This is a genomic window from Chitinophaga sp. 01L420, from assembly GCF_056399985.1.
This window is the reverse complement of record NZ_JBFTSK010000039.1, coordinates 1-115,343: the sequence shown is the minus strand read 5'-3', so window position 1 is coordinate 115,343 and position 115,343 is coordinate 1. Positions and strand designations below refer to the sequence as shown.

At 44.4% G+C, this 115,343-nt stretch carries 107 protein-coding genes (1 of these 107 running past the window's edge); 38 read left to right on the top strand and 69 right to left on the bottom strand.

Features of this window, described 5'->3' with window-relative positions; genetic code table 11:
• From AC1DP6_RS27890 to AC1DP6_RS27825, 14 genes are all read right to left on the bottom strand, one after another.
• Window positions 1-377: the 5' portion of a hypothetical protein gene (locus tag AC1DP6_RS27890; RefSeq protein ID WP_477057806.1), read on the bottom strand. It extends 415 nt beyond the left edge of the window; the window shows 377 of its 792 coding nt (coding positions 1-377); its start codon is at window positions 375-377; the stop codon falls past the left edge of the window.
• 27 nt (window positions 378-404) lie between these two features.
• Window positions 405-7,028, bottom strand: a complete 6,624-nt coding sequence (locus AC1DP6_RS27885; protein WP_477057805.1) for a hypothetical protein — start codon at window positions 7,026-7,028, stop codon at window positions 405-407.
• Window positions 7,025-7,543 (bottom strand): hypothetical protein, encoded by a 519-nt coding sequence (locus AC1DP6_RS27880; RefSeq protein WP_477057804.1) that lies wholly within the window; start codon window positions 7,541-7,543, stop codon window positions 7,025-7,027. Before AC1DP6_RS27880 ends, AC1DP6_RS27885 begins: the two co-directional genes overlap by 4 nt.
• Window positions 7,544-7,547: 4 nt before the next feature.
• Window positions 7,548-8,618 carry a hypothetical protein gene (locus AC1DP6_RS27875; RefSeq protein WP_477057803.1) on the bottom strand — a complete coding sequence of 357 codons (1,071 nt, stop codon included), beginning with the start codon at window positions 8,616-8,618 and terminating at the stop codon, window positions 7,548-7,550.
• 33 nt (window positions 8,619-8,651) lie between these two features.
• Complete coding sequence (locus tag AC1DP6_RS27870) at window positions 8,652-11,111, bottom strand: hypothetical protein (protein WP_477057802.1); 2,460 nt, start codon at window positions 11,109-11,111, stop codon at window positions 8,652-8,654.
• Window positions 11,112-11,910: 799 nt separating this feature from the next.
• Window positions 11,911-12,291 carry a DUF1801 domain-containing protein gene (locus AC1DP6_RS27865; protein ID WP_477057801.1) on the bottom strand — a complete coding sequence of 127 codons (381 nt, stop codon included), beginning with the start codon at window positions 12,289-12,291 and terminating at the stop codon, window positions 11,911-11,913.
• Window positions 12,292-12,303: 12 nt separating this feature from the next.
• Window positions 12,304-12,666, bottom strand: coding sequence for a VOC family protein (locus AC1DP6_RS27860; protein ID WP_477057800.1), 363 nt, complete (start codon window positions 12,664-12,666; stop codon window positions 12,304-12,306).
• A 35-nt stretch (window positions 12,667-12,701) separates the two neighbouring features.
• The gene (locus AC1DP6_RS27855) at window positions 12,702-13,544 is read right to left on the bottom strand and encodes a helix-turn-helix domain-containing protein (RefSeq protein WP_477057799.1); all 843 of its coding nucleotides are present in this window, start codon (window positions 13,542-13,544) and stop codon (window positions 12,702-12,704) included.
• A 211-nt stretch (window positions 13,545-13,755) separates the two neighbouring features.
• On the bottom strand, window positions 13,756-14,412 hold the full coding sequence (locus AC1DP6_RS27850; RefSeq protein WP_477057798.1) for a hypothetical protein: 657 nt from the start codon (window positions 14,410-14,412) through the stop codon (window positions 13,756-13,758).
• Between the two features lie 86 nt (window positions 14,413-14,498).
• Complete coding sequence (locus AC1DP6_RS27845; protein ID WP_477057797.1) at window positions 14,499-14,645, bottom strand: hypothetical protein; 147 nt, start codon at window positions 14,643-14,645, stop codon at window positions 14,499-14,501.
• A gap of 871 nt (window positions 14,646-15,516) precedes the next feature.
• The gene (locus AC1DP6_RS27840; protein WP_477057796.1) at window positions 15,517-15,972 is read right to left on the bottom strand and encodes a hypothetical protein; all 456 of its coding nucleotides are present in this window, start codon (window positions 15,970-15,972) and stop codon (window positions 15,517-15,519) included.
• Window positions 15,973-16,276: 304 nt separating this feature from the next.
• Complete coding sequence (locus tag AC1DP6_RS27835; RefSeq protein WP_477057795.1) at window positions 16,277-16,651, bottom strand: hypothetical protein; 375 nt, start codon at window positions 16,649-16,651, stop codon at window positions 16,277-16,279.
• Window positions 16,652-16,756: 105 nt separating this feature from the next.
• Window positions 16,757-17,050, bottom strand: a complete 294-nt coding sequence (locus AC1DP6_RS27830) for a YciI family protein (RefSeq protein WP_477057794.1) — start codon at window positions 17,048-17,050, stop codon at window positions 16,757-16,759.
• Window position 17,051: 1 nt separating this feature from the next.
• The gene (locus AC1DP6_RS27825) at window positions 17,052-17,420 is read right to left on the bottom strand and encodes a VOC family protein (RefSeq protein WP_477057793.1); all 369 of its coding nucleotides are present in this window, start codon (window positions 17,418-17,420) and stop codon (window positions 17,052-17,054) included.
• Between the two features lie 92 nt (window positions 17,421-17,512).
• On the opposite strand from AC1DP6_RS27825, the gene AC1DP6_RS27820 reads away from it, so the two are divergent.
• Complete coding sequence (locus AC1DP6_RS27820; protein ID WP_477057792.1) at window positions 17,513-18,343, top strand: helix-turn-helix domain-containing protein; 831 nt, start codon at window positions 17,513-17,515, stop codon at window positions 18,341-18,343.
• Between the two features lie 18 nt (window positions 18,344-18,361).
• Here the strand turns inward: AC1DP6_RS27820 and AC1DP6_RS27815 are convergent, their stop codons facing one another.
• A complete protein-coding gene (locus AC1DP6_RS27815) occupies window positions 18,362-20,776 on the bottom strand; it encodes an ABC transporter permease (RefSeq protein ID WP_477057791.1) in 2,415 nt (804 codons plus the stop codon).
• A gap of 277 nt (window positions 20,777-21,053) precedes the next feature.
• On the opposite strand from AC1DP6_RS27815, the gene AC1DP6_RS27810 reads away from it, so the two are divergent.
• The gene (locus tag AC1DP6_RS27810) at window positions 21,054-21,896 is read left to right on the top strand and encodes a universal stress protein (protein ID WP_477057790.1); all 843 of its coding nucleotides are present in this window, start codon (window positions 21,054-21,056) and stop codon (window positions 21,894-21,896) included.
• A 40-nt stretch (window positions 21,897-21,936) separates the two neighbouring features.
• On the opposite strand, the gene AC1DP6_RS27805 is transcribed toward AC1DP6_RS27810, so the two are convergent.
• The 5 genes from AC1DP6_RS27805 to AC1DP6_RS27785 form a co-directional block, all read right to left on the bottom strand.
• Window positions 21,937-22,551 (bottom strand): response regulator, encoded by a 615-nt coding sequence (locus AC1DP6_RS27805; RefSeq protein ID WP_441576673.1) that lies wholly within the window; start codon window positions 22,549-22,551, stop codon window positions 21,937-21,939.
• A gap of 124 nt (window positions 22,552-22,675) precedes the next feature.
• A complete protein-coding gene (locus AC1DP6_RS27800; RefSeq protein ID WP_477057789.1) occupies window positions 22,676-23,890 on the bottom strand; it encodes a lanthionine synthetase C family protein in 1,215 nt (404 codons plus the stop codon).
• Between the two features lie 97 nt (window positions 23,891-23,987).
• Window positions 23,988-24,176: a hypothetical protein gene (locus AC1DP6_RS27795; RefSeq protein WP_477023962.1), complete on the bottom strand. Its 189-nt coding sequence runs from the start codon at window positions 24,174-24,176 to the stop codon at window positions 23,988-23,990.
• A gap of 32 nt (window positions 24,177-24,208) precedes the next feature.
• Complete coding sequence (locus tag AC1DP6_RS27790; protein ID WP_477057788.1) at window positions 24,209-24,385, bottom strand: hypothetical protein; 177 nt, start codon at window positions 24,383-24,385, stop codon at window positions 24,209-24,211.
• 11 nt (window positions 24,386-24,396) lie between these two features.
• Window positions 24,397-24,558 (bottom strand): hypothetical protein, encoded by a 162-nt coding sequence (locus AC1DP6_RS27785; protein WP_441576669.1) that lies wholly within the window; start codon window positions 24,556-24,558, stop codon window positions 24,397-24,399.
• Between the two features lie 256 nt (window positions 24,559-24,814).
• On the opposite strand from AC1DP6_RS27785, the gene AC1DP6_RS27780 reads away from it, so the two are divergent.
• Window positions 24,815-27,943, top strand: coding sequence for a lantibiotic dehydratase (locus AC1DP6_RS27780; protein ID WP_477057787.1), 3,129 nt, complete (start codon window positions 24,815-24,817; stop codon window positions 27,941-27,943).
• 14 nt (window positions 27,944-27,957) lie between these two features.
• Here the strand turns inward: AC1DP6_RS27780 and AC1DP6_RS27775 are convergent, their stop codons facing one another.
• From AC1DP6_RS27775 to AC1DP6_RS27765, 3 genes are all read right to left on the bottom strand, one after another.
• Entirely contained in the window at window positions 27,958-29,154 is a 1,197-nt protein-coding gene (locus AC1DP6_RS27775) for a cytochrome-c peroxidase (RefSeq protein ID WP_477057786.1), read from the bottom strand.
• Between the two features lie 337 nt (window positions 29,155-29,491).
• Complete coding sequence (locus tag AC1DP6_RS27770) at window positions 29,492-30,235, bottom strand: hypothetical protein (protein WP_477057785.1); 744 nt, start codon at window positions 30,233-30,235, stop codon at window positions 29,492-29,494.
• A 353-nt stretch (window positions 30,236-30,588) separates the two neighbouring features.
• Window positions 30,589-31,146 carry a lipocalin family protein gene (locus tag AC1DP6_RS27765; RefSeq protein ID WP_477023966.1) on the bottom strand — a complete coding sequence of 186 codons (558 nt, stop codon included), beginning with the start codon at window positions 31,144-31,146 and terminating at the stop codon, window positions 30,589-30,591.
• A 19-nt stretch (window positions 31,147-31,165) separates the two neighbouring features.
• Here AC1DP6_RS27765 and AC1DP6_RS27760 point away from each other — a divergent pair, with 19 nt between their 5' ends.
• Genes AC1DP6_RS27760 through AC1DP6_RS27745 form a run of 4 tightly spaced genes read left to right on the top strand, consistent with a single transcriptional unit; the run spans window position 31,166 to window position 32,504 of the window.
• Window positions 31,166-31,606: a helix-turn-helix domain-containing protein gene (locus AC1DP6_RS27760; RefSeq protein WP_477057813.1), complete on the top strand. Its 441-nt coding sequence runs from the start codon at window positions 31,166-31,168 to the stop codon at window positions 31,604-31,606.
• Between the two features lie 28 nt (window positions 31,607-31,634).
• Window positions 31,635-31,850: a helix-turn-helix domain-containing protein gene (locus AC1DP6_RS27755; protein ID WP_477057784.1), complete on the top strand. Its 216-nt coding sequence runs from the start codon at window positions 31,635-31,637 to the stop codon at window positions 31,848-31,850.
• 12 nt (window positions 31,851-31,862) lie between these two features.
• Window positions 31,863-32,084 (top strand): helix-turn-helix domain-containing protein, encoded by a 222-nt coding sequence (locus AC1DP6_RS27750; protein ID WP_477057783.1) that lies wholly within the window; start codon window positions 31,863-31,865, stop codon window positions 32,082-32,084.
• A 36-nt stretch (window positions 32,085-32,120) separates the two neighbouring features.
• A complete protein-coding gene (locus AC1DP6_RS27745) occupies window positions 32,121-32,504 on the top strand; it encodes a VanZ family protein (protein ID WP_477057782.1) in 384 nt (127 codons plus the stop codon).
• Here AC1DP6_RS27745 and AC1DP6_RS27740 read toward each other — a convergent pair.
• Window positions 32,485-32,895: a VOC family protein gene (locus tag AC1DP6_RS27740; protein WP_477057781.1), complete on the bottom strand. Its 411-nt coding sequence runs from the start codon at window positions 32,893-32,895 to the stop codon at window positions 32,485-32,487. The two genes, AC1DP6_RS27745 and AC1DP6_RS27740, sit on opposite strands and share 20 nt — an antisense overlap.
• Window positions 32,896-33,076: 181 nt before the next feature.
• On the opposite strand from AC1DP6_RS27740, the gene AC1DP6_RS27735 reads away from it, so the two are divergent.
• A complete protein-coding gene (locus AC1DP6_RS27735) occupies window positions 33,077-33,706 on the top strand; it encodes a VOC family protein (RefSeq protein WP_477057780.1) in 630 nt (209 codons plus the stop codon).
• 5 nt (window positions 33,707-33,711) lie between these two features.
• On the opposite strand, the gene AC1DP6_RS27730 is transcribed toward AC1DP6_RS27735, so the two are convergent.
• From AC1DP6_RS27730 to AC1DP6_RS27705, 6 genes are all read right to left on the bottom strand, one after another.
• Complete coding sequence (locus AC1DP6_RS27730; protein WP_477057779.1) at window positions 33,712-34,161, bottom strand: DinB family protein; 450 nt, start codon at window positions 34,159-34,161, stop codon at window positions 33,712-33,714.
• Window positions 34,162-34,270: 109 nt separating this feature from the next.
• Window positions 34,271-35,089: an RNA polymerase sigma factor gene (locus AC1DP6_RS27725; RefSeq protein ID WP_477057778.1), complete on the bottom strand. Its 819-nt coding sequence runs from the start codon at window positions 35,087-35,089 to the stop codon at window positions 34,271-34,273.
• Between the two features lie 140 nt (window positions 35,090-35,229).
• Window positions 35,230-36,099: a polysaccharide lyase gene (locus AC1DP6_RS27720; RefSeq protein ID WP_477057777.1), complete on the bottom strand. Its 870-nt coding sequence runs from the start codon at window positions 36,097-36,099 to the stop codon at window positions 35,230-35,232.
• 44 nt (window positions 36,100-36,143) lie between these two features.
• Complete coding sequence (locus AC1DP6_RS27715) at window positions 36,144-37,772, bottom strand: glycosyl hydrolase family 18 protein (RefSeq protein WP_477057776.1); 1,629 nt, start codon at window positions 37,770-37,772, stop codon at window positions 36,144-36,146.
• 125 nt (window positions 37,773-37,897) lie between these two features.
• Entirely contained in the window at window positions 37,898-38,524 is a 627-nt protein-coding gene (locus AC1DP6_RS27710) for a CatA-like O-acetyltransferase (protein ID WP_477057775.1), read from the bottom strand.
• Complete coding sequence (locus tag AC1DP6_RS27705; protein ID WP_477057774.1) at window positions 38,521-39,216, bottom strand: HAD family hydrolase; 696 nt, start codon at window positions 39,214-39,216, stop codon at window positions 38,521-38,523. The genes AC1DP6_RS27710 and AC1DP6_RS27705 overlap by 4 nt, the downstream gene beginning before the upstream one ends.
• 79 nt (window positions 39,217-39,295) lie before the next feature.
• On the opposite strand from AC1DP6_RS27705, the gene AC1DP6_RS27700 reads away from it, so the two are divergent.
• Window positions 39,296-39,934 carry a Crp/Fnr family transcriptional regulator gene (locus AC1DP6_RS27700; protein ID WP_477057773.1) on the top strand — a complete coding sequence of 213 codons (639 nt, stop codon included), beginning with the start codon at window positions 39,296-39,298 and terminating at the stop codon, window positions 39,932-39,934.
• A gap of 240 nt (window positions 39,935-40,174) precedes the next feature.
• Here the strand turns inward: AC1DP6_RS27700 and AC1DP6_RS27695 are convergent, their stop codons facing one another.
• Window positions 40,175-41,578, bottom strand: a complete 1,404-nt coding sequence (locus AC1DP6_RS27695; RefSeq protein ID WP_477057772.1) for a hypothetical protein — start codon at window positions 41,576-41,578, stop codon at window positions 40,175-40,177.
• Between the two features lie 464 nt (window positions 41,579-42,042).
• Here AC1DP6_RS27695 and AC1DP6_RS27690 point away from each other — a divergent pair, with 464 nt between their 5' ends.
• The 4 genes from AC1DP6_RS27690 to qhpG all read left to right on the top strand — a co-directional run bounded on the left by AC1DP6_RS27690 (window position 42,043) and on the right by qhpG (window position 48,879).
• Window positions 42,043-43,542: a ferritin-like domain-containing protein gene (locus AC1DP6_RS27690; RefSeq protein ID WP_477057771.1), complete on the top strand. Its 1,500-nt coding sequence runs from the start codon at window positions 42,043-42,045 to the stop codon at window positions 43,540-43,542.
• 23 nt (window positions 43,543-43,565) lie between these two features.
• Window positions 43,566-45,944 carry a hypothetical protein gene (locus AC1DP6_RS27685; protein WP_477057770.1) on the top strand — a complete coding sequence of 793 codons (2,379 nt, stop codon included), beginning with the start codon at window positions 43,566-43,568 and terminating at the stop codon, window positions 45,942-45,944.
• A complete protein-coding gene (locus AC1DP6_RS27680) occupies window positions 45,944-47,329 on the top strand; it encodes a radical SAM protein (protein ID WP_477057769.1) in 1,386 nt (461 codons plus the stop codon). The genes AC1DP6_RS27685 and AC1DP6_RS27680 overlap by 1 nt, the downstream gene beginning before the upstream one ends.
• A gap of 86 nt (window positions 47,330-47,415) precedes the next feature.
• A complete protein-coding gene (gene qhpG / locus AC1DP6_RS27675; RefSeq protein ID WP_477057768.1) occupies window positions 47,416-48,879 on the top strand; it encodes a flavin-dependent monooxygenase QhpG in 1,464 nt (487 codons plus the stop codon).
• Here the strand turns inward: qhpG and AC1DP6_RS27670 are convergent.
• Window positions 48,876-49,268, bottom strand: a complete 393-nt coding sequence (locus AC1DP6_RS27670; RefSeq protein WP_477057767.1) for a response regulator — start codon at window positions 49,266-49,268, stop codon at window positions 48,876-48,878. The two genes, qhpG and AC1DP6_RS27670, sit on opposite strands and share 4 nt — an antisense overlap.
• A 128-nt stretch (window positions 49,269-49,396) precedes the next feature.
• Between AC1DP6_RS27670 and AC1DP6_RS27665 the strand changes: the two genes are divergently transcribed.
• Window positions 49,397-52,753, top strand: a complete 3,357-nt coding sequence (locus AC1DP6_RS27665; RefSeq protein WP_477057766.1) for a chemotaxis protein CheB — start codon at window positions 49,397-49,399, stop codon at window positions 52,751-52,753.
• Window positions 52,754-52,794: 41 nt separating this feature from the next.
• Here AC1DP6_RS27665 and AC1DP6_RS27660 read toward each other — a convergent pair whose 3' ends face one another.
• Window positions 52,795-53,652 carry an ester cyclase gene (locus AC1DP6_RS27660; RefSeq protein ID WP_477057765.1) on the bottom strand — a complete coding sequence of 286 codons (858 nt, stop codon included), beginning with the start codon at window positions 53,650-53,652 and terminating at the stop codon, window positions 52,795-52,797.
• A 270-nt stretch (window positions 53,653-53,922) separates the two neighbouring features.
• On the opposite strand from AC1DP6_RS27660, the gene AC1DP6_RS27655 reads away from it, so the two are divergent.
• Complete coding sequence (locus AC1DP6_RS27655) at window positions 53,923-55,590, top strand: sensor histidine kinase (RefSeq protein WP_477057764.1); 1,668 nt, start codon at window positions 53,923-53,925, stop codon at window positions 55,588-55,590.
• Window positions 55,583-56,329 (top strand): LytR/AlgR family response regulator transcription factor, encoded by a 747-nt coding sequence (locus AC1DP6_RS27650; RefSeq protein WP_477057763.1) that lies wholly within the window; start codon window positions 55,583-55,585, stop codon window positions 56,327-56,329. The genes AC1DP6_RS27655 and AC1DP6_RS27650 overlap by 8 nt, the downstream gene beginning before the upstream one ends.
• Window position 56,330: 1 nt before the next feature.
• Here AC1DP6_RS27650 and AC1DP6_RS27645 read toward each other — a convergent pair whose 3' ends face one another.
• Window positions 56,331-57,035: a phosphodiester glycosidase family protein gene (locus tag AC1DP6_RS27645; RefSeq protein WP_477057762.1), complete on the bottom strand. Its 705-nt coding sequence runs from the start codon at window positions 57,033-57,035 to the stop codon at window positions 56,331-56,333.
• A gap of 156 nt (window positions 57,036-57,191) precedes the next feature.
• Between AC1DP6_RS27645 and AC1DP6_RS27640 the strand changes: the two genes are divergently transcribed.
• Both AC1DP6_RS27640 and AC1DP6_RS27635 read left to right on the top strand, forming a co-directional pair.
• Window positions 57,192-59,615 carry a TonB-dependent receptor gene (locus AC1DP6_RS27640; RefSeq protein WP_477057761.1) on the top strand — a complete coding sequence of 808 codons (2,424 nt, stop codon included), beginning with the start codon at window positions 57,192-57,194 and terminating at the stop codon, window positions 59,613-59,615.
• A gap of 54 nt (window positions 59,616-59,669) precedes the next feature.
• Complete coding sequence (locus AC1DP6_RS27635) at window positions 59,670-60,740, top strand: hypothetical protein (RefSeq protein ID WP_477057760.1); 1,071 nt, start codon at window positions 59,670-59,672, stop codon at window positions 60,738-60,740.
• 176 nt (window positions 60,741-60,916) lie between these two features.
• On the opposite strand, the gene AC1DP6_RS27630 is transcribed toward AC1DP6_RS27635, so the two are convergent.
• The gene (locus AC1DP6_RS27630; protein ID WP_477057759.1) at window positions 60,917-61,321 is read right to left on the bottom strand and encodes a winged helix-turn-helix transcriptional regulator; all 405 of its coding nucleotides are present in this window, start codon (window positions 61,319-61,321) and stop codon (window positions 60,917-60,919) included.
• An 83-nt stretch (window positions 61,322-61,404) separates the two neighbouring features.
• Here AC1DP6_RS27630 and AC1DP6_RS27625 point away from each other — a divergent pair, with 83 nt between their 5' ends.
• Complete coding sequence (locus tag AC1DP6_RS27625; protein WP_477057758.1) at window positions 61,405-62,181, top strand: NAD(P)H-binding protein; 777 nt, start codon at window positions 61,405-61,407, stop codon at window positions 62,179-62,181.
• A gap of 8 nt (window positions 62,182-62,189) precedes the next feature.
• On the opposite strand, the gene AC1DP6_RS27620 is transcribed toward AC1DP6_RS27625, so the two are convergent.
• Complete coding sequence (locus tag AC1DP6_RS27620) at window positions 62,190-63,647, bottom strand: aminoacyl-histidine dipeptidase (protein ID WP_477057757.1); 1,458 nt, start codon at window positions 63,645-63,647, stop codon at window positions 62,190-62,192.
• A 429-nt stretch (window positions 63,648-64,076) separates the two neighbouring features.
• A complete protein-coding gene (locus AC1DP6_RS27615; RefSeq protein ID WP_477057756.1) occupies window positions 64,077-64,835 on the bottom strand; it encodes a MerR family transcriptional regulator in 759 nt (252 codons plus the stop codon).
• Between the two features lie 134 nt (window positions 64,836-64,969).
• Here AC1DP6_RS27615 and AC1DP6_RS27610 point away from each other — a divergent pair, with 134 nt between their 5' ends.
• Both AC1DP6_RS27610 and AC1DP6_RS27605 read left to right on the top strand, forming a co-directional pair.
• Window positions 64,970-65,362, top strand: a complete 393-nt coding sequence (locus AC1DP6_RS27610) for a helix-turn-helix domain-containing protein (RefSeq protein ID WP_477057755.1) — start codon at window positions 64,970-64,972, stop codon at window positions 65,360-65,362.
• 47 nt (window positions 65,363-65,409) lie between these two features.
• Complete coding sequence (locus tag AC1DP6_RS27605) at window positions 65,410-65,796, top strand: VOC family protein (RefSeq protein ID WP_441576634.1); 387 nt, start codon at window positions 65,410-65,412, stop codon at window positions 65,794-65,796.
• Between the two features lie 2 nt (window positions 65,797-65,798).
• Here the strand turns inward: AC1DP6_RS27605 and AC1DP6_RS27600 are convergent, their stop codons facing one another.
• Window positions 65,799-66,200 carry a DoxX family protein gene (locus tag AC1DP6_RS27600; protein WP_477057754.1) on the bottom strand — a complete coding sequence of 134 codons (402 nt, stop codon included), beginning with the start codon at window positions 66,198-66,200 and terminating at the stop codon, window positions 65,799-65,801.
• A 269-nt stretch (window positions 66,201-66,469) separates the two neighbouring features.
• Here AC1DP6_RS27600 and AC1DP6_RS27595 point away from each other — a divergent pair, with 269 nt between their 5' ends.
• The 7 genes from AC1DP6_RS27595 (at window position 66,470) to AC1DP6_RS27565 (ending at window position 72,103) form a co-directional block, all read left to right on the top strand.
• Complete coding sequence (locus AC1DP6_RS27595; protein ID WP_477057753.1) at window positions 66,470-66,811, top strand: YciI family protein; 342 nt, start codon at window positions 66,470-66,472, stop codon at window positions 66,809-66,811.
• Window positions 66,812-66,868: 57 nt separating this feature from the next.
• Window positions 66,869-68,110, top strand: coding sequence for an RNA polymerase sigma factor (locus AC1DP6_RS27590; protein WP_477057752.1), 1,242 nt, complete (start codon window positions 66,869-66,871; stop codon window positions 68,108-68,110).
• Window positions 68,111-68,219: 109 nt separating this feature from the next.
• Entirely contained in the window at window positions 68,220-69,611 is a 1,392-nt protein-coding gene (locus AC1DP6_RS27585; RefSeq protein ID WP_477057751.1) for a serine hydrolase domain-containing protein, read from the top strand.
• A gap of 49 nt (window positions 69,612-69,660) precedes the next feature.
• A complete protein-coding gene (locus AC1DP6_RS27580) occupies window positions 69,661-70,707 on the top strand; it encodes a cupin domain-containing protein (protein WP_477057750.1) in 1,047 nt (348 codons plus the stop codon).
• A gap of 70 nt (window positions 70,708-70,777) precedes the next feature.
• The gene (locus AC1DP6_RS27575; RefSeq protein WP_477057749.1) at window positions 70,778-71,092 is read left to right on the top strand and encodes an ArsR/SmtB family transcription factor; all 315 of its coding nucleotides are present in this window, start codon (window positions 70,778-70,780) and stop codon (window positions 71,090-71,092) included.
• A 19-nt stretch (window positions 71,093-71,111) separates the two neighbouring features.
• A complete protein-coding gene (locus AC1DP6_RS27570) occupies window positions 71,112-71,570 on the top strand; it encodes an SRPBCC family protein (protein ID WP_477057748.1) in 459 nt (152 codons plus the stop codon).
• A gap of 11 nt (window positions 71,571-71,581) precedes the next feature.
• The gene (locus tag AC1DP6_RS27565; protein ID WP_477057747.1) at window positions 71,582-72,103 is read left to right on the top strand and encodes an SRPBCC family protein; all 522 of its coding nucleotides are present in this window, start codon (window positions 71,582-71,584) and stop codon (window positions 72,101-72,103) included.
• 43 nt (window positions 72,104-72,146) lie between these two features.
• Here the strand turns inward: AC1DP6_RS27565 and AC1DP6_RS27560 are convergent, their stop codons facing one another.
• The gene (locus AC1DP6_RS27560) at window positions 72,147-72,839 is read right to left on the bottom strand and encodes a DUF2461 domain-containing protein (RefSeq protein WP_477057746.1); all 693 of its coding nucleotides are present in this window, start codon (window positions 72,837-72,839) and stop codon (window positions 72,147-72,149) included.
• A 148-nt stretch (window positions 72,840-72,987) separates the two neighbouring features.
• Here AC1DP6_RS27560 and AC1DP6_RS27555 point away from each other — a divergent pair, with 148 nt between their 5' ends.
• Window positions 72,988-73,971: a metallophosphoesterase family protein gene (locus tag AC1DP6_RS27555; protein WP_477057745.1), complete on the top strand. Its 984-nt coding sequence runs from the start codon at window positions 72,988-72,990 to the stop codon at window positions 73,969-73,971.
• A 111-nt stretch (window positions 73,972-74,082) separates the two neighbouring features.
• Here the strand turns inward: AC1DP6_RS27555 and AC1DP6_RS27550 are convergent, their stop codons facing one another.
• Entirely contained in the window at window positions 74,083-74,748 is a 666-nt protein-coding gene (locus AC1DP6_RS27550; RefSeq protein WP_477057744.1) for a dihydrofolate reductase family protein, read from the bottom strand.
• A 146-nt stretch (window positions 74,749-74,894) separates the two neighbouring features.
• Between AC1DP6_RS27550 and AC1DP6_RS27545 the strand changes: the two genes are divergently transcribed.
• Window positions 74,895-76,781: an ulvan lysase-like protein gene (locus AC1DP6_RS27545; RefSeq protein ID WP_477057743.1), complete on the top strand. Its 1,887-nt coding sequence runs from the start codon at window positions 74,895-74,897 to the stop codon at window positions 76,779-76,781.
• Between the two features lie 42 nt (window positions 76,782-76,823).
• Here the strand turns inward: AC1DP6_RS27545 and AC1DP6_RS27540 are convergent, their stop codons facing one another.
• The 12 genes from AC1DP6_RS27540 to AC1DP6_RS27485 all read right to left on the bottom strand — a co-directional run bounded on the left by AC1DP6_RS27540 (window position 76,824) and on the right by AC1DP6_RS27485 (window position 90,457).
• Window positions 76,824-77,603 carry a DJ-1/PfpI family protein gene (locus AC1DP6_RS27540; protein ID WP_477057742.1) on the bottom strand — a complete coding sequence of 260 codons (780 nt, stop codon included), beginning with the start codon at window positions 77,601-77,603 and terminating at the stop codon, window positions 76,824-76,826.
• A gap of 77 nt (window positions 77,604-77,680) precedes the next feature.
• The gene (locus AC1DP6_RS27535; RefSeq protein WP_477057741.1) at window positions 77,681-78,595 is read right to left on the bottom strand and encodes a GlxA family transcriptional regulator; all 915 of its coding nucleotides are present in this window, start codon (window positions 78,593-78,595) and stop codon (window positions 77,681-77,683) included.
• Window positions 78,596-78,626: 31 nt separating this feature from the next.
• Window positions 78,627-79,184, bottom strand: coding sequence for a hypothetical protein (locus tag AC1DP6_RS27530; RefSeq protein ID WP_477057740.1), 558 nt, complete (start codon window positions 79,182-79,184; stop codon window positions 78,627-78,629).
• A 5-nt stretch (window positions 79,185-79,189) separates the two neighbouring features.
• Window positions 79,190-81,385 carry a peptidase domain-containing ABC transporter gene (locus AC1DP6_RS27525; RefSeq protein ID WP_477057739.1) on the bottom strand — a complete coding sequence of 732 codons (2,196 nt, stop codon included), beginning with the start codon at window positions 81,383-81,385 and terminating at the stop codon, window positions 79,190-79,192.
• The gene (locus AC1DP6_RS27520; protein ID WP_477057738.1) at window positions 81,385-84,588 is read right to left on the bottom strand and encodes a lantibiotic dehydratase; all 3,204 of its coding nucleotides are present in this window, start codon (window positions 84,586-84,588) and stop codon (window positions 81,385-81,387) included. Before AC1DP6_RS27520 ends, AC1DP6_RS27525 begins: the two co-directional genes overlap by 1 nt.
• A 34-nt stretch (window positions 84,589-84,622) precedes the next feature.
• Window positions 84,623-85,834, bottom strand: coding sequence for a lanthionine synthetase LanC family protein (locus AC1DP6_RS27515; protein ID WP_477057737.1), 1,212 nt, complete (start codon window positions 85,832-85,834; stop codon window positions 84,623-84,625).
• 132 nt (window positions 85,835-85,966) lie between these two features.
• The gene (locus AC1DP6_RS27510) at window positions 85,967-86,170 is read right to left on the bottom strand and encodes a class I lanthipeptide (protein ID WP_477024016.1); all 204 of its coding nucleotides are present in this window, start codon (window positions 86,168-86,170) and stop codon (window positions 85,967-85,969) included.
• Between the two features lie 81 nt (window positions 86,171-86,251).
• Window positions 86,252-86,425 carry a class I lanthipeptide gene (locus AC1DP6_RS27505; protein ID WP_477024017.1) on the bottom strand — a complete coding sequence of 58 codons (174 nt, stop codon included), beginning with the start codon at window positions 86,423-86,425 and terminating at the stop codon, window positions 86,252-86,254.
• A 71-nt stretch (window positions 86,426-86,496) separates the two neighbouring features.
• Entirely contained in the window at window positions 86,497-86,703 is a 207-nt protein-coding gene (locus AC1DP6_RS27500) for a class I lanthipeptide (protein ID WP_477057736.1), read from the bottom strand.
• 501 nt (window positions 86,704-87,204) lie between these two features.
• A complete protein-coding gene (locus AC1DP6_RS27495) occupies window positions 87,205-87,399 on the bottom strand; it encodes a class I lanthipeptide (RefSeq protein WP_477057735.1) in 195 nt (64 codons plus the stop codon).
• 326 nt (window positions 87,400-87,725) lie between these two features.
• Window positions 87,726-89,936, bottom strand: coding sequence for a TonB-dependent receptor domain-containing protein (locus AC1DP6_RS27490; RefSeq protein ID WP_477057734.1), 2,211 nt, complete (start codon window positions 89,934-89,936; stop codon window positions 87,726-87,728).
• On the bottom strand, window positions 89,936-90,457 hold the full coding sequence (locus tag AC1DP6_RS27485; protein WP_477057733.1) for a DUF2911 domain-containing protein: 522 nt from the start codon (window positions 90,455-90,457) through the stop codon (window positions 89,936-89,938). Before AC1DP6_RS27485 ends, AC1DP6_RS27490 begins: the two co-directional genes overlap by 1 nt.
• 108 nt (window positions 90,458-90,565) lie before the next feature.
• Between AC1DP6_RS27485 and AC1DP6_RS27480 the strand changes: the two genes are divergently transcribed.
• Window positions 90,566-91,405: a helix-turn-helix domain-containing protein gene (locus AC1DP6_RS27480; protein ID WP_477057732.1), complete on the top strand. Its 840-nt coding sequence runs from the start codon at window positions 90,566-90,568 to the stop codon at window positions 91,403-91,405.
• 22 nt (window positions 91,406-91,427) lie between these two features.
• Here the strand turns inward: AC1DP6_RS27480 and AC1DP6_RS27475 are convergent, their stop codons facing one another.
• Window positions 91,428-92,489: a PorP/SprF family type IX secretion system membrane protein gene (locus tag AC1DP6_RS27475; protein ID WP_477057731.1), complete on the bottom strand. Its 1,062-nt coding sequence runs from the start codon at window positions 92,487-92,489 to the stop codon at window positions 91,428-91,430.
• Between the two features lie 11 nt (window positions 92,490-92,500).
• On the bottom strand, window positions 92,501-97,366 hold the full coding sequence (locus tag AC1DP6_RS27470; protein ID WP_477057730.1) for an Ig-like domain-containing protein: 4,866 nt from the start codon (window positions 97,364-97,366) through the stop codon (window positions 92,501-92,503).
• A gap of 943 nt (window positions 97,367-98,309) precedes the next feature.
• Between AC1DP6_RS27470 and AC1DP6_RS27465 the strand changes: the two genes are divergently transcribed.
• Window positions 98,310-98,552: a hypothetical protein gene (locus AC1DP6_RS27465; protein ID WP_477057729.1), complete on the top strand. Its 243-nt coding sequence runs from the start codon at window positions 98,310-98,312 to the stop codon at window positions 98,550-98,552.
• A gap of 89 nt (window positions 98,553-98,641) precedes the next feature.
• Here AC1DP6_RS27465 and AC1DP6_RS27460 read toward each other — a convergent pair whose 3' ends face one another.
• Complete coding sequence (locus AC1DP6_RS27460; RefSeq protein ID WP_477057728.1) at window positions 98,642-99,019, bottom strand: MauE/DoxX family redox-associated membrane protein; 378 nt, start codon at window positions 99,017-99,019, stop codon at window positions 98,642-98,644.
• Between the two features lie 293 nt (window positions 99,020-99,312).
• Here AC1DP6_RS27460 and AC1DP6_RS27455 point away from each other — a divergent pair, with 293 nt between their 5' ends.
• Window positions 99,313-100,002 carry a DUF3592 domain-containing protein gene (locus tag AC1DP6_RS27455; protein ID WP_477057727.1) on the top strand — a complete coding sequence of 230 codons (690 nt, stop codon included), beginning with the start codon at window positions 99,313-99,315 and terminating at the stop codon, window positions 100,000-100,002.
• A 112-nt stretch (window positions 100,003-100,114) separates the two neighbouring features.
• Here AC1DP6_RS27455 and AC1DP6_RS27450 read toward each other — a convergent pair whose 3' ends face one another.
• Window positions 100,115-100,351 carry a hypothetical protein gene (locus tag AC1DP6_RS27450; protein ID WP_477057726.1) on the bottom strand — a complete coding sequence of 79 codons (237 nt, stop codon included), beginning with the start codon at window positions 100,349-100,351 and terminating at the stop codon, window positions 100,115-100,117.
• Between the two features lie 87 nt (window positions 100,352-100,438).
• On the opposite strand from AC1DP6_RS27450, the gene AC1DP6_RS27445 reads away from it, so the two are divergent.
• Both AC1DP6_RS27445 and AC1DP6_RS27440 read left to right on the top strand, forming a co-directional pair.
• Window positions 100,439-101,242, top strand: a complete 804-nt coding sequence (locus tag AC1DP6_RS27445; RefSeq protein WP_477057725.1) for an SDR family NAD(P)-dependent oxidoreductase — start codon at window positions 100,439-100,441, stop codon at window positions 101,240-101,242.
• Between the two features lie 61 nt (window positions 101,243-101,303).
• Window positions 101,304-102,161 carry an RNA polymerase sigma factor gene (locus AC1DP6_RS27440; protein ID WP_477057724.1) on the top strand — a complete coding sequence of 286 codons (858 nt, stop codon included), beginning with the start codon at window positions 101,304-101,306 and terminating at the stop codon, window positions 102,159-102,161.
• A 156-nt stretch (window positions 102,162-102,317) separates the two neighbouring features.
• Here AC1DP6_RS27440 and AC1DP6_RS27435 read toward each other — a convergent pair whose 3' ends face one another.
• The 9 genes from AC1DP6_RS27435 to AC1DP6_RS27395 all read right to left on the bottom strand — a co-directional run bounded on the left by AC1DP6_RS27435 (window position 102,318) and on the right by AC1DP6_RS27395 (window position 107,687).
• Complete coding sequence (locus AC1DP6_RS27435; RefSeq protein ID WP_477057723.1) at window positions 102,318-102,956, bottom strand: class I SAM-dependent methyltransferase; 639 nt, start codon at window positions 102,954-102,956, stop codon at window positions 102,318-102,320.
• Between the two features lies 1 nt (window position 102,957).
• Window positions 102,958-103,962 carry an NAD(P)-dependent alcohol dehydrogenase gene (locus AC1DP6_RS27430; protein WP_477057722.1) on the bottom strand — a complete coding sequence of 335 codons (1,005 nt, stop codon included), beginning with the start codon at window positions 103,960-103,962 and terminating at the stop codon, window positions 102,958-102,960.
• Window positions 103,963-104,290: 328 nt separating this feature from the next.
• Window positions 104,291-104,647, bottom strand: coding sequence for a nuclear transport factor 2 family protein (locus AC1DP6_RS27425; RefSeq protein ID WP_477057721.1), 357 nt, complete (start codon window positions 104,645-104,647; stop codon window positions 104,291-104,293).
• On the bottom strand, window positions 104,634-104,822 hold the full coding sequence (locus tag AC1DP6_RS27420; protein ID WP_477057720.1) for a hypothetical protein: 189 nt from the start codon (window positions 104,820-104,822) through the stop codon (window positions 104,634-104,636). Before AC1DP6_RS27420 ends, AC1DP6_RS27425 begins: the two co-directional genes overlap by 14 nt.
• A 9-nt stretch (window positions 104,823-104,831) precedes the next feature.
• On the bottom strand, window positions 104,832-105,485 hold the full coding sequence (locus AC1DP6_RS27415; protein ID WP_477057719.1) for a DUF2461 domain-containing protein: 654 nt from the start codon (window positions 105,483-105,485) through the stop codon (window positions 104,832-104,834).
• 5 nt (window positions 105,486-105,490) lie between these two features.
• Complete coding sequence (locus AC1DP6_RS27410; protein ID WP_477057718.1) at window positions 105,491-105,859, bottom strand: VOC family protein; 369 nt, start codon at window positions 105,857-105,859, stop codon at window positions 105,491-105,493.
• 73 nt (window positions 105,860-105,932) lie between these two features.
• A complete protein-coding gene (locus tag AC1DP6_RS27405; RefSeq protein WP_477057717.1) occupies window positions 105,933-106,748 on the bottom strand; it encodes a DUF6597 domain-containing transcriptional factor in 816 nt (271 codons plus the stop codon).
• 59 nt (window positions 106,749-106,807) lie between these two features.
• Window positions 106,808-107,218: a DUF3592 domain-containing protein gene (locus AC1DP6_RS27400; protein ID WP_477057716.1), complete on the bottom strand. Its 411-nt coding sequence runs from the start codon at window positions 107,216-107,218 to the stop codon at window positions 106,808-106,810.
• A gap of 55 nt (window positions 107,219-107,273) precedes the next feature.
• Window positions 107,274-107,687, bottom strand: a complete 414-nt coding sequence (locus AC1DP6_RS27395) for a DUF3592 domain-containing protein (RefSeq protein WP_477057715.1) — start codon at window positions 107,685-107,687, stop codon at window positions 107,274-107,276.
• 468 nt (window positions 107,688-108,155) lie between these two features.
• On the opposite strand from AC1DP6_RS27395, the gene AC1DP6_RS27390 reads away from it, so the two are divergent.
• A complete protein-coding gene (locus tag AC1DP6_RS27390) occupies window positions 108,156-109,199 on the top strand; it encodes a hypothetical protein (protein WP_477057714.1) in 1,044 nt (347 codons plus the stop codon).
• Between the two features lie 232 nt (window positions 109,200-109,431).
• Here the strand turns inward: AC1DP6_RS27390 and AC1DP6_RS27385 are convergent, their stop codons facing one another.
• Window positions 109,432-109,818, bottom strand: a complete 387-nt coding sequence (locus tag AC1DP6_RS27385) for a class I lanthipeptide (protein WP_477057713.1) — start codon at window positions 109,816-109,818, stop codon at window positions 109,432-109,434.
• A gap of 49 nt (window positions 109,819-109,867) precedes the next feature.
• Between AC1DP6_RS27385 and AC1DP6_RS27380 the strand changes: the two genes are divergently transcribed.
• Entirely contained in the window at window positions 109,868-111,052 is a 1,185-nt protein-coding gene (locus AC1DP6_RS27380) for an epoxide hydrolase family protein (RefSeq protein WP_477057712.1), read from the top strand.
• Between the two features lie 446 nt (window positions 111,053-111,498).
• Here AC1DP6_RS27380 and rffA read toward each other — a convergent pair whose 3' ends face one another.
• From rffA to AC1DP6_RS27365, 3 genes are read right to left on the bottom strand one after another with little or no spacing between them, the layout of a single operon-like run.
• Complete coding sequence (gene rffA, locus AC1DP6_RS27375) at window positions 111,499-112,626, bottom strand: dTDP-4-amino-4,6-dideoxygalactose transaminase (RefSeq protein ID WP_477057711.1); 1,128 nt, start codon at window positions 112,624-112,626, stop codon at window positions 111,499-111,501.
• 24 nt (window positions 112,627-112,650) lie between these two features.
• On the bottom strand, window positions 112,651-113,367 hold the full coding sequence (locus AC1DP6_RS27370) for a GNAT family N-acetyltransferase (RefSeq protein WP_477057710.1): 717 nt from the start codon (window positions 113,365-113,367) through the stop codon (window positions 112,651-112,653).
• A 13-nt stretch (window positions 113,368-113,380) separates the two neighbouring features.
• Window positions 113,381-113,512 (bottom strand): hypothetical protein, encoded by a 132-nt coding sequence (locus AC1DP6_RS27365; RefSeq protein WP_477057709.1) that lies wholly within the window; start codon window positions 113,510-113,512, stop codon window positions 113,381-113,383.
• Between the two features lie 897 nt (window positions 113,513-114,409).
• Between AC1DP6_RS27365 and AC1DP6_RS27360 the strand changes: the two genes are divergently transcribed.
• Window positions 114,410-115,141 (top strand): DUF1266 domain-containing protein, encoded by a 732-nt coding sequence (locus AC1DP6_RS27360; RefSeq protein ID WP_477057708.1) that lies wholly within the window; start codon window positions 114,410-114,412, stop codon window positions 115,139-115,141.
• Window positions 115,142-115,343: the final 202 nt, after the last annotated feature.

The following is a 115,343-nucleotide window of genomic DNA, read 5'->3' as shown; positions in this document are numbered from 1 at the left end:
TTACTAACTGTGATGTATATATCCTCCAGCGCAACCATCTCTACATCTCCGGTTTGGTAATACAGTTCATTCCCTTTTCTGCAAAACCGGAACGGACTGTGAAGTGTTGATGAACTATCTGCCGGATCACGTGCATCCAGGGAACCTGTCATAAATAACTCGTGACAGGAATCTATCCGTGCGTATACCCCCATTAACTCTCTTAACATATTCTCATCTTCCCGCTTATACACCACTCCTTTATCTGCCGCCGGGGCTACAACAGGAATTGGCCTTGAGCGATACATCCAATGTGGCACACCAGCAAATGCCATCACCACACCGGTAAGTATCAGGATCGGGATCAATATTTTTAATGAAAATGTAATCTTCTTCATAGCAAGAGATTCAATCAGTTTAATTATTTATAATTTGCGATATACAGAACGGCTTTCTTTCAGGGTCATTACTCCACGATCGGTTTCTTTCTTCACCCTTGCCAGTGTTCCTTCTTCATCGTATTCATAAAATGTAGCAAAATTATTCTCATCCATTTCTGCCATTAACCGCAGCGTCTTTTCATCATATGCATATGTTTTAATAGTAGCATAGTTTGGAAATATGCGTATATCGTCAATAGCGGCAGAGGAAGATGCAGGAATCTTCAGTTGGAGGGTAGTCGTACCAGCGGGGATATTAATTTCTCCTTCTACCAGCTTCCAGCCTTCTACGGTGGCTTTCCGCGTTAATACCACATTCACGTTATTGGCTGACAAACTAATTCCAGGCAGGCTGTTTCCGTTACTGCCATCTTTCACCCAGGCCGAGAAAATGTAAGTCCTTGAGGGTTGAGGCTCAAAACCATTGGGGTAAATGCCTTTGGCGAGCTTACGTATGTATTGACCAAATGCATCCTTACCGAGGTAGGCGCCGTCTCCGGCCAGATGCTCCAGTGAATGTACATTCGTTGTCAACTCAATGGCTTTTGTTAGCTTAAGGGAATAATTGCCGGTATGTGCATCATCCGACTTAATATATGTTTGATAATTACTTCCCAGTAAGGAATGAATATCAAAACTATCTGCACTACAGGAAAATGCGCCGCAGATACCATTAAATTTATAATCTTCAAAACCATCAAAATAGATCTCTCTTCTCATAGCATTAGCCGCTACAGCCACCGGAACGGCCCCTCTGTAACCAAAAGCCGCACTGCTATATCGGAGTAAGGCATCTTTATTTTCCTGCTCCTGCCCATATTTATCATACAGGGTTACGTACCGGCTGGTCACCCAATTAGTGTTGGGTGTTGATGCCGGCTCTCCTTTTACACCAGTGGCATCAAAATACCAATACGACTTAAATGCGCTTAAATAACCGCTGTTGCGAAGATCCAAACCCGTATTTTTCTTTGAAAAAATCTGCTGATCAACCCTGTTTACTTCATAGGCCTTTTCTTCTGACACACGCCAGTTTCCTAAAACGCCTGCCAGGTATGGATTAACGATCAATGCGGATCTTGAATCACATACGTATGGAGAATCACAGATGCCTGGTAAAGTGCCTGACATACATCCATATCTGGATATCCTCCGGTTATTTCCATCCAGTATATAGGTATTCGCCTTCGTTCCCGGAGTCAAAAGGTTCTTCGTTGAAAATAGAATAATCCGCTCATCCACCTGGCTCAGGTCCATGTTATACAATACATCCGGTGAGTAACGGTATATTTCCACTCCCACAGATCCATGATTAGTTATATTTGGAATTTCAGGAAAAGACTTGTTAAAGAACTCCAGTCTTAACCGGTGCTTGCCTGCTGTGAGCCCCATAGGCACTACTGCCCAATTATATAAATTATAACCATAAGGAGCACTATCCGGTATACTGACTACCACTACATCGTCTATATATACCCTGCATAAATCATCTACACCAAAGCCAATTCCATATGTTCCGGCAGCAGGCACATTAAAACAGGTTTCCAGCCCCATCCAGGTATTAAATATGACATTTTCTGCCTTATCTAACCATATCCCACTCCTGTTCAGTGGTCCGCACATACCCAGTCTTGCTGCGGCAGCTAGAAATGAAAAACTGGCAGTGCCGCAATTTCCACCCCAAAAATCACTTTTCCTGTTAACTGTCGAATTATTAGCTAATTTAAAATCTGTCCCATTCTTGCTGTACCCTGCGTCCAATACTCCCTTTGCCAATTTCAGTGTATCATTTGGATTCTCTATAGGTAAAAGGTCACATCGGCTGCCATCTGCGCTCACTACATATCCGGGAGGGCAGCTATAGCAAATCTTCGCCCCCCATTCTTCTTCATACAATACCACTTTAGCATCCAATACTTTATATGAAGTAGCGTCTGCCGAAGAAAAAACACCCAACGTGTTGCCTGCTATCGGATTCTTCATACATACTATAGTACCTATGGTTGCCCCTAATTGGTTTCTGAATCCGGAACGTGATATTTTTACCTGGCTACTTAAATTTTTGATGAGGCTACCACCATCATCCGTCAACCGTAGTCTATTTACCGGATCACTGGCTGTTGGAGAATTAATTACCCAATATCTTGTATTGGCAATCTTCAGATCTATTATTTCATCTCCACCAGTCAACAGCGCCGCATACCTGGGATCAATCAGTCCATTATTGTCCGTAGTAAAATTATTTATTACGGTATTTACATTTTTGTAGGCGCCTGCCATCTGTCCGTACCTCCAATAAGCCGGCAGGTTTACGGAATATACCGGATCATTAAATTCGTTGTTGGTCCGGGTAACCACTGCCTGTCCTGTATTACGATCAAACACCATTGTGGAAGAGGTAACGGTTGAGCCATTTATTGTTTTTACCACCTTGTCAATTATGCCCGTTTGCTGTACTGTTTTAAGCACCGAAGCAGAACGGAACAGTCTATAGTTATCATTATCTTTTCGCGGCCAATGCGGAATAGGAAGCGCCCAGGCGAAAAATGGAATTACGTCTACTCCCAATTGTACGGTAGTTCCCATATTTTTACTTTCCTGCTCCCGCATATCTGTCACCATTTCTATTTCCCTGCCCAACACTTCTGCCGGGTTGATATTTCCCTTTTCATCTACTGTGGTAACGGTGTTATTCAGCTTACGCTTACCTGCATCCAGCGGATCTGATTTATAGTAATAAACTGAGGAAGATATCTCCGCACCACTCTGGTTAAAGACTCTTTCTGCTTTAGGCTTACCATGCATATCATTTAACCAGATCACATACCCCTGAGACATAGCCAGTTCATATACCTGGCTGCCACCAGAGAAAGTAGCCCAACCAGAAGGACCTCTCTGGCGCACATCCGGCCGCGCCTGTGATGCTACAATTACCGGGTAATCCTTCGCAGTGTAAAACTCATGCTGCAGCCATCCAGTTGTTTTTACCGGATCTGCATTCCCGGATGCATCCAGGTCTCTGACAATCACATTGCTATATCCTACCTGTGGAGCCGGGAACAAACTTTCCCCAAATGGTTCTTCGAGATAAAAATAATTCGTCAATGTACCTCTTGATTCCTGGCTGTAAGGGACCGGCATGCGCATGGGGTTTTCATCTGCACCAATAGAGGGTTCATACGAGGCGACTCCGCTACTGATCATTTGCCCTCCGTTGTCGATACGATATTCGTATTGTTGACCATATCCGGCAACAGGAGCAGTATTATTGCTCATAATATCCCAGCTATCCGTCATCCGGATCTTTCTGACCCTCGCCGGACCTCCTATCTTTATTCCATCTCCTTTGACAACCCGGGCAAAGCTCTTATTCAGATTAAAATTGATTCCGAAATCACTGTCACGGGCCCGCTCATTGAAATTCTTTCTTAGCTCACTCAGGTTCCCGATGGCATTGACAATTGCCGTCAATGCCCTTTCAATCCCGGTTTCACTCTGTATCCTGTCTTCATATCCGGGATATGCATATTTAGGGTATTCCAGTCTCATTTTCTGCCAGGCAGCCATAATAAAAGGATTAGCAGTAACACCCCCTTCCGATACATCCTTAAAAATAATATTATAGGTACCGTCATTATTATTCTTCACTTTCACCACTTCTGCATAACAGGATATGTTATCAAAAGTGCTGTCGGCATTATTGCCGGTATCATCCGTCACATTTACATTCATTTTCACATAGAAATCGTTTCTGCCATTCAGATAATCCGTAACAAAATTCCTGAGTATATTGGGATCATCCGCGCCTCTCAATGGACCTGGCGCTACTATTTTAATGCCGTGCGCATCTCTCAGGTTCCCCGTCGTGGTACCTGTACTGTCTTTTATCATGGCTTTAATACCGACCATTTGCATCGCTTTCCTATCCTGCACATAGGCATAGTCGCCTGCCTCGTACTCCACATTTATTTCCCCTCCTGTTGGCAACGTTACTTTAGTGAGGTTCCATTTTTTTGCGTTACTATTTGCAGATGCGGCGTCTTGGATGGTATAAGGAAATTCGTCATTTTTCATGCTTCCGAATCCACCGGTGGCGTTAGCCGTTACAGGCTTAAAACTCCCCCACCGATCCGATGACATTAAAGCATATGCCTGATTGTTGGCATATTCGAAAGTGTAGGGATGATGTGTGCCTTTTCGCGAAGCACCATAAGTAGAGTAGATCTTCTTCAGGGTTAATTTACCACCGCCATTAACGCTGTTGGGCACTCCGGGACAAAGTGTATAATCATATTCAAAAAAGGTCGTTTTAATCGGCTGCGATAAATCACTTTTGGAATACAGTCTTATTTCCTTCAACCTTCTTTGCTTCACATTTTTATTTATTTTCCCATACATATCGTTTACACCCAAAGCATCTTCCCGGTCTTCTGTAATAAAATAAGCAATCTTGGTTTTCGTTTCTATTGAGTTCAGGTACCATAGTTCCTTTTCTCCATAAACCACATTTCCTTTATCATCGTCTCCGTCGGCATTCAGCCCCCGGTTATACATCGCTTTACCTTCCTGCAATGGCGAACGCCAGGAAAAATTGGCATTTACTTTTGAGTAGTTGAACTTCACGGCGGTACCTAGATCATCGTCTGTGATACCGTTGTTAGTCAGATCCACATAATCCGGGCTCAATATGGAGGTAAGCAAAAATGAAGAAGCGTATCCTGGTTGTGTTTCATGCTGGTAAAATTGATCTTTACCGTAGTTATGCATAATTTCTCCGTTGGCGTCAAGATCCATCTGGATCAGGTTGTCCTTCGTATATTTTACGCTGTCTCTATAGGCAGGCTTCACCGCAAAAGTATATTCATCCTGGCGAATGGTATAAACAGGTAAACCATACACCGCTCTTTTGCCATCGCTTTCTGTTACTGTTATTTCAGAAAGATGATATCCTTTTTTATTCAATGTTCTGCTGATGTTCTGCGCCACTTCCGGACCACATGCCGGCGGTGTTTTCAAAGTTGAATCATAAAATTTATAAGAAGGATAGGTGGCTTTGGAGGATATCTTCGAAGCTTCCTCAGCAGTAAGATAACTCACCGGTGACACCCTCATCTGACGTCCGTTCTTTTTATAAGTACCCGATGGAATATAGCTGTTCCCCTTGTCGTCCTGTAACTGCGCCAATGCTGTTCTATCAGACAATGACACCGCCACCATTTTTTCTCCCTGTATCTTGTTTACATAGGCAGCATCATCCGCGGTTTGTTCACTCATCATTTTAAAATATGCCTGCTCTTCCTGTACCTTGGTGGTATCTCCTTTATAATCTGCCACAGATAAGAAAGCATTATTTCGCTGCCACTTCCTGGTGGTGTTATTAATATTCTGATTATACAACTGTACTCCCCCATGGAAATAAGCCCCAAAACCGTAATCAGCTCCAATAGAAAAGTTTTCTGACTGATCTTCTGCATTCGGATCAAATACCACAGCGGTATTTCCTCTCTGCAACCTGAACTGCCCACTACCCATCTGATTGGTATATGAAAATACGTCAGGAGTAGATACCGGTACTGCTATATTGGGCAGATTGGGTATAACGGGATTATCTTTCTCCCGCATAAAATCCATGACAGACTCTTTTACATTGGTGCCACGATTTGCATACAAATAACCATACTCCGCATTCGTATGTGTATCATTAAGCACACTTTGCTTGCTCATATACCCGGTCAATCCCGCACCACCAAATATTGTAAACCCTGTTCCTCCCACCGTCAGGGAATAGGATTGGCTGGATAATTTATTTCCAAAGTTAATCTTAGGACTGAACGGTGGTGTATTATAGATATAGCTCCGGCCAGATTCAAATTGTAATTTCTCTACCCCAAAGGAATTAGACAGGGTCAGTTCCTTGAGTCCTTCCCTGGTATTATAGCTCAGGTTAGCCGAGACGCCAGTGGAAATTGCAGCAGAAGTGCCGAAACTCACACCGCCTGTTGCCGTTACGCCACTATTGGTATTGGAATTAAATCCGGCATTCAATCCTGCGGTCAAAAAGCCACTATTCACTAATCCCAGAGATAATCCTGCATTCACCCCAAACTCAGCCCCCATCCCGGTGTAACTATCGCTGAATACACCTACGGAAATCTCTCCCGATACTTTCGCCACATCCAGACCTTTCAACTCCAACCGTACTTTTCCTGTTCCGCCATATACATACCTGTTGGCTACCGAGTGTTTCGTTTTAATAATATCACCTGAAAAATCATCGGGAACACCTCTTAACTGCCGGTTGACAGCGCCTACATTTAAATTCCATCCCAGTCCTACCCAACTGGCCTCATCATCAATACCAACACCGGAAGCATAGTTAATATTAACAGGGTATCCATCAATATCCATTAACGGAATATTGTATTTAAATCCCCCTGAAAACAGATCCACCATATCATTGGTCCCGTAGGCCGCGAACTGCTTATGTTCTGGCTGTGACGGACCTGAGGTAAGGGCCAGCGTTTGGAGAGGTATCAGGTTCTCCAAAGTCAGCAGTGACAAAAAGAAAAATGCCAGTGTTTTCTTAATCTTTATACTCTTTATAATCATAGCCTGTGGCTTAAAGAATCAGCAATAAGGATATATTTTTTCTCCAGCGGAAATACCAATCGGGTATTGGTAAACAACCAATCTTTAAACACAAACATGGCCTGTTGTACCGGCAGCATGGGTTTGCGCTCAAAAATGACCAGGTACGTAATTCCTGAAAGATTGCCGTTAGCAATACGTTCAGCGGATACAGGAGCAAGTGTATCGCGGTTTAAGATGAGCTGGAACAGTGTATCTACGCCGTACGAAGCCAGTTTTTCATTCACCGTCACTTGTTTACTTCCATTCACATTTACCCGGAAAGCCATCTCTGTAGCATCTTCTTCTTCATGCAGACCTGCCTGCTTTTCCCAACCCAATGGCAGATAAGTAAGTCTTACTTTGGTATCTCCTATCTGTTTATCCTGCACAAGTCGACTCTGTGCATCCTGCATGAGATTTTTCACCTGCTCCCTGTTATTATTGCAAGCCAGCAATAGTAAACAGCAAGCGTTCAATATTAAAAAGTGCTTCATGATTTTATTCGGTATCATTTTTAAAAAGAAACCTTAATTGTTTTGTTTCGCCATCAGGAAGTTTCACTTCCAACAGGTAGTAATATCCATCGGTGAATGTGCTGTTATCGGACAGGTCGATAGTAACGTGATTAATACCTCTGTCGAGCGATACCACCGGCAGTTTTTTAACTACCTGCTCAGGTTTAGTGATACAGGAAATACGATACTCCAGTTTTGCTTTATCGTAGATGTTCTTCACGGCGAATAACAACTGCCCACGGGCCACATAGAAATTTCCTTTTACCAGATCCTCAATGTCTCTAAAGCTTTCCGGCACCTTACTGGCAACGCTATCTGTACATTTTACTTTGAAAGTCCACATCTCAGAATTAGCCAGTATCATATCATTCCGATACGCAGTTACCTGCCATATATATTCCTGTCCTTCTGTTAGCTCGCGGGTAGCCGGCGGGAAAAACAGCATGGGCATCTGTATATATTGCTGGTTAATCAACGGCATATTATAACGCAATGCCTCCACCTTCGCCTGTCCCGGTTTTAGTAATGTCAATATCAGGCGATACTGCATGCCTGGTATAGCAGGCAACATCGGCTGCCAGTAAAAGGTTGGTCGCTTATCACATATCGCATCTTCATCAGCCGGCGCAGAAAGCATCAATGGGGAAAAAGGCTGGAGATAATAATCAAAGCATTGCTGAGATACGGGTTCTCCGGTATGCCCCCCTTCATCCACCAATTCGAAACAATATTCATAGTCACCCTCTGTAAAAAACCCGGATTGACGGCATATGTCGGCCAGTTTATTACTGCCAAAAACAATGCTGGCACCACCCATTAATCCGGCTGGCAATGGATTAATACCCGCCTGTAATTCAAAAGGTTTTGTCTTGATGGTGACGATCTGCCCCACCTGTTGAGCAGTTACTGTTACCTGCAATCTTACCAGCGATTTCTGCCCACTGCTGTTAGCCAGTCTTACCTGAAATAATCCATCCAGTGTACGCCCATGTACTTCCGGCAGAAACGTAAACGCTACCTGTGCGAAGGAGTGCTGAATTGAAAATAATAGCACGAAGATGGACCAGCATATTAAGTTCCGCATATACTACTTGTTCAATTGATAGTTTAAAGAAAGTTGTGTGCTGAAATTTCCAAAAAGGTAATTCCGGGCGGTATTCAGGAGTTGTTTCCTGGCATCAGCATACAGGTTTACATTCAACCGGCTTAGTAACACGGTACTTACCGTTTGCCTGATACCTAATTGCCGGACTACATCTTTATTATCGAGATAGGTAATTCCGCTACTACAGGACAACATTTTACCCAGCTGATAACTCCATCCGGTTTCCGCTGTCAGCAGATTACCATAGAGGGCCTGATCTTTCAGATCCTTATTATAGAAAAGGCTGACGGTGAGTATATGTGTATTTACCAGGATACTGTGGTTGAGGTTAAAATTCACCAACATACTCTTCAGCGGAGCCATTTCCATTTGTTGCAGACTAAAGCTGAAATTATTATTCTGAGACAGGGAAAACAATTTGCCACTGAGCTGTGAGCCTACTTTTATCTGCCGGTTCAGGTAACCTGTTTCGGTTAATTTTTCGGAGATACGTTTCATCATCGACTGTTCAATCTGACCAATCAATGAAAAATTCTTCTTTATTTTAATACGGGTGTCAATACTATATTGGCGATTTCTGTATTTGCTATTCGTAAGCGGTGAGGTATTCATATCTCTCATATCCATCCTGAGTCCTACAGTAATCCTGCGCTTATTCCATGATCTCTTCAGGTTTCCGCCATAGCGAATAGTTCCCCGGCTTGCGCTGGCAGATGCCGGATTGCTGTACCCTAACCCGGAATAGCTGACATAGGCACGTTGTGTCATATTGGCAACACGTACTTCTCCACTGTAATCGAGTCCTACAGAAAGGGTTTCCCAGAAATCATTCAGCAAAGTAAAAGCGGCCGTTTTGGAGGATAATGCGTAACTATTTCCAGTCGCTGAATTATTGAATTGGGTATTAGATTTGGAGAGTTCAAACTTCACATTCCCATATTCTCCCAGGTCAATTTGTTCAGAAAAGGCCCCTACAAAAATATTTCTTGCCAGGCTTTGTGTATTAAACTGTCGTAATGCCTGATTTTTTGTATTGGCATTTACCATGGCAACGTGACTATGCTCGTTATTGATATCGCCGGCTCCCATTTGAACAAATTGCATCGAATAGGCCCCGGGATCAAGTGAAGAGGTGAAGTTCAGGTCTTTTATGTCCCCGCCACTGCTTTTAGTACCTGCTCCCAGCATTAAGAATTTATTATTGTTAAAAAACGATCCCTGTGCACCAGACATAAACAAATCCTGCACCCCTCCTTTGCTACCGGAAGCAGCGATATTACCTATATCAAGACTTTTTGCCTGCAGCAATATTTTTTGAAGAAAATTCAGTGGCAACAGGTTCTTGATATTCCGCTTCTGTGTTTCAACATCCTGTAGGCGCCCGTTCAGTGATCCCGTGATTTTGTGTTGGGCGGTAAATGTTTCTTTTGCGGCTAATCCGTCATTTATATTGGTTTTAAGACTCCTGACACTTTCCAGGTAATGTCTTGCAGCAAGGATAGTTCTTCCATGCGCATCAGTGGCCATTAAAGTCGTATCAGGTATTTTTCCGTTCAATTCTTCTGCATTCAGTTGCAATACTYTGTTATCCAGTAGCAAATGGGTAATCTGGCTGCTATCCAGGTATACGAGTTGTTCTGCTGACACAAGATTCTTAAACGCAGCGGCTTTTTGCGCATCCACCATTTGCTCCATATCTGACTGAATCGTAGCAATACGTTGCGATGTAAAGGACTTCAGTGCAGATGTCACATCTATATCTCCCAGAAAATATTTGTTGAGGTTATAGCTTTTTTCCACGTAAGCATTCATCCGTTGCATATAGGCATCCTTGTCGAATGAAAACTGTTTCAGTTGCTGATCAAGGAAATTACGGTCAGGCGTACTAAATCCCGATAAATTAGTAAAATGGACATTCACAGGAATATTACCAACTACCACATTATCTTCCAGGTTAACAAGAAACCCGGCCGGAGCTGTTGCTCCTGGGGCATTATCAGTAAAAGCACCTGCACTGATCTCTTTCACATGATTATCCCAGGCGCCTTTCTGCATGACAGACCTGGCATTGAGATCATTTTTCAGCGCATAAAACCCCCTCATTTTGGCGTTCAGGTAATTGGTAATCCGTCCGGTATCCTTTAGCAGCGCGTAGCCTTTTTGAAGACGCTGTAATTCTTTAGCGCCGTGCACCTGACTTACATGTTGATAGAATTGTGATTGCGCGGCTTCATTCAAACCGTGTAATCCGTTCATTTGTGAAACGGGTGGCCGGATGCCAATGGACTTCCCAATTGCCCGTGCGTTAAGGGAGTCAATGATGGCTGTTCTTAGTATCGGATTATTAACATCTGGTGCTTTAGATACCTGTTGCGCCACCGTTAGTGAAGGCAACAGTATTATATATAGCAGGAGTTGAAGGGGCCGGGATAAATTTTGCATGCGATTATCAGTTTTCCTGTAAAATGACGCTTCTAAAAATGACTTGTTTCATAGATGTTTGTCTCCATTTTTGGGATTTTATAACAGTTTAAATCAGATGCGATGTACAAACAAGCAAAACAAGCTACAAAACTTCATTACATAGGGTTTTAAACACATTACTGAGCGTATAAATTATTTTAATAAAGAAATTCCTATTTATAGAATAAACGGTACCTATCCACTGCTACTACGTCAATTTCAACCCCGCTTATGACTCTAAAGCGCGGGCTCATTTTCTACAAAACTATTTGGAGCGCTCAAAAGGCTAATTAAATTTGATAGAAAATCTACTGACAAAAACGAGAATAAGGACTAACAAAGCATATTTCATGGTACTGTACCTAAACAAAAATCAATTAACTTTTCATGTTACTATTATGGTTAAACAAAGAAAGCAACAACTATTATTGCCACAATCAAACTGATACAATATAAGTCGCTACAAACTTCTCAGAAAAGAGCGGCTGCAAGGTATATCTACAAATCAACAACTTCAATAACACTTTCGTGTAAAATCTCTCGTTGTTGTTTAATGTAAAGTGAAATTAAGTGCAAGGAACGCATCCTATTTGCGTAATCCTTCATTCATTTCATAAAGAAAAAGCGATCCGCACTAGATAATGATTGATCAGACATGATAAGTTCATCTGAAATTCGGGATGAGACATGATAAGTTTCATCTGGAATTCCGGATAAAACATATCAAACTGCTCCGACTCCATTTTAAAGGATTTTTTTCCTTTAATTCTCTATTTAGTTATAGGTCTACCCTTTTCTTATATGCTTTAAATGCTTCTTTAATAAGCATCGCTAACGCATCAGCGTATATGTCTTCCTGCTTTTTTATTTGCACATACCTTGACAATTTTCCCGCCCCTTTCAATAATTTTTCAGGGTCAGGCAAGTCAACCCCTTTATAAAAGCCAAGTTTAACTTCTTTTTGAGAAGGGATTAAAGTGCATACCATATCGGTATACCGTTTGCCGTAGCTAAATGCCATCATTTTAGCAGGAATGTCAAGCTGTACCTGTATCTCAGGTAAGCGTTTCAAAAGCACGTCTCTAAGTAATAAACTGTTTTCAGCAACAGTTTGTGGGAATCCAGAAAGAAAAGTATCTATTAATTGCTCATTCTCCATAAAAAAATGAATTTAACCCTTTAGTCCAAATTCGTTTCCATCTTCGTCTAAAAAAGAAGCAAATTTTCCCCACTGCATTTCAGAAAGTTCTTTAGAGAACTTTACCCCATTCCCCTTAAGTGTGCTACAAAATTTATCGATATTGTCACAGATGAATACAATAGAAGGTTTACGTTCTGCATATGCTGTCATCAACTGCCTGGGATAAATTACAAGGCAGCTTTCTGCATTTGCCGGGGCGACTTCCATCCAGGTCATGCCCTCGCCCATATCAAAGTTATTGCGAAGCTCAAAGCCTACTTTCTCTGTCCAAAAAGTAAGGGCTTTGTTTTGATCTTCCACATAAATGGCCACCGTTCCTATTTTCGTAATCATATTCAATAATTTTTAAAGCAAAGTTAACCTGTCCTTCATGGAATATCTTGTAAGAAAACGACATCACTTTCATTATTTTTCCTGTATTTAATAAAGCTGATCAATTGCTTTCTGAAATTTGCCGGTGTTATGCCGAAAAATTCTTTAAAATCTTTGCTGAAGTGTGCCTGGTCTGCATAGCCAACTTCGTATGCTATCATTGCCAAAGGGCTGTTTGGGTTTCTTGCCAGCAATACCCTTGCATTGCTAAAGCGCACAATTCTGGAAAATAGTTTGGCAGAAATGCCTATTTCATTCATGAAATCCCGTTCCATCTTTCTGGGATTAATGCCAAATACTTCGGATAACTCCCTGATTCCAACAACTCCTTGTTTTTTAATTATCTCTTCGGCAATAGATTGGGAAAATATTTCTTTTCCTTCGATTCCCTTCATTCTGGAAAGAAAGTATTGACTGATAATGCCCACCTGTTCTTCTTTTGGGGCGCCCTTTAATTGCTGCAAAAATATTTCACCATTGCCCAAAATGATTTCGGCATTCGTTATTTTGTTGATAAAAGCATTGATGGGTTTGTTCATAAACTTATGAACCGCCCACGGTTGAAAACGAACAGCAACTAATTGTGTTACGCCTGCCGAAGTCAGCAACAACTCTCTATCAAATGGGAATATCAGGAAGCTGTCTGGTAGCTGCTGTTGTTCATTTTCGCTTTTTACTAAACAGAAAGGACTACCGGAAGTAAAAATGAGTTCAGTATTTATGTTGGCCCATAGATGTTCGTATGTGTAAGGGTTTTCTCCATAGTTCCGCTCAAGCGTCCAAAAACACTTGATGTATTTCTTTAATTGTTCAGGGACGGTGTATTCTTTGTAATACATGCGGATTATCTTGTTCTGTTGGAGTTTCCCACGGGCTTGACGGTAGCAGCTCAGGACTTGCCGTTTCAGATTTTAAATGTACAAAAGTTTCTACTAGTACAAACGTTCCTAGAAGTATAAATGTAGGGGAGATGCACTTCTAAGTTTAAAGATTTCTTTCAGAAAAATATGTTGGATTGATATTAACTATCAGAATGAGGGGCTACTTCATCTATTTTGTCTGTCGTACATAAATAAGAGAATCCGGTAAACCATCGCGCTTTGCCATTGCTTCAATAGTATCTAAAATCTCCTGTTCAAGCCTATTTTTCACTCGCAGTTCTTCTTCTGGCGACATAAGACTTCTCTGGGCAACATATCCATTTTCTCGAAGCGTAGGATTATAGACATCACTCAATGCAAGCATGCCCCCAAAAGATACCAGATACATTTCTTCTGGCCCTTGTTTGAAATATATCCTTTTGTTATAAATGCTATCAAGATCTACTAGTTTATTATAATACTCCCATTTTGCAGGTACTGCATACCCTCTTTCTTGAATTAACGTATCTAAATATTGCATGATTAGCTCTGAGCTCAACGACGTCTGAATAGGATAATCTAAATCTACAAGGTTACCCGCCTTATAAACAGCGTTACAGCCTGCAATAAAATAGCTTGCAGATATTACAATAATTATCAAGAAACATCTTAACATAAAATCCAATTTATCCTCTTTTTTTGATGGAATAGCTTGCCAATTCCCCTTTTTATCTTTTGTCCACATTGCTTCATTCCTTATCCAATTTCCGTCCTTATCCTTATTTTTTAAGAAATAATTGATAGTTACCCCTATTCCAGCAGCCTCCTTAGTATAATTTTTAAACATAAAGGCAAATATTGCATTTTTCTTGCCTTTTATTACCTCATTGAAACTGGCTTTCCCATTCCAGGCTATACTTCTTTCTCCCTTTGTTACAGGTTGTCCATTATAACCGGGTTGGTCTGCCTGAAGACGGTTCCCAAATTCCCTTTCCTGACATCAAATCCCGCCGACAACAAACTTGTCCAGCTGATGGCTTGCTTTAGCTGACCAATAAATTCAGTAGTGATGATGTTCATCTCAAAGCAAGAGATGATTGGCTATTAATTCTTTCCTATTTCCAGCATCATATTTTTTCAATGTCGCTATAATTTCTCCATTCTTCACCCAATAGGTTTCCCCCCATCCATGGGAATCGAAGCCATTTTTAATGAAAAAATCCGCTGCACCGGGTTCGTCCACATCAAAAACGAATAATTTTATATGCTGGTAATCTTCCAGAGATAAGAATAAGTTTCTAAGCTGAACAACAGTCGGACTCCAGCCCGCATAAAGAAATACTATTCCAGTGGTCTATTTTAAAAAGCATATTATTGGATGCGACTGCAAAAAAAACGAAAAACCAGATTACAAGAGGGATACTCTTCTTAAATTTCTTCATAGGTACTGATTGAAGGTGATACAGAATAAATCAATGATCTATGGTTCAATATCTACATAGAAACAGAAGATTCTAATGAATAAAATTCCACTCCCTCGGAGAGATCATCCTGTACAACTAATCTTACATACTGCGGTTCTTCCCAATTAACACCAGAATTTAGATACCTAAGAAAATGAGCCAAATCAAAATAATTATACGCCCCACATAAGGTATATCGGGGGAATGCATCCGGAAAGGGTTTCTCATTCAAATCAATCATGCTAAACTCCCTGCCATTTTCCCGTACGTAGGCGTTAATTTCGTTCATTCGCTTAGTTAAATTCTCGCTAGGAGAAATAAATAGCATAATAGATGTGTAATTCCCCATTTTTAAGTTTCTTTTTATTACAACTACTAATACATCCCGGTCCTCTTAGTTTTATCTCACTTAAATAATAATACTGTTCTCAGTACCAGCATAAATACTACTTACTAATACCAATAAAACATTTCTCATCACGATATTATTATTTGAAGAAAACTTCGTACTCCATTATCAATCCTTCATCATGCATATATCGGATCTTGTTCAAATCCGGAAACACCACCAAATAATCACTGAACTGAAAAAAGTCCATGCAAAAATATTCCTCATGCCATTCGCTAAACGCCATGAACTCATGAACAAAAATTTTAAATACCCATTCTTTGCGATGGCCTTCGTCAGTAACGATTAAAACAACTTCAGACTCGTCCAAATCATTAAAAAAGAACCTATAGAAATCTTCCCGGGAAAGGTCTTTCTTTCCTAGTTGGTAGTCAATCCAATCAGGTATTTTCTTACGTTTGAACCTTTTGTTACTGATCTCCCCCATCGTATCCCAAAGTGCATTGAAATTGACGAGGTCTGAATATTTCACAAAATTTAGTTGGGTGTCTTTAAGACTTTCGATAGCGGCTGTCCGGGATAGTATCCATTTCATGCCTTCAGTACTATTAACATTCAAAAGAGAGACGATTTCATAGTTAGGTATTTGCAGCGGTAGGGATAAACCGCTTATACTTCCATTGGATCTCGTACAGGTAACATTATATGGCCCAGGTTACACTCCGTTTCGCTACCTGTAAAGGATTCGGCCATTGATTCAAACACGGCTTCATGCTCATCAGCCTGGGATATAAGCTGCTTCAACAGCAACAGCATAAGGCTACCATTCCCTTTCATTCTTTACACTAATTAAATAACATAGTTAGCACACCATCTCTATAAAAATCATTACTATTTCATCACCTCAATTCCCGCACGGTAATCTGCTCTTCCTCCCCCATCATCCAGGAATCACCTTTCACCGTCACCTGATCACCTGCTTTCACTGTTTTGTATTGGGAAGGATCTTTCAGATTAGCATGGCTCACGGTGGCGGAATATATCTTTCCATCTTCGCTTACCACTTTGGCAGTATAACCATCTTTCCCGCTTACTACTTCTTTTACTTTACCCGTGATTTCCTTTACCGGTTTTTGACTTTCGGTGGGCGTGGCAGGCGTTTCCCTTATGGTAGCGGAATCGCTGGCGGGCTGTTTGGGGGGTGTCTGATTACAGGCAGTCATCAGGGAGATGGCTATTACAAAAATACCCGGGGTTATCATGTGTTTTTTCATAGTAATTGATTTGTGCGTAAATATACTCCTAAAGGGAAGATATCATATTAAAATCAAAAAATCCCTTCATCGCTGAAGGGACTGCGTCCACTTGATAAAATGACGTTAGCGCCGGAGCAACCCCACTTCCATAGGAAACAGCTCATTGGTAAAGCTTCCCGCAAGAATGGCCGGGTCCTGCGCCGCAACCTGCCGGGCACTATCTTCCGAATCGACTTCTATGATGCCGAGTCCATATATGCCGGCAGGGTCGAATACAGGTCCAAACACAACGGCTATACGCTTTTCCGTCAAAGCTGTCCAGTAAGCGATATGCCGGTCCATCGTTTCTTTTTCTTCCGCAGTAGTATCCAGGTGAAACGTAGGACGGGGCGGGATTAATTTATAGAGGTAGTACATGTTATTGATGTTGTAAGCCTATTCTGTTGCCGTCTATATCTTTGAACATGCCTACATAGCCGGCACCTTCTCCCAGGAAAGTTTTTTCCATCAGCACCTGTCCTCCTGCAGCATCTACGCGACGGAGTATTTCATGGAGGTCTTTACCACCATCCAGGTAAATAAGTATGCCCGTTGCTGCCGGCTTGTAGTCAGCTCCCTGCACCAAAGCCCCGCTGTTGTAAGTATCTTCTGTAGGGAACAATGCGTATTGCAGTCCGTTCATCTCCATCTGGCTAAATTTAAGCGCGTTAAAAATAGTGCTGTAAAACGCAGTAGCCCTGCCGATGTCGGCAACGGGGATTTCTACCCAATTGATCAAATGTTTCATGATGCGGTGTTTTAAAACAAAATTGGTGCATCGGCAGGAGATAAAATTGTAAAAAACGGAAGTACCCCGTACTTTTGTTAAAAGGCAGGAACATGCATCTCCGCTGCTACGCCATACACCCCTTATTAAAAGAATATATCCTGCGGATATTTCTACTGGAACACGACAGCAATTTAAAAGAAGAAGATTTAAAGCTCATTGTCCCTAATGGCTTGCCGAAAATCGTTATTCCATTCAGCAATGGTATCAGCAGTATTATCAATGGTGTTCATCAGTGTTCCGGAGAAAAAAAGCTTACGCTGATCGGGAATTCAGAGGTGTATTCTCACGTGTCACAGACCTACGACAGCGGCTTTCAGACTATCGGTATAGAGTTCAGCCCCAGGGGCGCATATCGCTTTTTCCGTTTTGACTTGCAGGAAATTGCCAATTGCGCCATGACATTTGACACCGTTTTTGGTAGCCAAACAAATGAATTGCAGGAGAAAATCAATGATGCGGAAACGGTGGATATCTGCATCCATACCCTACAGGAATTTCTTCTTAAAAATCTGGATATAACGGCAGAAGATCCGCTGATTTCCTGCCTCGTAGAACAGATCATGCAAAAGCAGGGAATGTTATCGGTAGGTCAACTCGAAAAAATATCCGGTTATAGTAGTCGTTGGCTGCGTATGAAATTTCTTCAGAAAGTAGGCATCTCTCCGAAAGCATTTACGTCTGTTATCCGGTTCCAGCAGTTTTATAGCATCTATACCCAGCAGGCGGATATCCGGCAATTATCAAAGGAGTTCTATCATTACTATTACGACCAGTCTCATTTCATAAAAGATTTCAGAAAATATACCGGCTTGCCACCCGGCAAATTTCATCAACAGGAAAATGAGTATGGGAGAATATTTTATAAAAACAGGCCCTTCTGATATAAGGGCCTGTTTCATTTATTCTGATTTTAATGATCTTACCGGATTCATAGTAGCTGCTTTCAACGCCAGGAAACCTACAGTGAGCAAGGCAATCATCACAGCCGCCAGTCCTGCCAGCCCAAACGTCCACCAATGGATATTTACGCGGTAGGCAAAGCCATCCAGCCAGCGATGCATGCCCCACCAGCCTAACGGAGTAGCTATCACAATAGCGATTAATACCAGCTTGATAAAGTCGCCGGATAACAATCCTACGATATTGGTAACAGAGGCGCCCAGTACTTTACGGATACCTATTTCTTTGAGTCTTTTTTCGGTAGAATAAGTAGCCAGGCCAAATAAACCCAGACAAGCAATAAAGATGGTCAGACTGCCGAAAGCACCGAATATTTGTCCGAAGCGCACGTCCTGCTGATATTGCTCGTTAAATGCCTGGTCCAGGAAGTTATAGCGGAAAGGCCGCTGCGGCTCCATCACCGCCCAGGTATGTTCCAGCTCCGCGATAGTTTTCGATAAATGATCGGACTTGATACGCAGCGATATTTTATTCTTTGAATCATATGGCGCCATCCTCAGCGTCAGCGGTTCTACTCTTTTATGTAACGACTGATAGTTGAAATCCTTTACCACACCAACGATGGTGCCTTTACGGCCCCATTGCTCATAATTTTTCCCGATAATATCTTCCGGATTAGCATAACCATATAGTTTGGCTGCCGCTTCGTTGATCACCATGGAATGTGCTGTATCTGCCGGAAAATCGCGGGAATAAGCCCTGCCAGCCGCCATCTTCATTTCATAGGCGCCAAAGAAATCATAATCTACTTCATATATCGCGGGGTCAAATTGTTTCATTTCACCACTGGGAGCAGCGATGCTGGTACCCGCATTCGGGAAGAAATCACCCGGCACGGCCCTGGAGGCCGTGATATGCTGGACTGCAGGATTATTAGCTAATGTAGCTTTCACCGCTTCTATGTTCTTATTTACGATTTCATCGCCACCATAATCGATCACCAGCATCTGGTCCTGCCGGAAGCCCAGGTTCTGGGAACGCAGGTGATCCAGTTGGGAAAATACGATAGCAGTACAGGCAATCAGCGCAATAGAAAGACTGAACTGGAATACCACCAACCCTTTCCTTAACTGTATTCCTTTAGTGGAAGATTCAAACTTGCCTTTTAACACCAGTGCGGGCTTGAAGCGGGCCAGTACCCAGGCAGGGTAAATACCTGCCGGCAAACCCACCAAAAACGGCGTTAAAGCAAGCATCACACCCATCTTCCAGGTCAGCAGGTCCGTATAAGGCAGGTGCTTGCCTGACAGCTCTCTTACCAGCGGTAATAACAGCAACACCATCGCAAATGCCAGCACGGTGGCTAACGCGGCAATCAATACCGCCTCTGTCAGGTATTGAAAGATAAGCCCCTGTTGATATGCGCCTACCGCCTTACGTACGCCTATTTCTTTGGCCCTTTCCATAGAGCGGGCAGTAGTGAGATTGATAAAGTTAATACCGGCGATAAACAGGATAAAAGCGGCTACCAGCGAAAATATATATACGTTCGCCAAACTGCCGGTAGGACCCGGCTGCCGCCCTGCCTCAGAATGCAGATATGCATTCTTTAATGGCTCAAATGCAATGGTATAGGAATCAATCGATCCCTGCGGATTATATCGTTTTAAAAATGCCGGCACTTTGGCCTGCATCGCCGCTATATTGGTATGCTCCGGTACCAGGAAATAAGTGTAGAAGTCTACATATCCCCACCAATCAAAGATTTCCGGCCTGATTTTCCGGAAGGTACTCATAGATATCAACGCAGAAAACGTAAAATGAGAATTGGTGGGTATATCTTCCATTACGCCTGACACCATCAGGGATACGCCATCTGCTTTAAATACCTCTCCGATGGGGTTAGTATTGCCAAAATACTTCTCTGCCATGGTTTTGGTGAGCACAATAGTGTAGGGGTTCTTCAATGCCGTTTCCCGGTTACCATACAACAGCTTCCAGCTGAAGATGTCGAAAGTCGCAGAATCCGCAAACATCATATTAGCTTCCTGGAAACGTTTGTCGCCATGTTCCACCAATAAGCTGACCGGACTGGTAAACTGCGTCATTTTGGTGATTTCCGGGAAGTCGGCCTTCAGTGCCGGTCCTACTGGTGCACAGCCCCATACCTGGTACTCTGCCGGAGCCGGTGGAGGAGCATCCTTTTGTCCATTCGGGTTGCGGAATGCCTGCAGTACGCGGTAAATTTCATTATAATTTTTATGATAATGGTCGTAAGACAACTCATCCTTTACATACAAAACGATGAGGACACAGCAGGCGATACCAACCGTTAAGCCGGTAATATTGATCAAAGAGTAAACTTTGCTCCTGGAAAGACTGCGCCACGCGATCTTGAGGTAATTTCTGATCATGAATGGTATGATTTCAACGATACAAGTGATAAATGTACGCTTCGGGGAGCCAAAAAAAATGCCACTTAGGAGAATGTAGTACCATGGCGGGAAAGCAGACGGGACAACCAGGCCGGAATGTTCAATTACGGACACTTTCAGTGCATAAATGAACAGCAAATTGCCTTGATTTCCTGTTGCCGGAATAACTATTTCCGAACATCCACCCTTTAATTTTGTTTACCCATTAACTGGCAGGAAATTAGCGGCTCCTCCATAGGCACCAAAACTAACACACATGAAAACAATGCTGATACTGACCGACTTCTCTGAAAATGCGTTCCGCGCGGCCGAATACGCTGCCGAGATGGCCGGTCCTTTGCGGATAAAACGGATCCTTTTATACCATGCCTATCAAACCATTATCGGGGGCACCGATTTGCCGATAGGAAATTCTCAGAGCAGCCAGGATATTTATGTAGAAAGTATCTCTCAACTGGCGCTGGTACAGGACCGCCTGAAATCATTGGTAAAAGACATCCAGGTTGATCTGCTGGCAGAAGATACTTCTTTGCCGGCCTATATCGGCGACTTATGTAAAGCGGAAGAGGTAGACCTGGTGGTGATGGGGGTATCCGGCAAATCCGGTTTCGAAAAATTATTGCTGGGCAGCACCACTTCCATGATGATAGAAGAAAGTAATGTGCCGGTATTAATAGTTCCCAAAGACACGATTATCGGGCGAGGCATAAAATCTGTAGTATTTACAACTGACCTGAAAGATCATACTGTCATCCCGGTGCATCAGCTCTATGAAATACTGGATGCTTTTCCGGTGCCCGTGCGGGTATTGAATGTAGAGAAAGCATCAAAAGATCTCTATTCAGAAGAGGCGAGAGATACGATTGCCAGTTTACATAATATTTTTGAAAAGTGCAGTGCTACGTTTGACTATATCAATGAAGATGATACAGTAGATGGTATTCTTTCGTATTCCAATCAGCACCACGCTTCTATGATCATCGTAGTTCCCCGGAAGACGGGATTCCTGGCATCGCTTTTTAAGAGCAGCATTTCCAAAAAACTGGCATATGATTCCAATATCCCGTTGTTGTCTTTACCTCCGGCGCCAGTGAAATAAAACCATCAGCTCCGGTGTAAGCCGGAGCTGATGATCTGACTTAAATCAGTACTTTATTATCTACAGCACATTTGATCAGCATAGCGGTATTACGCGCATTGAATTTGCCGAGCAAATTACGCCGGTGACTATCTACTGTATCTGAACTAATGAACAGCTTTTCTGCTATTTCGTGATTGGTATGGCCGTTGGCAATGAGCCATAGTACTTCCTTTTCCCGCTTGGTAATATGCAAATGCAGCACACTGTCTCCTTTCAGGGCTTGTTTTAATTCTGCAGAGAGATAGGTCCTCCCGGAATAAACATCGTGAATGGCCTGCAGTAATTCTTCTTTATCGGCATTTTTCATCAGGCATCCGCTGGCGCCACTATCCAGCATACTGGCAATGCCGCTGTCGTTTTTATGATAACTTAATCCCAGCACGGCCACTTCAGGATATCGCTTCTTTATGCTGGCGCAAAGTTCGGCGCCGCTGATATCGGGCAATAGGGTATCGAGTAAAACAACATCTGCGGTATGCTGATCTAAAAAATGAAGACAGGAGATACCGTTCCTGGTTTCGCCTGCCAACTGAATATCTGCTTCCATGCTGAGCAGGGATCGTAACCCCTCTAAGATCAATGGGTGATCATCAACAAAATATAAACGGATCATGGTTTTTCTGTTTGCTGTAACGTCTGTATGCTATGGCATAATGATTTGGGTGAACAACTTAACTGCTCATTTACTATGCATGTAAGATAGTAAAAATAATCTGTGTATCAAGGACAAGACAAGTTTAAACTATCAGCATACACGCCCCCCAGGCAGGTTTTATTTCAGTGTCCGCAAAGCTGATCAGCGACAGCCCTATTCCGGCAATTCCTTCGAGCACATTATGGCTGATGATATAATCGGGATGATGATAAAATTTAAAGCCTGCGGGCCCATCGGACCAGGTATTCATTTGCAGGGTTGTTTGCAGCCAGCTCCGGGAAGCATTCAGCAAAGCAGTATCATTGGCGGCTAATCCTGCCTGTTGCAATATGTGTGCAATACCGGCGCTGCCATGGCATAGACAGGCATCATTTACCGCTCCGTTTTTCGCATTCCGGTGACTGCTGATATGCTGGAACATCCGAAGGGCTTCCTGCTGGTAATCATTTCTTTCCAGTCGTTTGCCAGTATTCCAGAGCATAGTCGCAATACCARGGTCTCCGTAGCACCAGCCCAGCCGGCTATGGGCTTCTCCCATTACCCGATTGTTGGCATCTACTAATACCGGGTATAGCGATTGTTCTGCCACATCGGATTTATTGCGGGTGCCCATCAACCATTGTATGCTTCTTTCTATAAGGGACAACGCGGTTTCCCTGGCGATGCCTTTTTCATAACATCTTGCCAGTATATCAATAATAGCAGGATTGCCATGTGCCAGGCCCAGGTTAAACAGGTGCTGATCCTCGTATTCCTGGCTTTTACTGGAGAAGTGATCTCTCCAGGCAATACCGCCAGGCACTGGGATAGCTGTTTTCTCCAGGTGATGCACCAGGCTTTCCAGTTGTGTAACTGCTGTTGGTGCGGGGAGTCTTGCCAGGAAATAAAGCGCAGAACCCAATCCCTGATGCAGGAAATCGTTCTTGCCTTCCTTTAGCTCTGCTGCCATGAAATCGCCTATCAATACATCAATATCGGTAAAGGTATCGGCTGCATCATCGGCTTCAATGAAGCCCATATCTGTCAGGTGCTGAATACACCAGGCTACGCCTGCGATACCGCTGCAGTGGGAACCATTCATCGGCTCTTCTGATAATGCCTGCAGGCATTTTTCTATAATTTCATATACTTTATCCAGGTGTTCTTCCTTGCCGGTGAGCAGGTAATAATATGCATAAAACAAGGCTACGCCGGTATAGCCACCTAATAATCCGGTGTTGGTATCTTCTGTTGTAAACCTGTCCAGTTCCGTGCAGATCCTTTGCAGGACTAATAATGCTTCTTCCTTATGATCCATAAACCGAATTGACTTTATAAAACATGTAATGGCAAAACATGCATTGCTTACGCATACATGTTTTGCCATACAGTCAGTTGCTAATAAAAAATATCAATCAGTAGCGGCAAGAATCTACACTACAAATAGGAGCACCCTGGCTCATATTGTCAGTGCAAATACGAAAGGAGCAAATGATGGAACAAGTTCCGGCAGTTGCTGCCATTTGTTGTTGGTGTGATGCCGCAGAAAGACTGGCTACTTTTATTTTACCCAGACTTAATTTTTTTTCTGATAGCTTTTTCATAAACTAATTTTAAGCGGGACAGTAAATTAAAATCAGAAAATACAAGAGTCCACACTGCAAACAGGGGCACCCTGGCTCAGGCAACTGATTTTCACGCTTGGCACGCAACCAAGTGATAGCATAAACCCTTCTGCAGTAACATTTACTTTACTGAGGTCAGCTACTTTTATTTTACCCAAACTTAATTTCTTTTCAGATAATTTTTTCATCATCTATCAGTTTAGAAACAAGGATCTTTTGAAATTGGAGGTGTACATTTTGCCATCAGGCTGCAACCGGTGTAAGTTGGTCTGAACGCGTCTCCTTGTTCCAGACTGCTGATGCTTAATTTGGCTACTTTCAATTTACCGAGGGCAAGTTTTTTAACAGGTGTTTTTCTCATAATGCAAATTTATGTGGTTGAAAAATTAAAGACTAAATGTTTGGCAGGTCTCTAAAATAGGGCATTTAAAAAATACAGGTTTTACATCGTTATCATTACAGGATGATCGTAAATGTAGGTAGAAACTGAGAAAAGTAGACTCACGGAAAAGCGTGATTTTTCGAAAAACATGTTTAAACACAAATTTTACCGGTTTTCCGTGATGTGAGGTTGCAGCAGAAACCGTTACCTTCAGCGACTAATGTTGACCTTGGCCATGATTAGAGCTGAAAATTTTTATGTGGTGAGAACACCACTACTACCGGTGAATGTAGCCACAGAATTAAACCATATTACCAACGCCACGCTCGCTGCTGTTATAAAAGAAACTTTCCGGGACCAATATCTGCAGGAAGCCATTTATATTGCTTCTCCTGAACTATACCAGGAGCTCCAAAAGTGGTTAGAGGATGCTTCCGTGAACGAAAAAGATAATTACAAACTCGCTGCTGCTTTATACCGGTACCTGTTGCGGATGAGTACCCGCTGTACGCCCTATGGCCTCTTTGCCGGTTGCGCTACAGGCGATCCCGCAGATCATACCGACATCCGGCTGAATAATAAAGCCGAGCATAAAAAGCACTGCCGCCTGGACATGAACTATGTAGCAGAGCTGGCAGTAGCTATCACCGCTGTACCCGAAATAACAGAACAACTGCTTTATTATCCCAACAACTCTTTATACGCCACGGGTAATCAGTATCGCTATGCGGCATACACCATTAAGAATAAATTCCGTAATTATTACCTGACCGCTGTTAATCAAAGTCCTTACCTGGACAAAATGCTGCATACTGCCGCCCCGGGAGCAACGTTAAAGGATATACGTAACAGCATTGTTAGTGAAGCCGATGAGATCAGCGAAGAAGAAGCGGCTGAATTCACTGCGGAACTACTGCAGAACCAGCTGCTGGTAAGTGAACTGGAACCGACCGTTACCGGGGAAGAATTTTTTGTGCATCTCAACCACCGGTTAAGACATTTCTCCTACACGGAAGAATTTACCACTCCCCTTTCGCGTATACAAACTATTTTACAGGATCAGCGATCCGGCATCGACAAATATACTGCCACGCACGCGTTGGTGAAATCCATGATCCCCAATACCAGCAGCAAGGATCTGGTACAAACGGATCTTTTCCTGTCTACCGGCAGCAATACATTGAGCCATACGGTCATCAATGAATTGTCTGCACAAATCGGACAACTGTGGAAACTGGCGCCTATCAACAAAAACGCGGATCTTCAAAGTTTCTGTCAGGCGTTCCAGCAACGATACGAAGAACAGGAAGTACCGCTGAGCATTGCATTGGACACCGAAGCCGGTATTGGTTACGGCTCACACAGCAACGGCAATACGGATCATACGCCACTGGTAGATGACATACACGCCGCACCAGGTGGGCAAACCAACAGCAGCCCCCGTAGCAAAATGCAGGAATTCCAGCTACAGCAACTGCATCAGTGCCTGCGCGACAGTAAAAAAGTCATCAACATCACCAAAGAACAACTGGATACGCTGAAAGACAAAGAAGTACCTGCGTTGCCGGACAGCCTGTATCTCATGGGTAGCATCCTAAGCAATAGCGCCGCCGCCATCGACAATGGCAACTACCTCTTTGATATGAACGGCTGCAGCGGCCCATCGGCGGCTAACCTGCTGGGAAGATTCTGTCATGGTGATGAAAAGCTGGCCACCAAAGTAAAGGAATGTCTTGCTGCGGAAGAAGCCAATGATCCGGAGAAAATTTACGCAGAAGTAATACACCTGCCGGAATCCAGAACCGGCAATATCCTGATGCGTCCCCGCCTCCGGGAATACGAAATTGTGTACCTGGCGAATAGTCTTACCCCGGAAGCATTCCAGATACACCTCTCCGACCTGATGGTGAGCGTACAACGTGGTAAAGTGGTGTTGCGCTCCAAAAAGCTGAACAAAATCATTATACCCCGGATGAGTACCGCTCATAACTATCGTAACGGTTTGCCGGTATATAAATTCCTGTGTGACTTACAAAGCCAGGACTATCATACCGGAATCGCCTGGCAATGGCAGCTTCCGGGTGAAGTATCTTTTCTTCCCAGGATACAATACGGACATATCATTCTCAGTAAAAGCACCTGGACATTAAACAAAAAAAACTGGCCGGCACTAGCCAATGCTACAGCGGCGCAGTATATGGGTATTTTTCAGGAGATAAAAGCACAACTGGACCTCCCCCGTTATGTGGTCATCACAGAAGGTGACAATGAACTGCCGGCAGATCTGGAAAATGAAGTGGCTGTTCACCTGCTGATGACACAACTGATCAAAAAAGAACAAGTCACCCTGCAGGAATTCCTCCATACACCCGATAACTGCTGGATAGAAGGACCCGAAGGGAAACATACCAATGAATTTATTATCCCACTGAGGTATATCTCTCCCGAAAAAAATAAAAAAGAACAACTGCTCATCACTACCGCGATAACGGACATGCCTGTACGCCAATTTGTTACCGGCAGTGAATGGCTGTATGTAAAGCTTTACGCAGGCACCCGCAGCGCAGAAAATATCCTGAAAGAAATCATACTGCCACTGACCCGGCAGCTCATGCAGGAGAACATCATCGACAAATGGTTTTTTATCCGGTATAATGATCCGGAAAATCATCTTCGCATCCGCTTCCATCATGGCGAACGCAAAGATTTCTGGAAGGTAGTACTGGAAAGACTATACGATGCACTGGGAGATGCACCCAATAGCGTTTACCGCCTGCAAACAGATACCTACGAAAGGGAAATAGAACGCTATGGCGCCGGCACCATGACTTTCAGTGAAGACTTCTTCCACTACGACAGCGAAAGCATACTAAACATACTGAACCTGCTGGAAGAGGAAGAAGGCGAAAATTATCGCTGGCTCCTGGCCCTGCGGGGAGTAGATACCCTGCTGAATGATTTTGGGTATGCACTACCGGAAAAATTCGCCTTGCTTAAAAGGCTGCAGGCAGGTTTCTATGAAGAATTTGGTGGCGGCAAGCCCCTGCTCCTACAGCTAAACGATAAATATCGTGAAGAGATGCGCAAAGTAAGCAGCATCCTGGATCCCTCGCAGGATGCTGCCAATGGTATTGAAGAAGCCACCGCTTTTCTCGCTGCCCGCTCTCAGCAAATAAAACAACGCCTGGTCGGAGTAAACATCGAACAGCGGAACGATTTGCTGGGCAGTTATATTCATATGCATCTCAACAGGATGTTATTATCCAACCAGCGCAAACACGAACTGGTGATCTATCATTTCCTGAGCAGGTACTATGAATCATTGATGGCCATCGCTAAAAAACAGCTTAAAGCGGTATTATAAAAACATTCAAATCATCACTTTTTAAACGGATCCGAATACTTCACATCTTTTATCAGCTCTTCATCTGTGAGTGTTTTCAAAAAGGCAATTACATTGCTTTGATCTGTGGCGCTCATCCGTGAACCACCAACACGCAACTGTGTCCCCAGGGCGGGATTACGTTTAACACTGGAAGCATAATGATTCAGCACCTGCTCCAGCGTAGTAAAACGCCCGTCATGCATATAGGGAGCAGTTAACGCTACATTCCTCAAACTCGGAATTTTGAAAGTACCCTGGTCCTGTGGCTGATGGGTGATTTCTCCGAACCCTTTATCGGTATAATTTTCTTCCAGTCCATTATTAGAACCCAGGCCTGTGTTAACACCGGTATTATCCACTATCAGGAAAGTAGTTTTTTGACCGATGGAAGCGGTGCCGAGGTCACTGTGGCATTCTGTGCAGAAGCCGTGCTGCATGGTATGCAGCCCATCCAATTCGGCTGAGGTAAAATTGGCGAAGTTATTTTGTACGCCTTTATCATATTTTGAATTAAAGGAAACAATAGAACGCAGGAACTGCGACAATGCTTTCCCGATCTTATCCGAAGTGACATCCGTTGTGCCGAAAGCCGCTTTAAACAAAGCCGGGTAATAGGTAATTTCCTTCAATTTATTTTCCAGCGTAGCCAGATCGGGCATACCCATTTCTATATGATCGAGGATGGGCATGAGGGTTTGTGTTTCAATATCTGCAGCGCGGAAGTCCCAGAACATTTTCTTGTCTTTGAAGAAGCGGACATTTACTACCGGCATGGAATTACGCCTGGTTACTTTTCCATCAAATCCTTTGGACTGCGCTACTATATCAGTAAAAGCATTTGCCTGATGATGACAGGAAGCGCAGGCAATCGTGTTATTGATGGATAATGCTTTATCATAAAAAAGTACCCTGCCCAGTGTAGCGCCTTCATTGGTAATAGGATTGCTGGTGGGGGTATTATCCAACTGGGGATTGGCTTTCATAAAGGCCAATAACCAGGGGGGCATGTTGTTCCTGGTATTCACATAGTCGTATAGGGTAGCCGGTAAATTCAGCGGACTATTGCCATTGTCCTCCGTTCCCGGACCCGGTTGTTGAGGCGTAGTACTATCCTCTTTTTTGCAGGACAGGCTATTCACTGTCATCATCGTTGCTACAAATAATAAAATCAGGGAGCTTTTCAGATACATGTTTTGGGTTTTCTGTAATTACACCTGAAAAGAGCAATACCCTTATGCATCTCAATTACCCACACCATGTATTAACACTATGTTGATACTGGCAATGCCATGCTTAGCACCCGCTTAGTACCTATAGAAGTAGTGCAGGAGAGGTGGACTTGATGCGGGGATGACGTTCGGATGTATAACCGGGATGAAATTGAATCTGCAAATGGATGGAGGTGAAAAATAACCATAGTAGGGCTGCTGCAGTACCAGGGGGGAGCTGCGGAAAGAGATGTACTATTGAAAGGAAGCAGGTATAAAGCGTTTATTTATCAAAATATCTCCAGGGGCAAGGATCGCTTTATTCCAGTTGAATAAAAGATGGATATACGTGTGTGTAGGTAAGTTTGGGAAGCAATTTCGTGCGCTTTGGGTACGTACGTTTATTGGCAGATTTGGGTGCTTGTGGGGCTGCCACTGCAATAATATCGGCGGCCATGTATTGTCTGCTGCAAGATGGGCCGTCTTTGTATATCGCTCTTACCTGGAAAACCACTACCAGTGAACCCTCCCCCGGTACATCCAGTGAAACATTTGTTTCCTGGAAAGTGGTATCGGGGGCTATCATGAGCGTAACCGTTTCGCTACCCGCCACCTGGCGCGATCTAAAATTAATACGCGTTGCGATCACTTTAACTTCCAGCGCAGTAATACCTTTATACCCGTCGATGGTTTGTGCGGGAATATTTAATACTCCGTTAGGGAGAAGCCGGGGAGCCACCGGAAAGAAACGATCTACGCCGGTACGCTGATTGAAGCGGAAGCCTGTCAGGGCCTCGTGATGATCGCCGGCAGCAATGAGTAGCTTGTTCAGCCGATTGATGTGGGCGCCGTCACAATGGATATCCAGGTTGCTGTAGAAAGCATGACGGATAAAAGCACCTTTCCTGCTGGCGATGCCAAAGCGCCGGGATGCGCGACGGGTAGCAGCCGTTTGCTGCACGCTTTGCGGCATGGAGCGCAGGAAGTAGTTCCCATTGCGCTTATACCCAATGAGAGGGCCGAGTTTTCCCGTAAAGGGAAGGATAGACATTTGTTTTGCCATGAGAGATTATTTTGATTACTATAAATATAACATAATCCGGGGAACCAGTTTTCGGGACAGATTGAAGATTAACTAAAGGGAGTGTATGGCGTATTGTATAATATTCAAAGGCAGTGCACTAAGGATTTGAGAATGACAAACGGGAGTGTATGGGCCTTTAGAAAATATTGAAAACGGATATTCCCCCCATTATCAACCTGATCCATCACTAATTTATTTAGCATTTCATATAAATAGAAAAGCCCCAAACACTACTACAGCATAGCGTTCAAGACTTTTCTACATTATTCATTTGCTTTCTTCTACAAAAATACTAATATTTTTAGTAAAACCTAATTTATTTTTTTGACCTTTTATGCGTTCAGATCATGCTTTGTCCAGATGAGTGCATCGGTATCATAGCCGAGTTCTTCTGCCTGTTCGAGGAAACGTTTTTTAATTACCGGCGGAATGCTGGTGGTGCGGGATAAGATCCACATGTATTTCAGATTATTCCCTACCACTAACGCATGTTTATAATGTTTGTCAATATCAATGATGTTGTAACCTGCATAGAAGGGTCCGAAAAAAGACACTTTCAACCGGGCCACATCAGGTGTTTTTACAAACTTAGCGATGCCCGAACTTTCTTTCCAGAGCTGTTTTGCGGGACTGAATCCTTTGTTATCTACTTCCAGTTCTCCGTCATCGTTTAATGAATAAGTAGCAGTAACGTTCGTCAGATTGTGTTCAAACTTATAGTCCAGGCGGGCTATTTCATACCAGGTACCTACGTACCTTCTCACATCAAATGGCGATATTGCTGTTGCGCCCCTGGGAATAGACACTTTGCAGCTATTGTAGAGAATAATAGCCGCAGCAGCAGATACACCTGCTGTCACTGCAATAGCAAGAAGCTTTTTGTTATTCATAAATATCGAATTTTTGTCTATGTATGAATGCAAATACTCTGCCTTTAAGAAATCGCTGTGCTGTAAAGGGCGTAGAAATGAAGGTGTTAGCGAAGTTGTGGCGTTTCCGCTACAAATGGGGGAGATTTCAGCTCCGCTGTCAATTGCGCCAATGCATCCTGCGCAATACAGTTCTTCAGCCGTACCCAAGTACGGGTACATTATTTTTTTGTGTTTCAATGAACTTCCGGGGATGAAAGATGTAAAGGAGGATAAAATACTGAAGGATTTTGGCAAAAACCTGGAAAAGCTGAGGAGAGCAAAAAAGCTAAGCACGCGCGAGTTTGCTTATTTAGCGGATATTTCTCATAGTTCTGTAGGGAGGTTGGAAGCTGGAGAAACCAATCCAAGCATGACGACTTTGCTTAAGTTAGCGGAGGCGCTGACAGTAGATTTGAATACATTAGTGCTCAAAAAATAATTCTCACCAGTTCTCTTTTTCTATGAGTATGACAAGTTATAACAGAATTAAAGCAGCACTGGCTGATAGAAAAAAAACAGGTAAAGAATTAGCCAATCATCTTGGGATGTCAGAACAAATGGTGTCTAAATGGGTGACTAATACATCCCAGCCTTCCCTGGAAAACCTGTATAACATTGCTGAATATTTGAAAGTGAGTGTATGCCTCCTCCTGGTTACACCTGATAGGTATAAGGAAGATTAATTACAAATGTCCATGCCAGCAATAACAAAAGAAATACTCAAAGAATTCGGCTCACGCCTTAAGAATATAAGAGAGAAAAAAGGAATGACCTTATTAAACCTTGAGGTAAAAAATGGGGTCAATAACGGCGACATTTCAAAAATCGAAGGCGGTAAAATAAACCTCGCCTTTACTACACTTGCGAAACTGGCTTACGGATTGGAAATTAAAATGAGTGAACTTGTGGAGTTTTGATATAAAATTTTAAACACAATAAATATTTCAAACACTTTGAACAAACGATCTGTTTACATCACTCTTCTTATTATCATCCTGGCTTTCACCCTGTTTGAAGAGGTAAGACTAAGACCCTATCTCTTTAAGCATCATATTACCACCCTGTTCCTTGCGGATTCCCTTCCCAATTTCCTGGCGGTAGTGGTACTTTTCCTTGGCTACTCCATCATAAAATTTCCGCTTGATGAACGAAAAACAATCAGCACTATTGTTTCAGTTGTCGTAGGGCTTTCGCTGTATGAACTTTGCCAGTTGTGGATGCCGCAGCGGACTTTCGATATAAAAGACGTGGTGGCTTCTGTCTTAGGCGGAGCGTTCTCCTGGTTGATTTTCCGCATCGTGAACAAGTTAAAACCATCTACTCCTTCGGACAATTGAAGAGCCAATGCATACCATATCGATCGGTGAGCGCGCCATACCTGGCTCCCCATGGCATATCTGCTAACGGCTCCGTTATCTGACCTCCTACCCCAAGCTTTGAAAAGAAAGTATCCAACTCTTTTTCTGACTGGCAATTAATGCACAGCTGCACCGTATTTCCTTCTACACGTTTTACCCTGCTCAAGTCAGACGCCATAATCACCAAAGCGCCAGCGGTTAATGAGGAATGTAAAACCAGGTCCTTCATATGATCGGGCATTTGTGCCGCCATCATAGGCGATTCCGCGACGGTTTGCAGGAATAGCTCGCCGCCAAAACAATCTTTGTAGAAGGTCATGGCCTCGCGGCAATTGTTATCGAAGCTGAGGTACGGATTCAGTAATGCCATGGTGGGAACTTTTAATAAAACAAACTTACCCCTATTATTCGGAAGATACAGGGAGGAAAGGGGACATTGTAAGGGTATAACAGGCCAAATGCGATGCAAAGTCAGTACGATTTGTAATTCGTGCGTGTTTTTCTTAAATTAAGGTAGAAATGAGATGCATATTCCCTTAAAATCAGGTACTATGACAAGCAATACCGAATCCGCCCAGGTTTTTCCTACGCTGAAAGTCGATGATATCAACAATGCTATTGATTTTTACACGACCAAACTTGGCTTCTCCCTTAAATTCACCTGGGGCGATCCGCTTACCTATGCGGGTGTTACACTTGGTAAAGTAACGATACATCTGTCCAAAGACACGGACTATGTGAAAGGACACTCGGAGGTTAATTTTATTATCGATAATGCCGATGCACAATATGAATTTCACCGCGCCAAGGGCGTGGAAATAGTCACGCCTCTTGAAGACCAGGCGTATGGCATACGTGACTACACCATCAGAGATTTGTATGGCAACTATTTAGGATTCGGGCATTACATCTATAGCCAAGGACCTCCGATTAAAATAGAACGCGTGGAAGTACCGGTCCGGCTGGAAAAGCGACTGGCAGCCCTGTTGCAGGAACTTGCCGCACACAAAAACATGAGCATATCTGCCTGCCTGGAAGAAACGTTGTTACATACTTTTGAGCGTGTAGGCGATACCGTTGCCAGCCCGCATACCGTCAGTACCCTTAATTATATCCAGGAGCTAAAGAAAAAACATGGCATAGACTATGACACCCATGACGGCTATCGTTTTATAGAATAATACCGCTAACTATTAAACTGACGGAGATGGTGATCGGTATGCTTATACACCAGCTGTCCTACCTGTTCATGGGTCAGTTCTCCAAAAAATGCGTGTACAATGTTCGCATTGTTAGCAGGTCTATATTCCTGCAGCAGCGCAATCCATTTACTTTTTTCAGCGGCTACATTCCCGCTCGCCCCCTTCACTTTAAGCTGCGGGAGTGTAGGCACATTTCGCTTTATCAAACGATCATCTCCCACGAAATCCTTCAATGCCCATTTCCCAAACAAACGCCCCAGGAACGAACGTTTATAACGAATCTTACCTAACATCATCTGCTCATAAGTGGTACAATGTTTCAACATCTCATAAACATTCATTTTACCCCATTGGGGGGTGCTGTCTTCATGCAGCATATTGATTCTGCTAATCAATTCCTCCCGTGTGACGTTGTCAAATATTGTTTTCATCATGATTGGTGGTTTGTGCAAACTTTTAACAAACTTACGGTACAGGCAGCAATAAGCAGGGATGCAAATACGCCAACATAAGGGGGTATTTGAGTCAATTCGGTGCAGCGGATCAGGGGTTTGCATTGGCAGTACTATCCGACAAAGTACGGGCACTATCCCGCAGCATCAACCCGGTAGCGGCCGGCAGCAATACTGGTGGCGTCAACGCGGGCTCCCGGCGTTGCTGACGCAAATGCCATTGCCAGCTACCAGCCAGTAATAATAAAAAGATGGCGGCAGCGGCCACATATTTAAACCAGGATCGGGAAATCAGCGGCAACTGCATACGATGGATCTCCGGTGTTATAGCTTCGTTCTGTTCTACTTTCTGCATGATCTCCTGCCCCATTTCGTCTGCATTAAAATCGGCGTGTGCTGCAAACGCAGGATCTGTAAAAGCATTTTGTAATAACTGTGATAGTAGAATTTTGTTCTCCGGTAGCATGGCCATAGATCTGAACAGCCGCAGATCGGCTGCAGACAATGATCCGGTCATATATTGATTAAATAATGCTTCGAAGGTTGCTTCAGATATATGGGCTGGCAGATTTAAACGATTATCGCTGGTAGGCGCCACTCCCAGATGAAAGAAGAGGGTATCAAGGTTGTCGGTATGCAGCACTTTTTTACGCAGGTGATCCCTGATCAGCTTGCGGGCGCTTACATATATAAAGACAGCGGTGCTTTCTACTTCGGGCAGCTTTTCCCGGCTATTCCATAATTTCACGAAAATGTCCTGCGACAAGTCTTTAGCCTGTTCCGGCAAGCGGCTTAACCGAAGCGCGGTACCATAAATCTGTGGCCAGTATTGCTTAACGAGTGCCTGGAAGCTGCGCTCATCTCCTTTGGCTACGGAGAGCAATAATTCCTGTTCATTCGTGTGGCTCAAGGGTAGTATCTGTTATTCATACGGATAGTAAAGTATGAAAATAACACAACCGCAGCGATTTTGCAAAATGCATTTTCCACATCGTTTAAATAGCCATGCAGGAGAGGGTTTCTCTCCTGCATGGCTATTTAAAAAAGGCCTTAATTTATTTTATGTACGCTCAGATTATCATAATAGATGTATCCTACCGTGGAGGATTGCCAGTAAGTTTGGCTACCACCGCGGAACGTATGGAAAGTAACGCCGCGGATCAGCCGTTTGCTGTCGTTGGTGGTCCAGCGGATATCGCGGTCGAGTACCACCGTATTGTTGATAACAATTTGTGCGTGTCCGTTAGTGTTGCTGCCGGTATTGCTTTTAATATACAGGTGCACATGATAAGTAGTTCCTTTTTGGATGCTGCCGCTGGCGGGGTAAGAAAGACCGAAGTCGTCGCCATACTGCCCGGGCTGATCTTTATAGTACAGATAAGGCTGAAAATATACCCTGCCGGCATCGTTCTGATACCACATGAGTCTTAATGTACCGCCATTGCCATCCCAGGCGGGATCGCCGCCGGTATTACCATCTCCGATGGAAAAGCCAAAGCCTACTTTACCGCCCCGGCTCCAGTCGAACTGACTATGAAAACGGATATCATAATCCATTTCATAGGCGGCGCCGTCTTCCACATCGATGTTGGCCACTACTCCACCGGCTGCGGAAAGCGCGTTAGGGTTCAGTTGAATGCGCAGGTTGCCATTGGAATTGTATGCGCGGGATTCGTTCCAACCTGTTACATTGCCAAAATCGGTGTTGGCATTGGCGGTGGTGTAAGTGGTGCCATTGGTGTAGTTGTCCCAGTTTACTGACCAGGTACTGTTGATGTCGTTGACGGCTGCGAGGGCGTTGGGGCTGCTGTCTGCAGGGGTACCGGTGGTGTGCAGGTCTTTACGGCAGGAAACAACGCTGCTGCTGAGTAATAACAGCCATGCTGCTACTGCATAGCGTGAGAAACAAGTGGAATTCATGCTGATTTAATTGTGGGTGAAAAATTGGTTTATCATAGTGATGGTTACAGTACAATGATTTTTTTGGTATGGCGCTTATTATCGTGCAGCACTTCGAGGATATAGGCACCTGCAGGAATATTGCTGGTATTGACTTTAAAGCTGCGGGCATTGGGTTGCTGTACCATTACCGGCTGCATGTTAGTACCGATAACAGATGCTTTTACCGGCGCCTTGCTGTTATAGTCGCGGAGTGTAACCGTAAACGTAGTCCCGGCGTTAATAGGGTTAGGATACACCTGTATAGCAGTAGTGGTTTCTTCCACAGCGACGGTTTTGGTTGCAACGGTCATAGCAGTGGGGGCGGTAATAGCTGCCAGGGCGCTTCCTGTACCGTAGTTGAAGGATTCCYAGGTACCTGCGGTTGTTCTCCAGGAGCTCATGGCCTGTGCGCCGTTTTCTGAGCTGATATAACCACCGTTATTGCATTGCAGGGAGATGGTGCCGTTGGTGTTGCTGATCCAGGTAAACTTTTCCCAGTCCTGAAAAGTGGCACGGTTACACGTAATGGCTTGTGTGCCGTTTTCGGAAGATACGTACTTGTTCTGGCTGCGTAATGCGATTTTGCCGCCGCCTGCATCTACCACGGTAAACTGTTCCCAGCCCTGCGCAGTGGCGCGGTTACAGTTCATGGCCACGGTGCCGTTTTCGCCGCTTACGTACAGGTTGTTATTCCCGCGCAGCCAGATAGTTTGTCCGATGGGTGCGCTGCCGGGGTTGCCCGGGTTACCGGTTCTGGTCACCACCACTTCGTGGATAGCTGATACCAGGGAGTTGGCGCCGGTAACATCCTGCGATAATTCCCAGATCATGATACCACTGCCCTGATCGAAAGCCAGATTGGTTTTTTGTTTGATGGTAGTGATACCATTATAGCCAACGTTACCAAATATATCGGCATAGGGATTGGCTCCCCTCGCCAGCAGCTGGGCATAGGATTCCCAGGTAGGGTGGCCATAGAAAGGCACTCCCAGTACCGTTTTGGATGCAGGCAATCCGCGGCCACGCCAATAGTTTATTGATTGGGTAGCATAATTATAAGTGGAGTGGTCAAAGTCGTTGTAATCATACGCCATGAGGTTGTAAAAGTCCACGAGGGCGAAAGCGCTGCTCAGGATACTGGCGCCGTCGGTGCCCACGATAGCGCCGGTCAATAACTTACCCCGGTTATGCATCTCTGTGCTGAGCTGCGTCATCAGGGCAATGTAGTTGTTGGCAGACGCCCCGGCATTCGGATATTCCCAATCGATATCTACTCCATCCAGTCCGTACTGGTTGACGAAGTTGATCATATTGGTCACGAAATTATTCCGGTAGGTGCCGTTGGCGGCCAGGCTTTCGAAGGCGCCGTCGTCACCATTGTTCCACCCGCCTACAGAGATCATCACCTTTACATTGTTGGCATGTGCCGTGCTGACGAGACTCTGCAGCTTAGTGGGATTTTCGATGGCCTGCAGGCCACCGGTGTTGGTAGGTAACAGGAATGCATAGTTAATGTGGGTTAACTTGCTATACTGTACCTGGTTTACATTACCGGCCCAGGAAGGCATATAGCCAATGACACGGAACGGGGTTTGGGCAATCGTAGTGCAATAGCATACGAGTAGGATGGCTAACAATTTTAGCGTTTTCATGAGGGGTGGTTTTGGTTGAAAAATATACAGTACACCCAAATGTAAACGTTTGCATAAAAAAACGTTTACACCCCACTACGTCATTACTACGACATGATAAACTTTTCTTCCAAAACCATTGAAAATCAAATGCTATTCATTCGCTGTTGGAAAACTTCCAGGAACTGCCCTACATGAAATCCATCCATTAATGCATGATGTACATGTACCGAAACCGGCATCAACTTCCGATCTCCTTCTTCTCTCATCTTCCCAAAAGCTATTTTCGGGCAGCTATCTTTAAAGGAAAAACTACGGGCATGGGAAATAGATGTGAAATTGATCCAGGGCAGGGAAGAATAATGGATTACGTTTTCTCCCGATACCGCAGGCACCAGCCCGGTGCTGTTCCTTATCCGCTCCGTTTCTTTCTTACTATGTGCTTCAAACTCGCTGAAATCTTCGTAGTAGTCCATGTAGGCAAAACCGAACGTGCCATCCGGACGGTTAATGGTGGGCGACGCATGTACCTGGTCGTAGATCCATACCTCCCCATCCGTAATCCGGTAGCGGAAAGGTGTTACTTCATTGGCTGCGGCCAGTGACTTATGCAGATACAATAAGAAAAAGGAACTGCCTGTTGCCTTGGCCTGCTCGTAGGTGGCCGTGCAGTCGATGTCTGTACAAACACCAAAAAATGGTTCTTCAAAACGGCCAAAGAACTGAAAATGATCTTTTCTCGCCCAGGTGTTCAGGTCTAATAATTGTTTCATGCGATTAATTGAGGCAGGAGATCTGCCACTGTAGTAAATTGATAAAAACGGGGATCTTCTATGGTTGCATCCACATGTTCATGTGCCCAGGTGGTATGATACGGAATATGCACCGCATGGCCCCCGATGGCCAGCACCGGCATCACATCCGACTTCAGGGAGTTACCTATCATCAGGAATTCTTCCGGGCGGCAGTCCAGGTGCTTCAGCAATTTGGTATAATCGCTTTCCTTCTTGTCGCTCATGATTTCAATATGATGGAAATAATGCTCCAGGCCTGATTTTTTCAACTTCCGTTCCTGGTCCAGCAGATCACCCTTTGTAGCCACCACCAGCCGGTATTTGCCGGATAATGCCTGCAATACGGTTTCTATGCCGTCCAGCAATTCAATGGGCTTGTTCAGCATTTCCTGTCCGTATTGAATCACCTTATGGATGACTTCCGGCGGCGCTGTGTTTTCAGATACCCGCAACACCGTTTCTATCATGCATAGCATGAATGACTTAATACCATAGCCGTATAACGACAAATTGGCCATTTCCGTTTTAAATAATTCCTGCGACACGGTATGATGTGGCAGATAGTCTTCCAACAGACTGCAGAAACGGGCTTCTGTTTCCTGGAAGTAGGGCTCATTCACCCAAAGGGTGTCATCAGCATCGAAGGCAATTACGCTAATATGATTGATCATTGCTATTTTTACATTTTACGGAAGCAAAAATAAGTAGCGCCGCTGAATTAAACGGGACATTTGTCCCACCACTGATAGTATGTTACGAACGAACCAGGCTTTTTTAACTTTCATGGAACAATACACTGCCAACAGCACCGCAGTGATGCAAAAATCTTTCGATCCCGGCACCCGCCTGATCCGGCAGGGAGACACCATCAGCCATGTATATATCATTAAAGATGGCATCACCAAATGCTACATTGCGGAAGATAACGGGAAGGACTATATTTTTGAATTCCTGGGGAAGGGAGAAGTAACCGGAGAACTGGAAGCCATCAATAAAGGAAAATGCCTGTGTAATATAGAAGCCATCACACCGGTAACCGTATATGCCATTCCGCATGCGCTGTTCTCCACCCTGGTGCTGAGCAGCCCCGCCTTTAACCAACTACTCCTGCAGGAACTGGCCACACGGATCAGTCAAACCTGCATCCGGGCATCCTACCAGCAATTATACCCGGTAGAATACGCTCTACTGCGGTTGCTGACGCTGGAGGCTGATCAGGAGATCTTTCTTCCTAAAAAGGATATGGCCGCCTACCTGGGGATATCGGTCAGAAGTTTTAACCGCACGCTGAAAGAGCTAAGGGATAAGAATATCCTCGATACAAAGGGGTTGAATATAGATTTGAGTAAGCAACAACTGGAAAAGATATTAAAGCGGTTTGAGGAATAGTGAAATAGCTGTTAGCCATTAGCTTTTAGCTATTAGATTTAAGCGATTAGATTTAAGCGATTAGATTTAAGCGATTACATTTAAGCGATTAGATTTAAGCGATTAGATTTAAGCGGTTAGATTTAAGCGATTACATTTAAGCGATTACATTTAAGCGATTACATTTAAGCGATTAGATTTAAGCGAAAAATGCAGCGAAATTGATGTTATGCTCATCATTCGCTGCATTAGCTAAAAAAATCACTTCAGCACCCGCCATTCACTCAACTGAAAGTCTACGCTCCCATTGGTGGCCGTTACATACACGGCATAATATTTATACGCTGTGGTATTCGAAATGCTAAACTGCCTGGTTTGATTTCTCGCACCAAATGTCTGATTAGTCTGCGTATCCAATACGGTCCAGGTAGTACCATTATCAGACCCTTTCAGCTGCCAGTTTTTAGGATCCCGGTCTATGGCATCATCGCCGGAAGTGAGGGTATATGATTTCACTGTTTGTCCGCTGGGGAATTGCAGTTGCATCTTAAAAGTAGTGGGCACACCGCCAACAAAAAACTTGCTGCCGTATACATTGTCAGTGAGTTTTAAAGATCCTTCTGTAGCACCTGCGCCACCGCCATTTTCGTTGCTGACAGTAATGGTTCCCTGCCCGGTGATATCATTGGAAGGATAGGTAATGCCGGAGAAAGTTACTTTAGCCTGTTTAAGTTGAGCTGTCCAGTCGTTGCCCTGTTCATCTTTATGGCCGAAAGCCGTCAATGCCAGTTGTTTCAGATCCGTGTTAGCGGCGCCGCTCCAGAAATGCACAAACTCCCCGAAGTTCATACCCCGGGTATATTCCGGATAAGTGGTGATGCCATTATTGAAGGTTGTTTTGGGGAAATGCTGTGCCAGCAATACGAAGAATTTATTCAATGCAGTAGCGCCGCCATTGTTATGATAGATGGGATAAAACCAGTCGCGGAACCAGTAGGTGCCGGCACGCGGAAAAGGATCTGTTTGTGTGATCTTTGAGTTGTACCAGCGGGTCACATCACTGCTGCGGCCCAGCGCCTGGTATACATCGTACTGGTAAATTTCCATCCATTTACTGTCGTGCCAGATGCCAAAGGCGGGTGAATTATGTACGCCCTTGGAAGCGCCTTCCACGATATGACCTACTTCATGCGTGGTGATGTCAATATCGCCGCCATTGCCGCTGATCCAGGCGTTTGGATCGGATGAGCCTACATCGATCACATTCCGGTAATCATGATCGGCCACCATGTAGGTGGAAGGATGCCCACCGGAATATTTGCCGGTATGCAGGATTACGAAAAGGCGGGAATCATCACCGAAAGTGCCGTAGGTACTTTTGGTGTAGTTCCATACCTGTGCCAGATAAGTAAATGGCCAGGTAACGCTGCTGTTTACATCATTGTCGTAATACACCGCTACGCTGGTGTCGTAAAAAACTCGGTTCAGCAATTGTACATGCTCAAACCAATGTTCCTGCCAGGTGGTGGGTGGTATGGCAAGTACCTGTAACTTTTGATTTTGGGCAGGGATAGGCTGCAATTCATTACCGGGAGTACTCTTCCTGGTACATCCTGAAAGCATGCCCAGCGCAATTAAAGCGGCGGCAAACATCGTGTTTTTCATACGTCTGTTTTTTTTGTGATAAAAAAAGGGGATTTGTGGGTTTTCATGATTAAATGCTCGGTAACGGGTTCTTATCAATGGCGCTCGTTCAGTTCTGGTTGAATACGGGATAGAAATTAGTTTATAATTCAACAGTAACCTGTGAATAGAATTTAAACAATTGTAAATGGAAATTAAATACACTGCGGTTTGAATAGCATCAGGTTAAAATTGCACTCTCTCATTCTCAGGTAAAGGCGTAGGTGATTAACAATATCAACGTATTGTTAATCATATCTCAATGTGACTAAATTAATTTTGCCAGGTCGCAAAAATGACCGTATTTTATTTATCCCAGTAATCACGAAGAAGACTCAAAATAACCACACAAAATACTTTACATGCATAGCCCTTCGTGTCCCTAAATGGACTTCAACAATACTTACGACTCACACTCAATTATAACACTTAATCAGCTATCCTTTATGCAAAGTAACTATCAACGTTTCCTTGGACCCGTTTTTCAAAGAGCCCGGACAGAAGAACGCCGGGCGGAAATCACCAGACAATCTGCCCTTCTTGGCGGAAAGGAAGGATTCCAAACATTCCTTACAGAAGAAATCCTTGCGGACGAACAACCCATTCTTATTCCGCCTGAATTCAATGGCAAAGACTATGTGACCTTCCTCTTACATATTGATGCAGAAATTGAACACGGACTAATGCTGCAATACCTCTATGCAGCTTACAGTCTGGGGGGCCCGCAGGTACCCGAAAAGTACCGCGAACAGATCAGCACCTGGCAGGAAGTGATCCTTGGCATCGCCAAAGAAGAGATGGGCCATTTTGTATCTGTACAGAATGTGCTGAAGCTCATTGGCGGCCCCTTACACTTCGAAAGACAGGACTATCCATGGGATACGCCCTTCTACCCTTTCCCTTTCAAGCTGGAGCCACTGACGCTTAATTCCCTCGCTAAATACGTGTATGCAGAAGCGCCTGCTACCTTTATCAACAGTGAAGATCCACTGGCAAAAGAAATCAAGGACAGAGTGGCGGCAGAAGTACCCAAAGCCAATACCGTAGGCGCATTGTTCCATGTACTGTTACAGCTGATACAGGACCCTACCGTTATTGGTGATGAAATATTCCAGGCAGACACCTATCCGTTTCAGGCCAAGTTCGATGAATGGGGTCGTGGATATGCCGGAGGACAGCGTGGTAATACCCACGGTGGTAGCCCCAAAGGCAGTCCTGATGTACTGGTGATGCCACTGGCCAGCAGAGATGATGCGTACAATGCCCTCAACGCCATTGCGGAGCAGGGAGAAGATAATACGGTACAATCAGATGAACCCTCTCACTTTATCCGGTTCCTGAATGTATATAAAGAAATGCGGGACGTGATTGCAGAAGCAGGTACCTCCTGGGCGCCTGCCAGAAACGTAGCCGTGAATCCTTTTATCCCTTCAGATACAGAGGATGAAAGCGATGATCCTTCTGAAGGACAATCGTCTGATGAAGAACGCGATAAGATCACCAATCCGGAAGCGCAGAACTGGGGCCACCTCTTTAACCTGCGGTACCGGATGTTGTTAAATTTCCTTACCCATAGTTTTGTATTGGAAGATGGATTAAACAGTGCCGGTGCAGTAACGCCGAGAGGGCTGATCATCAATTCCACTTTCGGTGAAATGTATAACCTCCGCAGCATCGCTACTGCCATGGTACAAATGCCACTGAAAGTAGGTGTAGGTGATAAAACAGCGGGCCCTCCCTTCCTGATACCATATACACTGTTATTGCCGGCAGGTGAACATAACCGGTGGCGTACCCATGCCGATGTTATCCAGGCATCTGCAACCATCATAGATACGCTGCTGTTGACTACACCGGAAAAAAATCATCGTTATCTCTATGGGCTGCGGGAGGCGGATAAAAAGCTGCTGCAGATCATCAACGACATGTTATCCGTAAACGCCTGACTTCCATCCTCAAAATAACAACTATGAAGATCACTGAAATACGTATACTACCGCCATTTGCCGTAGCCAGACTGGGTTCATCCGCTACTCCGGTAGCTGCTTATGACCTGGAAATACCGGTAGACAAGCCACTGGGCTTTCGCACAATAGTGCCTAAGCCTACCTTTTATGTAGACTCTACCACGCATGAACTAAGTGTAACTACTCCCACGGAAATCATTTTTAAAGATGCAAAGAGTACTACCGATACCACCGGCACTATTCGCCCGGTAGCTCCTTTCCTGGAAGTATTTGCCATTTTGGAAGATAAACCCGGTGTGTTGGTTCCGCTGACAGAAGCAGTGCTGGAGCAGGCCGGCTTTCATTTGTCGGACGTAGCATGGGATATAACGCTGCACAACTCCAAGATCATGCGCAGAACCAATGACCCGGACGATAACATTACCGCTACAGTGCTTATCACCAGCAATGATTTTGCACCTAAGGAAGTACTGGCCAGCTGCAACAATTTTTCAGGCACTAAAAAACTGCCACTGGGTACCGTACAGTTTATTAAACCTTCGGCCGAATTTCCGGGTATCCGGCTCCGGTATACTCCCGGCGGCGGTAAGGTGTACGGCGCTTCTCTCAACAGCATCAAAGCCAAAGGACAGGAGCCTACACCGGATCCCAACATTACCAGCGAAGCACAGCTACTGTATAATCCGGACAAGCCATGGTTTACTTACTGCGAGTCGCCCAACTTCAACCCAAAGTATACCATGCCTGCGCAGATCTTTGCGGGTTATTCCGATAGCGATGGCAATCAGTATAGCTGGGGGTATATAGATGATGAATGCGATGGTACCGTTGTTGTTACGGTTCTATCCACGCAGATACCCCTGATACAGGCTTCTGCTCATATCTGTGCCGGCCCTCCCGCCTTTGCACCAGACATCCTGCCTATCCGGGCTATTTCTGATGAACTGGAACAGATCCTGCTGGGTACAGAACGCGACGACGAAGTATCTATTGAAGAAGCAGAAGATATTGTACGCCGTGCTTTTGAATCTATTTCGCTGATGAATACCAACGTGATGAATGGCAACCCTATCAATGGCAGGTGGAATGTGGCCAGCACCATGGTACGTCAGGATACCAATGATTTCGGCAGACTATACGAACCTATCATGGCCAGCTCTATTGTAGATAACCTGGCCCTGCAATCACTGCATGAAAGAGTATTCAACGGACTGAGTACCGGCATGGCCGCCTGGTTTGCGGATGCCCTGCGCCGTCCGGATAAAATCGGTGACCTGTCTGACAAGGAACGGCGTAAAATGCCGGGACTGATGCGCGGTGCCGATGGCCGCGGGCTGACACTCACCTATCGCATGATCAACACGGTGATAAAAGCAGCTGCCAACGCTATGTTCGAGGATAATAACGTGAACGGGGCTACGCAAAGCGGCTCAAATGCCGGCGCCATTGATGCGAACGACTTACAGGCGCAGCTACATCATCGCGGCGAGGGTAACCCTTACAGCGTATTATCAAGAGCAGCCATTTCCAACTGCTTCCCCGGCCTGGAATCAGATTTCAGAAACCTCTGGCGGTACATCTTTCATGATCTCACCATCAGCGAAAATGATAACTATGTGCTATTCGATTCCTCCGGCAAAGGTCTCGCCGAGCGCCGTATTGTAGGTATCAATGGAAAACCCACTATGGTCATGGGAGAAGGCCCCGTATTTCCCGGTGGCGACAGCATACCTCTCAGCACCAAAGACAATCCCAGTGGAGCGGCCTTTATGGAATGGTCTAATTTCTTTGCATCGCTCGGCGTAAAAGGTGGCGATACTGTAACGCTGCATTTTACCCCCGGAGCGGCCAATCTGCCGGTGTTGGTAACAGCAGATCAACTGAAAGATACCACCGCATTCCCCACCTTTCCTTTTGTGATGCGTGAGATATTCGCGCCGAACAGCGCCGCCATTTCCAGGGCTATACTGCGTCCCGGAGAACTCACACAAGGGTTGTGCGCACCGTGGCAGAATGATTACCGGGAATGCGCCTGTTACTACTGGGCGGCTACACGCCCGGACTATGTAAACATAGAACCTGGTGAAAATGGCCTCAGTAAAGGAGATATGTGGCTGGCTAAAAGACGTACCGGTGAATACGTACCGGATAACCGTGTTGACAGCAGGCTGTTTTCCTATAATGATTTATTCCAGAACTGGGAAGGGGAACTCAATTTTATCATCAACGGCCGCGATGCGCTGAGCAGTGGTACAACAGCAACCACCCATGGCAATGCACAAAATAATGCCAGCGTATCGGGCAACGGCGCAGACACATTCCCCTGGAGCAAAAAAGACAGGGAAGAGGTTATCATCGATAAAAGCAAAAACAAACAATAATGTCCGCTCCTTCTCCCTCAAATATCACGAAACATTCACTCACCGCAATTGCCACGGAGCTGGCATCGCAGATAGCCAGGCAGTCAATGCCTGGCTCTTCTCAAATACATATTGTTCCCTCCACCGGGCATACACAATTGTTTGTGAGCAATGGTAGCCGGCTGCACAAAATTTCTCCGGACACCGCACAACACTTTCAACATTTAATCGATCAGCACGACGAAGCCGCCATTTACCAGGAACTGGTACAGATGGGGCTGAATACCACACCGCTCATAGATGATACCCCCCTGCAAAGTCCGGCGGTGTATGCACTTTCCCTGGCCATTGCGCAGAAATGCAACATGGGCTGTACCTACTGTTACGCGGATCAGGGCGACTTTGGCGGACCGGCTAAAAATATGCAACTGGATACTGCCAAAAAATCTATCGACCTGCTGTTGAAAGATTGTGCGTCCGGCGGTAAAGTGCAGCTAACCTTTCTCGGCGGTGAACCATTGATCAACCGGAAATCGCTGCAGGCAGCCACCGTATATGCAGCAGAAGCCGGCGTGAAAAAAAATGTGCAGGTCAACTTCTCGCTGACGACCAACGGTACCTTGCTAAAACCAGCAGATGCAGCTTTTTTTGAAGAATATGGTTTTGCCGTAACAGTAAGTCTGGATGGTATTGGTGAACAACATGATCAGCAACGGCCCATGAAAAATGGCGCCGGCACTTATGCGCAGATCATCGAAAAAATACAACCACTGCTCCTTGCACAACGGCGTATGCAGGTATCAGCGAGAGTAACGGTAACGCCTACACAAAAAAATCTGGGTGATACCCTACTCGAATTTGTGGGCATGGGATTTCACAGTGTGGGCTTTTCTCCCTTGCTGCGTGCCGCCAACGGCCGCGATGAGATGACGAAGCAGGATCTCGAAGTAATGCTGGAAGGCATGATTGCCTGCGGACTGTTATTCGAACAACATGTGGTGCTGGGCAAGCGCTTTCCTTTTCTGAATATGGTCAACGCATTAAAGGAAATCGCCAAAGGCACACACCGGCCCTACCCCTGTGGTGCAGGCGCCGGCTATATGGGCGTTTCCGCCGATGGTGATATGTTTGCCTGCCATCGTTTTGTGAATGAACCGGCAGGTAGTATGGGCAATATCTACGATGGTGTAGATGCCACGTTACAAAACAACTGGCTGGCATCCCGGCATGTACATCAACAGGAACCCTGCAACAGCTGCTGGGCGAAATACCTGTGCGGCGGTGGTTGTCATCATGAAGTATTGGAAAAAGGCCGCCATGCCTGTGATTATATCCGTGGCTGGCTGCATTATACCATGCAGGCGCATGAACGGTTAAGCCGACTGGCGCCGGAATGGTACCGGTAATACGATGTCTCAAAAAATAGCTATCAACACGTTATCACATTTCTGTACTTACATTTCAGGGCAGACCATTTAGGTTGAAAATTTACATGGAATCATTCAACATATTAATTATTGGCGCAGGCCCGGCAGGAACATGCGCAGCACTGCGCCTGCTCTCGCTGGGCTATCGTGTGGCGATGGTGGAAAGCGAAGCCTTCCCCCGGCCTCAGATTGGCGAATCACTTTCTCCCGGCATCCATCACATTTTTGATTACCTGGATGCGGCGCATCTCTTAACCGCATCCCATTGTCAGCATCAGCTGCCGGCGCAGGTAATATGGGAATCTCAGCAGCCGCAACTGCTGACACCACAACTGCGTGGGCATGGAGTGATGGCAGACAGGGGATTACTGGATAAAGGATTGCTGGACCTCGCTGTTGCCCGTGGTCTTCAACTGTTTCAACCAGCCAAATATGAAAGCAGCCAACATAATGGCAAAAACTGGGAGGTACATATCCGGCTATCAAAAGGGCTGTTTGCCGTGCAGGCGATGTTTGTATTGGACGCCCGTGGCAAACGGGGTGTACAGCAGCAGCAACGAATGCTCACGGCGGCACCGATGGTAGGCATGTCGGCCTACCTGCCGGCCAGCCGGATGCCTGCCCACACCTGTGTGGAAGCCGTTGAAAGTGGATGGATATGGGGTGCACCGCTGCATGACGGACGGTATCGGGTCATTACTTTTACCGCACCTGACACTATCAAACGGCAACGCCCACACGCTATTTATAATAGCCTGCTGCAGGAATCGCATTTGTTCCGGCAGGACCGGGAGCTGCATCCATCACAATCCTGCGCAGTGGCGGTGTATGCACATACGCAGCCCTGGCAGCATAACTGGCTGCAACTGGGTGAAGCGGCATTTGCCATTGACCCGCTCTCTTCTACCGGTGTAGAAAAAGCGATGCGCTTTTCCCTGCAGGCCGTCATTGCACTCAACACTATTTTAAAAGGCGGTGACCCTGTGCTGGCACAACACTACTATGAAGACCGGATGATGGAATCCGTAGTCAATCATACGCAGTGGACAAGACAATACTATGGCCAGGCATGGCCGGGCCCTGCGCACGCATTCTGGAAACAACACGGTGGTAGTTATCTCCCGGAAAAATATACGCAAACAATTTTTGCAGCACGACTGAGAGGTGCCCTGCAACAGCAAAACCATACGGCGCCGGCTTCTCCCGAAAAAACAATCGACATCGCCAACACCCTGCAACAGCTATGGAATGGTAATATGCAGGTATCACCCGCTATTACCTATGTACAATCTTCCTGCGTGGTGGATGATTGCCTGGAAGTAAAAACAGCGATCCGGCATCCCAATCTGCAAAGGGAAATGGCCTTCCTGGAAAAAATGGAAATTTGTCCGCTGCTGGCCATGGCGGCACATACCCCTACATTTGGCAGCCTGGTAGAGGCCTGGAGTAAAATAATGCCTTTCCCTATGGCCGCAAAAATGGCCGTGTACCTGTGGGATAAAGAAATAATATGTGAACGAAATATTTAGAGTGCAGCGAGAATCATTGTCAGTTCCTGACGTAAATCTTTAAAATTACTTCCTTTTACTAAAAAGTGTGCGGCCCCCATTTGAATGGTGTCTGCTATTTCTTTTTCATCGGAAGAAGTGGAATACATGATAACGGGAATATCGCGCAAAAGCGGGAGGAGCTTAAGTTCTGTGAGGCATTGTTTGCCGCCCATCCTGGGCATATTCAAGTCTAAAAAAATAACATCGGGGAATGAAGATGGAATGCTTTCCAGGTACGTCATCGCTTCCTGTCCATTGTTAGCGGTGTAACACTGGGCTGAACGATCATTTTCTGTTAAGGCTTCGATTAAATATTGCTGATCATCAACATCATCATCAACAATGTAATATTTTTTTGTTTCTGGCAAGGAAGTCTGAACCTGGTTATTTTAAACCCGGCGGAGAAGCTAAAGGTAAGCTTTTCGGGCGGACTACCTAATATTTAGTACCTTTCGGGCCACAGGCAGCCCATTAAATGCGGGATGCATGGTTAAACATGGATAAGGTAAAAATACGCTCATCCAACCTCTTCCCTGTTGTAGGCATCGGCGCCTCTGCAGGTGGACTAGATGCTTTCAAGCGATTATTAAAAGCAATTCCGGCCGATTCAGGTATGGCCTATATATTGGTACAACACCTGGACCCGGCTCATGAAAGCATCCTGGCAGATCTGCTGCAAAAGATCACTAAAATTCCCATCCAGGAAATAACAGACAACATTCATGTTGCTCCGGATCACATCTACATCATACCGTCCAACAAGTTGTTAACTGCCAGCGATGGTATCTTACAATTAAGTCCCCGATTGCCGCGAAATCAAAAAAACATGCCGATAGATGTTTTCTTCACCTCTTTGGCAGAAGTACATCAACATCAGGCGATTGGCATCGTTTTGTCCGGTACGGGTACAGATGGCACCCTTGGCATGAAAGATATTAAAGAACACGGAGGCACTACATTTGCGCAACAACCTGCGTCTGCTGCTTATGATAGTATGCCACAAAGTGCTATTGATGCAAACGTGGCGGATTTCATATTGTCGCCGGAAGCAATGCCCAAGCAACTGATGTTGTTAGGCGATACCAAGCGTGATGGTAGCAGCACTCCATCTGCAGAAGAAGGATACCGGCAAATACTGTCCCTGCTGCATATACGCCGGGGCGTTGATTTCACCCATTATAAACAAACAACAATACGCCGCCGCATGGCACGCCGCATTTCACTGAGCATGAAAGAAAGCATAGGCGAGTATCTTGTTTACCTGAAAGAAAATAAAGCAGAGCAGGATAATTTATACCAGGATCTGCTCATACCAGTTACCCAGTTTTTCCGGGATCCGGACATCTTTGAGAAATTAAGAGAAACGGTGATTCCTTTATTGGCAAAGAGCAAATCTGCCAATGAACCCATCCGGATCTGGATAGCAGGGTGCTCTACCGGGGAAGAAGCCTACTCGATCGTGATGTGTTTACACGAATACCTCGGCGAACAGGCGGCTGTGACACCGATACAAGTATTTGCTACTGACATATCTGAAATCGCTATTGATAAAGCCAGAACAGGCATCTATAAAAAGAGTGAAGTAAGTGGTGTTTCTGCCAGTCGCCTGCAAAAATTCTTTACTAAAACAGACAACAAGTTCCGGCTTCATAAATCAATCCGTGATGCCTGTATATTTGCCTGTCATAACTATCTGAAAGATCCTCCATTTGCAAAAATGGACCTGATCAGCTGCCGCAACTCTCTCATTTATGTGGAACCGGTATTGCAAAAGAAAGCATTGACTATTTTTCATTATGCACTGAAAGACAAAGGCATCCTGATATTGGGCAAATCTGAAACAACGGGGCCTGCGGCAGAACTATATAATGTGTTGGATAACCACGCTAAAATTTATACCCGCAAAGCGATACCCGGTAAATTCATGCATATGATCCCTGACCGGAAGGAGGAAGTTTTTAAAGGGCTTACCTACGGATCAACAAGAAATGAAAGTGCAAAAGATGATTTCCAGAAAAATGCAGATGAGATCATCCTGTCCAGGTATGCGCCTCCCGGCGTCATCGTAAATGACCAGCTGGAAATTGTGCAATTCCGGGGAGCCACCGGCCGATGGCTGGAACCCTCTCCTGGCAAGCCCGACCTGAATGTCCTGAAAATGGCCCGGGAAGGACTGGCCTTTGAACTGCGGAACACCCTGCATAAAGCTAAAAGCAGTAAAGCGGCGATGATAAAATCAGACATTCCTTTTTTGTTTACAGACACGGAGTACCTGGTGACGATTGAAGTGATTCCACTGCTGAATACGATTGAACCACATTATTTAATTCTCTTTAAAGATACCGCTATCAGCAGTGAACAACCGGATACTACTGATACGCCGAAACAAAGTAAAGATCGCGCAAGGATACAGTCCCTGCAAAAAGAGCTGGCCCAGGTAAGAGAGGATATGAGAAATATCTCTGGCGCACAACAGGCTACCAACGAAGAACTGCAAAGTGCTAACGAAGAATTGCTTTCTGGCAGTGAAGAATTGCAAAGCCTGAACGAAGAACTGGAAACATCCAAAGAAGAAATACAAACCAGCAACGAAGAACTCATCATTGTAAACCAGGAAATATCTGACAGAAATGAACAGTTGGATCTTTCGCGGTTATATGCTGAGTCTATCGTTACCACCATCCGCGAACCCTTCATCATCCTGAATAAAAACCTGGAAGTAAAAAGTGCGAACCAGCCATTCTATAACATTTTTCATGCTACCGAAGAAGGTATCGTAGGCAAGCACCTGTTTGAATTCAACAATAAACAATGGAATATCCCTGGTCTCCGCAAAATGCTGGAAAAGATATTACCAGAGAAAACCAATATCGTTGATTTTGAAGTTATCCATTCTTTTCCTGTCTTAGGTGAGCGCATGATGCTTTTAAATGCCAGCCGCATCCTGAGAGATCATAACGAAGAGCAACTGATCCTGCTGGCTATTGAAGATATTACGGTGAAGAGAAAGCTGGAAAAAGAAGTGCAACTGTTTACGGATGAACTGGAAAAACAGGTATCAGAAAGAACGTTCTCCCTGCATGAAGCCAATGTAAAACTGCTACACTCCAATGAAAACCTGAAGCAGTTTGCCTACATCGCCTCTCATGATCTGCAGGAGCCACTTCGTAAAATCCGGACCTTCTCTTCTACGCTGAATGACCGGTTTACAAAAGATCTACCGGAAAAAGCGCAGGAACTGATTAGTAAAATACTAGCTTCTGCAGAAAGAATGTCAAACCTGATTAAGGAAGTCCTCAACTTTTCCAGGATACTTCACGGAGATGTGCCGTTTGATAAAATAGATCTGAATGAGGTGCTGACCCAGGTCATCAATGATTTTGATTTACTCATCCATGAAAAAAATGTGGTGATCTATCGGGAACAGTTGCCGGTGATTGAAGCCATACCCGTACAAATCAGCCAGCTTTTTTATAACCTGATCAGCAATTCTATTAAATTTTCCAGGAAAGATACGCCCCTGTTAATTCACATTTCTGCCAGCAAACTAACGAAGGAGGCTCAAAAGAAAATGGTAGGGCTTCACGCTAAATTATCTTACTATGTGATCAGCTTTAAAGATAATGGTATCGGGTTTGAACCACAGTATGCTGACCAGATTTTCCTGATCTTCCACCGCTTAAACAATGTGGAAGAATACGCCGGCACCGGCATCGGGTTGGCTTTATGTAAAAAGATTGTGGTCAACCACCAGGGAGAAATTTATGGTATTTCAAAAAATCAGGATGGCGCCACATTTCAGATTGTACTCCCGGTAACACAGGGGTTGCCTGTTACTTCTCCGAAAAAATAAAAAGGTGTGCAGTAGTCCCTGCACACCTCCTTCCACTACTTTTAGTTGGCTCCTACGGCGGTATAGATGCCTCTGTCGGCAGTTATGCCTAAGCGTTTGAACATTTCTGCGGGGTTAAATTCCTGTTCTTTATATTTTGCCTGCACCCTTTCTTTTGCCTTTGCCAGGGCTTCTCTGTTTTCCCACTGCGCCACCGTTATACAGATAAGATTACCTTGTTCATCGGTATACACATATTCTGCATCCGTAATAAATCCAGGCAAGGTTTTGATGAACTGACGGTTAAACGTGGTTCTTTCTTTGAATTCAGTGATGGCATTAGCAGGTACCAGGAATTTATCGATGAACTGTACCTGGTCTTTTATTGGTTTTACCGGTGCGATATTGGCCGGAAGCACATTCAGGGATTGTAAAATACCTAAACGATCCAGTTGCACATCTGAACCCACTATTTTCCCGTTTTTGAATTCATATATAGAGATCCCATCGCTGCTGATCGTTTTGCCTGTGGCCGGAACATTCCGGAAGGTGCCGGTTTGCGTACCAGTCCATTTCCACCGGGCTACTACCTTATCTCCTTCACTTACCAGCGTGATTAATTTATACTGAATATCCGGGAAAGCGTTGATTAATGGCATGAATGGATCTATAAATCCCTTTACCCCTTTTGCACCTCCTGGGCCTGCAAACTCTTCAGATATCTGGTTGGGTAATAACTCCAGCTGTTTCTTATTCAAAGATGTTTCATATAATTCCTGTACGATCGCCCTATTGTTTTCCATGGTAAATGTTTTATTGTTTGTGTGTTTGTTTACTTGCTGTGCATTTGCTATTCCAGGTGTCATTGCGCCGGCTAATAGCAGGGATATGGTAGCTGTTGCTGTTTTTATCGTGTTCATGGCGTTCATTATTTTATACAAAAGTAGCCCGGTGTCCGGAGCAGGAATTGTAAAAAATCATTGATTTATGTGGGAAGGGGTCAAATTCAAACCGGGAGAGGTCACTTTCAAGAAGGAGCATATTATAACGGGGAAGGCTACGCATTTTTACAAAAAATGGATGTCCCGGTTACTTAATTCCCTGCCACCATCCCGCAGGAAAGACGGTAACAGCAGATCTGGATCTTTTCAAATTATTGCCTTCATTACTCAAATAATATATCTTTAATCATGAACAAAGGAATACGCTTTGCGTTACTGCTGTTGTTTTTGGGAGTATCGTCTGCAAGTGCCCAGGTGGAAACCCCATCTCAATTCGGGCAGCACTTTTTCTTGCCGGGATTTCAAATGACCCTTGCGAATAACTACATAACGTCCATCCATGACGACATGCCCAACTACCTTGCACTTCCATTTAAAGAGGAACAATTCACGGTATACGGTAGCCACGTGATCCTGAGAGCTTATAAAAATGATAGTACTACTGTCGACAAAAGAATAACCACCGGCACGTTTTACTACGATACCTCTGCCCACGATCAACGGGCTTTTCCGATAGCAGCGCTACAGACAAGGGTGTACCGGAACGATACCCTGGTGAGGGACTGGCAGTATATCCCCAAAATGCCATCTTTTAAAGATTCAAACCTCCTCTGTACTACACCGTCTCACGAACAGCCGCTTGTTTACTGGCTGGTAAATGACAGCCTGAATGTAGGCGACAGTATGCTGATAGAATTGCGGAGAGATAGCGCCGCCCCGTTGCTCCGGCTGCATCTTCACCGGGAGAATGCTTACACGCAACCTTTTATGATGACGAATGTGCATGATGAGGATCGCAATGAGCTTTCCTTTATCAGTAGCCTACTGACGCAAAAAAGCAGCCTGATATATAATTCGTTACATTATCGCGACCGGCCGGGGAGCGGATTAGCGGGTGACAATCAGCTTATTTCCCCCAGGAGTCAGATGGCATTTTATTTCAGGAGAGATAACAGTGAAGCCAATGACTCCATTCTTTTGTATCGCATCACCGGTGGCCGCTACCGGGATACTGCCTGGCAAAAAACAGACGGGCTGGTGCTCATGACAACACTAAATGACAATGCGCACTACAAGCTGGAGGTGAAATATGCGGATGGTCACGGTAAATTATCTGTCTATACCTTTTACACCCCGCCGCTATGGTACCAGACCACCTGGTTTAAAGTGATTCTTTTTGCGGCAGCGGTGACACTCCTTCTCTTAGGCTACTTTATTTCCCGGGCCCGGAAAAATAAACGGCGTATCAAATACCTGCAACTGGAAATGCAGGCCTTACACGCACAGATGAATCCTCATTTCCTGTTTAATGCATTGAGCTCTATTCAGGGTTTGATGAACGACCAGCAAACAGACAAAGCCAACAAATACCTCAGCGGATTTGCTGCCCTGCTGCGCAGCGCTGTCTCTCAGGGACGAAAAGAGTTTGTACCACTCAGCGTTGAACTAAAGGATCTGAATAACTATATTGAGCTGGAAAGACTCCGCTTTGGTTTTCGCTATGCCCTAGATATTTTACCTGGCTTGCCGGCAGATGAGATTACGATATTGCCACTGCTGGCACAACCACTGATCGAAAATGCGGCTAAACATGGTCTTTCCGGTAAAAGAGAAAATGGCTTGCTTACGTTGCAAATCACCAGGGAGCAATCGGACTTGTTGTTATACGTGACCGACAACGGCAACGGATTTAATCCGAACAACGGCGCCAGCGGTCATGGGATACCACTCACGCAGGAACGGATCGCACTCTTTAACCGGATGTATAAGCATCGCAAAATAATACTGGACGTCAGCAGCTCCGCCAGTGGTACCCGCTGCTATTTCCGGTTCAAAAACTGGCTGGACAATGATTAATGCACTGATCATAGATGATGAACCTATCAACATCATCAACCTGCAACGGCTACTGGAACAACATTGTCCGGACGTACAGATAACGGGCACCGCTAATGGAGCTGCTGAAGGCATCATTGCCATTCAGCAGCTCCGGCCGGATCTTGTTTTCCTTGACATACAGATGCCCGGCAAAAGCGGTATCGATATGCTGAAGGAACTTTCCTCTCCTAACTTTGCGCTGATCTTCGTCACGGCATATGACCAATACGGTATACAGGCCGTAAAATTTGCAGCCATGGATTATCTACTGAAACCGGTAGATCCCACTGAGCTCAAAGTAGCGGTAGATAAAGCCGCCACGGCCATCGCGAAGAAAAAGCAACACCGGCAAATGCAATACCTGGTGGAAATATTACAGCAGGGGCAACAGAAAGAAGAACACCGCATCGCCCTCCCTTCGCTGAAAGAAACCAGGTTTGTATACACCAGGGATATTGTTCGCTGCGAAAGCAGCAATAGCTATACACACTTCTACCTGAAAGATGGAGAAAAAATTACGGTGGCTGTTTCTATATATGAATATGAGGAAATGCTGGCGCCATACGGCTTTCTACGTTGCCACCAATCGCACCTGGTGAATAAAAAATTTGTACGCAGTATGGTAAAAGAATCCGGCGGCTACCTGCTGATGCTCGACGGTAGTACGATTCCGGTATCAAGGTCCAGGCGCGATGATCTGAAAAAAGGATTAATGTAATTTATAATACTACTGCTGCCTTCACTACGCCGATGATCACACCAAATTTCCCATTGTCTTGCCACATCTCTTTTTCCGGACAATACATCTGGGAAATAACGCCGTCCAGGTACAGGGCATTTTTGCATCCTTTATTCTTAAAAAACAGGGCGAAATCATAAAAGTTAATGGGGGCTGTTGAAATGGCGAACAGCACACTGCCATCCGGCAAAATGCCTACGCCATTCCTGATATTGAGGTTCTTTGAACTGGCATTAAAAGCAGGATGCATGGCGCCATCAATCACCAGCATGGGGCCTGATTGTGTGGCGTATTTGATATGCCCGTCATTCCTGAAATGGTTGCTGGCACAAACAACGGCCACCTGCTCGGTGGTCAGGTAAAAAACACCATTGGGTTGTAAACCGAAATTCCCAACTGTGCTGGTGAGGTTCAGTGGCGTTATTTCCTGCTGCCGCTGGATATACAATCCTACCGGCGCATAGTCCGRCTGAAACATCCCCCCGTTCATGGCAAAAACAAGGGTGTCATTTTTAGCGGCCAGCCTGTTTTTAAGGTCTGCTATGGTGCTAAAAGTCTGTCCTGGCAATACTTTCCAGTAAAAATGGATCCGCTGATTAGGAGTAACGATATAGGAGGCTATTTTATCCTGTGACCATGATTTAATGCCTGTCAGGAAAAGCAGCGCGAATAAAACAATTTTCATGGTATCGTGTTTTACGTACTCAACCTAGCATTTATTCCTGACTTTCACAACACCCTTCCAGCTTATCGGGACTTTACCACTTATCATGTTATCATTTCCCCTCCGGGTGTTATTTATTATCTTGGTGACTATCTTTTTACATAAATTCCGTTATAGTTGAAATTATTTTTCCCGCTGGTTCTTATCAGCCTGTTCTGTAGTCATGCTTACGCCCAGTCAACCCTTTCCGGAACCGTGCGCAGTGCCACGGAAGCACAGCTTCCCTTTGCGATCATCCGTATACAACGTCTTCATACTACCCAGCAACAGGCCGTGCAGGCCGATAGTGTCGGGCATTTCCGCTTCCGCAAACTGGAAGCCGGCCAATATGAGTTGAGTGCCTCGCTGACCGGTTATCAATCTTCCGTGTTGCTGCTCACCCTGCAAAAAGATACGGTTATTACCCTGCTGTTACAGTCTGCCAATACCCGCCTGGATGAAGTAGTGGTATCTGCAGCGAAGCCGGCTATTAATGATAGTCCTGATAAGTTAGTATACAATGTTTCTTCCAGCATTACGGCTGCCGGCAGCGATGTACTCACTACCATCGGTAAAGTACCGGGCATCAAAGTGAATGATAATGAAATCAGCATCGCCGGCAAGGGCGCAGTGAAAGTAATGATCAACGACCGCCTGGTGCAATTATCCGGCCTGGAGCTGATCCGGTATCTGAAATCGATGTCTGCCAACCAGATCTCTAAAATTGAATTGCTCAAAAACCCTTCCGCTAACTTCGATGCAGAAGGCAATGCAGGATTAATCAACATTACCACCAAACAAAGTAAAAAGCGAGGCTATTCCGGTAACATACAGGCCAACGCCAAACACTGGTTTTATAGTCCTGCGGAAGCTTTTGGCACCAGCAATTACGAAGCGCTGAATGCCAGCGCCACGCTCAATTACAACGCAGCCCGCTGGTCGGCCTATGGTAGCATCAACGTGGACCAGGATCATCACCTGGAAGGCTTTCAGACCGTTCTTAATTATCCGAAACAAACCTGGCTGCAGAGCGATACCGGTGATTATAAATATCGTAATATAAATGTGGTAGCAGGCGCTGATTACAAGATCAGCTCCAAAGCCACTATTGGCATCAACTACCAGGGTGGCAAAAACATTTACGATGGTTCAGATCATGTGAATAATCCCGTTTACAATAACAACACCGGGAAAATGGATTCTCTCTTAAGAACCTATGCTACCTACTACCCTGTTGCCCTCAGCAATTCCGTTAACCTGCATTCCGTCATCAATTTTGATACTACCGGCCGCAAACTGTTGCTGAATGCAGATTACATGAATTACTACCGTACAGATAAGTCTGATTTTGAAAGTCATAATTACCTGGGCACTGACTTGCTGCATCCGATGGCTACTACCCGCTACTATGATAACAACAAACAGAACTTCAATATTTACACCTTTAAAGCGGATGCTGAAATACCTACGTCCTTTGCAAAAATTATGTTTGGTACCAAGCTGAGTTTCATCGATAACTACAGCAATGCGTTCTATTATAAAAAAAGCCCGCAGGGTGAACTGACTTATGACACTGACCTGAGTAATGAATTTGATTACCGGGAAAATACACAGGCCCTGTATATCAGCATGAATAAAGAACAGGGCAAATGGAAGTTTGAAGCTGGCCTCAGAGGAGAATTAACCCAAACCAAAGGTTATTCCTATACCCTCGATCAAACCACCGTCAATAAATATTTCCGGTTGTTTCCATCGTTATCGGTTTCCTACCAGGCCAATACCTATAATAGCCTGGCACTTACCATTGGCAAGCGCGTTAACCGCCCTTCCTTCTGGAACCTGAATCCGTTTAAATCGCTCTACACCGCGTATAGCTATGGAGAAGGTAATCCGTATTTAAATCCGGAATACAACACCAACGTCGAAGTATCACATACGTATAAAAGTATACTGACTTCTTCTGTATTTTTCAATATTACTGAGAATGGTTTTAACAACCTGACGATCGCCAGCCCCGATACTAATCTCGTATATACGAAACCGTTAAACTTCCTGAAGACATACCGCGTGGGTGTTTCAGAAAACATTGCCCTTCACTTATTCTCATGGCTGGATAACAATAACCAGGTCACCTTCTATCATACCAATGCAACATCTACGCTTCCCAATATCCAGGGCGTGAGTGGTTTCGGATTATACCTGGCTACCAATAACAACATCTGGCTTAATAAGGACAAAACCTTTGCCGCCGCTGTAAATGCCTGGTATCAGTTTCCGGAAGTAGATCATATCGGGAAATCGGACGCTTATTACAAAATGGATATCGGGTTGAAAGCCGCGGTACTTAAAAAGAAGGTAGATATTACTTTAACGATGAATGATATTTTCCGCAGCAGCGCTACTGCCGTGACTTCCAATATTAACGGCGTACCACAGAAATTCACGAACTTCCAGTTAAGCAGGTATATCTTATTAGGGTTTACTTATCGCTTCGGTAGCAGTGAACATAAAGCCGCCAACAATGACAACGGCAATGAAGAGGAAAGAGGTCGTATACATTAAAATTCCTTTTTTTATCGTAGCTTAAGGGGGTTAATTCTAACCCCTGGAATAGTTATGAGATACCTTATCATGTTGAGCTGGATCAGCTGTCTATGCTCCTTCCAGGCAGCATTTGCCTGTAAATGTACAAGATTACCCAAGCTGGATAGTTTGTCACAATTAAGCACGTATAAATTTATTGCCCATGTAGTAATCACCGATGATGGTGATAAGGTGGCGGCTACAAATTTTGATGAAACCGGCACGCTTAGATTCAAAATAATTACTTTGTTCAAAGGTGAGGCCGTAGAGCAGCTCCTGGAATATGAAAAAAACAGCAGCTGCGATATGGGGATTTCGAAAGGACAAGAATGGATTCTTTTTGGCATACTGACCGATGGTAAACTCTCTATCAGGGCCTGCGACCGGAATATCATGTACAGGGAGACCAGCGGTGAAAGGGATTGGGTATTTAAAAGAGGTATTGAAGACCTGGAAAAATTACAGGAATTATATAAGACGCCGGCAAAATTTTATCCGGATGGGGTGTATATCTGCAAATATAAAAACGGCAATAAAGAGCTGGAAGAAACCTACCTGGATAACAAACTGCAGGGCAGTAGAAAATTGTGGTATCCGGGCGGACAGCTGCGGGCAACAGAAAACTATATTCATGGATTACAAGATGGAAAAAGTGAATGGTTCTATCCTTCGGGGCAGATTTACAGAGAAGCGTATTTTAAAGAAGGGAAAAACTATAATGTGTCCCGCGTATATTACGACACCATTATTGACCCGGCATGGAAAAACTTGCTCATTGCCGATTTCTACCAAAGCGAGGATTCGCTGAAGGCTGATTTTAGCAGAATACAGGCACAATATGAAAGTGTGTACAACGCCGCTGGTGAACAGATTATATCAAGACAATATTACAGAACAGGGCAGATTCAAAGTGAAAACTTTATTGGCAGAGACAATGAACATGGCGTGTCTGTTCATTATTACAGTAATGGGTTGATTCATTATATATCTACCTTGTACAACCAAACAGACCGTGGGCTTTACCAGGAATTTCAACGCAATGGGYAACTTAAAAGAGCTGGCATGCGCGATGAAAATGGCAAGCTCCAATGGAATAAACCCTGATTTACTCCACCCCTTCTTCCTTCATCAGGTATTGCCCATACGCCGTTAAAACATCCATTGCGGGGAGGGCCTGCTCCGCCTTGGTAGTTAATGCATATTCCACTCCTGGTGGCTTTTCCTTGTACGCGCGGGCCATGCAAATAGCCGGGAGCTGGCGGAAGAAGCAGATGAATAAATCATCCCGCGAATCCCGGAAAAGTTTTCAGATTTCTCCGGAAAGTGGCGGCATTTTCTTTACTGTCGCCTACTGCCCAAACTGCCATGGCATATAACACAGGCTTTAGCGCTTCTCCAGCCTTTGTAAGACTGTAAGTAACATGAGGAGGCACTACAGGCTTAGCTTCCCGCAATACCAGGTTATCGGCTTCCAGTTGCTTTAAATGCTGGATGAGCATTTTTTCGGTGATTGCCGGAATTGATTTTCTCAGGTCACTATATCTTTTGTTGCCGGATAATAAGTGAAACAGGATAATAGGTTTCCAATAGCCACCAATCTTTTCCATTACATAAGTGACAGGGCATTCCTGGAATGCAGCCTTCTTGTTTTCCTGGATGGTGGAGTTCTCTTTTGTCTTTGCCATAGATACATACTTTAGGGTAAGTACTTGTACAAAAGTAAGTACTAAACTACTTTTGTCAAAGAAAATTTTAAAACACATTTCTTATGAACATTACTATTACAGGCTCTTTAGGAAACATCAGCCAGCAGCTCACACAACAATTAACCGCAAAAGGCCACCAGGTAACTGTTGTTAGTCATAATCCGGAAAGAGCAGCCGCCATTGAGCAACTGCACGCCATCCCGGCCATTGGTTCCATTGAGGATACTGATTTCCTGTTAAAGGCCTTCGCCAAAGCAGATGCCGTATATACCATGATACCACCCAACTTCCAGACAACTGATCTTCGTGGATATATCAAAAGTGTGGGAGAGCGTTATGCAGACGCCATCGCCCAAACGGGTGTACGTTATGTAGTGAACCTGAGCAGTATTGGTGCACATATTCCTGATGGCCCCGGCCCTACCAGCGCCAATTATTATGTAGAGCAACAATTAAATGCCCTGAAAGATGTGCAGGTGCTACATCTGCGGCCAGGTATGTTTTACTCTAACTTCTATGGCAGCATGGATATGATCCGGCATCAAAACATCCTCGGCAACAATTTTGATGCAACAGCCAATATTGTGATGTCGCATCCGCACGATATCGCTGCCGCTGCTGCAGAAGCGCTGGATACCCTTTCTTTCAGCGGGAAGTCTGTTCGTTATGTAGCAAGTGATGAAAAGAACGGTGCGGAAATAGCCGCCCTGCTTGGCCACGCCATCGGCAAACCCGACCTGGCCTGGATTGGTTTCTCTGACGATGCCATGCTGCAAGGCATGCTCCAGAATGSCTTAAAAGAGGAAACCCTGCGGAGATCGCAGGGTTTCCTCTTTTAAAAACGGTTTTATTTTACCGGCATCTCTTTCAGTATATGCAGGAAATAATCATAAAACCTGCCCACAGAAGAGATCTGTACTTTTTCATCCGGAGAATGCGCACCCTGAATAGTAGGCCCAAAAGAAATCATATCCAAACCACCGGCAAAGTGGCCGCCTAAAATACCACATTCCAATCCCGCATGACAAGCCCCTACTTTAGGTTGGTGTGTGAAATGATCTTTGTACAACTTCAGCATCAGCCGGAGGATAGCAGAATCTGCATCCGGCTTCCAGCCGGGATAGTCGCCGCCCTGCGCCACTTCGCAACCTATATTTTCAAATGCAGCGCCTACTGCCATCGATACGTCTTCTTTGGTACTTTCCACGCTGCTGCGTTGCAGGGACTGCGTAATAAAAACACCGTCTTTTACTATCACCCTTGCGAGGTTGGAAGAGGCCTCCACCAATCCTTCAATATCAGGACTCATGCGGAATACCCCATTAGGCACTGCATAAACAGCACGCAGTAACCGGGTAAAATATTCCGGCTCCATTACGGCAGCGGGTGTAGCCACTGCACTTAATACTACCTGAAGATCTTTCTCTATCGACTTGTATTCTTCTGTTAAAACAGCGGAGAACACTTTAATAAAAGCAGTAAAAGCGTCCTTGTCTGTTTCCGGAATAGTGACTGTTGCCTGCGACTCACGCGGAATCGCATTGCGCAAACTACCACCATCCAGACTTACCAGTTGAATATCGAAAGCTTGTTTGGCTTTATACAGCAACCGGTTCATCAGTTTATTGGCATTACCTCTTCCTTTATGAATGTCCATACCAGAGTGTCCGCCCATCAGTCCTTTGATGCGAATATCAAAAGCAATAGTTCCAGCTCCGGCAGGTACTTCTTTATAAGATGCTTTGGTATTTGTATCGATGCCGCCGGCGCAACCGATGGTGAGTTCATCTTCTTCCTCTGTATCCAGGTTCAGCAGAATGGTGCCGCTGAAATTAGCAGGATCCAGTTGTTTGGCGCCTGTCATACCGGTTTCTTCATCAATGGTAAACATGGCTTCAATTGCCGGATGTACCAGGTCTGTAGCAGATAATACCGTCATGATGGTCGCCACACCAATGCCGTTATCCGCACCCAGCGTAGTACCACGGGCTTTTACCCAATCGCCGTCGATATACATATCAATGCCCTGGGTAGCAAAATCAAAGTTAACGTCTCCGTTTTTTTGATGCACCATATCCAGGTGAGACTGTAATATCACCGTTTGACGGTTTTCCATTCCCGGCGTAGCGGGTTTCTTAATCACCACATTTCCTACGGCATCCCTTCTTGTTTCAAGACCCAGGCTTTTACCAAAGTCCAGTATGAATGCGATGACGCGTTCTTCCTTCTTAGAAGCGCGGGGTACGGCATTCAAAGCGGCAAAATGCTGCCATAGCGGTTGCGGAGATAAATCCTTTAATTCCATCAGTAACGTGTTTATTAACGTTGGCAAAGTATACAAATCATTTCAAACGGGCAAAAAAGGGAGGCTTCACTACTATTCATTTTTGAGAAGCAAGATGGGCAGGGCTTAATAATATATTTTTTCACTCCCCGAATTGTACTACCAGCGTCCATGTTTATGCAACACCATACTATCATTTGGTACCCATCTGTTTTCTGTCATCCGGTAGGTTACATCAAAGCTATCCACCTAATGCTGTTTGCACGCTCGTCAATTCTTCGGGGGTGATTGTTTTCTCACATTTACTAAAAAGAAGGCCGGTCATAATTTTATAGTTACCGGCCATGCTGGTTCCGTTAAAACCTGTCGATAGTGGGCTACAAGGTTACTTTATATGGTCGTTCAAAAGTAGTGCAAAAGAAGAACTTTTGCACTACCCGTCATTTGAACTTACATCAGTTTCGTGGCCGCATAAATATGGATCGCCTGCTGCATGAACCGGGCAAAGGCAGGATTGGGCACACCATCTGTTTTTGCATACCGCTCATCAGTAGCGAGCAGGTCTCCTAACCCTTTATAGGCTTCCGCCTGGTTACCGGTTTTGCCCCAGAACTGTAGTATATATGCGTAGTGCAGGCCTATTTCCGCCTGTACTACTGCTGCTGCCGGATCCAGGTGACACATTGCTGCCAGGTTACTCCAGTTGGTTTTAAATCCATCCTGTAATTGTTGAAAGCTGTCTTTATCCATGGTCAGTAATTGTTTTTCTACATGCGCTACCTGTCCGGGCCATTTTGTTTTAGCCTCGTTACGCCAGGCCAGGGCCTGTTCTTTAGGTAAGCCTTCATATAAATCTTCTACATTCATTTTTACTTTGTTTTGCAAGTGAAAAATTGTTTTCTCCACAGTAGCCAGCATGGCTTCTATATGGCTTTTCCTGGCCAGTAGCATTTGCCGGTGTCCTTCCATGGCCTGTTCCAGGTCAAAGCCGGCATCATCCAAAATGTCGCCGATATCCTTTAACTCAAAGTCCAGTTCCCTGTAAAAAAGCACCTGCTGCAACCGGAATAGTTCGGCTTCGCCATACAACCGATACCCCGCGGAGGTACGGACGGATGGTTTCAGCAAACCTATCTGGTCGTAATAGTGGAGCGTACGCACACTCACACCTGCTAACTTCGCCAGTTTTGTTACCGTATACTGCTTCATGATGACTGTTTCATTTTTCCTTCAGCAACAAAGGTAGGGGCTGACGTTACGTAAGAGTCAAGCGTTTTTTTTACTTTTTTGAAAATAGTTTAAGATGACAACATTATCACCTATTTGCTTAATTTTATTATACCATGAATTTTTACGCGACACAGGTACAAAAACTCAACAGCGAGCTGTATCCAAAAGATTACCTGACGCTTCAACTAAAGCAGGCCAGGCATTTTATGGATCAACATTTTGCGGAAAATATCTGCCTGGAGCAGCTTGCTCAACAAGCGTTTCTATCGAAATTTCATTTTACCAGGTTATTTAAAACCTATTACGGTATCACCCCTTTTCAATATCTTACTTCTGTCAGAATGCAGGCAGCAAAGCAATTACTGAAAAGCAACAGACAGATATGGGAGGTTTGTATGGCAGCAGGGTTTGAAAGCATTCCTACTTTCACCTCGCTTTTCAAAAGAAGTACCGGCTACACGCCTGCACGATTTCAACGAAAGGCGCAAAAAAGCAATATCCAATAAGTTCCGTGCCTGTTCAATAACTATGTTTGTAAAACAAATAACAACATATGAAAATAACGGTAACCAGTATCATGGTAGATGATCAGCAAAAAGCATTACAATTTTATACAACAGTGCTGGGCTTTATTAAAAAACGAGAAATCCCTTTGGGCGAACATGCCTGGCTGACGGTGGTTTCAAAAGAAGAACAGGACGGAGTAGAGCTCCTACTGGAGCCTATGGGGTTCGCTCCTGCCCGGGTTTACCAAAAAGCGCTTTTTGACGCAGGTATTCCTTTTACACTCTTTAATGTGGATGATATAGAAAAAGAATACGAACGACTTACACAGGCAGGCGTGGTGTTCAGTATGCCACCTACGCAAATGGGCCCCAACAAAATAGCGGTATTGAATGATACCTGTGGGAATAATATCCAGCTGGTACAAACATTATAATATTAATCTTTTAAAACCGGCCTTTTCTCCGCCGCAATCACTATTAATGCCACTATCAAAATAAAACTGTACTCGCTTCCGCCGGTGCCGTGTTCTCCTACAAACCAACCCTGAGATGCATGTATTAACACGATGCCGATCAGCAGCAAGGCGATAAACCCAGCGGTGACCCACTGTGTGTAACGTCCCAGTATCAGCAATATGCCGCCGGTTATTTCATAGGCGGTGATGCACCACACCAACCCTACCCCGAAAGGCAGTCCTTTGTTGGTCAGGAAGTCGCCGAACCGGGGGATGGTACCATTACATATTCTTACAATGGCATGCGCCAGGAATATAATGGCCACGGCTATACGTAATAAAAACAGTGTTTGCTTCAGGGAAAGGAAAGGATACTTCGCCATATTGGTCAGGGCTTAGGGGTAATTGGTTATTGTAAATATAAGGAGACCCGCCAGTGAAACAATACCCGGATACCGGTATTTTCTAATCTACTTAAAACAAACAGCCCTCAAATCCGACTAGTTGTTTCCCCCGGTCGTGCGCATTATTTAAATACAAATCGTTAATTTACAGGTAGCTTACAGTCAAAAAATAATAAAATGTATTAAATGTGTCCATCCCGGAGGCACTGAGTTGTTATGATGCTTTATAACAATTAAAACTTAGCACCATGAAAGATTTCCTGTTTGTGTACAGATCAGATTTAAGCGCATTGGGCAAACGCTCTCCTGAAGAAATGCAGGCCAACACCCAGAAGTGGATGGACTGGATCGGTGATATCGCCGCACAAAATAAACTGACTGCCCGTGGCGACCGGTTGCATCCATCCGGTAAAGTGGTAAGACCCGATCACGTCATTACCGATGGCCCGTATACGGAACTGAAAGAATCGCTGGGCGGATATTCTATCGTGAAAGCATCCTCCCTGGAAGAAGCGGCTGAACTGGCCAAAGGCTGCCCTATCTTTTTAACCGGTGGTAGTGTTGAAGTCAGGGAGATCAATGTCATGTAAAAATCTTTTCATCCTAAAATCTCCAAAGCCTTTGTAATATTACAAAGGCTTTTATTTATGGAAAAAAATGAACTGATACCACACCTGTTCAGAACCGAATACAGTAAAATTGCGGCGGTGTTATGTAAGCTGTTTGGCTTTGAGCATATCGAAATAGCGGAAGATATTGCGAGTGATACCTTTTTGTCGGCCTCTGAAATATGGGGCCTTAAGGGGCTGCCGGAAAATCCTGTTGCCTGGTTGTATACCGTGGCAAAAAACAAAGCCAAAAATCACCTGAGACATGAGGCGGTCTTTCGTCAGAAAGTAGCGGCGCAATTAAAATATTCCGCTACGGAGACAGATATGCCGGAAATAGACCTGTCCGCCAAAAATATCCACGACAGCCAGTTGCAGATGATGTTTGCTATCTGTCATCCGGCTATTGCGGCCGAAGCGCAAATTGGGCTGGCGCTGCGTATACTATGTGGCTTTGGCATCGAAGAAATTGCTGCCGCCTTTTTATCCAATAAAGAAACCATCACCAAAAGATTACAGCGGGCCAAAGACAAATTAAGAGCCGAACAGATCAGGATAGAATTTCCCGGCGAGCCGGAAATAAACAAACGGCTGGATACTGTGCTGAGAACCCTTTACCTGCTTTATAATGAAGGCTATTATTCCAGCAGCCATAATAGCAGTCTCCGTAAAGATCTTTGCCTGGAGGCATTCCGGTTAACTTCCCTGCTGACAGAAAATGAAAACACCAACAAACCCTTCGTACATGCCTTATTATCATTAATGAGTTTTCAATCGTCCCGGTTCGATGCCAGGATAGATGCCGCTGGTGAGATAGTATTATACGATGACCAGGACACTAACCTCTGGAATAAGGCACTGATTGCACAAGGCGAGGCATTTTTAAATACCGCCTCCCAGGGTCAGGAGATCTCAAAATATCACCTGGAAGCAGGCATTGCTTACTGGCATACCATTAAAGATGATACGAAGGAAAAATGGGGTAACATTCTGCAACTATATAACCACCTGCTGCAACTGGAATACTCTCCTATTGCTGCGCTCAACAGAACATACGCCTTATCCAAAGCTAAAGGAAAAGAGGTGGCGCTTACCGAAGCGCTGAAATTAAACCTGGCAACACATCATCTTTACCAGGTATTGTTAGGAGAACTCTATACCGGCGTCGATAATCCCCGGGCATTATCCTGTTTGAAAACCGCCCTGGAGTTAGCCCATTCTCCGGCAGATAAAAAAATCATCCTGCAAAAAATGCACATAATCGAACAACAGCTGTATTGAAAGTGAACAATTTTATCTCACAATAAAAATTACAACAGCTGATAATCAAGTGATTAAAATCTTGCACTCAAATTGTTTGGCATAGGTACAAATACATAAATCACTTGTTATGAAACAACTGTTTTTCTTACTGGCACTTTTGGGAACCTATACCACCACTGCCGCTCAGGTCCAAAGTAAATATAAAGTCACCTTGCAGCAGCTACAGGAATTCGAAGGGCAATATGAATTTGTGAATCATGGCACCCTGCGTATTGTCGCATCTCCGAAAGACACCATACTGTACGCTGTTATTGCGCAAAGTAAATACCGGCTCAAGGCAACAGGCCCGGATGTTTTTGAAAATACCGCCAAGGCAAAAGTACAGTTCGGAAGAGATGCTCTTCATCACGTGAATACCTATACGGTGAATGGAGAAACATTTAAACTGCTTACCCACCAAAATGATATTCCTACCACCTCCTGGTACAGCAGGGCCAGCGCTTACACTGGTTTCAGCAAGCCCGCCCGCCTGAACGATGGCTGGCAAACCGGTGACCTTGAAAAATCCGGTCTGGATACGGCATTACTATCTGTTATGATGCGGAAAATAATCGATGGTACTTATCCCGATGTACACAGTGTCATCATCATAAAAGATGGCAAGATGGTATTTGAAGAATACTTTTATGAGTACAGTCGTGACAGTTTGCAGGAATTGCGATCTGCTTCCAAAAGCTTCATTTCTGCGCTAACGGGTATCGCCATAGACAAAGGATACATTAAAAGCGTGCATGAAACCGTACTTCCTTTCTTTCCTGAGTATAATATTAAAGATGCAGGCGCTAAAAAAGGTATTACGATAGAACACCTGCTGACCAACCAGAGTGGCCTGGATTGCGATTACAGTGACCCAAAATCTCCCGGCAATGAAGTGACGATGGACTATAGTGATGAGTGGGTGAAGTTTACCCTGGATTTGCCGGTAGTAGACTCGCCGGGGGGCAGAGGCATGTATTGTTCCGGCAACCCGATCACGCTTGGACGTATCATTGAAAAAACAACAAAACAGGCATTGCCTGATTTTGCAAAGCAGCAGTTGTTTGAGCCGTTGAGCATCCGGAATTTTCAATGGAGGTTTAAGCCGGACCAGTCGAGTTCAGAAACCTATTGTCAGCTTTATCTGACGCCCCGCGATATGGCCAAACTTGGTCAACTATACCTCCAAAAGGGCAACTGGCAAGGTAAACAGGTGATATCAGTGGATTTTGTAAACGCCTCGCTGGCGAAACATTCCGTTGTGCAGAATGTAGATTACGGCTACCTATGGTGGATTAAGTACCTGGATGCAGATGGCGTAAGGTACTATGGCAAAGCCGCGCAGGGCAATGGTGGCCAGAAAATATATATCTGGGAAGATCAAAACATGATTACGGTGATTACCGGAGGTAGTTACAATACGAAATCGCCTTCTGATGAATTGATCAGTAAATATATACTGCCGGCATTCAATAAGAAATGAAAGTAACCTTTTCTCCTTTGGGTTGTTCTCTACATCATAAAAAGGAGATATGACTATTAAAACTGTAAGCTTTAAATACCAGTTGGAGAAAGCGGAGCCCAGAATTGGTCCGGGGGGCATTACCCGTGGCGCCTCGGTAAAGGAATTTCCGGCATCCACCGGCATTGCAGGGGTAAGTATGTGGCTGCAGCCGGGCGCCATGCGCGAATTACACTGGCATGCCAATGCCGCCGAATGGGCCTATGTGTTGGAAGGGAATATGCGCACTACCGTGGTTCATCCCGATGGAAATACCTATATCGATTTATTTCAGGCCGGCGATGTATGGTATTTCCCCAAAGGATATGGACATGTACTGCAATGTGTGGGACCAGAAAGATGTCATTTCATCCTCATCTTTGATAATGGTGATTTTTTGGAAGACCATACCTTCAGTATCACCGATTTCATTTCCAGTGTGCCACCAGGCGTTGCTGCGCAGAACTTAGGCATCACCACCGCAGAAGTAGCCTTGCTTCCGCATGGCGAAGTATACTTTGCTAAAAGTGCGATCCCTGCTCCTCTTTCCGGATTGGCGATGCCGAGAAATGACAGCACCCTGTTATCTCCTCACCGTTATCCGTTATGTGCGCAACAGCCCAAACTGGTGCCTGGTGGAGGCCTGCAGCGCGTAGTTACTCAAAAGGAATTCCCGATCGCTAAAACTATCACTGGTACTTTATTCGAAATAGCTCCCGGTGGTTTGAGAGAATTACACTGGCACCCCAATGCCGATGAATGGCAATATTATATCCAGGGAAATGCAGAAATGGGCGTTTTCCTTGCGGAAGGAAAATTCATCAATGATCAGTTTGAAGCGGGCGATATTGGCTACGTTCCTATGGGCGCAGGGCATTATATTAAAAACACCGGTACTGATGTATTAAAGGTGCTGATTGGCTTCAATAGCGGTCAATATGAAGCCATTGATCTCAGCATGTGGTTAAGTGGTAACCCCAAAGACTTGCTGGCAGGAAATTTCAGCGTTGATACCTCCCTGATAGATAAATTCCCGCACAACGACCAGTTCATTATAAAAGGATCCAGCGAAAAATAAATTTGCTAAACCGAATGGTTATATATAATTTTACTAAACCAAATGGTTATGTATCCTAAATAGTAAATGAATGAAAGCAAGACGAGACGTGTTTCAGGCCATCGCAGATCCCACCAGAAGAGCTATTATAGGGCTACTGGCCCAACAGACACAAACCCTGAACACCGTGGCAGAGAACTTTAACATGAGCCAGCCAGCCATTTCAAAGCACATGCGCATACTTACAGAATGCGGACTGGTGCTCATTGTTAAGCAGGGCAGAGAAAGGCATTGCAGCGCCAATTTCAAAGCACTGGAAGAAGTAGCCCAATGGGCAGAACAATACCGCTCCTTCTGGAACAGCCGACTCGATACCCTGGAGGATTTATTAAACGGAGAAGATTAATCAATTCATAAACTATTTCATGATGACAAAGAATAAAACACCCGGAGCAACAGCGCAAATGCTCATCAGAAAGCCTGTCAGCATAGTGTTTGAAGCTTTTATTGATCCTGCCATTACAAAGCATTTCTGGTTCACCAAAGGCAGCGATAAACTAGCAGCAGGTAAAACGGTTACCTGGGAATGGGAAATGTACCAGGTTTCCAGCAAAGCTTTTGTAAAGGAAATTATACCCAACAAAAAAATAACGATCGACTGGGGCGAACCCGCTACTGCCGTTGATTTTAATTTTGAAGCACTCACCGATGATACCACCTATGTCACGATTTCCAACTATGGATTTACAGAACAGGGTGATGATCTGCTCCGCAAAATCAGCGACTCCACAGGCGGCTTCACCACGGTTTTAGATGGCTTAAAAGCTTACCTGGAGCACCATATTAACCTGAACCTCATCGCAGATAAATTCCCAAAACGATAAAATAAGATTTTATGGAAAAGTACAGCAAGATCATTGCACCCGGCACTCTCCGGTTTGAACGCTCTTTGCCTGGTCCTATCAACAGGGTATGGGCTTACCTCACGGAATCAGAAAAACGTGGTAAGTGGCTGGCAAAAGGAGACATGRAACTTTTTGAAGGCGGTAAAGTAGACCTGTATTTTATGCACATGGAACTTAGCCCCCTCCCAGATGTGATACCTGAAAAATATAAAGACATGGATAAGGGTCACCACTTTACCGGTACCATATTAAAAGTAGATTCTCCCAACCTGCTTTCATTTACCTGGGAAGGTGGTTCAGAAGTAACGTTTGAGCTAACGGAGCAGGCGGATCGCGTCCTGATGGTAATCACACACCAGAAACTGGGCGACAAAAAATCTACGCTGTTAAGTGTTTCAACAGGATGGCATAACCATGTAGGTATTCTGATTGCCAACCTGGAAGGTACTGTACCGCAGCCTTTCTGGAAAACACAAACAGAACTGGAAGCAGTGTACGCAAACCTGATTTAATGATGGCTGCCGGAGAGCTCCCGGCAGTCCATCCATATCCCTGCTACTCACCGTTGGGGTCCGAAGACAACACTTCACTCATGTAGTCGAAGAACGGGCGCATTTTCTGAAACGTTCCGTTCACCTCTTTTAAAAAGTTATCGCTTAACACCTCCTTATCAGAAAAAGATCTGATGAGCAGAAACTGTTTATAGCGCAACAGGTCGATCGCTTCATGATCCGCTTCAAACCCTTTTGGCGTAGTTTTCAACTGCTCTCCTTTCAGTGATTCAAACGTAGTAACAAATGCCTTGCTGTTAATGATTTTTCGCAATGGCTTAGCGTCAAAGGCAATATCATCCCTGATGAGTTTCAGGTCAGCTGGTGTGGGCCCCCAGAAACCGCCGGCTACAAAGCTGTTGCCGGGTTCAATATGAAAATAGTATCCACCTCTGCGACTTTTAGTAGCGCGTTTAAAACTGCCACTCCAATGTGCTTTATAAGGCGTTTTATCATGGGAGAAACGGGTGTCCCGGTAAATGCGGTACAAACTTTTTTTGCCTGAAGGAGTTTCTATCAGATCATGGGCAGAGAGTTCATGTAGTAATGATTCTGCAAAGGCCTCTACCTCTTGCTGTTCTTGTTGAAAAACAGCTTTATGTTCATTGAACCACTCCCTGTTATTGTTTTTTTTCAGCTTATTTAAAAAATCAAAACTGGAAGGTTGTATCTGTGCCGGTGCTATTTTTTTAGCCATTGGTAATTTTTAAAGACCTGGCAAATATAGCACCTATTGCCCGGATTTAATTTGTTGAGCAGGCTCACCTGTTTTCCCTGTATTAAAAAAAATGACTGTAAAATTCAACCGAATAACCCTAATTTCCGGAATTATAAATTTACAGTGAATGGTGAAACGTAGAAATTTCCTGAAGCAAATAGGCTTATCAGGCACAGGTTTATTATTGGCTTCCAATACCTGGTCTGTCCCCATTATCCAGCCGGCTAAAAGTGCTAAAAAATTACGCATAGGCGTTATTTCGGATCTGCATCATCTGCAATTTAATGTACCGGAAGTAGCACGGATGAAATCCTTTATGGATGCGGTGATGAAAGAGTCGCCCGACTTCATTATCCAATGCGGGGATTTTTGCCGCCCCAAAAAATCGGAAGAAATCATGGCGCAATGGAACCGGTTCAGCGGCCCCAAATATCATGTACTCGGCAATCATGATATGGATGTTTGCGACAAAGCCACCATCATGAAATTATGGGGCATGGAAAAACCGTATTATTCCTTTGGTCAGGGTGGTTATCATTTTGTGGTGATGGACAGGAATTTTTTACGGAAAGAAGATAAAACACTGGAAGATTACAATAACAGCAACTGGGGCCCACTACCCTCTCCCATGCGTAGTTTCACCGATCAGCCGCAACTGGAATGGCTGAAACAGGATCTGGCCGCCGCTCAACATCCCGTCATCGTTTTTATGCACCAACCGGTTTTCCTGAGCGACTTTTACCAGGAGTTGGGTAATGCAGATGAAATTCTGGCCATCTTCGACGATGCCAACCTGGCCGCCAAACAAGCAGGAAAAAATACAGGGGTGATGGCAGTATTTATGGGTCATGATCATGACGACAGATACGGCGCGAGAAACGGGGTGCATTATTTCCTGCTCAACAGTGCCAGCTACGTGTACACCGAATCAGGTGCACATTATTACAAAGATGCCCTCTTTGCATTCATTACCCTGGATCCTTCCGGCTGGCTGCATATAGAAGGAAGATCTACCAGTTACCGAGATCCGGTAACGGATAAAGTAAAAGCACAATTTCCTACCAGTATCAGTAATCATGCGGTACAGTTGTTACCGGAGAAGCGGGGTTGATTTCCTTTTTTAAAACGAGTGACGGTCTCCTGGTTTATGGCATCTCCAAAAAGCTACACACTTTAGGGGGTCCTTAAGCCGAAGACCGTTGTTCGCTATTTTATTTATCATCTACCCTTCTTTCGCCCACTCCTTCCTCCTCTTCAACTCCGCTTCCGAAGGCTCCAGTTCCGGTCCAATGGTGCCTACCTCTATTTCCCCTGCCGGTTCATAGGTGGCAATGATAATGCCCGTTGTAGAAATGATTGAATCTACCAGCTTCCACTGAACCGGCTGTGTGCCTTCCGCAAACAAACGCTTACCCGAGCCGAGGGTAACGGGGTATACCCAGGTATACAACTTATCTACCAGTCCTTCTTTCAGCAATGTTTGTATGAGTTTACCACTGCCAAATACCAGCAGGTCCGGCCCTTCCGTTGTTTTAAGTTGCCGCAGCTCCGCCACCACATCACCGGTGATCAGCGTAGAGCTAGCCCAGCTCAGTTCCATAGGTTTGCCGGAAACGGTATACTTGTGTACGCGATCGAATAATTCCCCGATAGGATTTCCCTTTGCATATGGCCAGTAGGCAGCAAAGATCTCATAAGTACGCCTGCCCAGTAACAGATCAAAAGGTTGCGCCATAATGCCGCTCATCGTTTGATGCGTTAGGGTATCCCCCAGTTTGGCTGTCCATCCACCCCACTTAAAGCCATGGGTAGGATCTTCTTCCGGGCCGCCTGGTGCCTGCAATACCCCATCCAGGGAAACAAATGTCGTAACGATGATCTTTCTCATAATTTCTGTTTTTGTTTTATTATATTGGTGAAACCCGTAGCAGAATAACAATTCAAATATACTTTCAATGCGTATCACGGATGCAGGGCAATCACGACTTTATTGGAGGGTGATTGCGACATCCGATACCATTTCAATAGCCACGTATGATTACATCCAGAAGGGACTTTCTGAAGTTAACCACACTCAGCAGCACCGGTTTATTATTGCCGCAAATCGGCAGCTTCGCAGCGATACTAAAAACAGATGGTAATGAACTGACGGTACTCAGCGAACAGCTACTCCAACAATGGGGCGATGCATTGCTGGCACTGCAGGTCAATCAACCATCTGCCAAAGGACTGCATGGGGGGATCCTTTGTCCTTCCTGCGCGGTGATACATGGCAGATGCGGCGATGCCATCTATCCGCTGTTATATCTGGCCAACAAAACAAAAGACCGGAAGTATACGGATGCGGCTATACGCTTATATGATTGGATGGAAGCCATGGTGAGTACACCAGATGGCGCCTGGCTAAATGAAGTGAGCATGGGCGACTGGAAAGGTATCACCGTATTTGGTGCTACCGCCCTGGCAGAATCACTGGTACATTTTGAACACCTGCTGGATAAAGCCACACAGGAAAAATGGAAAAAAAGGTTACAAAAAGCAGGTGATTATCTCAATAAAAATTTTACTATCAATACCGGTAACATCAATTACCCCATTGCGGGAAGTTATGCGCTATGCCTGATAGGTACCTATCTCCAGCAACCGCATTTTATAACAAAAGGTAAAAGCCTGGCGCAGCAAAGTCTTGCCCACATTACCACCAACAAATTATTATTTGGAGAAGGCAAACCCATTTCTGAAAAAAGCCCAAAAGGCTGCTACGCGGTAGACCTGGGCTACAACGTGGAAGAGTCCCTTCCCTCCCTGGTGCTATATGGTAAGCTGATGAATGATACATCGTTACTGGAACAGGTAGCCGCCTCCTTACAGGCACACCTGGAATTTATGCTGCCGGATGGCGCCTGGGATAACAGCTGGGGAACGCGTAATTATAAATGGACTTATTGGGGCAGCAGAACCAGCGATGGCTGCCAGCCAGCCTATGCGTTAATGTCTGCGGGCAACCCTGCATTTTACAAAGCTGCATTGCAAAATACCAGACTTTTAGCGCTGTGTACCCATGACAATTTATTACATGGCGGTCCGCACTATGTATCACATGGTATCCTGCCTTGCGTGGCCCACTCACTGGCGCATAGCAAAGCCCTCACCACCGTATTACTGCATGCCACCACCATACAACCGGCTACCGCCGCTCAGTTACCACGGGAACGCATATACGGCGTAAAGTCATTCCCGGAAATTAATACCTGGCTTATCTCAAAAAACAAATGGCGGGCCACCATTACCGGCTATGATCAGGAGTATACCATGAAAGGTGGCCATGCCAGCGGTGGCGCGCTATCGTTGCTATGGCATAACGATACCGGTCCCCTGTTAGCCGGCAGCATGAACAAATATCAACTGGTAGAAGCATTAAATATGCAACGGGATAAGAACGCGGATACCGTTTGTTTGACGCCCGGTTTCAAACTAACAGCCGGCGCGCAGGTATACCTCCATATCAATGATCTTAAGGCTATAGTGGATTACCAGGAAACATCCGAAGCAATCACCTTTAACACCCGCTCCCTGTTGGTGAATGAAACCCAGCAGCCGGCGCCTTCTCCGGATTGTAGTCTCACTTACATTTTTGAGGAAAATACTTTGCATATCCGCGGCGCCGCTACCAATGAAAAGGCAGTGTATAGCTTACCGGTCATCAGCACCAATAATGAAACCCTAAAACTGATAACGCCTCATCAACTGGAGATTTATAAACCGGGGAGTATTGTGGAGATCACGGCCAATACACCAATAGAGCTGCCTGGTGTACTGACCGATCGTATCTTCAATTTTGTGCCGGGCATGGAAGCCATTCCGTTGTTGTTTGAAACAAATCACATTGACATAAAAATTGTTGTAAAACATCGTACCTAAAAAAGGCCGCTGCACTCAACTGTCTTCCTTTGCCTTACCAGTTTATCTGGTAGTTGCAGGAGCATGCAAAACTATCATTCCCTGCTCTGGTACATACTTATCGTATTCCATGTGCTGGGCTACCTTCAACGCCACATCGGCGCCCTTTAATTTTGCCACCAGGTGTAAAGCCCCATCAATGCCGGCAGAGATGCCCGCAGTGGTAATAATTCTGCCATTATCTACATACCGTACGTGTTCCAGTACTTTAGCTTTTGGCACCGCCTTTTGCAGATTGGCAATACTGCGGTGGAAGGTAGTTACGGTAAGATTGTCCAGCAGCCCAGCTTTTCCCAGGATGAAAGCACCCGTGCAAACGGAAAAGTAACTACTGGTTGCTTTATCCCTTGACTGTATCCAGGCAATTACTTCCGGATCATTAGCGGCTATATTATCATCGCCGCCAAAAACAGCGAAGACATCTGCAGGCGGTGCATCTGCAATGCTGTAGTCGGGAAGCACTTTCAGGATGCCCTGCGACAACAGCGGCGCTTTGGTTTTGGCTACCGTGAACACCTTGAAACCAGCATAGGAAAACACTTCCATCGGGCCGGCAAAATCAAGTATTTCCACGCCCTCATAGAGATAGAAACAGATGGTCATTTTTTGATCGTTTACAGCGTTTTTAGGAATGAGTTCCATACCACAATGCGGACAAATTCCCGGTTGATGAAATACCAGCGTATCACAGGGCCCACAGGGAGGACAGACATACAAAGAAGATTGTTTTTGTGACCATGCCACGCATGGCAACAATAAGAGCAGGAACAGCAACTGTTTCATCGCAGAATAATTTATAGGGCAAAGCTAACCGGAAGCGGTCATACAAATCAGGACAAGTACACTACTAATCGGGACAGTTATAAGGCTTTTTTCAGGAAGCGCCGCAATTGATCCGGGCCCTTAAAACCGCATTCCTTTGCCACCCAGGCTACTTTGTGCTGCGCTTTCAGCAAATGCTGCGCCTTTTCCTGTCGCAGCTGTTGAACATATTGTCCGATTGTATTGCCGGTAGTGGATTTAAACAGGCGGGTAAGATTCCTCGGACTGATGTGCACCAATGCCGCGAGGTCTTCTATCGTTATTTTGTGCTGAAGATGATGTGCAATATAATCCTGCACCTGGTGAACCTGGTAATTGATATGCTGCCTGTTTTGCAGGTAAACACTATGCTGCGATTCCGTACCATCGCGGCGGATATACACCACCATATCTTTCGCTACCATATAAGCAAAAGCAGCTCCATGCTGCTCCTCCACAAGATACAAGGCCAGGTCAATTCCTGTGGCAATCCCAGCGCTGGTGAACAGCTTTCCGCTTTTTACAAACAGCTTGTTTTCTACCACCTTCAGGCGTGGATATTGTTTTTGCAGGGAAGATGTCCACGCCCAGTGCGTAGTGCAACTATGGCCGTCTAACAAGCCTGCAGCGGCTAATGCAAAGGCCGCCGTACAAACCGAGCAGATGGTAGCTCCGGTAGCAGCAGCGGCTTGTAGCCATGGCATCCACAGATGGTCGTCTTCCCGGTTCCACCTGGCCAGCTCCATTCCCGCTACAATAATGATATCCTGCGCAGTAATGGTTACTGTATGAAGTGGATCTATTGCCGCAAATCCAAGCCCGGACGATGTAGCCGGATGTGAGTAAGGCGAAACATACCGGAGCTCATAGGGTTGCCCGCAACAACCGGATTCATAAAATACCGTCACTGCACCTGCCAGGTCCAGGAGATGGACCCCATCAAAAAGAAAGAATATGATCCGATTAGATACCATCGGACTAAATTAGGATATAATTGATAAACGCTCACGGCCACAATCGCCCAAACATTCGCTGCAATACACTCTTATCCTCCGTCAGGATCTCTGCAGTGCCATCCAGTCTGGGTTGCACCGGAATTTCTTTTCCGGTAGTGGTTTGTAAGAGATGATCCAGGTGAATGTTTACCTGGAAATTAGTATCCGCCACATTGGCTTCAGCAAACATCACCGTTCCCTGCAACAGCCCATATTCTTCGTAAGGATAAGCGGTAAGGCGGATTAGTACCTTTTGTCCGGCTTTTACTTTCCCGGCACCTGAGGCCTGCATGCTTCCCTTTACGACRTATGAGGACTGCTGTGGAGTAATAACCACCCTTGCTGGTATTACTTCCGGATAACGAAAAAACCAGGCGGCTACAAATGCGCCCAGCACCAGGATACCGATGAGTGTAATACCACTGCGCAAAATCCAGGGTGGCATCTTCCCCATGATTTCCTGTACTTCTTCGCTGCGAACGGAATCCAGCGAAGCATGGCTGAGGTGTCCATTCTGTGAGGTGGTTACATTTATAAATGCAGTGCCATCAGGTTTGTTTTCCGGCATGATAACTATCCTCCTAATTCCAATTGATTTTTAACAAGTTCAAAATAATTCCCTCGCCGTGCGGTGAGTTGCGCATGTGTGCCCGTTTCTACGATACGGCCTTTTTCCAGTACAACGATCTGGTCCGCATACTTCACCGTACTTAAACGATGCGCGATGACCACTACCGTTTTCCCTTTAAAAAACTGCTCCAGGTTATCCATGATAACGCGTTCATTATTCGCATCCAGTGCACTCGTTGCCTCATCAAAGAAAAGGTAATGCGGATCTTTGTAAATGGCACGGGCTATTTGTAACCGTTGCTTCTGGCCAGCACTGATACCACTACCGGCATTTCCGATCTTTGTCTGGTATCCGAGCGGTAACTCCTCAATAAAGTCCCGGATATTGGCTGCAGCTGCAGCATGTACCAGGCGCTCATTGTCTATTCGTTCATCACTGATAGCAATATTTTTCGCGATAGTTCCTGAAAAAATAAATCCGTCCTGCATCACACTACCACACTGACGCCGCCACCATTTCGGAGACAGCTGTTGCAATGATTTATCACCCAACTGTATATGGCCTGTTGTTGGTTCATAAAATTGCAGCAACAATTTCATCAGGGTAGTTTTACCGCTGCCACTGGTGCCTACAATGGCCGTCACCTTCCCCTTCGGAATGGTAAGATCGATATCCTGCAATACATGAGGAGATTGCCTCCCGCCGTATTGAAAGGACACCTGTTGTAATTGAATGTCGCCGCGACCCTGGTCATTTGCAGGTATCGTCTGCTGCTCTCCCGTTTCTTCTTCTGCGCGATTATGGATTTCTCCCAGTCTGTCCAAACTCATTTTGGCATCCTGTGCTGACTGAACAAAAGAAAGCAGCTGTTCCAGCGGACTATTCATTTGTCCGATGATATAACTCACAGATAACATCATTCCCAGTGTGAGATGTCCATTCATGACCTCCCTGGCGGTGATAAAGGAAATCAGGATATTTTTCAGCTGATTAAAAAATACAGCGCCCAGCTGTTGATACTGTCCGAGTGCCAGACTCTTCACGCTGATTTTATAAAGCCCGGCCTGTACATGTTCCCACTCCCAGCGTCTGGCCGTTTCACAGTTGTTGAGTTTTATTTCCTGCATACCGGTAATGAGTTCAAACAAGATGTTCTCATTTTCACTCATACGCTGAAAGCGTTTATAGTCAAGTGCCTTACGGCGCCGCAGGAAAAAGAATATCCAGCCAATGCCCATAGCACTGAAACAGGCAAATACCAGTAATATCTTCCCACTATATATGCCTAATACAATCGCAAAGACAAACAGGTTTACAAAAGAAAACAACGTAGACAACGTGGTACCTGTCAAGAAGTTTTGGATACGGGTATGATCGCCTATGCGTTGGTGAATATCTCCGATCATTTTTGCATCAAAAAACCGGATCGGCAGTTTCATCAGTTTGATAAGGAAATCCGAAATGATGTTGATGTTAATACGACTGTTCATATGCAGTAGTATCCAGCTACGAATCATTTCTATAGCGGTGGACCCTGCAAAGAGCATCAGCTGGGATACCAATACCAGGTATACGAAGCCCATATTGTTCCGGTTAATACCATAGTCTACCAGGCTTTGCGTAAGAAACGGCATGACCAGCGACAATGCGCTGGCCACCAGTACACTCAGAAAAAGCTGTATTACATATTTGCGGTAGGGTCTTAAATAATTAAACAGAAAACGAAAACCGGTTGCTTTGTTGTTCATTCCCGGCTGCTGGTAGAATGTTTCTGTTGGTTCCAGCATCAGTACTACGCCGCTATTACTGTTGCCCTGCCAGCAGCGGAGAAAAGTTTCCTTATCCACTTTCACCATGCCATGACCGGGATCTGCGATGAGAATTTTATCATGCTTTTTATCCCGGTTATAATTTTGAGGAGGCAGCACTACGAAGTGCTGTTGATTCCAGTGCAGGATGCAGGGAAGGTCCACATTTTCATCGAGCTGTTCGAAAGTGATGCGCACTGCGGTAGTACGAAAACCGATTTTCTCTGCTGCTTCCCCTATGCCCAGCATACTTACCCCTTCCCGGGTAATGTTTGCCTGCTCCCGGAGATATTCCAGCGAATACCGGCGACCGTAATGCTTCGCGACCATGCGCAGGCAGGTAGGTCCGCAGTCCATTGCGTCCAGTTGCTTATAAAAGGTGAATCCCATTATTTCGTGATGGCCACCATAGCCAGTTGTGATAAATAATATTTTTCCAGGAAATGATATATCACCATTTCATGCTTACGTTGTTTGCCAACAAATATCCTGTTAAGAAACAGGTGTACATGACTGGCGATGATACTCTGATAACGGTCTTCCGAGCCGCAATATTGCCGGATATGTGCCGACAGCGGGGCAGCCGTAGCTGTACGTAACCGGTAAGCGGCAATGGCCTCTGTAATGTCGTTGTCGTCATCATTGGCAGGATTCATCACCGACATGATTTCCTGCTGATGCTTCCGGTATTTGTCATTCAGTGGCTTATGCAACAGAGTACTCCCGCCAAACTCCGTGATAAATGCTTCCTGCAGCGATGATAGCAAATGCTTTTTCTGCGGCAGGGTCAGCGCAAAATCATCAAGCATCATATCTACCCCACGCATAGCCATTTTCCAGCGATATACTTCTCCCTCTGCTCCTTCCAGCATACTGACAATACTCAGCACCGCCATGCTATCACTGCAAAACAGGGCTTCGCTTTCTGCGATGGTTGCTGCACCGTAACGTTCTATCTCCCGTACGTAGGTGTCGTACTGTATCTTCTGTACCTGTCCTCCCTGAACATACGGTTGCATAGCAGCAGTGATGCGATGTGAGATGACTGTGTTATTGGCCGGGTTCGCGCTGTTAAGAAACCGGAGCCGGATATGTGGTTGCGGATCACCGAAGCGCAGAAAGAAAAACTGTTCGAACAAGCCATCTTCCTGCCATTCCGGGATGCTTTCCGCAAAATAATTTGCGAGTAATTCTTCCGCTACGCGATAGCCGCAGTAAATCTTTACATAGAGCCACTCACTGCCTGGAGGAAAGCTGCGGGTAATGAGTGACCTGGTAGCAGGTGACAATTTGTTATCTGCAGCAGCTTTGCTGGCCGGACCTGGATTCTCCTCCCCAGCCTTGCTGCTTTTAGTCACCCTGACAGCGGCGGATTTCTCGTCTTTTACCGGCAGGTATTGCAATGGTAGCAATATTTCATGCGCATATACCTGATCTGCATCATCCCGCAATACCCCACCCTGTTCCTCTAACAGGCACTCTTTTAGTTTTACGCTGGAAGTCTTTTTTATCTGATCGAGCAAAATAGCCACCGCTAATGGTTGCGTCAGATCCAGCAGTAATTCATTATCTGCTTCGGATAATAATACTTTGTCGGGTATGCCTTGCTCTCGGCGGTACTTCTCAAAAAAGCGCAACTGAATATTTTCATCCGTTCCGGCCTGTTCGGTGTCTTTAGTGGTGAGTGTCCAGCTGGCACGGCATACAATTATGTTTTTATACACGACCCTGGGCAATCGTGGCCGGGAAACCAGTACACCCCAGTCCCAGTGCAGATAAGACATACCTGACTGGTTCTGCAGGTCGCACAGGAATTTGTACACAGGTAAACTGTTAAAGCTATAATTATGTGCAGAGCTAAGACGTGGAATTACCCGCTTGTTTAAGCGTTTACTTCTTAAAATTACTTCCTGCTGGGAAACGGATACCATCAGGTCTGTCACCGGAATCTGGTATGCTTCGTCTACACCGGCGATGCCGATATAGGGGATTTCATAATTGCGCAGCACGGGTCTTATTAATACGTTGGCAGCGCGGGCTTCCGGGAAATGTACCACTTCGGCCATCACCACATCCGGATGAGCCGCTTCCTCTTCCTGCAGCGCGGCCTTTGTCTTTTCTGCCAAAACCGGGTCTCCGCTACAAAAGCGCCCCAGCAGATTAGCGGCAGAGGGGCCTCCTAAAGATTGCATCGCAAAAGTATAATTGCCTTTGTCTGCTTCTTCCGCAGAGGCAGCCTGCAGCGAGCCAAACAGGTAAGAACTTCTGGCGATGGGCACCGTTTCCGGATCACCCATTTTTTGTAATTCTTCTGCCGTAATCTGCACAATGGCCTGGCCATCTCTCAGGAATTCTTCATACTTGGTCAAACCTAATTGCTGCAACTGCGACCAGTTGACGGTCGTACTTTCAGGCGGCGCTTTAGTGGCTATGTCTTCCACAAAAGGTGCATGAACCGTATTTTCTATGCCTGCCCCGTAGCCAATCCCTGTTTCTCCATCAAGTACCATGTTCAGTGGCATTTCCCGGGATTCGTATTGCTCATAAAAGCGTGTAGCAAAATTCTTCATTTCTGAACCTGCATCTTTCGGATAGCCATGGCAGAGGGCCATCAATTCATTTACCTGTTGGGTGATATCCTGCACCAGGCTTTCACTGAGCGTACATGCTGTCGCCGTTTTAAACAGGTCTATCTGCAGCAGGTCCTTAGGGATGCTGAGCGGAAAAGTGCGCTCACAGATATCATGAATTTCCTGGAGACGGGAACGCTCAAAATCGGGCTGCTGAAACAGCCCTTGCAGGGTCAGCAAACTATCGCGCAAAGCAGCCACATCTTCGATGGAAGAAATGCGACCGATAAGTGCTTCGAGATTATCGGCCGCCGTAATTTTAGGCTCAATTTCAGCGATTAATAACTGCGACTGGATCAGCTCCTGCACAAAAGTATTGGCTTCCTCCGCCACGATGGAGGGATCTTCCTGACGAATCAACTGTACCATACCGGCAATGGTAAGACCGTTCAGAGCCTCCCGGAATATCTTTTCCAGGAAAACAGAATGCGCCACTGCCGTCAGCATATACCTTCGCCGGTTATTATTGATAGAATATTCTGCATAGCGGTATTTTTCACCCGCTTTATAAAGACTATTATTGGTATAATAGCGCAGCTCACTGCTGACAGCTGGCAGCTCCTGAATATGATGACATATTTTAGTATAGTAGTCCATGTCCAGCCGCACCTGCTGACGGGCCTCACTGACAGGATGTAATTGCAAATGAGTGGTGGGTCCGACTGTACCGGTAGTGCATCCGGCAAACAGGCCGTAAGGGGTACTCCTGCTACATGCCCGCACCCAATATTTGTACAATGATTTACGCAGCTTCTCTGTCTTCTTTTGATTAAAAGCATCAGGCTCGCTGAGATATCTTTCCAGCTCCTTCAACAGGTCCTGGGATCCGATATGTAAAGCGTACATAAATAAAGGGTGACTGTTGGCCAGCACCTGCAAATTGTTTTGTAAGACTTCCCGGTATTGATGTATGGGATAAAGTGGACTTCTTATGAGGAAGAATCCTGTATGTGACAATGCCATAGCTGATTCTTTTAGTTTTTACAGTAATAGGTAATCAGGATATCAGGAAACATTCATCCCATGCTAACGGATGATCCTGCAGGTGTGATAAGATAGAAAGTCCTACGCCGCTGCCGCCGTCCAGGAGATCCCAGGAGTAGTCCCACTGTTTATCTTTTCCCTGCCATACTTTGATACCGTGTTTACTGCCATCTTCCGAAAAAGAAATTTTCTCCATGGTTCTATTATGCCAGTACGCTGCACATGTATAGAATGCGGGATCTTTGGTTTCGAACCAGAACTTCCGGTAAAAGGCGGCAATACCGCTGGCACCATGACAAATACAATTGTCTACAATCCCTGCTGCTTCATCCGTAACACGGGCCGTGTTGTAGTGCATGATGTATAATGCCTCTTCCATCCAGCTTTTTTCAGACAATACTTTGCCACATTGCCATAAGCAGATGGCCACATTGAGATCGCCGTAGCACCATGATAAGCGGCTGTTGGCACCGGCATAGTTGCCATCCAGGATAGCGGGATATAATGCAGCCAGGGAATCAGGAGCGCGTTCAATTTTATGCTGTAGTATGAACGAGATGCTTTCTGTGATCAACTGCTGGCACATGGCAGTGGCTATACCTGCCTGATATATTTTAGCGAGTAATATCAGCGCAGAACAGCTGCCATGGGCCAGACTGAAAGCGTCCACGAATTCTCCGGCAGGTTCTTCATGGGTATAAAAAATAGGCAGACTCCTTCCTTTGTCCGTCATTTTGCTGGCCGCAAAGAGTGTGGTCACAAAATATTCCAGGTGAGCTTTCACATCTGCTCTTCCGGTGAAACCCAGCAGAAAATTACACATCCCGATGCTGCCATGCAGGAAATCGAAATTTTTACATTCTATATGGTAAGCGCTCTGTGCGATGGTAGCCGTAATAAAATCCGATGCGAGGTAGTCCATATCCATTTCCACAAACTGGTGCCTGTTGAGGTGATCCAGTAGCCAAAAAGGGCCTGTATGTCCTGAACAGAAAGAATAGTTCAATCCTTCTTCGGGTGAATAACCTGCATATATTTTTTCAAGCAACGCAGCGGCGTTATCTGCTTTGTCATCGACATATTGTTCGTAGTAGAACATAAACAACAAGGCACCCCAGGGCCCCTTAAACAGGCTGTTACTCTGACCAGGATCATATTCCGCCTTATCCAGCAACGAAACAAGATCATTATACATATGTGCTAACTGCGATGCGGTGTTGTCCATTTTTTCAATCATTATTTAATGTGCACAATTGGGGAAGCAGGTGCCCCCCCAATTGAATAAAATCGATACAGGTAAACGCTTTTTGATAAGATCATCACCTGATCTTGTTGTACCTCAGATGCCCGGACTAAATCAAGGAATCATGCAGCAAGGACGGCCTGTACCAGGGCTGGTGGCTCTGCAACTGGATATCTGCCTGGTATCAGTAGTACAAATAGTACCAATGGTTGCTCCTGCACCACCTTGCAGTTGAAATTGTTGATCAGCATTGAGCTGTGCAATAGGTTCTTTGCTGAGCATCAGCTTTTTGCTCAGGTCAATTTGTTTCTTTTTCATACTGTAAATAGAAAAAAATAATCCTCCCCTGTCTGTTGCCGTGGGGCGGTTGTTCAGCAATCCGGATACCAGCAGGTATCTTTATCTTATGCAGCCATCGGGGCAAGTCACTTCATCTGTTTCCACGCAGCAGGCACTCCACCAGGTAAGTGGGCCACCACCTGCTAATTTGGCTTTCTGCTGTTGATTGAGTTCAACAATAGCTTCTTTTTTCAGCATCAGTTTTTTGCTGAGTTCAAGTTTTTTCTTTTTCATAATTGGGTTGTTTATGGACAAAGCTTACCCAGTAGCTATCGGGCGATAGCCTGCATAAAATTCATCCGGGTTTAGAGATCAGACTGGCAGAAAATGCAATTTGGCCGATTCGGAGGTATGGTAACACAGGTTTCAAACTGCGTTCCCAGACAGGGAGGCCTGAGGGTCAATGGTGCTAATCCACCGGCAATCATGGCTTGTTGGGTAGTGTTCAGCAAGGCAATAGATTCCTTGTTCAGAGAAAGTTTTTTCTCCAGGGGCATTTTTCTTTTTCTCATAAAAACAATGTTTACAGGTTTACGGGTTCAAAAGGGTTTTGATTTAGATTTTGGTTTGATTGAATCAGAATTACGCTTCTACTCTGCTGCTAACGCAGCCGCAGTGCCATGTGCCAGTTATTCAGCAGAATAATAAATAAAGGGAACTACAATTTTTTTATGTGAGTTGAGACATAACATGCCGGGTTAAAAATGAGATTTTGAAGTTAAATAAATTAATCTTGAAAAAAAAATTGTTTTTAGAAAATTTAAAATCGATTGCCTGCCTCTTCCTGAGAAAGATGAAAAGATGGAAGAGCCGGTATTAGCGGGGATTAAAAATATCCGGTTCAGTAAAATTGATACTACCGTTACACCGGATAAGGTGCTCGTCTTATCCGGAGTATTGGTAACGGTAGCTTTGTTTGTACTAACAAACAGGAAGTGAACAATGAACAAAGATTACCCTGTAGCTATCGGGCGATAGCCAGCATAAAATTCATCCAGGATTTAAAAACAAATCTAGCAGAAAACGCAATCCAGCCGGCCCGGAGGTATGGTAACACAGGTTTCAAGCTGCGTGTCCAGACAAGGAGGCCTGCGGGTCAATGGTGGCAGTCCACCGGCAATCATGGCTTGTTGGGTAGTGTTCAACAAGGCAATAGATTCCTTGTTCAGAGAAAGTTTTTTCTCCAATGGCATCTTTCTTTTTCTCATAAAAACAATGTTTACAGGTTTATGGGTTCAAAAGGGTTCAGATTCAGATGTTGGTTTATTGTATCAGCATTATGCTTCTCCGCCGTCACTAACGCATCTGTAGTGCCATGCGGCAGCTATTCAGTGGCATAAAAATAAAGGGAACTAAAATATTTTTTTATGTAAGTTGAGATATAACATGTCGGGTTAAAAATGACATTTTGAAGTTAGAGAAATTAATCTTCAAAACAAAATTGATTTTAGGAAACTACAAACCGGTTGCCTGCCTCTTCCGAAGAACGATGAAAAGATGGATGAGCCAGCATATGGAGGAGATTATTACACAGCTATATTTCGGGTTGCTCGTCGCTGTGCTTTACCTTTTTTACAGCCAGACTGCTTTTCCCAAAACGGTAAGTAAACGTGATATTGGCTCTGGCACTTTCTGTATGTCGTTCAAAATCCAGCAATACCGCATTGCTTTCTCTTAAAAAACTCCATTTACGGGAATTAAAAATATCTCTTCCACTAAAATTGACAGTGGCCCGTTTATTCAAAAAGTCAAACTTTGCGCCGGCATCTACCCCATATGCAGCATGGTTTCTGTCCTGCGCTACCACATCTGCTGCACGATAATCGCCCCGCAGTTGCAACGAAAAATGATCGTTGATAATAATGTTATGGGTGATGTTGGCATTCCAGCTAAATCCTGCACTGGCGGAGAGTCCATATGCAGGAGCAGCGACTGTTTTATTGTGATACACATTCGCATTGACTAAAAAATTCCAGGCTTTCATCACATTCACCTTACTGATTAATTCCAGTCCACCTGTACAGGATTGTGCCAGATTTTGAGAGGTGGTAGTAATGATACCCTTTACGGGTGGCCCTTCTATCCGTTTAATAAAATCATTTGTCTGACGGTAGTATAAGCTGGCTGTCAACGTAATTATTTTCCAGTATTGCTGATATCCCAATTCAAAGAAATGAATATCTTCCGGCAATAGTGCCGGGTTGCCTGCATCATAATTTACCGGATCAGAAACATCCAATACAGGGTTCAGCTGCCGGGGCGTAGGTCGCGCCACCCGGCGGGAATAACTGAACTGTAACTGTTGTTCGGTACCTATTTTCTGCGTCAGAAAAATGCTGGGGTATAGTCTGAAGTTCTTGACGCTGAAAGGTGTATGGTACAAAACATGACTGGTATCATAACCCATCAGCGTTGCACTGAGTAACGCATCTTCAGCTCTGATACCAACCTGGTAGCTAAAATTTTTAACCTGGTTTTGATAATTTAAATAGAGCGCATGTACCTGGTTGCTGCTCTTAAAAGTATTACTGACGCCATCATATTTATCGTACACTCCAGTGGCATTATTAAAATTATATGCATCCTGTACTCTGTCACTCCACCGGATCTGACTGCGGTAACCAGCATCTAACTCACCTGTTTTACCAACAGGCAGCGTGTAATTGAGTTGTGCATTATAAAATCTATTATGCTCGCCGTTGTTATTTTGCAGTATGGCGGGTATTGTTTTGACTGTCTCCCCATTGATATTATAAACATCAGTCGTATAGCTTTGCAAGTTATGATTGGCGCCTCGTGAAAATCCAAGACTAACAGTTAGCTCCTCTTTAGGTTTATTAAAAGTTTTAGAGAAGTCCAGGTTTATATCATAGCTATTACCTTTTCCATTAGTCAGATTAGTACGATGGCTTTGCTCTATAATCGCGTGGGAAGCGCTTAGCTCATCTATGCTTAAGAACTCCGTTCTGTTATTGGTAGCATCGTTAAAGCTGCCGGAGACACTCAACACATTTTTCTCATTGAGATAATAATCCATCCCTGCTTTCAGGTTGCTTCCTTTGTCGACTGTGGTAGAGGGAAACGTTTCGTTAGAGAAAACAACCGGGTCATCTGCATGGAGATAAGTGAGGTACTGATAACCATTGCTAAGCCGCGTACCATACCGGTATCCATAACTGGCATACAAATTAAGCCGGCTATTTTGAAAGCCTATATTTGCACTGCCATTATAGTTATGCTGTACGCCGGCGGTTGCTGCCGCGGAGCCGTTAAATCCTGATTCCTTATTTTTTATCAGTATGATGTTGATGATTCCTGCCTGACCTTCTGCATCATACCTGGCAGAAGGGTTGGTAATGACTTCTATACTTTCAATGGAGCTTGCCGGTATCGACTGCAGCAGCTGTGCTATATTGCCGCCGGCAATCAGGGAAGGCTTTCCATCAATTAAAATATTCACGCCGGAAGCCCCTCTTATGCTTATATCTCCATTCCCATTTATTTGTACTGAAGGTATATTCTGTAATAAATCTGCGGYAGCACCGCCTTTACTTACCAGGCTCTGATCTACTGCAAATTTCTTTTTATTGAAACCAATCTGTGCCTCATTTTTCTGCGCCACTACCGTTACCCCGGACAAGCTGCGCGTCTTATCCGGAGTATTGGTAACGGTATCTTTGTTTTGTGCTAACAAACGGGAAGTGAACAGCAACAAAACGACCCATGCTTCTAAAGATCGTTTCATTAATTTACATTTATCTTAATCGGAACTGCCACTTTCTCCCATTCTACCGAAAAGCTTTCAGGAGTGATATGATACACCAGCTTTTCCTGGCTATGTCTTAATTTTTTGGGCTTCACATCTATCCGCAACTGGTCTTCTGATTCATTATATTTAAAGGCGCCCCATTGCTTTGGTTGTTTGTTAAAAATGGCGGTCCATTTCATTTTTTCTTTAGGTATCAGAAAAAAACTATACTTCCCTGCAGGTAATAATTTACCTTGCACTTTAATATCTTTGTCTGTTTCAAAAGTGGTCGCCTCATTAGCGCCGGCACGCCACACTTTATCATAGGGAACTAATCCACCCCATATTTTACGGTCTTTTACGGAAGGACTGCTGTAATGAATATCAATGTTGGTGTTTTTTATTCCCCTGCTAATGGAATCAGCCGGACTTACCCGGGGTTTGGCCTGCTGGGCAAAGGCTGAAGCAGATACGATCATTGCTGTAAATAGCAAGATGACGTTGAAGGATTTTTTCATACTTTATTTAAATTGTTTTAATTCTTTAAATTGTAACTAAAACAAAGGTAGGGGGCTACACAGGATGCGCTGCTGTACATTTTTTCACTTAATCAGTACTTTCAGAACATGAGAAAAGAGAGTTTACATTTGCCTTTCGAGATTGAATTTGCTACCCTGGACCAATACCCCAAAGGCTCCAGGCACAATAGTTACTTTGAATTAATCTACATTTTTAGCGGTACAGGCATCCAATACATTAACCAGCATAAATTCAATTATAAAGCAGGCAATTTGTTCCTGTTAACACCACAGGATATTCATTCCTTTGAGATCACAACAGCTACCCAATTTTTCTTTCTTCGTTTCAATGAATATTATGTAAAGACGAAATCCGGTCACGAAAAAGATACGATACAGCGAATGGAATTTATTCTTCAGAATGCCAGCCATCGCCCCGGATGCATCCTGAAAAACCAGGTAGACAAGCCGCTGATTGCGTCCCTGGTAGCAAGCATCATACAGGAAGATAATCATCAGCAACTCTATCATAAAAAAATAATAGAACAAATTGTAAATGCCATTATAACTATTGTAGCAAGAAATATTGCTTTGAAGCTCCCTAAAAACATCAAGGAAAATACGGGAGAAGTAGTATTGGATATATTGCATTATATCCAGGAAAACATCTTCGACCCATCCAAACTAAAAGCAGCGGAGATCAGCCGGCATTTCGGCATTTCATTAAGTTATATGGGGCGGTATTTCAAAAAACAAACGGGAGAAACTTTGCAGCAATATTTAACCACCTATAAGCTGCGACTGGTGGAATCCAGGTTATTGCATAGCGATATGCGGATCGGAGAAATTGCTTTTGAATTTAACTTTGTAGATGAAAGTCATTTAAACAGGTCCTTTAAGAAGTTAAAGGGCGTAAGTCCTACGGAGTATAGAAGGCAGTATTGCTAGAAATAATTATGCTACATTATTGTTACATAGGAAACCTGGGGCATAACGATTGTCTCCGCTCGCTCTTACGGTTATTGAGGAAATCTCTGTAAGATAAAACCAATTCAAAGCCCCCACGATGCTGTGCCGCAGCGGCCAGTTTATCAATATTTATATCGTAACTGATACCAAGCATAAATTTAGATTGCTGCAGCTGAATAACCGGGATAATAGCGTCATTCATCCGGTACAAAATTCCACCGGTAATGGTTTGCTCTCCCCCACCCATAAAAAGATCCCTGCTGAGCATAGCACCCACCTGCAGCGTGCTGATATTTACGGGCGTTAAATGTTCTGCAAATTGCCGGAAGTAATCCGCATAAAAAATGAACCGGTCCGTTTCACTGGTGGGCGCAGATAACCCCACATTGAATGCCAGCTTTCTGTTCAATACGATGGTATTGCTCTGGAAAAATCCCACCTTCGGCTTTGTAATGTGAAATAGTCCTGCTCCCACAAAATAATCTATGTCTTCTTTCATCACACCATTGTAGCTTAAGCCGGTAGACAGGTCAAAATAGTTCACGCTCGTGTTATCAAAAGTCTGCCGCGAATACGGCAGCACGCTGAAAGTCCCGTTACTGCCTGGAATAAACTGGTCGTTCAGTACCAGCTTGGTAGGATCAAATCGTTGTTGCATCGAACCACCCATGAAGGCAAGTGATAAATAAGAGTTTCGCTGGCTGCTCAATGGCAAACTATAATTAATTGCAGGCAATATCTGGGTAGTACTAAACTGAGAGGTACCGGCTACATCTCTAAGCAACTGCAGGCCAACAGTAAGGTTATCATCACTGGTTATATTCACAGGAAATTTGACTTCCGTGCTTAATCCAAAGGTTCTATACGGTACTGTTACACTTTGCCATTGATTCCTGTAAGAGGCAGTTACCCGTATATCGCCGGTGAAAATTCCAGCTAATGCAGGATTGCGCAAAAGTGGCTGATCATAGAATTGCGAAAAGCCAACATCCTGTGAAAAACTTTTCGTCACCACCAGACAAGCAGCAATCAATATGAAAAATATTTTATGATACCCTTTCATAAATAAGTCATTTAGAATAATGTAACATTTCCCTTAAACGAATAGGGCACTCCGTTCTCACAGATAACATCCACCGTATAAATGTATACCCCTGTATCTGCCGGCTTTCCATTCACCATACCATCCCAGCCGTAATCAGCACTGTTAGGAGGGAAATTATTCCGTTCAAACATGATGCGTCCCCAACGGTTAAATACCCGGAAAGATTTCACGGACGAAATACCGGTTGCCCGCACGACTAACTTTCTATTTTCCGGTACATTACCATTAGGAACGAATGCATTGGGAACAAATACCTGGGAGTTCTGGCAAAATACATTGATGCAGATATCCGCGCTTCCTTTACAGCCATATATGTTGGTGACATCTACCTTATAGCAGATGTTATTCTTGATGATGGCAACAGGAGAAGCACAGGTGGCGTCATTACAGGTAAGGTCCTGTGACGGTGTCCAGGTATAACTTTGTATCGGCAAAATCCCGGGGGCAGCTGCATTGGTGATTACAGGTGCCAGGTTTAAACGATAACCGGTAGGCAATGTCATAGTATCCTTTGGAAATGCTACCAAAGGATATCCGCCAATCTGTATCAGGGTATCTGTAGTTGTGCTGCAACCTGTTTGGGAAGAGGTAACAGTGACAGCATATATTCCCGCATCCTTAATATTTACCTTATTAATTCCTGCATTGGGACCATTCATGGGAAACCCGGTTCCCGGCCCTTTCCATAAATAAATCAGGGCGGCATTTCCTGGAATGGAACTATATGCCTGCAACACCAGATCATCACCCACACATAACGGCGTTCTTGCAGAGATCACTGGTTTGGCGGGTGCCTGCTGAATCACCACATCAAAACTGACAGGCGGCGAAATACAATTGTTTTGCGTAGCATACACCACATAGGTGCCTGCATCTTTCATTGCAGCAGATGGAAATGAAACAACTGCATCGCTGATAGTATCTGCTGAAGGACCAAATGCCGGGCCCGCCCAAACATATTCAATAGTTCCAGGCTGATTATTTCCGGAAGAGAGTGCCGTCAAAGTAAGCGGTTGTCCACTGCACAACGGAGGATTATATCCTGCCACCGGTTTTAAAGGCGGCATAGGATCCTTCAGTATAAATACATCCGGTATTTTTTGCGAGAGACAACCACCTGTTGTTTCTACAAATATGCCGGAATAAGTACCTGCTGTTAATGGTATCGTAATCCTTCCTGAAGCATCTGTATTGGTAGAAAAAGTAAGGGCAATTTGAAATTTATTGTAATGTACTACCACCGGCACATTAGGCATAGCGGCATTATTGAGGTCCAACACCTGTAAGGTAATGGCGCCAGACGGAATGCCGCATGCAATAGGATTATTATAGGCTGCACTCACTATTTTTGCCGTAGGATGAACCGTAGCCGTGATGGGTGCTTTGGGACTTTCACATCTGTAAATGTTGGTCTGACTAGCATAGTATACCCACTGCCCGGCAACATTCGTGTTAATCACAGGCGCACGGTTTAATAACACTCCATTGCCATCATACCACTTAATCGTTGTTCCCGGTAAAGGATTTACACTTAAGGCGGTTGCAGGCGTACCCATACACAGATCAGTATTGGTGGTTACCGGCGCCGGCGTGGCGGGATGCACGGCCAACATGATATCAGCTGAGGCACCGGGACAAGGTTTCAATCCAGGATTAACAGGCGTTACCCTTACTGTGAGTGATTGACTGGCGCTGCTCCTATTTGTAAAAGATAAAGATATTACCGCATTAGGATCCGACGAGGAACCTGTGGTGGTACCAGTGACATTTGCAGGTAATGGTCCAACAACGGTCCAGTTATAAGTAGTGTTAGCCACTGTGGAAGAAGGCTTAAACAGGGCTGTTTCACCAGAACAAATAGATTGAGATGTTACTGGAAAAGTCACTACCGGACTCGCTGTGATTATTACACTGGCGGTGGCTACATATCCCGGGCAAGGTGGGGCCGCGGCAATGGTATATGTAACGGTATAAACACCGGGAGTACTGCCCGCAGGATTAATTTCACCGGTTGTTGCATTGATGGATAATCCCGCGCTGCTGGTAAAACGCCCTCCTGTTGTACCAGATAGGGATACTGGTTGCGAAACAGTACTACTGCCACAATACGGAGATCCTGCGTAATTAATAGTTGCGGTTGGAATACTGTTTACCATTACGGTGGCAGTGGTACTATAATTTGCGCAGCCACCTGCGCCAGGAATAGTATAGGTAATGGTATACTTACCTGCAGCAGCGCCAGAAGGATTAATTTCTCCTGTAGTTATATTGATGGGTAATCCCGTTGCCGGTGTAATGGAATAAACGCCATTCCTTGTGCCGGTAAGCACTACTCCTACAGGTAGATTGGGGGTAGCCGGTGTATTTAATGTATTACATACGTTCGCCACAGGATAACCAATGGTAGCCGATGGCGCGAGTGTAATGGTAACTGACGTGGTAGTAGTAAAGCCTGGGCAAGGAGCAGCAGGTGCAACCACATAGGTCACTTTATAGGTACCTGGTGTACTGGTAGCAGGTGTAATAACGCCTGTTAACTGATCTATTATTAATCCCGTGGTACTGGTAAAAGTTCCGCCGGCAGTACCGGTGAGCAGTACCTTCGTAGCAGCATCTGAAGTGCAAATAGGCGGGTAAGCAATCGTAGCTGTTGGCGTACCGTTTATCGTAACCGTAGTGGTGGTCTTGTAAACCGGACAGGCCCCTGCGCTCTGAATTGTATATGCTATTGTATAGATGCCCGCTACAGCACCGGCAGGATTAATTTCTCCGGTGGTAGCGTTGATGGATAACCCTGTTGCCGGAGTGATGGAATAGCTACCGCCTGTGGTGCCGGTATGTACAACTGGTACAGGAGGATTCGACGCATTGGCCATATTACACAGGTTGGCAGACTGATAGGATATGGACGCTGAAGGAGCAGGACTTACGTTTACGGTAATCGCTGCTCTCGGCCCCTCACCACAACCCGTTACTTCACTTACATAATAGGTAGTACTTCCGGCAATGGCCGTTGATGGCGTAGGCGCAGTGGGCGAACCAATACCACCGGAAGCATTGGCGTACCACAATAAATTGTTTCCAACAGCGGTTAATGGAGTTGCGGACTGATACTGGCAATAAGCAACCGGCGTAGTTACCTTAGGTGCCTGTGCTAATGAATTAACCGTTACCAATATAGCAGCTCTTGGACCCTCGCAACCATTAACAGTTTGACTCACGTAATAAGTAGTAGTACCAATGGTAGCCGTAGATGGTGTTGGTGCTGTAGTAGTACCTGTACCCCCAGTTTGATTTGTGTACCATAACAAGCCTGTTCCCGTAGCGGTTAACGGTGTAGCCACCTGATTCTGACAATACTGCACTGGTGTAGCCACCGTGGGTGCCGGAGGACGCTCTTTTACGGTTACCTTCACCGRTATTCTTATGCTTTCACAACTATTGGGAAAGGTTTGACTTACATAATATAGAAAGATCCCCGGGCTGTTGGTAGAAGGTGTAGGCGCCAGTGGAGATCCGACACCACCTGTTGCCGATGTATACCACAATAACCCCACTCCTGTTGCTACCAGCGGAACAGCGGTTTCTCCCTGGCAATAAAATACAGGTGGCCCCGCCACGGGTGGTGGAGACGGCGGACTTACCACTACCTGTTTTGTTTTAACATCACTGCCACAGGTGGCATTAGATGCTGTTAATTTAACGGTATAAGCCCTGGCTGCTGCATATGTATGGCAAGGGGGATTCTCGTCATTGGAAGTAGTGCCATCTCCAAAATCCCAGGTAAAATTACTCACTGTGCTGCAACTCTTACCACTGGACCCATTCACTGTTTTATTAGTAAAACAAACAGGAAGATTTAAACAGGGCGCGGTAGGATCTGTGTCAAAATTAGCAACAGGCTTCATTCTCACCACAATCTGATTCAGCGTATAGGTAGTAGTATAACATCCATTAATTACTCTCAGTGTGGCTGTGAAGTCAATTTGAGGACAGGATGACTTGGTGTATTGATGGCTTAATAAACGAATACTGTTTGTTGGGCTCAGCGGATGTTGTAAAACAACAGGTGGAGTACCATCGCCAAAGTCAACTTCATAGGTAGTGCCGGGAGAATTGCCAAACCAGTTACCAATTTGAAATTCAACCGATACAGGAGCACATAGTCCCGTGGTAGAGGTAGATGTAGTGAAGCTGGCTAATGGATTCTGCCCGTTGTAAAACCGGTAGCCTGCACTTCTGCTACAGCCATTGGAAGATTTGATCGTCATGGTGATCTGAAAATACCCCTGCGCTGCATAAGTATGCGTCATCTGTCCATTTACCGGCCAGTCTGTTTGCATAAAGACGGGGGTGTTGTCTCCCCAGTCAATAGTATATTGATTGCCGTTGCCGGCTACTACGGAACTATTAATAACATTAAGACTATACGTAGCATTACCATTACAATTGGTAAAAGGATCTGTTGCCTTATCCGTCAATGCTGGTTTAGGCACCGGCAGAATGGTCAGATCTGTGTTGCTAAAGGCGGTCCCATCAGGTGTAGTGATGGTAATCTTTCCCGTCGTGGCCTGGTCAGAAACAATGGCGGTGATAGTGGTAGCACTGTTCACAGTGAAAGAAACCGCATCATCACTCCCCAACTTTACGTTTGTTGCGCCAGTGAAGTTACTTCCTGTAATCGTTACGGGCTGTCCCTGGCATACAGTCGTCGGCACAAAGCCACTGATAACCGGTAGTGGTGGTGGTGTCTGGGATAAGACGGGATCTCCGGATAGTATGCAATAGAAAATAATTACACAGCGTATAGAGGATTGTAAACGGGATTTGAACATAGAGGTAACTGATTCCTTAAGATACGTAAAATAAGATGAACTCCCTGCTTCCTATATCAGGGAAGCAGGGTATTTACGTTCTTCTTCGGATATTGACAGAACGGGCTTGTTAAATTGCTCCAGCATGGTCATCGTTTCCCTGTACTCCCTGGCTTCCGCCACTTTTGTAAACTGGATTTCTGCGTTGGATGGATAATTCCTCTTCTCTCTGCTTGATCAGTTTATTTTTCTTATTAAAAAACATAATATAGGATTGTGGTGAGCTGTAAAATGTTAGTCTGAAGTAAGGGTACAATTTGGTGGTTACTGTTGATCAGGGGTATACCTACTTTATTCCGGTAGTTGTAAACTTAAATATTTTTCCGGATTGATCAAAGTTTTAAGTGACAATAGCACAATTGCCTTAACAAATCGGGGAATAAACTTTTCTTGTATAGGATAGGTATAAGCGCGCGGGCAAAGTACTTCATTTTCCAGGCCTTGTTTTAATGCGTATGAATGATGCTCAAACTTATTAGTTAATAACGCATTAACTGGGTAATTCATGGTTAAGGAAAACGGATTAACAATTGATTTACATGAATTCCCTTATCATTTCCCTTACCGGATACTTTATGACTCATGAATTTCATTAAATAAATTCTATATTTAATAAGRCCCGGTAAATCGCTGTTACTATTATTCCATCAACATTTTCAAAGACCAAAATAGCTTTTCAAAATTCAGAAAATATCTGAGGTCTTTGAAGAATACAAAAAATCTGATAACCCGGTAGTCCATCAAATAATTATCTTAAAAAATGAACATGAAAAAACTCCTATTCCTACTTCCTTTAGTATGCCTGTCAACTTCCTTTAAAAATGGCAGTAAGGAAAAGAAAAAATTACACCCAGGCCTAAAGATTATCAGAGGTATTTGCAATAGTGGAAATGAAATCAGTAAGATGAAATTGTTCATAAAAATGAATGGCGCCGATAGTGTATTTGAGGAGGTTTCGATACAACATCGAACCAACAACTCCTATACTTATACTTGTGTAAGAGGCTATTTTGAAAAACCGCTTATGTCTTGCCAGATAATTGATTGTGATAACGTGACTACTGCCATCGTCAACTATGTGAAGTCAAAAGATAATCCTGAGATCGACTCCGCCAATCACGTGGAGATTATATACCTAAAGCAATAATACAAAAGCGGGTGCCTCATTAATAACGAGGCACCCGCTTTACATATTCGTATGATGGGAGTAATGTTATCGCTTCCTTCTTAGTCAACCTATCTTACCATCGGCAGGTATTTCTCCCGATTCTCAATAATCACCCAAATGTTAACGGCGAAAAGCACCAATGCGATGGGTAAACCCGATGGTGCATTGATTACGTTAGTCAGCAAAACACCTACCATTACGGGGAGGATAACGATGGCTCCGAGCGCCCTGGTTTTCTTCATAATAAAAAGTGCACCACCTACCACTTCAACTGTGCCTACCAGTGGCATTAGCCAACTGATACTCATAAAGGCGCCCATTAATTTCATCAGGCTTTCAGGCATGTCTTTGGGCATTGGCATGTAATTAAAAAACTTATTGAGCCCGGCATTAATGAACATCAGGCCAAATAGAAGGCACACGACAAATAGAATTTTGTTTTTCATAGTGGTAAAATTTATCGCAAACATACATTATTTTGAAATGTTTAAGTTATCAAGATGGCCAACTTTTAAATAATAGGCCTTCCATTTATATGTACACCCTTATGTGGATGGAAAAATGATTGATACCGGGAAAATGATTTCGGTAAAATAGCTTTCCCACAAAAAAGCTTTCTACATGACGCAACTGCTGACAAAATCGCCCAGCTCCTTTTTTGAAAGCCGCTCACAAAACATCACCTGTACTTATCTATTCAATTTTCTTATATTGTGCACTTAATCAATCGCTTACCCCAATGAAACGCAGGGCCGTATCTATCACTTTCAGCATCTTTTTGGCAGTAGGACTACTGCTCCTGGCCATTAGCCTGGTTATCTGGTATAACACTGCAAAATATAATAACACAGCGGTAAAAACCACGGGAACRGTAGTTGACCTGCTGTCGAAAAGCGACCGTACTTTTTCTCCTGTCGTTACATATGATGATGCTAATGGTGTTAAGCATCGTTACATTTCCTCCTTTTCTTCCAGACCTGCGGGCTATAAAATAGGCGAAACCGTGGCCATGTACTATGACCCCAAAAATCCGGACAGCGCAGAAATAGCTGGTTGGCAACAATATTTTGGCAGCCTGATAACAGGAGGCCTGGGGTTCCTATTTAGTGCGCTTGGCCTGGGTTATTTCGTAGTGAGAAAGATCAGTCACTCCCGCCATGAACAGCTAAAACAATCAGGGTTCCTGATGCACGCTGATATTATTTCAGTAGATATCAACCAATCCATTTCTGTGAATAACCGCCATCCTTTTTTTATCCGGTGTGAAGGGAAAGATTCACTCACCGGAAATATCAGTAATTTCAAAAGTGGTTTTATCTGGTCTGATCCCACCCCACTAATTAGACAAGATAAAAAAATAGACGTGTATGTAGATCGAAACAATCCACGTAAATATTATGTAGATATCAGTGCTTTTGAGGAAAAATAAACGGCCCTGTCACAGCTGCTGCAGCGGCAATATCAACCCAATAGAATATCGCAACAAATGCTACAAATTCTTCTTCAAATACATATGCTTTCCCCCTCAGAGATATTCTTACTTAGTCAATTTTCTCAAAGGGTATGAGGTCTTGTGCTTTCAATTTCACCAGTAAAAGTTCTGCATACCTATGTGCAAACCGTTCTTTAACTGTTTTTGAAATTTTAGTGTAAAATACGTTACGCTTTTCCCATTCTTCAATACCTTCTTCTTCTGTCTCTGGTCGTTCAACGATATCCAGATAATGTACGATTTCCTGGCATCCGGTACCAACCGTAAGCACCTCAAAAAAACTCATAATCAATACATTACGAGATATCTATCTTTTTTTTCAAAAAACCGATCGTTTTGCAAGGCTGATTCGTCAAAAGATAAACTCAATAAAATGATTTATCTAAAAGACAAAGTAGCCGTCGTATTTGCTGCATCCGGAGATATTGCGGGAGCAGTTTCGCGATCGTTTGCCCAACACGGGGCAAAAGTGTATGTCACCGCCCGAAACCTGGATGCTGTAAAGGCATTGGCCCAGGAGATCAAAGCGGGTGGTGGAAATGCGGAAGCCGCCAAAGTGGACGCATTGAATGAGACTGAAATAGACAACTTCTTAAAAAAGGTCGCCTCGAACAACGGAAAATTAGATGTAGTATTTAATGGTATAGCGGTTGATTATAACGAGATGGGGGGCCGCCCGCTCACAACGGTCGCTACTTTCAAACAATTTATGGCCCCTATGGAAACGATCTGCGGTTCACAATTCCTTACTTCGAGGGCAGCAGCGAAATACATGATGCAAACCCAATCCGAGGGAACTATCTTATTGCTCACGGCTGCGTTATCCAGGAGCAAACTGCCTAATGTGGCAGGCATCACGGCCGCCAGTGCCGCTATTGAGGGATTAACGCGGGTAATGGCCGCCGAATGGGGTGGAGATGGCATAAAGGTGATCGGTATTTGCCCCGGCGCCTTAATGGAGACGAAGAGGATTTCCGGATGGATTGAGGCCTCTGCAAAACATCTCGGAATACCTCCGGAGCAGTTGATTGCACAGTACAAGGCCTTCGACCTGTTAAAGACGAGTCCAACATTGAAGCAGGTTGGCGAAACGGCTGCTTTCCTTGCCTCTGAAACTGGTATCGCCTTCAACAGTCATATCGTTGATGTGGATTGCGGCAAGCTGAACATATTATAGTATATTAGAGGTTGCAGCCTTCCCATGGAAGACTGCAACCTCACTTTTTATTTATTAATGAATGGAAAGGGAAGACATCCTCCAATCGGCCATATCCGGCGATATCAATGCATTCCAAATGCTGTTTGCCGAATTTCAAAACCAGCTAAAATCTTACCTGTATCGCTTACTTGCCGATCGTAATGATGTAGATGACCTGACGCATGATACATTTATCAAAGCATTTACTAAAATATCGACCTTTAACCAGGATGCTTCTCTGAAAACCTGGGTATTCAAAATAGCCACCAACCTTGCCTACGATCATCTGCGGAAGTTGAAAAGATGGCAGCCTGATGCCCAGGATCGCGGGGCCGACCTGGCCATAGGTTCAGAGGAAGTCAGGCAGGCCTTCTGGAAGGTGCATGATACCTCAGCGGCCGGGGCTTACGAAATGAAAGAGCATATCGACTTCTGTTTCACATGTATCTCAAAGACCTTACTCATAGAAAATCAAGTCGCACTGATCCTAAAGGATATCTACGATTTTCAAACCAAGGAAATTTGTCTCATTCTCGGGAAGACTGAAGGAGTAATAAAACACTTGTTGAATGATGCCAGAAATACAATGACGGGTATTTTTGAAAACAGGTGCGCGTTAATCAACAAAAATGGCGTCTGCCACCAATGCAGCCATATAAATGAAATTTTCAACCCAAAACACGATCAGCAGGAGCAACTGATGAAGTTAGAATTGGTGAAAAAATCGAAAAAATATAACAGAGAGCAACTTTTTACATTGCGAACATTATTGGTAAAGGCCATCGACCCCCTGCATGCTTCTGGTACCGATCTGCACGAATCTATTATGAATTGTGTCAGAACGGCTATTGGAGAAAAAAGTGATTTCTTCGACAAGCATCCAGGTAAAGCAGAGTAATTCCATCACAACGAAGTGTCTTGAAAATATCACCAAAGAAGAATGAGTGGTTTATATAAAAGAGTTTATGACTAGCGTTTTTAGCCTCAATTAATTGCTTTGGAAAATACCATCGGCAGCTATTGCAATGAAAAATACCTGGAGCTATCTTTCTCTTCATTTTTTCTTAGCCCAGATGTAGCCTCGTCTGCTTTGGTATTCCACATCTGCATGCGGACGCCTTTCTATGGCATCAATTATCTTAAAACCCGCGCCATCAAGTAGTGTTATTATATCATCCGTCTTAAAGAAGAATAAATCAACATCAACTTCCTTGTCATGAGCTTTGTCAAAATGAACGACCTCATCTCCTACGTGAAAGGAAAATAAAAAATCTCCTCCTGTCTTCAATACCCTGTTTATTTCTTCGAAACACTTCCTGATCTGGTCATGGGTAAAGTGGACTATCGCATAGAATGCAAGCGCACTTCCAAGATATCCTGACGGATAAGCGATATTCAACAAGTCCCCGGTTTCAAATTTGATTTCAGGGGAAAGCTTCCGGGCAGCACAGACCATTGCCGGCGACAAGTCAATGCCGCAGATATCTTTCAGGCCATTGTTATACAGAAATTTTGTTGTTTGTCCAGGACCACAGCCAAAGTCGGCACATAGTCCTTTGCCTTTATTGACAGCTGCAAATTCCTTCAATAGCAAGCGGTCAAAGTGCTTTTTGGACAGTTCGTCCGAACGCTCAGCCGCATAGTCATCGGCTACCAGGTTATAACAGCTTAATACTTTTTCCTGTGAATTCATGTTATGCTAAGTTTTCCAATACTAACCGAATTACTTTTCCTGCTCTTACCTTTTCTATCGCTTCATTCACTTTAGTGAATGGCATAACATCCACCGCGCTCTCAATATGATGCTTTACCGAGAAATCAAGCATGTCTATCATGTTCTGGCGACTACCCACATAGTTTCCATAAATAGTTCGTTGAGCATAATCATAAAGCAAACCAAGGTTAATTGACTGCTTTTCCAAAGGGGTAGCCACCACACAAAACTTTCCCTGTGGTTTAAGAATTTTTAAAAAAGGATTCAGATCATACGGCACGTTCAATGTAGAGATAATAAAATCAAATTTCTTATTAATCGTTGTAAGATTATTGACGTTTGAGCTAAGTACAAATTCAGCTCCCAACTGATTAATCATCTCTTTTTTCTCCGGAGAATGAGAAAATGCATACACCTCATGTCCCATTTTATTTAAAAACTGGATGGCCAGGTGACCAAGACCACCAGCTCCCAGGACCCCAACAACGGAGTGGGCTGGCAGCTGTGCTCTTACAATTGCTGAATATACGGTAAGACCAGATGACAGCAAAGGAACCGAATTGGTCGGGTGAAGTGCTGTTGGAAGTTTGAATGCAAATCTGTTATCGACAACGATATGGTCCGCCAAACCACCATAGCAATCCACACCAATTACTTTTTGCTGAGCACAATATTGTTCGTTTCCTGCATTGCAAAACTCACAATCAAAACAAGCCTCCTGCTGATAACCGATCCCAACGCGGTCGCCCACATTTAATGCAGTTACATTTGAGCCGGTTTCCTCAACAATTCCTACAATTTCATGTCCTGGAACAAGCGGAAATTTTGTATCGCCCCAATCATTACTTATGAATTGGACATCCCCTCTTGCAATAGAACAATAAATAATTTTAACCCTTACCTCATTGTCGCCAACATTTCTTTCATAATAAAATGGCTCCGCTTTTCCACCTTCCTCTTTAATTCCATATGCTTTGATTTTCATAAATAGCCTGATGAATTTATAGGTTTTTGATATCTTTTGCTACCAGATTAAGATTGTTACTTAGTTGATGCCCACCGCTTTCAATTTCGCGAAAGGATGCTTATGGAAGCTTATACTTGTATAATATAAAATGATCTAACGGTATCTCATGACAATGGTAAAAGAAGATACGACTATTTTTTGGAAGATTTTCCGGGAAATCTTTTTGAAGTTTTAATCCCTGCACCCAATCCGCTTTACCACTCCAGGATGATGTCAGAAATGTTCCGGCTGCCCTTGCTGGCACCTTATGCTCAGAGAGGCATTTCAATAGCAATGACGCGCCCATTTAACTGGTTGCAGTCTCTATCACAAAAGCCTTTAATACGGCCATCTTACCATCGCGAAACCTCCAGACGTCGCAGTAAGAGTAATCGATCATTATCCCGGCTTCGTTTTTCATACTGATTTTGCCAATTGCGGTAACAAAGTCACCTTCGACGATTAAATTTTCGACCATGAACTTTGGCGGCTCCACATACGCCGTTGCCATATACTGTCGAACGGCTTCCTTCCCTTGTAGTACCCTGTCGCCTACAAATGTCCATACCGTATCGTCGGTGCAGAAAGACAAAAACGCTTCATAGTTCCCTTCAGTGATAGCTGCGTTTGCTTTTTCCAGTATTGCCTTATTATTCTGAGTCATATGATATGCCTGATTTTAAGTAAATACCTCTATGGAATAGATTTTCTCCTGCGTGATGACTGCCGGTACCGGCATGAGCAATAAATTTAGAACATTTTTCATTCATTCTCACTACTACGCCCAACTCAAAAAACCTCACAACAATATCGTCGTGAGGTTCAACTTCTTTTTCCAAAGCTACATGTTAGAGAAAAGGTGCATTCAGAAAATCATTGAGAGGTTTCAGGGATTTATAAATTTCAGCAAACTTTTTTGACGCCTCTTTTTCCAAAATCGCTTCATCAGAAATGGGACAGATAGCTACAAAACATTTCAGTTTCAGATATTCAGCCATCGGGTCTTCTTTTTCAAAGCCCAAGGGAACACGTTTTAATTTCCCCTCTTCGCTCAAACCTCCGAAATAACGGCAGAAACATGCTTCACCCACAATCTTTTGAAACGCTTCGGCATTGCTGGAAATCTCTTTCCGAAGTTCTTTCAGCTTATCATTTTCCAGCATATAGATACCACCTGCCAAAAAGGATTGTCCAGGCTGGATATGCAGATAGTATCCGGCTTTCTCATGCCCTTTTCCCGAAACTATATTTGCTCCGAAATTGGTTTTATAAGGCTCCTTGTTATGTGAAAATCTTGTGTCGCGATATATCCGGAAAAGCGATTTTCCGGCATCTACTTTCCCTAATTTCTTATCAAATCCGGCCATTTCCCCTATCAGTTCTTCAACAAATGAAATAACATCTTCGCGGGCAGCGGTGTAGGGTATTTTATGCTCATTGAACCATTCACGGTTATTGTTCCTTTCTAACTTTTTCAGGAAGTCCAGGGTAGCTATATTCATCTGTTCTAGTTGATTGAATGGACTGCCATTTTGTTTCCTTCGGTGTCAATGAACATTCCGATATATCCTACTTCGGGACTGATGTGCGTTTTCGGAACAATTATCTTTCCGTTGTTGGGTGCTACTTTGTCCAATACCGTTTGTAAGTCGTTGCCACCATTCAGATAAGCAATAGCTCCCTCTGTTGAGGGTGTGTAACCTTCGCCCTGAACGATTGCTCCCGACACGTTTGTGCCGTCAGTTGGGAAGAAGCCCATTTTTGTACCGAACATCTCTGTTTCGTTGATCTCCAAACCTAAAATGGCTTTGTAAAAAGATACCGCTCTGCTGAAATCCGTTGCAGGAATGTCGATGAAATTGATCAGATTTTCCATTATCAAATTATTTTATGTTCGGTAGCAAAGTTATTATGCGCTTGAAACATAAAATTGTAAAAATGGGACAAGGCTATTCTGTTCTGTCAAAAATCAAAGACATCTTTAAGTCGTCACCATAAAATTCTTTGGGAGTCAGCCCGGTAAATTCTTTGAAATCTTTAATAAAATGTGCCTGGTCGTAATATTCTCCCTGGTAAGCCAAAGCAACAAGACTTGTAATTTTCTTATTCAGCAACATTTTGAGCGTGGCTTGCAATCTGATGGTTTTTGAAAGTTGTTTCGGACTTAAACCAATGGCAGAAGAAAATTTGCGTACCAATTGTCTGCGGTTGATATTGGTTTGTTTGGAAAGTTCGTCAACAGACAGCTGTCCGTTAGCTGTCAAAATAGTTTCAACAGTTGATTTTACAATATGGTCAATGGTTTCGGTATCAATCAATCGGCTTAATAAAAAAGTTTCAATCAATGCTATTCTCTCAGAAGTAGAACCAGCGGTCAAAATCTTTTTTTCGATTTCCTTTCCGTCCTTTCCAAACAGCTTTTCCAATGAAACGGCTGTATTTTCCATTTCCTTTATCGGAATGGTTGCAAAAGGCAAAAATCCGTATGGGTGAAAACGAACAAAAAAAATACCGGTTTCTCCTGTCGGCTCTACTTCAAGCGGTCGTGTCAGTTGTCCTATTACAAAGCATTTCGGCAGGAAAACGCTATCTCCGTTTTCGATGTATTGTTTATACAAATCGCCGTAGTGAAAAATCATTTTCATACAGCCGTCAGGAACGATGGTGTTTTTTTCGGGCGTTTTTCCTTTTAGGCTTTCCAATGTCCAATAACATTCGACCAGTGCCGCTAAGTCTTGACTGGGTGGATAAATTTGATGATTCATTTATTGGACGACGTTTATTAAAGTACTAAACTACTTGTTTATAAATACAACCTGACACCTTAAGTGCCAAAATATCCACGCAACAGAAAATAGCCGCCTCCAATCACCAAAAGATCCAGCGCCACGGCCATCAGGCTCAGTGGCCACCAAAAAATCCTCCAATAGTTGAGGAACCTAACAGTATCCGGTTTGCCAGGCTCGAATATAAATGCAATCGTTTCACCTATCTGCCATTGTGCAGCTGAAGAACCTGACGAATGCCTATACGTAATTATTTCATGCTGACGGGTAGGAATATCGAAAACAGGAAAATAAAATGTACCCTCACTATCTTCTTTTTCAACAAGCTGAACAACGGTGCCAACAGCGCGCTCACCGTCTTTTACAAATGTCAGCTTATTCCTCAGCTCTACTAATGCACCAGCTAATAATAAACCGCCAACGGTTATAAAAATGAGATATATGATCATCTGCTTAGCTTTAAATAATAATGCTATGTAATTACCAGAAACGTTCTTTCACTTTTCAGGTATTGTTTTTATCCGGCCAACTTATCAACGGTTTAAGAAAATAATAACCTGCCCCCACGATAATCAACGGAATGGCGCTGCCCATAAAAACTATCGTCCAGTTGAAGAGCCAGAAATAACTCATCAACGTGGCGGAATCTGGGTTTTCAGGATTATACAGAAAGATGGCTTCTTCTCCGATATCCCAGGATGCTGGCTTACTTGCAGCTGCATGGTGGTAAATGATCTCGCCATTCTCTTTTGTCTTTACTGTAAAAACCGGTGAGTAGGCATCATCAATTTCTTCCATCGAGGTAACGGTGCCAATGGCCCGTTCACTTTTGCTGATGAAATCAAAAGACTGTTTCAATTTGTATAATGAAACGGCAAGTAAAATGAAACCGGCTAACAAATACAGTTTGTACAACATAGGATGATTTGAATTGTATCAATTATGCAGGGCATAGAAAACCTGAAATCGAAGAAGTCCACACAAAATCCGCCCCAACCGCTTCTATACACTACATCGGAAAACGTTTAATATTTCATGCTACACTATCGCTCGCGTTGAGACCGTTTTTACCCTTTGAGGACTCTAACCAATTTGACATTGAATATAAATCTACTACAAGATAACAACAAAATTCCGGGAAATTGCGGAATAGAACAAGCCTTCAAATCCAGCGATTTGAAGGCTTGCTTAGGTGTTCCATATCTTCGGCGCGGTTTGAAAACCGCGCTGAGATCCTGCACCAGCGGGAATAACAAAGAAAACAACCCCTTCTTGGTATGAATCTTGCTCAATGCATGAGCAATGGCGTAAATTAAGACTATTGGGGAAAAAGTTCAAAATTGGAAAACCATATCTTCAACGATCAATATAATCAAAAGCATAAAAATGAAATTAACCTGTTATAGCCTTATTGCTTTTTCCATTCTTGTTATAAGCATTTCCAGTTGTAAAAAAGATAAAAACTCAGCGTCCAATCAACCTGATGGCCCCGAAATACCCGTGTCTGAAATATATGTAGCGGGTTATGAAAGCAGCGCGGCAAAATACTGGAAAAATGGTATCGTTACCAACCTTACCGGAGGAGCTAGTGGTTATGCCACAGCTATAACCGTTGCAGGTAATGATGTATATGTAGCCGGCTGGGAAGATATTCCCGGCGGAAGAAAGCTCCAATACTGGAAAAATGGCATTGCAACACAACTGGCCGTGGGTGATTTTAATACACTGACTGGTGGCATTGCTGTAAATGGTAATGATGTTTACGTTACAGGAGCCCAAACAAATAGTAACGGTACCAAAGTCGGCAAATGTTGGAAGAACGGCGTGGCCACCAATCTCTCGGATGGTACAACCGGCCACCATACTAATGCAAACGGAATAGTGGTATCAGGAAAGGATGTGTATATAGCAGGAGGCGAATTTAACGGGAGCAGGCTTGTGGCTAAATATTGGAAAAATGGTATAGCCGTACCGCTTACGGATGGTACGAAATCGGCACATGCGAATGCAATTGCAGTGGTGGGTAGTGATGTATATGTAGCCGGATATGAATCCATATCAACTGAGGGTGGAAGCAACCCGGTTGCCAAGTACTGGAAAAATGGAGATGCTATATCACTCAGCGATGGCAGTGAATATAATGTGGCAACAGGCATCGTTGTTTCTGGGAAAAATGTATATGTATCCGGTTATCAAAATATCGGAAGCAGGGGAAATATTGCGAAGTATTGGAAAAATGGGGTGGTTAAAAATCTGGGCGACGGTACCCGAAACACCAAAGCTAATGCCATCGCTCTTTCGGGTAGTGCGGTGTACGTTGCGGGCTTCGACGGTAATTTTATCACCTACTGGAAAAACGGAGTTGCTACCCACCTTTCTAATGGCGGTAGTAGTAGCTCTGAAGGTCTCGCCATCTTTTTGAAGCAGTAAAAAGGGAGATCATTCTGTTAAACAGCATCTCTAATCCTGAGGAAACAAACGCTATCATCTGGCTCCTATCCAAAGAGTGGATCTCACTGGGACAGTACATAAGGATCCTTCAATTTGACCATCTTATAATGTAGCCTCCGATAAAACGCATACCAAAGGCAACCTGTCAAAGTCTTTTTCAGGTTGCCTTGGTGCAACATAAATTGTAGTTAATCCAAACTGACCGAAAGGACTAATTACAAAGAACGTGAGGATTTGTTTCTGTAAAACAACCTGCATTAGGTAACCAGGTAGGGCAGCCGTAGGTAGTTCTGGGACCTCCGCCGATTAACTGATATTGTTCCTGATTGTTAAGAGGGGCAACAATTTCTCTCTGAACGAATAGTTTTTTACTTAAAGACAGCTTTTTCTTTTTCATTTTAAGGGTTTTGTTTTGTCTTAACAAAATACGGGATAGCACTGCGGTTATTTTTCGGTAGTCATGAATGGCTATCACAACGTAATCAGAAAGAAGTCTTGTGCGGAACCGGCAGCGTGTTGGGGTCAGATAGTCAACAGCAGGTATGTCTATATAACCTATTGTATTTTTTTTATTTTCGCACTGATCTGCAACTGACATACTGTTGTCACAACCCGCTTATAACTTTGTTTCAATAAACACCCAGGATATGAAACAAACTATTCTTTTACTGTGCATCGCGATAATGGCAATGACCTCTTACGCGCAATCCAAAAAAAGCAACAATATGTTTACTGTAAAGCCCTTCAAGATCAATGTGCAACAAGTTGTACTGGACGATCTCCAAAACCGCCTCCGCCAAACCCGTTGGCCTGATGCGCCTGAAAACATTGGCTGGAAATATGGTACTGATCCAGAATTTCTTAAAAGCCTCGTTGCCTATTGGCAAAATGGGTACGACTGGCGCAGCCAGGAAGCCTCGCTTAACAAGTTCCCACAGTTTATAGTGGAAATAGACAGTCTTCCCATTCATTTCCTCCATATTAAAAGTAAAAAACCTAATGCCCCTACCCTGCTGCTGCTACACGGATGGCCCGATTGCTTTTATCGCTTTCACAAAGTCATTCCACTATTAACAGACGATTACAACCTGGTAATACCTTCCATTCCCGGTTTTGGCTTTTCTGGTCATGTAGCCATGACGGACGATGGTTCAGCAAAAATTTTTGCTACACTGATGAAAGAGGTACTCGGATACAAAACCTTCCTGGTAGCCGGAGGAGACGTGGGCAGCGGCATCACCAAATCAATTGCAAATCTTTATCCCGAAAACGTGACGGCTATCCACTTGTCAGACGTGGGATATCCCAACGGCACGGAAGATTGGAGCACCATGTCCAAAGCCGAACAGGAATTCGGACAGTTTATACAGCAATGGTGGTACCGGGAAGGAGCATATGCCATGTTGCACGCCACAAAACCACAAACGCAGGCTTTTGGCTTGAATGACTCCCCTGTGGGCCTGGCTTCCTGGATCGTTGAAAAATTCAATGCATGGCGTACTCCAGGTGGCACTATCGAGGATCATTTCACCAAAGATGAACTCCTCACCAATATCATGATCTATTGGGTGAGCCAAACGATTAACTCTTCTATGCGCACTTATGCCGTAGGCGCCTTTCAACAACTGGCTTCAGGCCAAAAGGTTAATACCCCCACCGGCGTTGCGATATTCGCTGGTGATGCCCCTACACCGCGGGAATGGGCAGAAAGAAAAGCAAATGTCAAGCGCTTTACCGTCATAGATAAAGGCGGCCACTTTGCGGCATTGGAAACTCCGGAACTATGGGCTAAAGAAGTAGATACTTTTTTCAAAAGCACCCTGGAAAAATAACCTGGTTGCGATGCAGGTATTGCCGCTGTAAAAGGGGTCATAGTGCGGTGAAAGAGTAGTAAGAGTGTAGTAAGAGAGTAATGTAACAGCAGTAAGAGTATAATAGGACAGTAATAGAAGTATGGTGGGAATGTAATAGATAGACGAGTCCTAAGTACCGGAGAAGTATACGAGAAGTATACGAGAAGTAATAAGATATGTTTTCAACAGCCGTAGAGTCCGTAAAATGCACCGCTTAACGGCTCCTGATCTCAGGATTAAAAGAACCAAGACCACAGCAATACTTCCTTTTTTATTAGAATAAAAAATAACAGGAGATCAAATCTTACTAAAAAAGAGAAGGCCGTACGGCCTTCTCTTTTTTAGTAAGATTTCAACAGGAAAAATATAGACCAACAAATAGACAAAATGTGTCTCCAGCAGTGATAGCCGCTGCTTTTGATATATTATTTTCTCTGCTGGTAGAAAGTCCTGATACAACCGGTGATATGCATAACCTGCTCATCCGTCAGCTCATAAAACAAGGGAAGTCTTACCAGCCTGTCCGAATAATAATCGGTATACTTCAGTTCCCGGCCATCATGCTTATCCTGATAGTAGGCGGATTTATGCAGGGACAAATAATGGAAAACGGCCAGTACATCATGTTGCTTCAGCCAGGCGATGAGCGCCTGTCTTTCTTCCAGATCCCGACACACGATGTAAAACATATGTGCGTTATTGGTAGCATAATCCGGAATAAAAGGCAGTGTGATAAGGTCTTTCAGGTTATCCAGCTCTTTTCTGTACAGCTCCCATATCTGCACTCTGCGATGTTGTATATCTTCAATATTTTCAATCTGAGCATATAGAAAAGCGGCGATAACTTCAGAAGGCAGGAAAGAAGAGCCGATGTCTACCCAGCCATATTTATCTACTTCACCGCGGAAGAAGGCGGAGCGGTTAGTTCCTTTCTCCCAGATAATTTCTGCTCTCTCAATAAACTGTTCATCGTTGATGGCCAGCATACCACCTTCTCCGGCAATGATATTTTTGGTTTCATGGAAGGAGAAAGCTGCCAGATGCCCTATAGATCCCAGCGGGCGGCCTTTGTAAGTGGCATCAATAGATTGTGCGGCATCTTCAATAACATAGAGGCGGTGTTTATTGGCTACATTCATGATCATGTCCATGTCACAGGCAATACCGGCATAATGCACGGGAACAATGGCCTTAGTGCGCGGAGTGATCAGCGATTCCAGCAATTCCGCATCTATATTGGGATTACCTGCGCTGCTGTCGGCAAATTTAATAGTGGCGCCTCTCAGTATAAACGGGTTGGCAGTGGAAACAAAAGTATAAGAGGGGACGATGATTTCATCTCCGGGTTGTGTATTTATGAGTATGGATGCCATTTCCAGCGCATCGGTGCAGCTGGTGGTGAGCAATGTTTTCTTAAAGCCATATTTTTTCTCCAGTGCTGCCTGACACTTTCTGGTAAAAATTCCGTTGCCGGAAAGTTTGCCGGACAAGGCCGCCTGGTACATATAGTGGGCTTCTTTACCGGTGAGGTATGGTTTATTAAATGGTATCATATGCATGGCTTATTAAAAAGTAAATCATGACCGGTCAGGCCAGAAATGATAAAAATATATGGTATTCTCTACAACGCATCCGCTTTTCTCATACAGAGCGCAGGCCGGGCGGTTCAACCCCTGTGTAACTACCTGCATAGATGTATATCCCTGTGAAGCGCTCCAGTGTTCTGCGGCCACCATCAGTGCGGTACCGATGCCCATTCCGCGGTATCGTTCATCTACGGCAAGCAGTCCTATGTCTCCCCTCCCATTTTTTTCTCCCAGTGTTACCACACCAGCGATCTTTTCTTCTACCTGATATATCAGCACTTCCTTCGCGATGCTCCGGTTCAGGGAGTTGTTCATCCAGATAGTATACAACGCTTCAAATTTACTGCCGCCGATACGGGGATCCCTGTTAAACCTGGACCAGATGCCGCTTTGAATGGCCAACTGTTTTAACTGTTCATCCGGCACAACCGCCCTGCAGCTGGAAATATGCTCCGGCAGAATGCCGGTACGGATGTTATGTTTGACATAAGTAATTTTAATGTCTGCTTCGAAGCCATGGAAAGATTGCAGTACCGGCGATTCCAGCGCTACCTTTGCTTCCGCAGGATAGTACACTAACCGTGCAGAAGCGGGTATTGCCGCCAGCAGCGCTGCCAGCTCTGTTTCGCTGCCGGCCTGCCGGTTGATCCGGTATATTTCAAATCCCAGAAAATCACTATCCCATTCCAATAATTCAAATGGCTTCATTACACAATTGTTTTTATGGCAACATCTCCTGTAATACCCGCATCTTTCTTTCGGTATCAAAGATAGCATCCGTGAGTGATACATTCTCTTGTGCTGCTGCCGGAAGAATAGCTTTGCGGAACTCATCGAAGCTCATGTCTGCCACCGCAGCGGCATCCCGGAATTGATATGCTTTTCTTTCAGGAAAGCATATTCAGTGCTGTTATGATGAAGGAATACTTTCAGGCTGCGGAAAAAGAGTGTCAAATATAAATAAAATATACTAATTAAGGAGGGTGTTTTACTAAGCTAAGATAAAAAAAGTGCGGAAAACTCACAATTGTAGAGGGTTTTGAAGGATTTTCCACTACGCTTTATAGACAGTTGGAACGATTAAATGGTAAATTTTAGGTGAATCCAAGTTCAATAAAATCCCCCTTTTAAGAAACCTAAAAGGGGGATTCTCCGCCCTCCAAGACGGCAAATACTTTATTGACAGCCAAAAAATCAACAGATCTTATTGAATTTCGATGGCTTATTTTTTTGATGTCAGGTGTTCTTTTGTTATCCCTACCAGTCTCTCTATTGTTTCAATTTCCATGGCGTTCAGGTTTTCGTCAAATACCAGCTCCTTGGTTACTATCTGCGTTCGGTTTGTAGCAGGCTCGATGCACAATATCGTGATTTTGTTGACCCATCCTTCAAATTTTTCATCCAGGAATGTGCTTAGTTTAATGGGAAAATTCCTTACTGCCGGATTGAGACAGGCGATGCTTTTTTGGATAGTCCCTTGTCCCGGGATTGTCCGGCTAACTGTATCTGTGCATTAATTCCCCTTGCCACTAATCGCTAATAAAGCTGGAGGCTAACACGATGATTACTTCACGACGAACATAAATCGCATTAATATTTTAAAATATTTTAAATATTAATTTATTTTATTATTTTTGAGCCAGACGGCAGCCTTTACATACACCGCTTTCTGTAGCAATGATATTCCTGACCTATAACTTACTGACTTCAAAAAATAATCAAAGAACCAACATTAAAAGTCCCTATTACAATGAACACTTACCTTATTATCGGTGGAATAGCCTTGTTATTTATTGTATATATGCTTGTCTTAAAAGCGAAGATGAAGAAATACAATAATAAACAACAAGAAAGTTTCAATACCAATCATTCAGACAAACCATTAACCGACGAACAAAAAAGACTACTTTCATTTGGCGGAATTTTGTTTTATTATAGAGGAGAGAAAATCCTTGGAATCAAACCAGAAAATAGTTTGAATGAATATATCGGCGGATTAAAACAACAATGGGAAATAACAAACGAAACAACGGCGAAAGAAACTTTAAATGGTTTAATATCATTGCAAAGAAGTAATGAATTTGAACCTATTTTTCTTCAGTCAACAAAAGAATTAAGCATTACTCAAAAAAATATTTCAAAAGGTTTAGGACTAGACCTGGATAGAGTTGCTCAAGTAAAATCTGCTTATGCCTGGGATATTTGCAGGGCCGTATCATTGGCAAAATGGTGCTACTGGGTAGGCTATTTAACGGAAAACGAAACTTGGGAAGTTATGAAAAAAGCTTCGGAAGTAGCAACTGTAAAAAGTGATAACTGGACAGATTATACCATTTCTTTTCTATTAGGCAGGACAATACAAGGGTTTGATTTAGATGAAATAATAGTAGAAAGCAAACAAATATTAACAAGCAAGGGGCCAGCATTGAGAAAAATTGAGGATGTAGATATATATGCGAAATACCCTTTTATAAAATCGTAACACAATAAATCTTTGACAAGACACCAGGATAGATTCGAACTCCGCTTAAATACGACACTATCTCATAAACTGTGTAAATCTGAAAATCGGGGATTCACCTCGATTTTCCTAATTTTAAAACTATACACACAGTATTATGAAAGCAGAAGACTTCATATCAGACGACTTTTTAAAACAATTTAAGACTGGCAAGGAATTGAAT

What these genes read in the sequence shown, in the direction of transcription:
- AC1DP6_RS27580 (WP_477057750.1), top strand. Translation starts at nt 69,661, where the DNA reads ATGACTATTAAAACTGTAAGCTTTAAATACCAGTTGGAGAAAGCGGAG.
- AC1DP6_RS27785 (WP_441576669.1), bottom strand. Translation starts at nt 24,558, where the DNA reads ATGAGAAAAACACCTGTTAAAAAACTTGCCCTCGGTAAATTGAAAGTA.
- AC1DP6_RS27560 (WP_477057746.1), bottom strand. Translation starts at nt 72,839, where the DNA reads ATGGCTAAAAAAATAGCACCGGCACAGATACAACCTTCCAGTTTTGAT.
- AC1DP6_RS27390 (WP_477057714.1), top strand. Translation starts at nt 108,156, where the DNA reads ATGAAATTAACCTGTTATAGCCTTATTGCTTTTTCCATTCTTGTTATA.
- AC1DP6_RS27775 (WP_477057786.1), bottom strand. Translation starts at nt 29,154, where the DNA reads ATGTATCTGAAAAGCTCCCTGATTTTATTATTTGTAGCAACGATGATG.
- AC1DP6_RS27655 (WP_477057764.1), top strand. Translation starts at nt 53,923, where the DNA reads ATGAACAAAGGAATACGCTTTGCGTTACTGCTGTTGTTTTTGGGAGTA.
- AC1DP6_RS27710 (WP_477057775.1), bottom strand. Translation starts at nt 38,524, where the DNA reads ATGAAACAATTATTAGACCTGAACACCTGGGCGAGAAAAGATCATTTT.
- AC1DP6_RS27620 (WP_477057757.1), bottom strand. Translation starts at nt 63,647, where the DNA reads ATGGAATTAAAGGATTTATCTCCGCAACCGCTATGGCAGCATTTTGCC.
- AC1DP6_RS27415 (WP_477057719.1), bottom strand. Translation starts at nt 105,485, where the DNA reads ATGAATATAGCTACCCTGGACTTCCTGAAAAAGTTAGAAAGGAACAAT.
- AC1DP6_RS27600 (WP_477057754.1), bottom strand. Translation starts at nt 66,200, where the DNA reads ATGGCGAAGTATCCTTTCCTTTCCCTGAAGCAAACACTGTTTTTATTA.
- AC1DP6_RS27400 (WP_477057716.1), bottom strand. Translation starts at nt 107,218, where the DNA reads ATGATCATATATCTCATTTTTATAACCGTTGGCGGTTTATTATTAGCT.
- AC1DP6_RS27770 (WP_477057785.1), bottom strand. Translation starts at nt 30,235, where the DNA reads ATGGCAAAACAAATGTCTATCCTTCCCTTTACGGGAAAACTCGGCCCT.
- AC1DP6_RS27460 (WP_477057728.1), bottom strand. Translation starts at nt 99,019, where the DNA reads ATGAAAAACAAAATTCTATTTGTCGTGTGCCTTCTATTTGGCCTGATG.
- AC1DP6_RS27475 (WP_477057731.1), bottom strand. Translation starts at nt 92,489, where the DNA reads ATGAAAGGGTATCATAAAATATTTTTCATATTGATTGCTGCTTGTCTG.
- AC1DP6_RS27720 (WP_477057777.1), bottom strand. Translation starts at nt 36,099, where the DNA reads ATGAATTCCACTTGTTTCTCACGCTATGCAGTAGCAGCATGGCTGTTA.
- AC1DP6_RS27500 (WP_477057736.1), bottom strand. Translation starts at nt 86,703, where the DNA reads ATGAGAAAAAGAAAAATGCCCCTGGAGAAAAAACTTTCTCTGAACAAG.
- AC1DP6_RS27735 (WP_477057780.1), top strand. Translation starts at nt 33,077, where the DNA reads ATGACAAGCAATACCGAATCCGCCCAGGTTTTTCCTACGCTGAAAGTC.
- AC1DP6_RS27855 (WP_477057799.1), bottom strand. Translation starts at nt 13,544, where the DNA reads ATGTATTACAAAGAATACACCGTCCCTGAACAATTAAAGAAATACATC.
- AC1DP6_RS27430 (WP_477057722.1), bottom strand. Translation starts at nt 103,962, where the DNA reads ATGAAAATCAAAGCATATGGAATTAAAGAGGAAGGTGGAAAAGCGGAG.
- AC1DP6_RS27690 (WP_477057771.1), top strand. Translation starts at nt 42,043, where the DNA reads ATGCAAAGTAACTATCAACGTTTCCTTGGACCCGTTTTTCAAAGAGCC.
- AC1DP6_RS27525 (WP_477057739.1), bottom strand. Translation starts at nt 81,385, where the DNA reads ATGGGATTCACCTTTTATAAGCAACTGGACGCAATGGACTGCGGACCT.
- AC1DP6_RS27370 (WP_477057710.1), bottom strand. Translation starts at nt 113,367, where the DNA reads ATGAAGCCATTTGAATTATTGGAATGGGATAGTGATTTTCTGGGATTT.
- AC1DP6_RS27425 (WP_477057721.1), bottom strand. Translation starts at nt 104,647, where the DNA reads ATGACTCAGAATAATAAGGCAATACTGGAAAAAGCAAACGCAGCTATC.
- AC1DP6_RS27510 (WP_477024016.1), bottom strand. Translation starts at nt 86,170, where the DNA reads ATGAAAAAGAAACAAATTGACCTGAGCAAAAAGCTGATGCTCAGCAAA.
- AC1DP6_RS27665 (WP_477057766.1), top strand. Translation starts at nt 49,397, where the DNA reads ATGGATAAGGTAAAAATACGCTCATCCAACCTCTTCCCTGTTGTAGGC.
- AC1DP6_RS27880 (WP_477057804.1), bottom strand. Translation starts at nt 7,543, where the DNA reads ATGAAGCACTTTTTAATATTGAACGCTTGCTGTTTACTATTGCTGGCT.
- AC1DP6_RS27590 (WP_477057752.1), top strand. Translation starts at nt 66,869, where the DNA reads ATGGAAAAAAATGAACTGATACCACACCTGTTCAGAACCGAATACAGT.
- AC1DP6_RS27535 (WP_477057741.1), bottom strand. Translation starts at nt 78,595, where the DNA reads ATGGTATCTAATCGGATCATATTCTTTCTTTTTGATGGGGTCCATCTC.
- AC1DP6_RS27550 (WP_477057744.1), bottom strand. Translation starts at nt 74,748, where the DNA reads ATGAGAAAGATCATCGTTACGACATTTGTTTCCCTGGATGGGGTATTG.
- AC1DP6_RS27700 (WP_477057773.1), top strand. Translation starts at nt 39,296, where the DNA reads ATGTTACGAACGAACCAGGCTTTTTTAACTTTCATGGAACAATACACT.
- AC1DP6_RS27520 (WP_477057738.1), bottom strand. Translation starts at nt 84,588, where the DNA reads ATGGCATTGTCACATACAGGATTCTTCCTCATAAGAAGTCCACTTTAT.
- AC1DP6_RS27410 (WP_477057718.1), bottom strand. Translation starts at nt 105,859, where the DNA reads ATGGAAAATCTGATCAATTTCATCGACATTCCTGCAACGGATTTCAGC.
- AC1DP6_RS27385 (WP_477057713.1), bottom strand. Translation starts at nt 109,818, where the DNA reads ATGTCAGTTGCAGATCAGTGCGAAAATAAAAAAAATACAATAGGTTAT.
- AC1DP6_RS27865 (WP_477057801.1), bottom strand. Translation starts at nt 12,291, where the DNA reads ATGGAGAATGAGCAATTAATAGATACTTTTCTTTCTGGATTCCCACAA.
- AC1DP6_RS27680 (WP_477057769.1), top strand. Translation starts at nt 45,944, where the DNA reads ATGTCCGCTCCTTCTCCCTCAAATATCACGAAACATTCACTCACCGCA.
- AC1DP6_RS27610 (WP_477057755.1), top strand. Translation starts at nt 64,970, where the DNA reads ATGAATTTTTACGCGACACAGGTACAAAAACTCAACAGCGAGCTGTAT.
- AC1DP6_RS27805 (WP_441576673.1), bottom strand. Translation starts at nt 22,551, where the DNA reads ATGATCCGTTTATATTTTGTTGATGATCACCCATTGATCTTAGAGGGG.
- AC1DP6_RS27440 (WP_477057724.1), top strand. Translation starts at nt 101,304, where the DNA reads ATGGAAAGGGAAGACATCCTCCAATCGGCCATATCCGGCGATATCAAT.
- AC1DP6_RS27445 (WP_477057725.1), top strand. Translation starts at nt 100,439, where the DNA reads ATGATTTATCTAAAAGACAAAGTAGCCGTCGTATTTGCTGCATCCGGA.
- AC1DP6_RS27360 (WP_477057708.1), top strand. Translation starts at nt 114,410, where the DNA reads ATGAACACTTACCTTATTATCGGTGGAATAGCCTTGTTATTTATTGTA.
- AC1DP6_RS27405 (WP_477057717.1), bottom strand. Translation starts at nt 106,748, where the DNA reads ATGAATCATCAAATTTATCCACCCAGTCAAGACTTAGCGGCACTGGTC.
- qhpG (WP_477057768.1), top strand. Translation starts at nt 47,416, where the DNA reads ATGGAATCATTCAACATATTAATTATTGGCGCAGGCCCGGCAGGAACA.
- AC1DP6_RS27815 (WP_477057791.1), bottom strand. Translation starts at nt 20,776, where the DNA reads ATGATCAGAAATTACCTCAAGATCGCGTGGCGCAGTCTTTCCAGGAGC.
- AC1DP6_RS27835 (WP_477057795.1), bottom strand. Translation starts at nt 16,651, where the DNA reads ATGAAAAAACACATGATAACCCCGGGTATTTTTGTAATAGCCATCTCC.
- AC1DP6_RS27795 (WP_477023962.1), bottom strand. Translation starts at nt 24,176, where the DNA reads ATGAAAAAGCTATCAGAAAAAAAATTAAGTCTGGGTAAAATAAAAGTA.
- AC1DP6_RS27765 (WP_477023966.1), bottom strand. Translation starts at nt 31,146, where the DNA reads ATGAATAACAAAAAGCTTCTTGCTATTGCAGTGACAGCAGGTGTATCT.
- AC1DP6_RS27605 (WP_441576634.1), top strand. Translation starts at nt 65,410, where the DNA reads ATGAAAATAACGGTAACCAGTATCATGGTAGATGATCAGCAAAAAGCA.
- AC1DP6_RS27820 (WP_477057792.1), top strand. Translation starts at nt 17,513, where the DNA reads ATGCATCTCCGCTGCTACGCCATACACCCCTTATTAAAAGAATATATC.
- AC1DP6_RS27570 (WP_477057748.1), top strand. Translation starts at nt 71,112, where the DNA reads ATGATGACAAAGAATAAAACACCCGGAGCAACAGCGCAAATGCTCATC.
- AC1DP6_RS27860 (WP_477057800.1), bottom strand. Translation starts at nt 12,666, where the DNA reads ATGATTACGAAAATAGGAACGGTGGCCATTTATGTGGAAGATCAAAAC.
- AC1DP6_RS27480 (WP_477057732.1), top strand. Translation starts at nt 90,566, where the DNA reads ATGAGAAAAGAGAGTTTACATTTGCCTTTCGAGATTGAATTTGCTACC.
- AC1DP6_RS27850 (WP_477057798.1), bottom strand. Translation starts at nt 14,412, where the DNA reads ATGTTTAAAAATTATACTAAGGAGGCTGCTGGAATAGGGGTAACTATC.
- AC1DP6_RS27465 (WP_477057729.1), top strand. Translation starts at nt 98,310, where the DNA reads ATGAAATTGTTCATAAAAATGAATGGCGCCGATAGTGTATTTGAGGAG.
- AC1DP6_RS27760 (WP_477057813.1), top strand. Translation starts at nt 31,166, where the DNA reads ATGTATGAATGCAAATACTCTGCCTTTAAGAAATCGCTGTGCTGTAAA.
- AC1DP6_RS27750 (WP_477057783.1), top strand. Translation starts at nt 31,863, where the DNA reads ATGCCAGCAATAACAAAAGAAATACTCAAAGAATTCGGCTCACGCCTT.
- AC1DP6_RS27515 (WP_477057737.1), bottom strand. Translation starts at nt 85,834, where the DNA reads ATGGACAACACCGCATCGCAGTTAGCACATATGTATAATGATCTTGTT.
- AC1DP6_RS27755 (WP_477057784.1), top strand. Translation starts at nt 31,635, where the DNA reads ATGACAAGTTATAACAGAATTAAAGCAGCACTGGCTGATAGAAAAAAA.
- AC1DP6_RS27840 (WP_477057796.1), bottom strand. Translation starts at nt 15,972, where the DNA reads ATGAAATGGATACTATCCCGGACAGCCGCTATCGAAAGTCTTAAAGAC.
- AC1DP6_RS27450 (WP_477057726.1), bottom strand. Translation starts at nt 100,351, where the DNA reads ATGAGTTTTTTTGAGGTGCTTACGGTTGGTACCGGATGCCAGGAAATC.
- AC1DP6_RS27575 (WP_477057749.1), top strand. Translation starts at nt 70,778, where the DNA reads ATGAAAGCAAGACGAGACGTGTTTCAGGCCATCGCAGATCCCACCAGA.
- AC1DP6_RS27505 (WP_477024017.1), bottom strand. Translation starts at nt 86,425, where the DNA reads ATGAAAAAGAAAAAACTTGAACTCAGCAAAAAACTGATGCTGAAAAAA.
- AC1DP6_RS27540 (WP_477057742.1), bottom strand. Translation starts at nt 77,603, where the DNA reads ATGAAACAGTTGCTGTTCCTGCTCTTATTGTTGCCATGCGTGGCATGG.
- AC1DP6_RS27825 (WP_477057793.1), bottom strand. Translation starts at nt 17,420, where the DNA reads ATGAAACATTTGATCAATTGGGTAGAAATCCCCGTTGCCGACATCGGC.
- AC1DP6_RS27685 (WP_477057770.1), top strand. Translation starts at nt 43,566, where the DNA reads ATGAAGATCACTGAAATACGTATACTACCGCCATTTGCCGTAGCCAGA.
- AC1DP6_RS27810 (WP_477057790.1), top strand. Translation starts at nt 21,054, where the DNA reads ATGAAAACAATGCTGATACTGACCGACTTCTCTGAAAATGCGTTCCGC.
- AC1DP6_RS27615 (WP_477057756.1), bottom strand. Translation starts at nt 64,835, where the DNA reads ATGAAGCAGTATACGGTAACAAAACTGGCGAAGTTAGCAGGTGTGAGT.
- AC1DP6_RS27495 (WP_477057735.1), bottom strand. Translation starts at nt 87,399, where the DNA reads ATGAGAAAAAGAAAGATGCCATTGGAGAAAAAACTTTCTCTGAACAAG.
- AC1DP6_RS27650 (WP_477057763.1), top strand. Translation starts at nt 55,583, where the DNA reads ATGATTAATGCACTGATCATAGATGATGAACCTATCAACATCATCAAC.
- AC1DP6_RS27705 (WP_477057774.1), bottom strand. Translation starts at nt 39,216, where the DNA reads ATGATCAATCATATTAGCGTAATTGCCTTCGATGCTGATGACACCCTT.
- AC1DP6_RS27435 (WP_477057723.1), bottom strand. Translation starts at nt 102,956, where the DNA reads ATGAATTCACAGGAAAAAGTATTAAGCTGTTATAACCTGGTAGCCGAT.
- AC1DP6_RS27380 (WP_477057712.1), top strand. Translation starts at nt 109,868, where the DNA reads ATGAAACAAACTATTCTTTTACTGTGCATCGCGATAATGGCAATGACC.
- AC1DP6_RS27660 (WP_477057765.1), bottom strand. Translation starts at nt 53,652, where the DNA reads ATGAACACGATAAAAACAGCAACAGCTACCATATCCCTGCTATTAGCC.
- AC1DP6_RS27830 (WP_477057794.1), bottom strand. Translation starts at nt 17,050, where the DNA reads ATGTACTACCTCTATAAATTAATCCCGCCCCGTCCTACGTTTCACCTG.
- AC1DP6_RS27740 (WP_477057781.1), bottom strand. Translation starts at nt 32,895, where the DNA reads ATGGCATTACTGAATCCGTACCTCAGCTTCGATAACAATTGCCGCGAG.
- AC1DP6_RS27585 (WP_477057751.1), top strand. Translation starts at nt 68,220, where the DNA reads ATGAAACAACTGTTTTTCTTACTGGCACTTTTGGGAACCTATACCACC.
- AC1DP6_RS27845 (WP_477057797.1), bottom strand. Translation starts at nt 14,645, where the DNA reads ATGAACATCATCACTACTGAATTTATTGGTCAGCTAAAGCAAGCCATC.
- AC1DP6_RS27885 (WP_477057805.1), bottom strand. Translation starts at nt 7,028, where the DNA reads ATGATTATAAAGAGTATAAAGATTAAGAAAACACTGGCATTTTTCTTT.
- AC1DP6_RS27780 (WP_477057787.1), top strand. Translation starts at nt 24,815, where the DNA reads ATGATTAGAGCTGAAAATTTTTATGTGGTGAGAACACCACTACTACCG.
- AC1DP6_RS27730 (WP_477057779.1), bottom strand. Translation starts at nt 34,161, where the DNA reads ATGATGAAAACAATATTTGACAACGTCACACGGGAGGAATTGATTAGC.
- AC1DP6_RS27630 (WP_477057759.1), bottom strand. Translation starts at nt 61,321, where the DNA reads ATGGCAAAGACAAAAGAGAACTCCACCATCCAGGAAAACAAGAAGGCT.
- AC1DP6_RS27790 (WP_477057788.1), bottom strand. Translation starts at nt 24,385, where the DNA reads ATGAAAAAATTATCTGAAAAGAAATTAAGTTTGGGTAAAATAAAAGTA.
- rffA (WP_477057711.1), bottom strand. Translation starts at nt 112,626, where the DNA reads ATGATACCATTTAATAAACCATACCTCACCGGTAAAGAAGCCCACTAT.
- AC1DP6_RS27545 (WP_477057743.1), top strand. Translation starts at nt 74,895, where the DNA reads ATGATTACATCCAGAAGGGACTTTCTGAAGTTAACCACACTCAGCAGC.
- AC1DP6_RS27395 (WP_477057715.1), bottom strand. Translation starts at nt 107,687, where the DNA reads ATGTTGTACAAACTGTATTTGTTAGCCGGTTTCATTTTACTTGCCGTT.
- AC1DP6_RS27485 (WP_477057733.1), bottom strand. Translation starts at nt 90,457, where the DNA reads ATGAAAAAATCCTTCAACGTCATCTTGCTATTTACAGCAATGATCGTA.
- AC1DP6_RS27555 (WP_477057745.1), top strand. Translation starts at nt 72,988, where the DNA reads ATGGTGAAACGTAGAAATTTCCTGAAGCAAATAGGCTTATCAGGCACA.
- AC1DP6_RS27695 (WP_477057772.1), bottom strand. Translation starts at nt 41,578, where the DNA reads ATGAAAAACACGATGTTTGCCGCCGCTTTAATTGCGCTGGGCATGCTT.
- AC1DP6_RS27595 (WP_477057753.1), top strand. Translation starts at nt 66,470, where the DNA reads ATGAAAGATTTCCTGTTTGTGTACAGATCAGATTTAAGCGCATTGGGC.